The 115,343-nt window shown below is 35.9% G+C and carries 99 protein-coding genes (2 of these 99 cut by a window edge); 35 read left to right on the top strand and 64 right to left on the bottom strand.

What is annotated here, in order from left to right; genetic code table 11:
• The 12 genes from LKL37_RS02275 to gyrB all read right to left on the bottom strand — a co-directional run.
• Window positions 1-8 carry the 5' end (the start) of a diacylglycerol/lipid kinase family protein gene (locus tag LKL37_RS02275; RefSeq protein WP_431608969.1) on the bottom strand. It extends 883 nt beyond the left edge of the window, so 8 of the gene's 891 nt are visible here — the first part of the coding sequence; the start codon lies at window positions 6-8; its stop codon lies beyond the left edge, outside the window.
• A 4-nt stretch (window positions 9-12) separates the two neighbouring features.
• Window positions 13-474 (bottom strand): hypothetical protein, encoded by a 462-nt coding sequence (locus LKL37_RS02270; RefSeq protein ID WP_431608968.1) that lies wholly within the window; start codon window positions 472-474, stop codon window positions 13-15.
• A 249-nt stretch (window positions 475-723) separates the two neighbouring features.
• Window positions 724-1,551, bottom strand: coding sequence for an RsiV family protein (locus LKL37_RS02265; protein ID WP_431608967.1), 828 nt, complete (start codon window positions 1,549-1,551; stop codon window positions 724-726).
• Between the two features lie 295 nt (window positions 1,552-1,846).
• A complete protein-coding gene (locus LKL37_RS02260) occupies window positions 1,847-2,641 on the bottom strand; it encodes a hypothetical protein (protein WP_431608965.1) in 795 nt (264 codons plus the stop codon).
• 336 nt (window positions 2,642-2,977) lie between these two features.
• Window positions 2,978-3,667: a hypothetical protein gene (locus tag LKL37_RS02255; RefSeq protein ID WP_431608964.1), complete on the bottom strand. Its 690-nt coding sequence runs from the start codon at window positions 3,665-3,667 to the stop codon at window positions 2,978-2,980.
• A gap of 621 nt (window positions 3,668-4,288) precedes the next feature.
• Window positions 4,289-5,650: a transcriptional regulator gene (locus LKL37_RS02250; protein ID WP_431608963.1), complete on the bottom strand. Its 1,362-nt coding sequence runs from the start codon at window positions 5,648-5,650 to the stop codon at window positions 4,289-4,291.
• 606 nt (window positions 5,651-6,256) lie between these two features.
• Complete coding sequence (locus tag LKL37_RS02245) at window positions 6,257-8,191, bottom strand: transglutaminase domain-containing protein (protein WP_431608962.1); 1,935 nt, start codon at window positions 8,189-8,191, stop codon at window positions 6,257-6,259.
• Between the two features lie 2 nt (window positions 8,192-8,193).
• Entirely contained in the window at window positions 8,194-10,086 is a 1,893-nt protein-coding gene (locus LKL37_RS02240) for a DUF3857 domain-containing protein (RefSeq protein ID WP_431608961.1), read from the bottom strand.
• Window positions 10,087-10,491: 405 nt separating this feature from the next.
• On the bottom strand, window positions 10,492-10,815 hold the full coding sequence (locus LKL37_RS02235) for a helix-turn-helix domain-containing protein (RefSeq protein ID WP_105703161.1): 324 nt from the start codon (window positions 10,813-10,815) through the stop codon (window positions 10,492-10,494).
• A 17-nt stretch (window positions 10,816-10,832) separates the two neighbouring features.
• Complete coding sequence (locus LKL37_RS02230; RefSeq protein WP_431608960.1) at window positions 10,833-11,258, bottom strand: transposase; 426 nt, start codon at window positions 11,256-11,258, stop codon at window positions 10,833-10,835.
• Between the two features lie 961 nt (window positions 11,259-12,219).
• On the bottom strand, window positions 12,220-12,642 hold the full coding sequence (locus tag LKL37_RS02225) for a DUF5684 domain-containing protein (RefSeq protein ID WP_431608959.1): 423 nt from the start codon (window positions 12,640-12,642) through the stop codon (window positions 12,220-12,222).
• 81 nt (window positions 12,643-12,723) lie between these two features.
• Window positions 12,724-14,658 carry a DNA topoisomerase (ATP-hydrolyzing) subunit B gene (gyrB, locus tag LKL37_RS02220; protein ID WP_431608958.1) on the bottom strand — a complete coding sequence of 645 codons (1,935 nt, stop codon included), beginning with the start codon at window positions 14,656-14,658 and terminating at the stop codon, window positions 12,724-12,726.
• Between the two features lie 234 nt (window positions 14,659-14,892).
• Between gyrB and LKL37_RS02215 the strand changes: the two genes are divergently transcribed.
• From LKL37_RS02215 to LKL37_RS02205, 3 genes are read left to right on the top strand one after another with little or no spacing between them, the layout of a single operon-like run.
• Window positions 14,893-16,236, top strand: a complete 1,344-nt coding sequence (locus LKL37_RS02215) for a cytochrome ubiquinol oxidase subunit I (protein ID WP_431608957.1) — start codon at window positions 14,893-14,895, stop codon at window positions 16,234-16,236.
• Window positions 16,233-17,237, top strand: coding sequence for a cytochrome d ubiquinol oxidase subunit II (locus tag LKL37_RS02210; protein WP_431608956.1), 1,005 nt, complete (start codon window positions 16,233-16,235; stop codon window positions 17,235-17,237). The genes LKL37_RS02215 and LKL37_RS02210 overlap by 4 nt, the downstream gene beginning before the upstream one ends.
• Window positions 17,238-17,244: 7 nt before the next feature.
• A complete protein-coding gene (locus LKL37_RS02205) occupies window positions 17,245-17,760 on the top strand; it encodes a ClbS/DfsB family four-helix bundle protein (protein ID WP_431608955.1) in 516 nt (171 codons plus the stop codon).
• A gap of 36 nt (window positions 17,761-17,796) precedes the next feature.
• Here the strand turns inward: LKL37_RS02205 and lysS are convergent, their stop codons facing one another.
• The 4 genes from lysS to LKL37_RS02185 all read right to left on the bottom strand — a co-directional run bounded on the left by lysS (window position 17,797) and on the right by LKL37_RS02185 (window position 21,214).
• Window positions 17,797-19,491 (bottom strand): lysine--tRNA ligase, encoded by a 1,695-nt coding sequence (gene lysS / locus LKL37_RS02200; protein WP_431608954.1) that lies wholly within the window; start codon window positions 19,489-19,491, stop codon window positions 17,797-17,799.
• 197 nt (window positions 19,492-19,688) lie between these two features.
• Window positions 19,689-20,618, bottom strand: a complete 930-nt coding sequence (rlmF, locus tag LKL37_RS02195) for a 23S rRNA (adenine(1618)-N(6))-methyltransferase RlmF (protein WP_431608953.1) — start codon at window positions 20,616-20,618, stop codon at window positions 19,689-19,691.
• Window positions 20,619-20,621: 3 nt separating this feature from the next.
• Window positions 20,622-20,996 carry a c-type cytochrome gene (locus LKL37_RS02190; protein WP_431608952.1) on the bottom strand — a complete coding sequence of 125 codons (375 nt, stop codon included), beginning with the start codon at window positions 20,994-20,996 and terminating at the stop codon, window positions 20,622-20,624.
• Window positions 20,996-21,214, bottom strand: a complete 219-nt coding sequence (locus LKL37_RS02185) for a hypothetical protein (RefSeq protein ID WP_431608951.1) — start codon at window positions 21,212-21,214, stop codon at window positions 20,996-20,998. The genes LKL37_RS02190 and LKL37_RS02185 overlap by 1 nt, the downstream gene beginning before the upstream one ends.
• Window positions 21,215-21,416: 202 nt before the next feature.
• Between LKL37_RS02185 and LKL37_RS02180 the strand changes: the two genes are divergently transcribed.
• The 14 genes from LKL37_RS02180 (at window position 21,417) to LKL37_RS02115 (ending at window position 33,200) form a co-directional block, all read left to right on the top strand.
• Entirely contained in the window at window positions 21,417-21,869 is a 453-nt protein-coding gene (locus tag LKL37_RS02180) for a cupin domain-containing protein (protein ID WP_431608950.1), read from the top strand.
• Window positions 21,870-21,929: 60 nt separating this feature from the next.
• Window positions 21,930-22,571, top strand: coding sequence for a hypothetical protein (locus LKL37_RS02175; protein WP_431608949.1), 642 nt, complete (start codon window positions 21,930-21,932; stop codon window positions 22,569-22,571).
• Between the two features lie 246 nt (window positions 22,572-22,817).
• Window positions 22,818-24,242, top strand: a complete 1,425-nt coding sequence (locus tag LKL37_RS02170) for an anthranilate synthase component I family protein (RefSeq protein ID WP_431608948.1) — start codon at window positions 22,818-22,820, stop codon at window positions 24,240-24,242.
• Window positions 24,243-24,305: 63 nt separating this feature from the next.
• The gene (locus LKL37_RS02165; RefSeq protein ID WP_431608947.1) at window positions 24,306-24,908 is read left to right on the top strand and encodes an anthranilate synthase component II; all 603 of its coding nucleotides are present in this window, start codon (window positions 24,306-24,308) and stop codon (window positions 24,906-24,908) included.
• A 41-nt stretch (window positions 24,909-24,949) separates the two neighbouring features.
• Window positions 24,950-25,936, top strand: coding sequence for an anthranilate phosphoribosyltransferase (trpD, locus tag LKL37_RS02160; protein WP_431610427.1), 987 nt, complete (start codon window positions 24,950-24,952; stop codon window positions 25,934-25,936).
• 185 nt (window positions 25,937-26,121) lie between these two features.
• Entirely contained in the window at window positions 26,122-26,895 is a 774-nt protein-coding gene (gene trpC, locus LKL37_RS02155) for an indole-3-glycerol phosphate synthase TrpC (protein WP_431608946.1), read from the top strand.
• An 11-nt stretch (window positions 26,896-26,906) separates the two neighbouring features.
• Complete coding sequence (locus tag LKL37_RS02150; RefSeq protein ID WP_431608945.1) at window positions 26,907-27,590, top strand: phosphoribosylanthranilate isomerase; 684 nt, start codon at window positions 26,907-26,909, stop codon at window positions 27,588-27,590.
• Between the two features lie 17 nt (window positions 27,591-27,607).
• Complete coding sequence (locus LKL37_RS02145) at window positions 27,608-28,120, top strand: hypothetical protein (RefSeq protein ID WP_431608944.1); 513 nt, start codon at window positions 27,608-27,610, stop codon at window positions 28,118-28,120.
• Window positions 28,117-28,662, top strand: a complete 546-nt coding sequence (locus LKL37_RS02140) for a GNAT family N-acetyltransferase (protein WP_431608943.1) — start codon at window positions 28,117-28,119, stop codon at window positions 28,660-28,662. The genes LKL37_RS02145 and LKL37_RS02140 overlap by 4 nt, the downstream gene beginning before the upstream one ends.
• Before the next feature lie 4 nt (window positions 28,663-28,666).
• Window positions 28,667-29,851, top strand: a complete 1,185-nt coding sequence (gene trpB, locus LKL37_RS02135; protein WP_431608942.1) for a tryptophan synthase subunit beta — start codon at window positions 28,667-28,669, stop codon at window positions 29,849-29,851.
• 86 nt (window positions 29,852-29,937) lie between these two features.
• On the top strand, window positions 29,938-30,672 hold the full coding sequence (gene trpA, locus LKL37_RS02130) for a tryptophan synthase subunit alpha (RefSeq protein WP_431608941.1): 735 nt from the start codon (window positions 29,938-29,940) through the stop codon (window positions 30,670-30,672).
• Between the two features lie 31 nt (window positions 30,673-30,703).
• Window positions 30,704-31,432, top strand: coding sequence for a lipoyl(octanoyl) transferase LipB (gene lipB / locus LKL37_RS02125; protein ID WP_431608940.1), 729 nt, complete (start codon window positions 30,704-30,706; stop codon window positions 31,430-31,432).
• A gap of 427 nt (window positions 31,433-31,859) precedes the next feature.
• Window positions 31,860-32,819, top strand: coding sequence for a protein-glutamine glutaminase (locus tag LKL37_RS02120; RefSeq protein ID WP_431608939.1), 960 nt, complete (start codon window positions 31,860-31,862; stop codon window positions 32,817-32,819).
• A 69-nt stretch (window positions 32,820-32,888) separates the two neighbouring features.
• Window positions 32,889-33,200, top strand: a complete 312-nt coding sequence (locus tag LKL37_RS02115) for a hypothetical protein (protein WP_431608938.1) — start codon at window positions 32,889-32,891, stop codon at window positions 33,198-33,200.
• A 6-nt stretch (window positions 33,201-33,206) separates the two neighbouring features.
• Here LKL37_RS02115 and LKL37_RS02110 read toward each other — a convergent pair whose 3' ends face one another.
• Window positions 33,207-33,959, bottom strand: a complete 753-nt coding sequence (locus LKL37_RS02110; RefSeq protein ID WP_431608937.1) for an SDR family oxidoreductase — start codon at window positions 33,957-33,959, stop codon at window positions 33,207-33,209.
• 277 nt (window positions 33,960-34,236) lie between these two features.
• Between LKL37_RS02110 and LKL37_RS02105 the strand changes: the two genes are divergently transcribed.
• From LKL37_RS02105 to LKL37_RS02095, 3 genes are read left to right on the top strand one after another with little or no spacing between them, the layout of a single operon-like run.
• Window positions 34,237-34,869, top strand: a complete 633-nt coding sequence (locus LKL37_RS02105; RefSeq protein WP_431608936.1) for an NAD(P)H-dependent oxidoreductase — start codon at window positions 34,237-34,239, stop codon at window positions 34,867-34,869.
• A gap of 32 nt (window positions 34,870-34,901) precedes the next feature.
• Window positions 34,902-35,336, top strand: coding sequence for a MarR family winged helix-turn-helix transcriptional regulator (locus LKL37_RS02100; protein WP_431608935.1), 435 nt, complete (start codon window positions 34,902-34,904; stop codon window positions 35,334-35,336).
• A complete protein-coding gene (locus tag LKL37_RS02095) occupies window positions 35,337-35,762 on the top strand; it encodes an organic hydroperoxide resistance protein (RefSeq protein ID WP_431608933.1) in 426 nt (141 codons plus the stop codon).
• 207 nt (window positions 35,763-35,969) lie between these two features.
• On the opposite strand, the gene LKL37_RS02090 is transcribed toward LKL37_RS02095, so the two are convergent.
• The 9 genes from LKL37_RS02090 to LKL37_RS02050 all read right to left on the bottom strand — a co-directional run bounded on the left by LKL37_RS02090 (window position 35,970) and on the right by LKL37_RS02050 (window position 45,462).
• On the bottom strand, window positions 35,970-36,605 hold the full coding sequence (locus LKL37_RS02090) for a peptide deformylase (protein WP_431608932.1): 636 nt from the start codon (window positions 36,603-36,605) through the stop codon (window positions 35,970-35,972).
• Window positions 36,606-36,850: 245 nt separating this feature from the next.
• On the bottom strand, window positions 36,851-37,723 hold the full coding sequence (locus LKL37_RS02085) for a ChaN family lipoprotein (protein ID WP_431608931.1): 873 nt from the start codon (window positions 37,721-37,723) through the stop codon (window positions 36,851-36,853).
• Between the two features lie 118 nt (window positions 37,724-37,841).
• Window positions 37,842-38,870 (bottom strand): hemin-degrading factor, encoded by a 1,029-nt coding sequence (locus LKL37_RS02080; protein WP_431608929.1) that lies wholly within the window; start codon window positions 38,868-38,870, stop codon window positions 37,842-37,844.
• Between the two features lie 4 nt (window positions 38,871-38,874).
• Window positions 38,875-39,525 carry a class I SAM-dependent methyltransferase gene (locus tag LKL37_RS02075; protein ID WP_431608928.1) on the bottom strand — a complete coding sequence of 217 codons (651 nt, stop codon included), beginning with the start codon at window positions 39,523-39,525 and terminating at the stop codon, window positions 38,875-38,877.
• Between the two features lie 2 nt (window positions 39,526-39,527).
• Window positions 39,528-40,301, bottom strand: a complete 774-nt coding sequence (locus LKL37_RS02070; RefSeq protein ID WP_431608927.1) for a heme ABC transporter ATP-binding protein — start codon at window positions 40,299-40,301, stop codon at window positions 39,528-39,530.
• Window positions 40,301-41,341 (bottom strand): FecCD family ABC transporter permease, encoded by a 1,041-nt coding sequence (locus tag LKL37_RS02065; protein WP_431608926.1) that lies wholly within the window; start codon window positions 41,339-41,341, stop codon window positions 40,301-40,303. Before LKL37_RS02065 ends, LKL37_RS02070 begins: the two co-directional genes overlap by 1 nt.
• Window positions 41,325-42,203 (bottom strand): heme/hemin ABC transporter substrate-binding protein, encoded by an 879-nt coding sequence (locus LKL37_RS02060; protein ID WP_431608925.1) that lies wholly within the window; start codon window positions 42,201-42,203, stop codon window positions 41,325-41,327. The genes LKL37_RS02065 and LKL37_RS02060 overlap by 17 nt, the downstream gene beginning before the upstream one ends.
• A 21-nt stretch (window positions 42,204-42,224) precedes the next feature.
• The gene (locus LKL37_RS02055; protein WP_431608923.1) at window positions 42,225-43,340 is read right to left on the bottom strand and encodes an HmuY family protein; all 1,116 of its coding nucleotides are present in this window, start codon (window positions 43,338-43,340) and stop codon (window positions 42,225-42,227) included.
• A 16-nt stretch (window positions 43,341-43,356) separates the two neighbouring features.
• Window positions 43,357-45,462, bottom strand: coding sequence for a TonB-dependent receptor plug domain-containing protein (locus LKL37_RS02050; RefSeq protein ID WP_431608922.1), 2,106 nt, complete (start codon window positions 45,460-45,462; stop codon window positions 43,357-43,359).
• Window positions 45,463-45,557: 95 nt separating this feature from the next.
• Here LKL37_RS02050 and LKL37_RS02045 point away from each other — a divergent pair, with 95 nt between their 5' ends.
• Together LKL37_RS02045 and LKL37_RS02040 are read left to right on the top strand one after the other, a co-directional pair.
• Window positions 45,558-46,364, top strand: a complete 807-nt coding sequence (locus LKL37_RS02045) for a choice-of-anchor J domain-containing protein (RefSeq protein WP_431608921.1) — start codon at window positions 45,558-45,560, stop codon at window positions 46,362-46,364.
• A 195-nt stretch (window positions 46,365-46,559) separates the two neighbouring features.
• A complete protein-coding gene (locus LKL37_RS02040) occupies window positions 46,560-47,852 on the top strand; it encodes a T9SS type A sorting domain-containing protein (RefSeq protein ID WP_431608920.1) in 1,293 nt (430 codons plus the stop codon).
• A 134-nt stretch (window positions 47,853-47,986) separates the two neighbouring features.
• Here LKL37_RS02040 and LKL37_RS02035 read toward each other — a convergent pair whose 3' ends face one another.
• From LKL37_RS02035 to LKL37_RS02020, 4 genes are all read right to left on the bottom strand, one after another.
• Window positions 47,987-48,277 (bottom strand): putative quinol monooxygenase, encoded by a 291-nt coding sequence (locus LKL37_RS02035; RefSeq protein WP_047376912.1) that lies wholly within the window; start codon window positions 48,275-48,277, stop codon window positions 47,987-47,989.
• 88 nt (window positions 48,278-48,365) lie between these two features.
• Window positions 48,366-49,253, bottom strand: coding sequence for a sulfite exporter TauE/SafE family protein (locus LKL37_RS02030; protein WP_431608919.1), 888 nt, complete (start codon window positions 49,251-49,253; stop codon window positions 48,366-48,368).
• Window position 49,254: 1 nt separating this feature from the next.
• The gene (locus tag LKL37_RS02025) at window positions 49,255-49,380 is read right to left on the bottom strand and encodes a hypothetical protein (protein ID WP_431608918.1); all 126 of its coding nucleotides are present in this window, start codon (window positions 49,378-49,380) and stop codon (window positions 49,255-49,257) included.
• A gap of 140 nt (window positions 49,381-49,520) precedes the next feature.
• Window positions 49,521-49,928 carry an RrF2 family transcriptional regulator gene (locus LKL37_RS02020; protein WP_431610426.1) on the bottom strand — a complete coding sequence of 136 codons (408 nt, stop codon included), beginning with the start codon at window positions 49,926-49,928 and terminating at the stop codon, window positions 49,521-49,523.
• Between the two features lie 160 nt (window positions 49,929-50,088).
• Here LKL37_RS02020 and LKL37_RS02015 point away from each other — a divergent pair, with 160 nt between their 5' ends.
• From LKL37_RS02015 to LKL37_RS02005, 3 genes are all read left to right on the top strand, one after another.
• Entirely contained in the window at window positions 50,089-50,517 is a 429-nt protein-coding gene (locus LKL37_RS02015) for a DUF4268 domain-containing protein (RefSeq protein WP_431608917.1), read from the top strand.
• Window positions 50,518-50,629: 112 nt separating this feature from the next.
• Window positions 50,630-51,268 carry a hypothetical protein gene (locus LKL37_RS02010; protein WP_431608916.1) on the top strand — a complete coding sequence of 213 codons (639 nt, stop codon included), beginning with the start codon at window positions 50,630-50,632 and terminating at the stop codon, window positions 51,266-51,268.
• Window positions 51,269-51,563: 295 nt separating this feature from the next.
• Complete coding sequence (locus LKL37_RS02005; RefSeq protein WP_431608915.1) at window positions 51,564-51,932, top strand: helix-turn-helix domain-containing protein; 369 nt, start codon at window positions 51,564-51,566, stop codon at window positions 51,930-51,932.
• Between the two features lie 63 nt (window positions 51,933-51,995).
• On the opposite strand, the gene gldG is transcribed toward LKL37_RS02005, so the two are convergent.
• The 4 genes from gldG to kbl all read right to left on the bottom strand — a co-directional run bounded on the left by gldG (window position 51,996) and on the right by kbl (window position 56,379).
• Entirely contained in the window at window positions 51,996-53,666 is a 1,671-nt protein-coding gene (gldG, locus tag LKL37_RS02000; RefSeq protein ID WP_431608913.1) for a gliding motility-associated ABC transporter substrate-binding protein GldG, read from the bottom strand.
• 4 nt (window positions 53,667-53,670) lie between these two features.
• Window positions 53,671-54,399, bottom strand: a complete 729-nt coding sequence (locus LKL37_RS01995; protein ID WP_431608912.1) for an ABC transporter permease — start codon at window positions 54,397-54,399, stop codon at window positions 53,671-53,673.
• Between the two features lie 59 nt (window positions 54,400-54,458).
• Window positions 54,459-55,010 (bottom strand): CopD family protein, encoded by a 552-nt coding sequence (locus LKL37_RS01990; RefSeq protein ID WP_431608911.1) that lies wholly within the window; start codon window positions 55,008-55,010, stop codon window positions 54,459-54,461.
• Between the two features lie 172 nt (window positions 55,011-55,182).
• Window positions 55,183-56,379 (bottom strand): glycine C-acetyltransferase, encoded by a 1,197-nt coding sequence (gene kbl, locus LKL37_RS01985; RefSeq protein WP_431608910.1) that lies wholly within the window; start codon window positions 56,377-56,379, stop codon window positions 55,183-55,185.
• A 158-nt stretch (window positions 56,380-56,537) separates the two neighbouring features.
• Here kbl and LKL37_RS01980 point away from each other — a divergent pair, with 158 nt between their 5' ends.
• Window positions 56,538-57,416 (top strand): cupin-like domain-containing protein, encoded by an 879-nt coding sequence (locus LKL37_RS01980; RefSeq protein ID WP_431608909.1) that lies wholly within the window; start codon window positions 56,538-56,540, stop codon window positions 57,414-57,416.
• A gap of 59 nt (window positions 57,417-57,475) precedes the next feature.
• Here the strand turns inward: LKL37_RS01980 and LKL37_RS01975 are convergent, their stop codons facing one another.
• From LKL37_RS01975 to LKL37_RS01905, 15 genes are all read right to left on the bottom strand, one after another.
• Window positions 57,476-58,423: a T9SS type A sorting domain-containing protein gene (locus LKL37_RS01975; RefSeq protein ID WP_431608908.1), complete on the bottom strand. Its 948-nt coding sequence runs from the start codon at window positions 58,421-58,423 to the stop codon at window positions 57,476-57,478.
• A 30-nt stretch (window positions 58,424-58,453) separates the two neighbouring features.
• Entirely contained in the window at window positions 58,454-60,385 is a 1,932-nt protein-coding gene (locus LKL37_RS01970) for a M1 family aminopeptidase (RefSeq protein ID WP_431608907.1), read from the bottom strand.
• A gap of 83 nt (window positions 60,386-60,468) precedes the next feature.
• Window positions 60,469-61,938 (bottom strand): D-alanyl-D-alanine carboxypeptidase/D-alanyl-D-alanine endopeptidase, encoded by a 1,470-nt coding sequence (dacB, locus tag LKL37_RS01965; RefSeq protein ID WP_431608906.1) that lies wholly within the window; start codon window positions 61,936-61,938, stop codon window positions 60,469-60,471.
• A gap of 161 nt (window positions 61,939-62,099) precedes the next feature.
• The gene (gene priA / locus LKL37_RS01960) at window positions 62,100-64,547 is read right to left on the bottom strand and encodes a replication restart helicase PriA (protein WP_431608905.1); all 2,448 of its coding nucleotides are present in this window, start codon (window positions 64,545-64,547) and stop codon (window positions 62,100-62,102) included.
• A gap of 244 nt (window positions 64,548-64,791) precedes the next feature.
• Complete coding sequence (locus LKL37_RS01955; protein WP_431608904.1) at window positions 64,792-65,700, bottom strand: AEC family transporter; 909 nt, start codon at window positions 65,698-65,700, stop codon at window positions 64,792-64,794.
• 166 nt (window positions 65,701-65,866) lie between these two features.
• Complete coding sequence (locus LKL37_RS01950; RefSeq protein WP_431608903.1) at window positions 65,867-68,335, bottom strand: beta-mannosidase; 2,469 nt, start codon at window positions 68,333-68,335, stop codon at window positions 65,867-65,869.
• A gap of 127 nt (window positions 68,336-68,462) precedes the next feature.
• Window positions 68,463-69,125: a copper homeostasis protein CutC gene (locus LKL37_RS01945; protein ID WP_431608902.1), complete on the bottom strand. Its 663-nt coding sequence runs from the start codon at window positions 69,123-69,125 to the stop codon at window positions 68,463-68,465.
• An 18-nt stretch (window positions 69,126-69,143) separates the two neighbouring features.
• On the bottom strand, window positions 69,144-69,686 hold the full coding sequence (locus LKL37_RS01940; protein WP_431608901.1) for a hypothetical protein: 543 nt from the start codon (window positions 69,684-69,686) through the stop codon (window positions 69,144-69,146).
• A 202-nt stretch (window positions 69,687-69,888) separates the two neighbouring features.
• Window positions 69,889-70,881, bottom strand: coding sequence for an isoaspartyl peptidase/L-asparaginase family protein (locus LKL37_RS01935; RefSeq protein WP_431608900.1), 993 nt, complete (start codon window positions 70,879-70,881; stop codon window positions 69,889-69,891).
• Window positions 70,882-71,074: 193 nt separating this feature from the next.
• Complete coding sequence (locus tag LKL37_RS01930; protein ID WP_431608899.1) at window positions 71,075-71,563, bottom strand: DUF6691 family protein; 489 nt, start codon at window positions 71,561-71,563, stop codon at window positions 71,075-71,077.
• Between the two features lie 27 nt (window positions 71,564-71,590).
• Entirely contained in the window at window positions 71,591-72,154 is a 564-nt protein-coding gene (locus LKL37_RS01925; protein WP_431608898.1) for a YeeE/YedE family protein, read from the bottom strand.
• Window positions 72,155-72,157: 3 nt separating this feature from the next.
• The gene (locus LKL37_RS01920; RefSeq protein ID WP_431608897.1) at window positions 72,158-73,585 is read right to left on the bottom strand and encodes an MBL fold metallo-hydrolase; all 1,428 of its coding nucleotides are present in this window, start codon (window positions 73,583-73,585) and stop codon (window positions 72,158-72,160) included.
• 84 nt (window positions 73,586-73,669) lie between these two features.
• Window positions 73,670-74,464 (bottom strand): sulfite exporter TauE/SafE family protein, encoded by a 795-nt coding sequence (locus LKL37_RS01915; RefSeq protein WP_431608896.1) that lies wholly within the window; start codon window positions 74,462-74,464, stop codon window positions 73,670-73,672.
• 244 nt (window positions 74,465-74,708) lie between these two features.
• On the bottom strand, window positions 74,709-75,359 hold the full coding sequence (locus LKL37_RS01910) for a Crp/Fnr family transcriptional regulator (protein ID WP_431608895.1): 651 nt from the start codon (window positions 75,357-75,359) through the stop codon (window positions 74,709-74,711).
• A gap of 18 nt (window positions 75,360-75,377) precedes the next feature.
• The gene (locus tag LKL37_RS01905; protein WP_431608894.1) at window positions 75,378-77,642 is read right to left on the bottom strand and encodes a glycoside hydrolase family 20 protein; all 2,265 of its coding nucleotides are present in this window, start codon (window positions 77,640-77,642) and stop codon (window positions 75,378-75,380) included.
• A gap of 274 nt (window positions 77,643-77,916) precedes the next feature.
• On the opposite strand from LKL37_RS01905, the gene LKL37_RS01900 reads away from it, so the two are divergent.
• Entirely contained in the window at window positions 77,917-78,738 is an 822-nt protein-coding gene (locus LKL37_RS01900) for a DUF4197 domain-containing protein (protein WP_431608893.1), read from the top strand.
• Between the two features lie 344 nt (window positions 78,739-79,082).
• Here the strand turns inward: LKL37_RS01900 and LKL37_RS01895 are convergent, their stop codons facing one another.
• Window positions 79,083-79,736, bottom strand: a complete 654-nt coding sequence (locus LKL37_RS01895; RefSeq protein ID WP_431608891.1) for a CoA transferase subunit B — start codon at window positions 79,734-79,736, stop codon at window positions 79,083-79,085.
• Window positions 79,737-79,858: 122 nt separating this feature from the next.
• On the opposite strand from LKL37_RS01895, the gene LKL37_RS01890 reads away from it, so the two are divergent.
• Window positions 79,859-81,661, top strand: a complete 1,803-nt coding sequence (locus tag LKL37_RS01890; protein ID WP_431608890.1) for an ABC transporter ATP-binding protein — start codon at window positions 79,859-79,861, stop codon at window positions 81,659-81,661.
• Between the two features lie 48 nt (window positions 81,662-81,709).
• Here the strand turns inward: LKL37_RS01890 and LKL37_RS01885 are convergent, their stop codons facing one another.
• Window positions 81,710-82,411 carry a CoA transferase subunit A gene (locus LKL37_RS01885; protein ID WP_431608889.1) on the bottom strand — a complete coding sequence of 234 codons (702 nt, stop codon included), beginning with the start codon at window positions 82,409-82,411 and terminating at the stop codon, window positions 81,710-81,712.
• 373 nt (window positions 82,412-82,784) lie between these two features.
• Between LKL37_RS01885 and LKL37_RS01880 the strand changes: the two genes are divergently transcribed.
• Entirely contained in the window at window positions 82,785-84,314 is a 1,530-nt protein-coding gene (locus LKL37_RS01880) for a hypothetical protein (protein WP_431608888.1), read from the top strand.
• A gap of 294 nt (window positions 84,315-84,608) precedes the next feature.
• On the opposite strand, the gene LKL37_RS01875 is transcribed toward LKL37_RS01880, so the two are convergent.
• On the bottom strand, window positions 84,609-87,347 hold the full coding sequence (locus LKL37_RS01875; protein WP_431608887.1) for a fibronectin type III domain-containing protein: 2,739 nt from the start codon (window positions 87,345-87,347) through the stop codon (window positions 84,609-84,611).
• A gap of 296 nt (window positions 87,348-87,643) precedes the next feature.
• On the opposite strand from LKL37_RS01875, the gene rplS reads away from it, so the two are divergent.
• A complete protein-coding gene (rplS, locus tag LKL37_RS01870) occupies window positions 87,644-88,000 on the top strand; it encodes a 50S ribosomal protein L19 (protein WP_068942389.1) in 357 nt (118 codons plus the stop codon).
• 76 nt (window positions 88,001-88,076) lie between these two features.
• Here the strand turns inward: rplS and LKL37_RS01865 are convergent, their stop codons facing one another.
• Both LKL37_RS01865 and LKL37_RS01860 read right to left on the bottom strand, forming a co-directional pair.
• Window positions 88,077-88,520 (bottom strand): SRPBCC family protein, encoded by a 444-nt coding sequence (locus LKL37_RS01865; RefSeq protein ID WP_431608886.1) that lies wholly within the window; start codon window positions 88,518-88,520, stop codon window positions 88,077-88,079.
• Window positions 88,521-88,640: 120 nt separating this feature from the next.
• Entirely contained in the window at window positions 88,641-89,423 is a 783-nt protein-coding gene (locus LKL37_RS01860) for an AraC family transcriptional regulator (protein WP_431608885.1), read from the bottom strand.
• A gap of 74 nt (window positions 89,424-89,497) precedes the next feature.
• Here LKL37_RS01860 and LKL37_RS01855 point away from each other — a divergent pair, with 74 nt between their 5' ends.
• On the top strand, window positions 89,498-90,640 hold the full coding sequence (locus tag LKL37_RS01855) for an MFS transporter (protein ID WP_431608884.1): 1,143 nt from the start codon (window positions 89,498-89,500) through the stop codon (window positions 90,638-90,640).
• Window positions 90,641-90,698: 58 nt separating this feature from the next.
• Here LKL37_RS01855 and LKL37_RS01850 read toward each other — a convergent pair whose 3' ends face one another.
• From LKL37_RS01850 to rpsA, 5 genes are all read right to left on the bottom strand, one after another.
• Entirely contained in the window at window positions 90,699-91,691 is a 993-nt protein-coding gene (locus LKL37_RS01850; protein WP_431608883.1) for an alpha/beta fold hydrolase, read from the bottom strand.
• A gap of 81 nt (window positions 91,692-91,772) precedes the next feature.
• Window positions 91,773-92,759: an EamA family transporter gene (locus tag LKL37_RS01845; protein WP_431608882.1), complete on the bottom strand. Its 987-nt coding sequence runs from the start codon at window positions 92,757-92,759 to the stop codon at window positions 91,773-91,775.
• A 124-nt stretch (window positions 92,760-92,883) separates the two neighbouring features.
• Entirely contained in the window at window positions 92,884-95,448 is a 2,565-nt protein-coding gene (locus LKL37_RS01840; RefSeq protein WP_431608881.1) for a M36 family metallopeptidase, read from the bottom strand.
• Window positions 95,449-95,597: 149 nt separating this feature from the next.
• Entirely contained in the window at window positions 95,598-98,228 is a 2,631-nt protein-coding gene (locus tag LKL37_RS01835) for a T9SS-dependent M36 family metallopeptidase (protein ID WP_431608880.1), read from the bottom strand.
• 405 nt (window positions 98,229-98,633) lie between these two features.
• The gene (rpsA, locus tag LKL37_RS01830; RefSeq protein WP_431608878.1) at window positions 98,634-100,424 is read right to left on the bottom strand and encodes a 30S ribosomal protein S1; all 1,791 of its coding nucleotides are present in this window, start codon (window positions 100,422-100,424) and stop codon (window positions 98,634-98,636) included.
• Window positions 100,425-100,931: 507 nt separating this feature from the next.
• Between rpsA and LKL37_RS01825 the strand changes: the two genes are divergently transcribed.
• On the top strand, window positions 100,932-102,239 hold the full coding sequence (locus tag LKL37_RS01825) for a DEAD/DEAH box helicase (protein ID WP_431608877.1): 1,308 nt from the start codon (window positions 100,932-100,934) through the stop codon (window positions 102,237-102,239).
• 105 nt (window positions 102,240-102,344) lie between these two features.
• On the opposite strand, the gene LKL37_RS01820 is transcribed toward LKL37_RS01825, so the two are convergent.
• A complete protein-coding gene (locus tag LKL37_RS01820; protein ID WP_431608876.1) occupies window positions 102,345-103,238 on the bottom strand; it encodes an SMP-30/gluconolactonase/LRE family protein in 894 nt (297 codons plus the stop codon).
• Window positions 103,239-103,492: 254 nt separating this feature from the next.
• On the opposite strand from LKL37_RS01820, the gene ccoG reads away from it, so the two are divergent.
• Window positions 103,493-104,935 carry a cytochrome c oxidase accessory protein CcoG gene (ccoG, locus tag LKL37_RS01815; RefSeq protein WP_431608875.1) on the top strand — a complete coding sequence of 481 codons (1,443 nt, stop codon included), beginning with the start codon at window positions 103,493-103,495 and terminating at the stop codon, window positions 104,933-104,935.
• Between the two features lie 159 nt (window positions 104,936-105,094).
• Here ccoG and LKL37_RS01810 read toward each other — a convergent pair whose 3' ends face one another.
• Together LKL37_RS01810 and LKL37_RS01805 are read right to left on the bottom strand one after the other, a co-directional pair.
• Complete coding sequence (locus tag LKL37_RS01810) at window positions 105,095-105,976, bottom strand: AraC family transcriptional regulator (RefSeq protein ID WP_431608874.1); 882 nt, start codon at window positions 105,974-105,976, stop codon at window positions 105,095-105,097.
• Window positions 105,977-106,073: 97 nt separating this feature from the next.
• Complete coding sequence (locus LKL37_RS01805) at window positions 106,074-108,755, bottom strand: reprolysin-like metallopeptidase (RefSeq protein WP_431608872.1); 2,682 nt, start codon at window positions 108,753-108,755, stop codon at window positions 106,074-106,076.
• Window positions 108,756-108,940: 185 nt separating this feature from the next.
• On the opposite strand from LKL37_RS01805, the gene LKL37_RS01800 reads away from it, so the two are divergent.
• Window positions 108,941-109,285 (top strand): MerR family transcriptional regulator, encoded by a 345-nt coding sequence (locus tag LKL37_RS01800; protein ID WP_105683719.1) that lies wholly within the window; start codon window positions 108,941-108,943, stop codon window positions 109,283-109,285.
• Between the two features lie 489 nt (window positions 109,286-109,774).
• Entirely contained in the window at window positions 109,775-110,107 is a 333-nt protein-coding gene (locus LKL37_RS01795) for an XRE family transcriptional regulator (protein WP_431608871.1), read from the top strand.
• A 418-nt stretch (window positions 110,108-110,525) separates the two neighbouring features.
• Here the strand turns inward: LKL37_RS01795 and LKL37_RS01790 are convergent, their stop codons facing one another.
• Window positions 110,526-113,924 (bottom strand): DUF6443 domain-containing protein, encoded by a 3,399-nt coding sequence (locus LKL37_RS01790; RefSeq protein WP_431608870.1) that lies wholly within the window; start codon window positions 113,922-113,924, stop codon window positions 110,526-110,528.
• A 5-nt stretch (window positions 113,925-113,929) separates the two neighbouring features.
• Window positions 113,930-115,343, bottom strand: partial view of a hypothetical protein gene (locus tag LKL37_RS01785; RefSeq protein ID WP_431608868.1) — the 3' portion only. The gene runs 2,054 nt beyond the window's last position; 1,414 of the gene's 3,468 nt are visible here — the last part of the coding sequence; its start codon lies beyond the right edge, outside the window; the stop codon is at window positions 113,930-113,932.

Here is a 115,343-nt window from a genome sequence, read left to right as displayed (position 1 = left end):
GGAAGCATTAATTTACTTAATTTTCATTCTTTCTTTAAATTCTGAAGTTAATTGTCCTTTCACATCATCAAAAGAAACCGCAATGATAACATCTCCAAGCTCACAATCTTTTGCAATGTCTTTCGTATCATAGTGAAAATAGAGATTTTTATTATCAAAATAAAAATTTTCCGCTTTGGAAATTTGAAACTTAGACAATGTTTTATAGCATTTTTGATCATATTTTTTCATCTGCTTCATCATAGTTGTTTTTTCCAACCTTATTTTCAAAAGTTGTGACAAGTCATGATCTGAAATAACCAAAATATTAGAAAGCGGTATTTTCTCATGATTCTTTTTATCGGAAACTTTTAATGAGTCTATAAATTCGAGAGAATTTGCCACAAGTTTTTCAGAAGATTTATTTTCAGTTTTTTTGCAAGCAGTTACTGTCAGCAAAGAGGATAATGTTAAAATAGCAATGGTGTTTTTCATAAATTCTGATTCTAATTTTCAATATCGCGATAAAGAAACTGCCTCAAAAGGTAAAATAATACTCTGAGAATCTCTAAATGACAAAGTTGTCAGACAAGAAGTCCGAAAGAGGAGGGACATTTGATACAGCCTCTTTTCAACCTTATATTTAAACTCATTTAAACTACTGATAATTTTGGGGCCAAATGTGAATTGACCATAAATGTTGTTTTTTCATCAACGTAAAAATACAAAATACTTCCTGAACATTTACTTAATTTTCATTCTTTCTTTAAATTCTGTAGTTAAAGTTCCTTTTAGATCCTCCCATGAAACAGGAATTGTAATATCTCCGGCAGCAAAAGCTGCAATTTCGTACGGACTGTAATGAAAATACAGGTTTTTATCATCAAAATAAAAGTTATCTGATGCAGGAATCTTATCCACCAATAACATTTCTGAGTTTTTCACTTCACCATCACCGTCCATCGTTCCGCTGTTAATTTTATCAATATTTTTCATCAGAATGGCTTCAATCTTATTTTTAGGCATTGAAGTAATATCTTTTAATTCTAATTTTTTGCTGTTTTTAAGATCAAAAACTCTTTCCGAGAAACCATAATTATCATGTGCTCCTCCTTGATATCCGCTTCCCAGATATTGTATGTGCAGATATCCGTTTGTATTAGAAATCAGGTTCATATGTGAGTTTGAATACCAGCTTTGGGCATAAGTAACATCTGACACCCAATCTTTATTATCGTTTTTCACAGAATTGAAGTAATTGTTCTTTTCGTTATTCAGATAAGCCTGAAGTCCGGCTTTAGAGAAGTCTGTAATTTTCTCATTCTGGAAATAGATACTGTCTAATAACTTTTTATCTTTTAAGGTAGGGAAAACCAATAGCTTGGAAGTAAAAGAAAGCTGTAATGAATCTGTTACCTTTACGGAATCATTTACTTTTACGGAGTCTACTATAAACCTTTCAAAAGCTTGGTTTTCTGTCTTTTCAGAGGTTGATTCTGTTGTTTTGCCCTTTTTACAGGTGGTAACCGCTAAGAAAGAAGATAATGCTATAACAGCAATGGTATTTTTCATAATTCTAATTTTAAAATATGATATACAAAAACCATTCAAAAATTGAATGGTTTAGACAAATACACTACATTTAATAATGAAATTTAACATTATTAAAATTCAAGAATGAAAACTAATGGTCTCTCAGACCATTATTCTTTTTGCTGATTTTGTACATAAATTCAATTATTTCTTTGTACTTTCAAGAAAAATGGAAATGAATATTTATGAAATAAATTCAGATTTCACACTATCTGTCAGTTCTTTTTTTCATTATTATTGAATATAATCTATACCTAATTTTAAAGAATATTGTTTACTTTAAACGTTTAACAGAGAAAAAAGTAGATGGAGTATTATTTAGTTGTCCTCTCATTAAAGCCGGATTACTGGCCTGGTTGATATAAAACGAATATGTTTTACCAGTCTGAAGTTCCATAGCGACAGAAAATGCAAAATTTTTCACTGCTCCAATACTGATAACATTGGTCTCAAGATTTTTTGCCACCCAGGTATTGTCGGTAATGCTCCATACTCCATAATAGCAATTTCCATCTACAGCACTAGTAGAACCTGCCTGTAAAGAAAAGTTCATCAAGACCAAATAAGTTCCGTCAGCATTCACTGTAAAGCTATTTCCTGTAGCACTTCCTGTAAAAGTAGAATAATTGTCAATGATTTCAGTATTTATATTTCCAATACTTTTATCTGTACTAGCAGGAACATTCCAGTCTGCATCCATTCTTGCTGAAATTTCCTGAGCTATTTGCTGTTGCCCATTCACATAAATAACAGATCCTGTAGCAACAGGAGCGCTGGCTGCAGGTGGAGTAACCACGTTCCATACAGTTCCGTTAAAAGAATACAGTCCTGCCGCTGTTACATTTACAGTTTGTCCTGCTGGCGCTGTATCAGCTGCTGTGACATATACTAAAGTCCCTGTTTGAGCTGCAGTATAATTTTTGGCTCTTAATTGATTTCCTATAATCCTTGGAGGGATGATACCGTCTAACGCTGAGGTAACCGTAGGTTTTCCTACCACGTCTAATGTTGCTGCGGGACTTGAAGTATTCAAGCCCACCTGAGCGTTAGCCGAAATAGCAGTTGCCATTAAAGCAAGGGTAATAATTTTTTTTTCATTTCTTAGTGTTGTTAAATTTTTTTCTGCAAAGAGAAAGAAAACCTCTTTATCTTCAAAAAAAAGAGCTACAACAAATTTACAACTCGAATACAACACATTGATAATCAGTTATATAATTATAAAATAAGAAATTTTATAGATTTAAATGAATTGTATCTAATAAATCATTTATCATTCAAAGATTAATTCCTTTTCTTCAGTTAGGATTTTTTGATATGTTTTTATAAAATGTCTTAATAAAAAAAACCGGAACACTTTTCCTCCCGGTTTCTTTAATTAAAAATAATTGCTTAATCAGGGACTAAATTAATTCCAACATAGATAAGAGTAAGTTATTTTATCATTATTATCTATTTTGGAAGTAGTACCGGCCTGCACTCTTATAGTATGATTTCCGGCAGATAGATTACTGGGGGTTACATAACTGTAAGGCACCACTATGTGCAGGTTATCAGGAGAAGTTGTTGCAGTAACCACTGTAGCTACTGGTGTACTGCTGGCACTTACATAATCTATATACAACCTTGTTCCCACACCAGTGTTTGTACTAGCCCAGGTAGTGGGATATAAGTCAATTTTACATTTTGCGGATGCAGGTAAATTAAATGAAAACTGAAAATAACCTTGTCCATCAACCGTACTACCGGGTATTGTTGCGGCACCAATTTTTTGGGGTGCTTCTGCATCTACAGAACCTCCTGCCAGTACAATGTTTGAAGACGCGCTAGCAGCAGTAACAGGCGATTTCCAGGTTGGAGAAGCGGGGGTACCATAATTAAATTCCAAACCAGCGGTCGTAGTGTTATAAATAACAGCTCCTGTAGGGGGTGCTACAAGAAGGTTTCTTTGTGCTGTAGTCATTCTGGGAGGGATAAATGTACCAGTAGTACTTACGACATCCAGAACTCCCTGAGGGCTTGTTGTATTGATTCCCACTTGTGAATAAGCCAATGATGAAACAAGCAGAAAACATCCAAAAATTAGATTTTTTTTCATTCTAATAAGTATTTTAAAGTTAATTGTTGTCGGAGATTTTGCAATCTAGATCTGATTATATAATAGTAACATCTGGGAAGGATTATTTAATGTCTGTTTTGAAAATTCATTTGGAAACTGTAATGTTGAGAATACAGCCTGAAAAAATCATATTCCAGAAATTCGCATTAACGTACCAGCATATCTGCGTCTAAAGATTTATACTCATACACTGTCAAAACTTCTACTTTAATGTACTTAAAAAAATCACAGATACAATGCATTTTTATTTCCCTTTTTATCAGCAGTATCTTTGATAGCTGATCCGATATTCAGCTTTTTGAGATTCATAACTTTATGATCATTCTGTAATTATGTTGTAAAGTGACAAAAAAAAAATCTTATTCTCAAAAAAACAACTACAACAAATTCACAACACTAACGCAAACAATTGACAATCAGATAAAATTATCAAATCTACAAATTCATCAAGCTTAACAACATTATTAATTGTATTTAATTAAAAACCTCCCACCAACTCAATATTGCAGTCAGCAGGAGGAATTTTTATTATTTATTATAAAAGTTTTAATCCTTATCAGAAAGAGAGATTTAGATTACAAATACTTGAAGAATTGCAACTTAAAGATTCATCATCCATTTATTAAGATCTTCAGAAGATGAAATATTCAATTGCTTACGAAGGCGTCCTTTTTTTATTTCTACACTTCTTATCCCTATATTATTATAATATGCAATTTCTTTAGTAGAAAAGTTAAGCCTTAATAATGCACAGAATTTTAGCTGTCCGGGGGTAAGATCCGGGTATGCAAGATTTAGTTTGCGAATAAAGTCAGGATATACTTCACTAAATCTGGCGAGGAAAGAAGAATCATCTTTTTTAGCCAGCTCCACTACTTCTTCAAAAGCATTATTTACCTTTTGTTTAAGCTCTGTAAGCTGAGATTCTTTTTCCTCAATGATGTTTTCTTTATGTTCTATTTTTTTTCTTTCCCGTCTATAATTGACAAATGTCTTATAACCGAAATAACCGACAAGAGCTGACAATAAACAAACTCCTATAATGAGAAAATAAAGCTTTTCTTTTTCATCAATGAATGTTTTTTCCCTTTCCAATGCTATTTTTTGGATAGAAGTCTCTCTCAGTGATTTATCTTTCCTTGACAAACTATCAGTAAGTACATCATATTTATTGATATATTCCAGTTCTTTTTCTTTATTCCCCAGCTCCTTGTATGATCTTTGCATATTCTTATAGGAAAGCTGCAGTATATTAACTTCATTCGCTTTTTGGGAAAGAGGAATAAGTTTTTCTATGTAAATTATAGCTTCCTCATATTTTTCCTGCTTTCTTAATGCATATGATAGATTATGAAGTGCAATACATTCATTATGAAGATTTCCATCAATTCTCGCCATTTCTAAAGCTTTATTCAAATAATGATATGAGGAATCATACATTTTTTTATCTGCATAAAACTGACCTAAGGTTGAATATGCAGCGCTTAAATAATTATTTCTGATTTTGATATTTTTAATTTTTGCAAAGGCATTTGCTGTTTTTTTAGCATAGTCAAGATATTCAGAAAGAGCCATAGGATTTGTTGTACTATAAAATGACATCTCTATTCTGGTATTATACAAGTTTCCTCTGGTTTCATAAAAATCATCAGAATCAGTTATTTTATCTGAGACAGAAAAGGCTTTCGCGAAGTTTTCCTTTGCATCTGAATGTAATCCCAGAAAAGAATATATCAATGCTGATAATCGCAATCCATTAGAAATATTCTTGTAATCATCTATTTCTGAAGCTTGTTTCTCGGTCTGCTGAGCATAGGAAAGACCTGTCTGATAATGTCCCACACTTAAATGTGATATAGAAAGCATGTTCAGGCTTTCTATCATGCCTTTAGAATAACCGGCTATTTGAAATATTTTATAATTTTTTTCATTCAGCGGAACAGCATTATTAGGAGTTTTCATAAAAAAATCCTGAGCTTGAGTAAGTATGCTATCCAATTGTACTTTACTGTATTTCTGCGATTTATAAAAGGATAGGTTTATTACAAAAAAGACAATAAAAAGGAATTTTTTTTTCATAATCAATTCAATATTGAATAATTATTATTAAAGCATAAACCCATCATCCATTAATCAAATAAACAACAATAATAAAATTAATCAATTTAATTAACAATAAATAAGTTTTATCGTAAAATAATTATTAATGTTTAACAAAAAAAGCAAGCAGGAAGGTTTATCTGCTTATAAGTACCGAAGGATTAGAAATATGAGCCTGTCTGAAAAACTCGAAAAATAGCAGAATGCTAAGAGTAAAATAGTTATTTCCGTTCATAAATGTGTTTTTTAAATTTTGCCATGCAAAATGACAACAAAAAATTAACTTTAAAACAAAAAATCATTACAACAAATATACAACATTAAATTATCAACTGAAAAACAGATAGTTAATGTTATTTTTTATTCAAGAGCTTAAACAACAGAATAGTAAAATTTAATACAAAAAAAGACTTCATTTCTGAAGTCTTTTAAGATTATTTTTTAGATATTACTTACATCATCTAAATATTACTTTTTAACGAGGCTGATCACCTGATTCTCAAATTTTGATGCTACTCCCCAGATTTGCTTAAATGCCGGATAGTATTCTTTCGGATAATCTGAACTTCCAATTTTTGTTGTGGTAGTAACTTCCAGTTTATTTCCTTTTTGCTCTACAGAATAGGTATATGAGATTTCTTTATCTTCTGTAACAATCTTTTTTTCTTTAGGCATTTCCTCAATTACATAGCCTTCAGGAATTTCAAGAGTAACTTTTTTAACTTTGGTGGTTGGTGATCCAAAGTCGATAGGATATTTTCTGACTTCAGTCTGATCAAACTCATTGGAACTCTTACTTAAAAACAACATCGGATTGATAATCATTTTCTTCCCTACTCTATCAATAAGATTTGAGGAAGAGAATTTCATACTGCTTTCAAAATCTCCATTTTCCAGCACTTTTGAATTGATATCCGTAAAGTCCATTGAGAAGTTTTCTTTGTACTGTTTTTTATATTTTTCTGCGTTATTATCGTAACTATCTTTCACATACATTGCATAAGCACCAGTATCTCTGTCCGAATAAGTACCTGAAATACTTCCGTCATCATTAATTTTAGCATTGGCTGTAAGGAAGGTATTGCTTGATTTTAAATTAGACATTTGAATCTGCAGGGTCTTTTCTTTAGTCACCAGAATTCCAAATTGATTCCAGTTTTTAAGAGGAATTTCATCCAGTGAAGACTGTTTCGAGGTTGCATCATAAATATGCAGCTGATTATCAAGGTTAACAGCAGCTAGTACAAAATTCATGTTGGAAATATTGGGCGACACCAGATTAATTATCCCGTTTTCTACTGTAGAAATCACCAAAGGATCAGCTTTAAGCCCGGCTTCACGAAGCATCATTACCAAGAAAAGATTGATTTCTGCCGCATTTCCGATTTTCGTTTCCACTAATTTTTTAATTCCATCCTCAGTGTAGACTCCTCTGTCTTTATTCCATGTAAAAGTTTTCTGAACATATGAAAAAATAGCATTTGCTTTTTCAAGATCGGTTTTCATCCCTGAAACGGCTGCCGACATATTTTCTTTTGCCAGTTTTGTTCTTTTCAGTTCTCCACCAAAATCATCACTTTCATAAAGCCTTTTCCCGATCTGATCCCACGAAGATGAGTAGAGCTTAAGCTCACCAAAATTGGTAGAGTTCAGTTCCGCCCCTATCTTCGTTCTGAAATTCCTGTCATTTCTTACAAACTTTTCAGTTTTAAAACCCTTTATATTTTCATAGGCAAATCTATAGGTTCTGTACTGAGCTCCATATAGATTTCTTTCTTCCATTTCTCTATATTTAGGAGTCATTTCTCCGGTATAATTTACATTATACGACATATTGATTGGAGCATCCAACACATATTCTGTATTCAGTGAAGGGGTATCAGATTCAATTAATACTTCCGGAATAATGAATCGGAATGGAGATATAATTTCATATTGATACTCTAAGATGGATCCATTTTTCACACTTGGAAAAGCAAATTTGGTCAGGGTAACATATTTATTCTCTTTACTTTTGTATTGAGAACTCTTCTCTACTTTTACGGGAACTACATTTCCATTTTCAAGATTATAGGTAAAAGCCTTGAATTTACCGAGTGACTCTCTATTGGTTCCCACATTGTAAATAGGAATTTCAAGATTCAACCAGTCTTCAGCTTTATCTTTATCGTAAATTTTAACTCTGTAATAATATCTTTTGTGAAGGTTTCCTGTATTGGCATCCACCATAAAGTAAGCTGATTTATACAAAATCTCGGCAGGAGCATTTTCATCTAATAATGATTTCACTTTAGACAGATCCGCATCATTGAATTTAGGAGGATTCAGAAATTCATACTTTTTCTGAGCATTAAACATGATTGCATTGGCAGAGCAAAGCACCAATACTATTATTTTTTTCATGGTTATATTTTAGTTATTAAGATTTTTGAATTATCCATGTTCAGAATTTTTTTTCTGAAACTTATGTAATCGTTGTATTTTTCTTTTGGGTATAGTCCTTTATTAATCTGCATTTTTCTGATTACTTTTATCTCGTCGTTACTTTTAACGAAGCTTAGCTTATAAGATCCAAATTCTGAGGTAATATTTGAGTTATCAGGGGTTTCATCAATTTTGTAGCCCTGAGGAAGAACAAAAACAATTTCATATTCATCTTCGTAAGACATATTGACCTCAAAAGGAAGTTCTCTACTGTCATCAGTCTTAAATACAGTATCGGTAAAAATAGGTACAGATCTAAACAGAAGGCTGTTTCCTGCTTTTTTAGAAAAGTTATTGGTTTTAAAATCCAGATCATAGGTAATAATGGCATTGTCTCTGTCATTATTAAAGTTTTTCATTTCAACCTTTTCAAAGTTTAAAATATCAAATATCCCTTTCACTGCATCATTTTTTTCTTTAGGATTAAGATTAGCCAATCTTAAATTATAATCATACTGATTTCCCGTATAGAAAAAATTACCTGTTCCTATGATACTGTTATCTTCATGAAGATTGATTTTCAAGGTCTGCTTTTCTTTATTCTGTTCAGCTTTATAAGCAGGTGTATTGATCAGTTCTATTCCTTTTTGAGTCACAGCAAGAACATTTCTATCCGTAGTACTGTAGCTTAAATGATTAAAAGCTATTTGCTGAGATGTATTTTCAAGCCAGATATTTCCTTTTTCAGTAGGAACCATCAGGATAACATGGTTTCCACCCATAGATGGGAATTCAGGATCAAAGGAAACCTGTGAACGACCAGAATTGATAATACAATAAGTGGATGGAATTCCTGCCTCGTTCAAAAGAATTCTCATATAATTGGTAAGTCCCTTACAGTCTCCATACCCTTTTTTCTGTACTTCATCCGGCATCATTGGCTGCCAGCCGCCTATCCCTAATGATACGGCAATATAACGGCTTTTGTTCTGCATGTACTGGTAAATTTTCTTCACTTTATCTTCCACCGATCCCTTCAGTTGTAAAGATGCAACTTCAGCCTTGATCGCAGGAGTAGATGTTGAAACGGGTATCAAAAGGTCATTATAAATCCATGTTCCGAAATCTGTCCAGTTATTCAAAGTTCCCTGTTTACCGGCCAGACTGAATCTTGCCAGAGCAAAGTCGACTGCAGGTAAAATCTTAACAGGCTGCGGGATCATAAAAGCATCATCAATAGCAGGCACATTTTTGTATGTGTAAGTTTTATCATTCCCACTACCACTTTCTATTACGGATGCATAGTTATATTTTGAAGGATAAATTTTGGTTCTCAATTCAATTCCTGAATTATTAACAATTTTGAACTGTGCTTCTTCCAATGAAGTTTTCACAGAGGTAAAAGGCACAAAATCAGGAATAAAAACTGTATTCTCGTCATTAGTTTCGTAAGAGAAATCAACAGTATAAGGATACTGAGCCGGTGTATATGAATATACTAGGATTCTGTTATCAGAATAAAAAACTCCCTGAGAGTTGTTTGCAGCATCCTGAAAATCAGACTTCGAAACACTTTTAATTTTTTTCCCGGCTTCATCATAAATAGTCACTTTTATGTTTGAAATACGCCTTGCTTTATCGTAAGGAATATAAGCTACCGCCTGCTCGTTACCATCTTTATTTAAAACTGTAGTAACGGTATTATATTGGTATCTTATTTCATCGACTTTGTTTATTTGAGCAGTCGTAAAATCTTTTCGTATAACAACGTTAGCATTTTTCTTTAAATTCTCAGGAATTGCAGAAGCAGGATAGCTTTGTGCGAAATATAATGAGGCGACAGAGAAAGCCCCTAAAACTAGTATTTTCATCATAGTTATTAAAATTACGCAAAAATAAGAAAATCTTAATAACTGTTAAAAAAAATATAAAAGGCTTCAACATGTGAAGCCTTTACCTAATACTTAAAAAAGTACTGTCCTAAATGTACTTATAAGGCTATGAACACATTATCAACTTTTCATCATCAATTTCTGAAAAGTTAATAACAGAATATTTATACTCATTCTATATTGGGAGAAGGAAATATTTATTCTGTGGCATGAAGGGATAAACTTCATATTGTCTGCATTTCAAATTTAGAATAAATTGTAATTCATATAATTCAAATGCTGTAGAATTAATAACAAACAGAAGTACAATTAATTCTACAATAAAAATCATTCATAAAAAAGACCTCATTTATGAAGTATTTGGATTTAATATCATTGTCTATTCATTTAAACAAATCTCTTTTTCCAGCTCGCAACTGTATTTCTGCTTATTTTAAAATGTCGGGCAAGTTCAGTATTGTTACACTTATGTCTTTTTTGGTAATCCAGTATTTTCAGGATAGATTCCTGATCAAAGGAGTGAAGTTTCTGATTAAATATAAAAGTATCTTCATCTTCTTTTCCCAAAAGCATCTTGCTACAGGTCATCACATCGAGTAATGAAAAGTCTTTTTTAGAAAATATAATTTTAAATGCCTCTTTTTTCTCTGGGTATTTTTCATTAATAAGATCTGTATAGATCTTTTTATAATCCGGGATACATTTTGTCATATCATTTGTTGTTTTCCTTATTCATTATATTTTACTAACCAATTATACAATGTGTTCCTAGGTATCTTATATTTTGTTATTACTTCTGATTTGGTCATTTCTCCCTTCTTGATTTTTTCCAATACAAATTCTACAATTTCTTTAGTATAAAGATTTTTCCGAAAAGCAGGAAGTGAACTATCTACTTTTTTCTTCTGTACATATTCCATAGAAGATTGTGGAGCATATAAGATCAAATGTTGGGAATAAAGTCTAAAGAAGTCATATTCAAGAAGTTTAGACCAGCGCAGTAATAGTTCCGTATCTAAAGACGGTGAAGAATACATTTCGTGTACCTCTTTTTCTGTACAATTTAAAAAATTACATATACGGTTTATATCTATCTCATTTTCGATAACACTCTCTTTAATAAGTGATCCAATATTTAGATTTTTCAGATTCATAGATTTTGATTATGCGTATTTATATTAAAAAGATAATTATTACAAGATATTCACTCTTTAATTCTGAGAGAATAAAGCAATAGGCTAAAATTTCCAGCTGAGAGGATAAAAAAATTCTAACAATTCTATAGTTTTTCATCATTATGTTAATAGAATTTTATAATCTGATTCAATGCATAATTCAACGAGCTATATGTAAGATTCTGAACTTATAATTAAGAATTATAAAATGTATAGTGAAGCATATATTTAAAATCCAAGAAAAGTCTATAATGTAAATCATTTCCTACCCATTTTTGCAGCATTGCTAATTGGGAAAAGAAACACGTTTTTGTATAAGTTTGCCATACATTTTCATCAAAAAGTACATTCCCTATATAAACATTTACCAGAATTGCTACTATTAATATTTTTTTATCCTAAGTGAATTTTAGTGTCACAAAGCAAAAAAAATAATATTTTATTTCCAAAAAAAGACCTGCAACAAATTTACAACACAACAATTAAACAACTGAAATACAATAAATTAAATTTAAATTACTGAAAATTTTTCATATATTCATTAGGATCTTCAGAAGAGAAAATATTTATTAGCTTACGAAAACAATCTTTATTTATCTATACATTTCTCACAGAAATATTATTATGTAAGCCATTTCTTTTAATCGAAAATTAAGTTTCAGTAGTGTTGAGAATTTTAATTGCAAGAGACGTTACATGGATAAAGTAAGTAAAAGAAAAGCTCATTAATTTTTTTACAAATTGATATGGCTTTTTCAAGATATGTATTTATTGTTTTTTTATGATAAGAAATAGAAGCTAAATCATCAAGCATAAAGACTCATTACCTATTATTTTATTTAAATATATAGAATCTTAATAATAATTCACTGAATTAAGCTTTTTCTTATCATAAAAAAAGACCTCATTTCTGAAGTCTTTAATTTTTTTAATTTTGTTTTTAATCATTTGGAACCAGCTTACTATCATACTGATCACTTCCAAGTCCCAGAACAGGAATAAAAATAAATCCGAAGAAGAAGATCAGAATAGTGTAAAGGGGTGTTTCTTTGGAGAATCCTTTGGCAAGCCTATCGTATACTACCCAATATGCGTAGAGATTTACCAACGGAATAAAGAAAAGGATGATCCACCATATTGGCTTCTTCACGATTTCCAGCAATACAATCACATTATAAATTGGAATAAAGGCTGCCCAGGCATCCTGTCTCCCTGCTTTCTGGAAAATTTTATACATGCAGTATCCATAAAAGATATAGCATAGTAAGCCGAAGAACATAGTCCCGATCCCTAATCCGGCAGCAGCTGCACCAGATACCGCATCTGCCCCATTATAAGGGTCTGTTTGTAAAAGAGTTAACATATTATTTGTTTTTTGGTTTATCCAAATATAAAAAAAGCTTCTAAATAATTAGAAGCTTTTTTATTATATTTTCAAAAACGTTTATGCATCAATTTTTGCATATTTCGCATTTTTCTCGATAAACTCTCTTCTCGGTGGAACTTCATCACCCATTAACATTGAGAAAACACTATCAGCCTCTACAGCATTATCGATAGTTACCTGCTTCAGAATTCTGTGTTCAGGATTAAGTGTTGTTTCCCAAAGCTGTTCAGGATTCATTTCCCCAAGACCTTTGTAACGTTGTACTTCTACACCTTTTCCATCCGGAGACATTTCTAATGTAAATTCTTCACGTTCTTTTTCGTTATAAGCATACACTTTTTTATTTCCTCTCTTTAATAGATATAAAGGCGGTTGAGCGATATAGATATATCCGTTCTCAATAAGTTCCTTCATATATCTGAAGAAGAACGTAAGGATAAGAGTAGAAATGTGAGATCCGTCAATATCGGCATCGGTCATGATAACGATCTTGTGGTATCTTAGCTTAGCCATATTCAATGCTTTGCTATCTTCCTCTGTACCTACAGAAACTCCAAGAGCAGTGTAGATATTTCTGATTTCTTCATTGTCATACACTTTATGAAGCATAGATTTCTCTACATTCAAAATCTTACCTCTTAAAGGAAGGATAGCCTGGAAGTGTCTGTCTCTTCCCTGTTTAGCTGTTCCACCTGCGGAATCTCCCTCTACAAGGAAAAGTTCAGATTCAGCCGGATCTTTAGATGAACAATCAGAAAGTTTTCCGGGAAGTCCAGAACCTCCCATCGGAGATTTTCTCTGAACCATCTCACGCGCTTTTTTTGCGGCTTGTCTTGCTTTTGCAGCGAGAACAACTTTTTGAACAATTATCTTAGCTTCATTAGGATTTTCTTCCAGGAAGTTTGTAAGCATTTCCCCTACAATCTTATCAACAGCACCAGAAACTTCAGAGTTTCCTAATTTTGTTTTGGTCTGTCCTTCAAACTGAGGCTCCATTACTTTTACAGAAATTACAGCTGTTAGCCCTTCACGGAAGTCATCTCCGGTAATTTCTACTTTTTCTTTTGCAGGAAGTCCCAATTCGTCTGCATATTTCTTTAAAGTTCTTGTTAAAGCTCTTCTGAAACCTGCAAGGTGAGTACCTCCTTCGTGGGTATTAATATTATTAACGTAAGAGTGAAGATTTTCGTTGAATGACGTGTTATAACGCATTGCCACCTCAACAGGAATATCATCTCTTTCACCTTCCATGAAAATTACGTGTTCCATAATAGATTCACGGTTTCCATCGATATAAGCAACAAACTCTTTTAATCCTCCTTCAGAATGGAAAACTTCTGTTCTGAAAGAACCATCTTCCAATGTCTCTCTTTCATCAGTCAGAGTAATGGTAATTCCTCTGTTAAGATAAGAAAGCTCTCTTAAACGGGTTGCTAATGTATCGTAGTTGTAAACTAATTCTGTAAATATGCTATCATCAGGTTGGAAAAACTGTTTAGTTCCTCTCTTTTCACTATTCCCGATCTCTTCAACACCTGTTTGTGCTTTTCCTCGTGAATAAATCTGCTGATAAACGTTTCCATCTCTGTAAACGGTAGTAATCATTTCATTGGAAAGTGCATTCACACAAGAAACCCCTACTCCGTGAAGACCTCCTGAAACCTTATAAGAATCTTTATCAAACTTACCTCCGGCTCCAATTTTTGTCATTACAACTTCAAGGGCAGATTTCTGTTCTTTTTCGTGGAAATCAACCGGGATACCTCTACCATTATCACTTACTTCAATTCCGTTTCCTTCCTTGATGCTCACGAAGATTGTGTCGCAGTATCCTGCCAATGCCTCGTCAATAGAGTTATCTACTACTTCATAAACCAAGTGGTGAAGTCCTCTCGTTCCTACATCACCAATGTACATTGAAGGACGCATACGAACGTGCTCCATTCCTTCCAATGCCTGAATACTACTAGCTGTATATTGTTTTTGACTCATATTAAATATTAAAAATCCTGCTATATGCAAAGACTTACAAATATCGTGATTTTTTTCGAGGTATGAAAGTTAAAAAGTGTCAAAAAAATGTAGAGTTTTCTTAGTGAAAACATAAGGAATAGGAAGTCAATAAAAGAGTCAAAATTAAAATGTATTGGTGAAATATCAACTGTTGTAAATCATATTCAACATCAATAATTTATACGTAAATTTATTTACTGAAAAGTTGATATTATGGATGATTTTATAGCAGCACGCGCTCAGATGGCACTTTCTCTGGGCTTTCATATCATATTCTCCTGTGTGGGTATGGTGATGCCTTTTCTGATGGCTTTTGCCCATTGGAAATACCTAAAGACCAATAATGAAGTATATAAAGGATTAACAAAAGCTTGGAGCAAAGGGGTAGCGATCCTTTTTGCTACAGGAGCCGTTTCCGGAACAATGCTTTCCTTTGAGCTGGGTCTTCTATGGCCTGGTTTTATGAAACATGCCGGTCCTATTTTCGGGATGCCGTTTTCTTTGGAAGGAACAGCCTTTTTCATCGAAGCCATTGCGATCGGGTTCTTTTTATATGGTTGGGAAAGATTCAACAAATGGTTTCACTGGTTCTGTGGATTTCTTGTAGGACTAAGCGGACTGGCTTCCGGGATTCTGGTGGTAGCCGCCAACTCATGGATGAACTCCCCCACTGGTTTTGATTATATTAACCGACAGTATCTTAATATAGATCCTATTAAAGCAATGTTCAATGATGCATGGTTTCCACAGGCTCTTCACATGACGGTTGCTGCATTTTGTGCTACGGGATTTGCTGTAGCCGGGGTACATGCTTTTATGATCATGCGAAAAAGGAATATTGAATTTCACACCAAAGCTTTTAGAATTGCTGTAGGTTTTGCATTGATCGGAGCATTTGGTGCTCCTTTAAGCGGTGATGTTGCTGCAAAATCGGTAGCAGAAAGACAGCCCATTAAACTGGCAGCCATGGAAGCTCATTTTGAAACTGAAAAAGGCGCTTCATTTGTAATAGGAGGAATCCCTGATGAAGAAAAAGAAGAAGTAAAATATGCCGTGAAAATCCCAAAAGTTTTAAGTTTTCTGGTGAGTAACGACTTCAATTCTGAAGTAAAGGGTCTTAAGGATTTCCCGCGAGATGAATGGCCTCCGATTGCAGTTGTTCATTATGCTTTTCAGATCATGATTTTCTTTGGAGTGGTGATGATAGGTATAGGAGCTATTTATTTATATGCTTTCTTTTTCAAAAAAGAATGGCTGAGTAAAAACTGGCTGTTAAAAACCTTCTTAATAGCAACACCTTTCGGATATATTGCTCTGGAAGCCGGATGGACGGTGACAGAAGTCGGAAGACAGCCATGGATCATTTATGGCGTTATGAGAACAATAGATGCCGTGACTCCTATGCCGGGAATACAGTATTCGTTCTACTTTTTTACGGCTATTTTCATCTCATTATCATTGATCCTTGTCTTCCTTTTAAAGAGACAGATCCAAATGGTACCAAAACTTTATGACCCTACCAATTCTCAGTTTAACGATAAAAACAAAAAATCATGATCTACGTTGTAATAGGTTTTCTCTGGCTATCCATATGCCTTTATATTATTCTGGGAGGTGCTGATTTCGGAGCTGGAATTGTAGAGCTTTTCACTCATAAAAAAGCCAGAAACAAGACCCAGGAAATCATGTATGAGTCCATAGCTCCCGTATGGGAAGCCAATCATATGTGGTTGATCATTGCGATTGTAATTCTCTTTGTAGGTTTTCCTGAAATTTATACTACCATGTCTACTTATCTTCATATTCCTTTGGTTTTGATGCTTTTGGGAATTATCGCGAGGGGAACAGCATTTACGTTCAGACATTATGATGCTGTAAAAGATAACTGGCAGGTTTTATATACCCAAATCTTCTACTATGCGAGTCTTTTAACCCCTTTCTTTTTAGGATTAATAGCTGCTGCAACCGTTTCACATTCTATCAATCCTGATGCTGTTGGTTTTCTGGATTTGTATGTATTCAGCTGGCTGAACTGGTTTGGAGTTTCCGTAGGTTTATTTACAGTAGCGCTTTGTGCTTATCTTGCTTCTATCTTTTCATTGAGAGAAACCCGTGATAAAGCTGATCTTTTGTTAATGATCAGAAAATCCAAGCAGACAATGATCTTTGTAGTAATTACGGGAATTTTGGTATTTGCGACCGCTTATATTTCAGATATTCCTCTTTTGAGGTGGGTATTTTCCAAGCCTCTGGGTATTATGGCGATTGCATTTGCTACAGTTGCTCTATTGCTCATTTTAAGAGCTTTGAATCGTCAAAAATTACTCCCGGTACGTGCTTTGGCAGGATTTCAGATGGTGATGATTCTGGTAGCCGCAACGTATCAGCATAATCCGGATATTATTTTATTAGGAAACGGACAGCATCTTTCATTACTGGAACATATGGCTCCTGAAAAGACTATTGCCGCATTGGGATGGGCTTTAATGCTGGGGTCATTATTTATTCTTCCATTCTTATTTTACCTGATGGCTTCTTTCAGTAAATTGAGAAAATAGATAAAATATGCAGAAATATAAGGATAAAACAGAGCTCATTGAAGAAATCAAAAAGAGATATCTGATTTATGATCAAGAGTTTAATGATATAAAAGAAGAGGAAAAGAATCTTCTGAAGCCAGGAGTTGACAAAACTCCATCACAAAATATTTCCTATCAATTAGGCTGGACACATCTGCTTTTACAATGGGAATCTGATGAAAGCAAAGAAATTGAAGTTAAAACACCTACATCTGAATACAAATGGAATAATTTAAAAGGGTTATATCAATCTTTTTATGATCAATATGGCTCTCATACCTTACAACAGCAAAGAGAACTTCTGCGAAATCAGGTTAATGAAATTATTGACTGGATAGAAAGTCTTGATGATGACACATTATTCATTCCCGGACAAAGAAAATGGGCAACAACACCCGCCCAGTGGCCGGTCTGGAAGTGGATTCACATTAATACCGTAGCTCCATTTAAAAATTTCAGAGCACAGCTTCGGAAATGGAAAAAAGAAAAAGGTACAGAATAGCTCTGTACCTTTTTTATTTATATTACTTGAGAAACCTTAAGCCAATTTCATCAAAAGATTTTCGTCAATTTTCTCTACTTTCACAATATTATTTTTTGTCAAAGTTTTAGAAGCTTTATCCCATTTTTTTCCGGAAAGTTTAGACTTTTCTTTCACTTCACTTAGAGGAAACTGTTCACCTGATTTCAAAATATCAAGAATAATATGTTCATCCTCTCCTAGTTCAATTTGTGGAACCGCTTTCTCTGGTCTCATCTGAGGGAAGAATAATACCTCCTGAATCGATGCATTATTCGTTAAGAACATAATTAATCTGTCCATACCGATTCCTAATCCTGAAGTTGGCGGCATACCATATTCAAGAGCTCTTAAGAAGTCCTGATCGATGAACATTGCTTCATCATCTCCTCTTTCAGATAAAGCCATCTGTGCTTCAAAACGTTCTCTCTGATCAATAGGATCATTAAGCTCAGAATAAGCGTTTGCGATTTCTTTACCACATACCATTAATTCAAAACGCTCTGTTAAGCCTTCTTTGCTTCTGTGTTTCTTTGTCAGTGGAGACATTTCGATAGGATAATCTGTAATGAAAGTCGGCTGGATGAAGTTTCCTTCACATTTTTCACCGAAGATCTCATCAATCAGTTTTCCTTTCCCCATCGTCTCGTTCACTTCAATACCGATAGACTTGGCAAAATCATATAATTCCTTCTCTGTTTTTCCTGTGATATCGAATCCTGTAAATTTCAGGATCGCTTCTGTCATGGAAACTCTTGGATAAGGAGCTTTGAAGTCTACATTATGTTCTCCGAAGGTTGCTGTTGTAGTACCGTTTACCTGGATAGCACAGAATTCCAGTAATTTCTCAGTGAAATCCATCATCCAGTTATAATCTTTGTAAGCTACATAGATTTCCATCGCGGTAAATTCTGGGTTGTGCGTTCTGTCCATTCCTTCATTTCTGAAGTTTTTAGAGAACTCATACACTCCGTCAAAACCACCTACGATCAGTCTTTTCAGATATAATTCGTTGGCAATTCTTAAATATAATGGAATATCCAATGCATTGTGGTGCGTGATAAACGGTTTTGCAGCAGCTCCACCAGGAATAGACTGTAGAATTGGTGTTTCCACTTCAAAATATCCTGCATCATTAAAGAATGTTCTCATGGCATTGAACAGTTTTGTTCTTTTCACGAAAATTTCTTTTACCTGTGGATTTACCGTTAAATCTACATAACGCTGTCTGTATCTTAATTCTGGATCGGTGAACCCGTCGTGTACAACACCGTTTTCATCAGTTTTTGCCTGAGGTAGCGGACGTAAAGCCTTCGTAAGAAGGATAAAGTTTTTTACTAAAACTGTCTTCTCTCCTACCTGAGTCGTAAACAATTCTCCCTCAATACCGATAATATCACCAATATCTAAAAGGTGCTTGTATACTTCATTATATAGTTCTTTATCTTCACCCGGACAGATCTCGTCTCTGTTGAAGTAAACCTGGATTTTTCCTTTAGAATCCTGCAATTCTGCAAAAGAAGCCTTTCCTTGAATTCTGCGGGACATCAATCTACCAGCGATCTTCACCTGTTTATTTTCAGAAAAGTCCTGTTTTATAGATTCTGTAGTATCTGTGATTGTATACTCATCCGCAGGGAACGCATTAATCCCCATTTCAGTAAGCCTATTCAGCTTTTCTCTTCTAATGATTTCTTGTTCTGATAATTGCATTTCTTATTTTTCTAAAAGCGTACAAATTTAGGCATTTTTGACCTGATCATCAATGGCTTTTTTCAGAAATTTTAAAAAGTGGTTGAGATGCGGGGTATTAAGGTTGCGGAGTATGTGTTGCGGGATTCCGGATTCGAGATCTGAATTATTGTATTATTGGCTTTACACCTTAAACATTGAACTTTAAACTTTAAATTTTAAATCAACCAGGTTTTTCTGTCCTTCTGAGTAATAAATGTCCAGGCCAGCATTCTGCTTACCTTTTGCCCCTGAGCCATATCAATAGTTTTTACCTCTACAGCTTTTACCTTCTTTAAAAGATGAGCCAGTTTATTAAGGTTTTCTTTTTTGGAAACCAGACATGTGAACCAAAGTACCTGGGTTGAAAATAATGCACTTTCATTAATCATCTTTGTGATAAAAGCTATTTCACCTCCTTCACACCACAATTCGGATTGCTGTCCGCTAAAGTTAAGAAGAGGCTTGATTTTCTTTGATTTACTAAGATTTTTTGTTTTCCTGATATTTCCTTTCATCGCAGATTCTTCAGAATCATGAAAAGGAGGATTACACATCGTAAAGGTAAACCTGTCTTCAGTATTAATGATATTTTTAAAAATATGATCAGTTTCCGGCTGATTTTTTAACTGAATAACAGAAGTCAGATCTTCATTTTGGTCCAGAATATTTTGAGCATTTCGCAAAGAATCCTGGTTGATATCTGTTCCCAGCATCGTCCAGCCATATGACCTGTGACTGATTAAAGGATATACAAGATTGGCTCCTGTTCCTATATCTAGCCCTTTTACAGAACTTCCCGTAGGAATTTTATCCAATTGTTCTGCTAAAAGATCGGCAATATAATGTACATAATCTGCTCTTCCGGGAATGGGTGGACAAAGGTTGGTATCAGGAATATCCCAGCCTTTAACAGTATAGAAATGTAAGAGTAAGGCTTTATTGAGCAGCTTAACTGCTTGTGGAATACTGAAATTAATGGTTACCGTCTGATAAGCATTTACGAAAACATAGTGTTTCAGTTCCGGCACACAAGAAATAAGCTGATCAAAATCATAGGGATTACGATGCAGATTTCTTGTGTGCAGACTGTATTTTTCAGCGGACATATTTTATTTCTTCTGACTTAAAATATATTCCACCATTTTTTTTGCATCTTCTTTAGACACCTGTGGATGGGCAGCCATAGGCACACTTCCCCATACTCCACTTCCGCCTTCTATAATTTTGGAAGCCAGCAATTCTGTATCTTTTTCAGAATACTTTCCTGCAATTTCCTTATAAGAAGGTCCTATCATTCTCTCATTAACAGAATGGCACCCTGAGCAATCCAATGTTTCCATGATCTGATCACCCGAAAGACTAGATTTAGCAGGCTCTGAAACAGCGGTAGTTTCAGAAGAAGGCGCTACTTCTGCTGTATTTTCTTTTTTAGAACAGGAAATGATCATAAGACCAAGAGTTCCTGCTAAAAGTATTTTTTTCATTATTTCTTCGCTGTAGAATCTGTTTTAGCAGCTTCAGGTGCAGGAGCAGCCGGAGTTGCAGCAGCTGGAGCAGCAGTTTTAGCAGTAGAATCCACAACAGTAGTTGCTGCTGGCTCTTCAAGCATAGTATTGCTGTCCTGTAAAGAGTGATCTACTTTTTTTGAACAGCTTGCTAATAATAAACCTCCGATAAATGCGATTGCTAATACTTTTTTCATTTTTTTCTAATTTGGAAGCAAAAATATAAAAAATAAAGTTTTAAACTTATGACAAATGTTTTCTTTGAGAAATATTTTTTACTGACTGAGTTTTAATCCAATCAATAAAAAAATAATTCAAACATTGGAGAAATTAAATAAGCTTAGTTATTTTTGTATAACAGATTACCCAAATCAAAATCAATCTATTCATATGAAATTTATGACTAAAAAAAGCTTATTAAGTACTGCTTTAGTTGCAGTATCCTTTTCTATTGCCTTGTCTTGCAACAGCTCATCAGACGATCCTCATTCAGAATATTCTGATAAAATAGAATCGGTGACCTTATTAAAAACCACCAAATCATGGGACGGAACTTTATATCCGGCCTATCCTGCTACGCAACCGGAAATTTCAGTTCTAAAAATTGCCGTACCTCCGAATAAAGCCTTAGACTGGCATAAACATCCTGTTATTAATGCTGCTTATGTAGAAAAAGGAGAAATTCAGGTGGAAAGAAAAGAAGACGGCAAAACACAGTGGATTCGTAAAGGTCAGGTGCTGCCCGAGATGGTGAATGTAGGGCACAGAGGTAAAACAGGAGATAAAGGAGTAACTCTGATTGTTTTCTACAGCGGAACTCCTGATATTCCTTTGTCTGAACCTGTACAATAAGTTGTTGCAATTTATTATTTAATTCACTGTATTTTAAAAAGATAATAGTAATTTTAAAACATGGTTTTAATTTCAAAAATTCTGTTTTTCACCAGTCATCATGGTTTTTATACTGTGATTCTGTTGTTCGTGTTCTTTGGGCTTCTCTCCTATCTGACCAAAAAAGCCTTGTTTTTGATTCCCATCATTCCTCTGGCTATACTCAATGGATTTGGAGGACAGTTTTTAAACGCATGGTTTTTAAACAAATACGGAGTGGAAAGCACAGCCATTATCACCTCTGATGTAGAAACCAATTCCACTCTGAATGAAATGTATATTCACGATTATGAAGCTATTGTGAAAAAACAGGACGGAAAATACACTACTACTTTTTTCTCCACTACCAGTGCAACGATCTATCCTATCAGTAATTCAATCAGAATACCCGATGACAAGGATATTCCCGTAAAATACATCCCAGGATATGAAAAGAATATAGTGATCCTTTATGATCAATCCAGAGAAGGAAAAATTTTATTACAATATGAAAAGTTAGCCCCCATCAATTCTGCAAAAACCAAGTATGAAGCAGACAAAACAAATAAGGAATTCATTGAGGAATACATTTCTGCATTGGAAAATTATTTAGAACATGATAATGATGAGGCTTATAAAGAAAAAATCAAGGAATTAAAACAAGAGCTCAAGCAGCTTAAATAGAGGATTTTTATATTAAGTTTATTATTTTTTTGATATTTTTTAGTCTTGGTATTAAAAAAATTTCTACATTTGTCCCATGTTAAAAATGAACAACAATATTTGGTGGTGGCTTTCAAACTCTTCGTCGGGTCTGGAGGTATTGTCATGTTGTTAATCACAGCAGAAATAATCAAAAAACAATATATAGGCTTTGACGGATACCGTTAAAGCCTTTTTTTATTCCTTAATCTTACAAAAAACAACACGATGTTTACAAACACAATTAAAATAAAAACTGTTTCGAAAAAAACACTGGGAGACCTTCATACTCCTATGAATATTTACCTTAAGATCAGGGATAAATTCCGGGATACCATTCTTCTGGAAAGCTCGGATTCAAAAAGTATTGATAATAATTTTTCCTTTATCGCGGTAAATGCCATTGCGGGAATTGAAGTGAAAAACCTCGATGAATATGAAATCAAACTTCCCGCTTCTGCTCCTGTAAAACAATTGATTAATGATCAAAAGACTACAGATATATTTGAAAACTTCAGAAACATTTTTAAATGTGAAGATACGAATGATCCCATAGAGCAAACGGCTCAGAGCCTTTTTGGCTATACAAGCTTCGAAGCGGTACAGTTTTTTGAAAACATCAATCTTAAAGCACAAAGCAAGGAAGTTGAAATTCCTGTTATGCGATACAGACTATACCAATATGTGATCGCTATCAATCATTTCAATGATGAAATGCATATTATTGAAAACTTTATTGATGGGGTGAAATCTGAACTTCATCTTTTAGAGAATCTTATTAAAAACCAGAATACTCCGGTTTATCCTTTTGAAAAAACAAGCGAGGAAACATCTAATATTACCAATGAAGAGTATCTGGAACTGGTCAAAACAGCTCAGAAACACTGTATGCGTGGAGACGTTTTCCAGCTGGTTCTAAGCAGAAGATTTGAACAGAAATTCAAAGGGGATGAATTCAATGTATACCGTGCTTTGAGAAATATCAATCCTTCTCCCTACCTATTCTATTTTGATTATGGAAATTACAAATTATTTGGGTCAAGTCCTGAAAGTCAGCTAATCATTAAAAATAATAAAGCAATCATTCACCCGATCGCCGGAACTTCCAAAAGAACAGGAAATTTTGAGGCCGATCTTGAAGCAATTGAAGTTTTAAAGGCTGATCCTAAAGAAAATGCAGAACATACCATGCTGGTGGATCTGGCAAGAAATGATCTTGGAAAACTTGGGAAAAATGTAACCGTTACTAAACTTAAAGAAATCCAACTGTTTTCTCACGTTATTCATATGGTAAGTGAAGTGACAGCAGATGTTGAAGATAATATCAATCCTCTTGAAATGGTTTCTGCCACTTTCCCTCAGGGAACACTGAGCGGGGCACCAAAGCATAAAGCGCTTCAGCTGATCAATCAATATGAAAAAGATTCCCGTGGATATTATGGCGGCTGTATAGGAATTATCGGATTAAATGGGACCTGCAACCAAGCCATTATGATCAGAACTTTCTTAAGCAAAAATAATACACTCTTTTATCAGGCTGGTGCCGGACTTGTAGCGAAATCCGTCCCGGAAAGCGAATTGCAGGAAGTCAATAATAAACTGAATGCATTGAAAAAAGCAGTTGAAAAAGCAGAAAAAATAGTTGAAAAATAAAATAATCCTTCCAACTATCAGCCAGCAACAAAAAACAACCAGCAACTATCTAACAAAAAAGCAATGAACAACAATATAAACACTCAACAGCCACAGCTTAAAGTTCTCGTTTTTGATAACTATGACAGCTTCACGTATAACCTTGTCCAGATTATCGAAAGAATTCTGGATCAGAGAGTAGATGTGGTAAGAAATGATGAAATTACCCTGGAAGAGATTGGAAAATATGATAAAATCATTCTTTCTCCCGGTCCCGGAATTCCTGAAGAAGCAGGTATCTTATTAGACCTTATTAAAGAATATGCTCCTACAAAAAGTATTCTTGGGGTATGTCTTGGCCAGCAGGCTATCGCTGAAGCTTTTGGAGGAAATCTGATCAACCTGACTGAGATCTTCCACGGAGTAGCAACCACTACAGAACTGGTAAAAGAAAACACCAAATTGTTCAAAGATTTAAGTTCAGGATTGGAAGTGGGAAGATACCACAGCTGGGCGGTAAACCCAGAAGGTTTCCCGGAAGAACTGGAAATTACAGCTGTAGATAAAGATGGAATGATCATGGCTTTACAGCACAAAACCTATGATGTACACGGCGTACAGTTTCACCCTGAAAGCATTTTAACACCGGAAGGAGAAGTAATCATCAAAAACTTTCTGTTGTCATGAAAACCTTAGAAATCCCTTCAACAACAATAAAAACACCACAAATGAAAGAAATACTGCAATACCTGTTCAACCATAATACACTGTCTAAATCTGAAGCTAAGGCAATGATGATTGAAATTGCACAGAATAAATTCAATGCTGCGGAAGTGACTGCTTTCATCAGTGTTTTTCTAATGCGAAGCATCACATTGAAAGAACTGGAAGGCTTCAGAGAAGCTTTATTACAGATGGCCGTTCCTGTAGATATAGATGCCAGTAATGCCATCGACATTGTAGGAACCGGAGGTGACGGAAAAGATACCATCAATATCTCAACGCTGGCCAGTTTTGTAGTAGCCGGAGCAGGACAGAAGGTAACCAAACATGGAAATTACGGAGCTTCCACTACTACAGGTTCATCCAATGTGCTTGAAGAGCTGGGATATCAGTTTAAAAACAATTCAGAACAATTGAATGAAGATCTTGAAAGAGCCAATATCTGCTTTTTGCATGCTCCTCATTTTCACCCCGCACTTCAATCGGTTGGATTATTGAGAAAGTCTCTGGGATTAAGAACATTCTTTAATCTTTTGGGTCCTTTAGTAAATCCGGCAAAACCTAAATATTCAATGATTGGAGTTTACAATCTGGAAATTGCAAGAATTTATCAGTACCTCCTTCAAAAAGAGGAACGCGAGTTTATGCTTGTACATGGTCTTGACGGGTATGATGAAATAAGCCTTACTGACGACAGCAAAATCATCACAAAAAACGGGGAAGAAATCTATTCTGCAGAAGATTTAGGCTTCAATTCGGTAATGCTGGAAGATATTAAAGCCGGAAGTTCTATTCAGGAAACAGCAAAAATATTTATGAATATTCTGGAAGGAAAAGGTACGGAACAACAGAACTCTGTCATTCTTGCCAATGCTTCAGTAGCGCTGCATAACACCAACAAATTCGGGACGTATGAAGATTGTCTTCTGCTGGCTAAAGAAAGTCTGCAAAGCGGAAAAGCATTGAATAGTTTTAATCTTTTAATTCATTAGTCTTATTATTTTTTTAACCGTTAAGAAATTTTAAGTAATGAAAAATCGTTAAGATTAATGATTCTGATTGTAACTTAAAGTGAAGCTTATCTTAACATCTTACTACAATCTTAATGTTTCAAAAAGAAAAAAGTTTAAACAGGTTCAAATAAAATAATCATTGATTAAATTTTAAACACAAAAAAATGACCATACTGGATAAAATTATTGAACGAAAAAAAGAGGAAGTTGCTGGAGCAAAATCACGCATTTCTCTTGACCGATTAAAAAACACGGCTTTTTTTGGAAGACCAACCTATTCTCTGAAAGAATCCATCAAAAATAAAAGCGGAATTATCGCTGAGTTTAAAAGACAATCCCCGTCAAAAGGGATCATTAACAATAGTGTAGAGCCCTTAGATGTTGTTTCAGCATATGAAAATTTTGGAGCCAGCGGAATTTCTATCCTGACAGATCATGATTTCTTCGGAGGAAATTTAAATGATGTTCTAAGTGTAAGAAATGAGATTACCATTCCGATTCTGCGAAAAGATTTCATGATTGATGAATATCAGTTCTATGAAGCCAAAAGTATAGGTGCGGATGTTGTTTTACTGATTGCTTCATGTCTTTCACCTGCACAGGTAGAGGAATTCACAGCACTTGCTCACGAACTGAAAATGGAAGTTTTGCTGGAAATTCACACGGAAGATGAACTAAAGCATTTTAATTCAAAAATTGATCTTGTAGGAATTAATAACAGGAACCTTAAAGATTTTAAAGTAGATCTGCAGCATTCCGTTCAGTTGAAAAACCAGGTTCCGAAAGGAGTTTTGTCCGTTGCAGAAAGCGGTATTTACAGTCTTGAAGACTTCAAATTTTTAAAGGAAAAAGGATTTGACGGTTTCCTGATGGGAGAATACTTCATGAAAAATACAGATCCAGCCAAAGCTTTTGAAGAATTTGCCTCTCAAATTTAAACTCAATAATAATGAACCTGCAACCTACGACCTACAAACTGCCACCTCAAATCAAAGTCTGCGGTCTTACAAAACCGGACCAGATTCAGGAATTGATTTCTATGAATGTAGATTTTCTCGGCTTTATCTTCTATGAAAAATCACCGAGATATGTTTTGAATCATTTGAGTCTGGAAGAAATCTATGCCATCAATCATCAGGGAAAAGTAGGCGTTTTTGTTAATGAAGAAACTGACTTTATTTTAAAGATCGTGCAGCAGGCAAAATTGAATCTTGTGCAGCTTCACGGTGACGAAAGTGATGATTTCATTATTGAATTAAGACAAAAACTAAATCCGGAAGTTGGGATTATTAAAGCAATAAGAGTCGGAAACAATGATTATGATAATAAAGAGAAGATAGCACAAACTCTTTCCTCCAACCTGCAACCTGTCAACTACTATCTATTTGATACGGACAGCAAAGCCTTCGGCGGAACGGGAAAACAATTCGACTGGAATATTCTGAATGAAATTGAGATTCCTCTCCCCTACTTTTTAAGCGGCGGGATTTCTGAAGAAAACATCGGGAATATGGAAGCATTGAAACAACGGCCTTTTGCGTTAGACATCAATTCAAAGTTTGAAAAAGAACCCGGCAATAAAAATATAAACAAAATAAAAGAGTTTAAAATCTTATACCAGCAAAATAGATAACTGATAAAAGACACACAATGATGAATATACATTTGCTAAAGAAGACATTTTATAAAACATTATTTCCGCCTAAATTCGGAAATGAAAAAATCCAGAACCTGTATCACTTTGTTTCTCAAAATGACAGCAACATAGAACATTGGGAAGTGGGTGGATTATTGTCTAAATTCATTAGCACTATTAAAGATTTTGAAGAAAGTGACATCCAGTATTTTTTTGAGAGAATCAGCCTATGGAACAGTTATTATCTGGTCATTATTTCTGATAAATTTTTAGACAATCATGTAAGATCAGTGGTAAAATATGATTTAGGAAAAATTTATGCTAAAATATTTCTGCTGTATGAAGACTCAGACCCTTATTTTCTGATCGACAACCTGGAAATTGCCATTACCATGTACCAGTCAAAAATAGATAAAGCAACCTTAATTGATTTAATGCATAAAATAGAATTGTTATATTATAAAAAACTGATTACCAAGCAGCAGTACGATTATAATCTCACATTTATTAATAGTTTGAACCCATGAAATATCAGATAAAAGAAACGAAAGATCTAACGGAAACCGAGATAGAGCATATCCTGAAACTTTGGGACATCTCTGCCTGGAACACCATGAAGTCGGTCTATTTCCGTTCTTTTTTCAAAGATTCAGAATTTCATTTCCTGATGAATGCAGAGGAAAATATACTGGCCATTATGAGGGTTAATTTTGATTTTACCTTAAAAATAGCAGATACAGACTATACTTTTGCAGAAGCCGTAGGACTCGTGGCAGCTCACAAAAATAAAGGCTATGGTTCAGTTTTGGTCAGCCGCTTCAAAGAAAATGTTATTAAGAAAAATATAGAAACCATAGGTTTTTGTCATTCGGATCTTCGTCCCTTTTATGAAAAATGTGATGTAGAAATTCTCCATGACAAAGCCAAAATGATCAAAGAAAGCATCGGCTCCGAGTGGGTAAATTGTGAAGATGATGATATTTTGATTTTTCATACAACGCAGGAAAGAAAAGAACTGCTCAATCAGCTTAGCCCACAAAACAACGCTTATTTAATTACTAAAGAATAAAAAAATGAATTATAAAAACCCCGATGAAAACGGATATTATGGAGAATTTGGAGGAGCTTTTATCCCCGAAATGCTTTATCCTAATGTAGAAGAGCTGCAAAGAAACTATCTTGAAATTATAGAATCTGAAGATTTTCAGACCGAATATCAGGATTTGCTTAAAAACTATGTTGGGCGGGCTACACCACTATATTTTGCTAAAAATCTTAGTGATAAATATAAGACTCAGATATACTTAAAACGGGAAGACCTCAACCATACCGGAGCTCATAAAATCAATAATGCACTGGGACAGGTTTTATTGGCAAAACGTCTCGGAAAAACAAGAATTATTGCAGAAACCGGGGCAGGACAGCATGGTGTTGCTACCGCTACAGCGTGTGCTTTGCTTGGTTTGGAATGTATCGTCTATATGGGAGAAATTGATATCCAGAGGCAAGCCCCGAATGTGGCAAGAATGAAAATGCTGGGTGCAGAAGTTATAGCAGCTATGTCTGGTTCAAAAACGCTGAAAGACGCGGTAAATGAAGCGTTAAGAGACTGGATCAACAATCCTGTGACCACTCATTATGTCATCGGAAGCGTAGTTGGACCTCATCCTTTTCCGGATTTGGTAGCCAGATTTCAAAGCATTATTTCAAAAGAAATCAAAGAACAGCTTAAAGAGAAAATCGGAAGAGAAAATCCTGATTATGTGATTGCCTGTGTGGGCGGAGGAAGTAATGCTGCAGGAACTTTCTATCATTTTGTAGAAGAGAAAGAGGTGAAAATCATTGCTGCTGAAGCCGGAGGATTAGGAGTAGATTCGGGAAAATCTGCAGCGACTACATTTCTAGGAACACTTGGAGTGCTTCATGGAAGCAAAAGCCTTGTGATGCAGACGGAAGACGGACAGGTCATTGAGCCACATTCTATTTCTGCAGGACTGGATTATCCGGGAATAGGGCCTTTCCATGCCCATTTATTTAAAGAAAAAAGAGCTGAATTCTTTAGCATTAATGATGATGAAGCTTTAAAATGTGCTTTTGAGCTCACCAGACTTGAAGGAATTATTCCTGCATTGGAAAGCTCTCACGCGCTGGCTGTACTGGACAAGAAAAAATTCAATGAAAATGATGTTGTTGTCATCTGTCTGAGCGGTCGTGGAGATAAGGATATGGAAACGTATCTGAAAGAAATTAGAAGTTAGATGCTGGAAATTAGTATAGCATTACCCAAGAAATAAGACTCTCTTCTAACTTCTAATCACTAATTTCTAACTTCTATAATAAAAAAATGAAAAAACTAAATATATACTTCACAGCAGGAATTCCGCAATTGGAAGATACAGCTGATATTATAAAACTGATTCAGGACTCCGGAGCAGATATGATCGAAATCGGGATGCCCTATTCTGATCCTGTGGCAGATGGACCTGTGATTCAGAAAGCTCACGAACTGGCTTTACAAAACGGAATGACCATTGAAAAACTATTGTCTCAGCTGAAAGCTATCAAAGATGAAATCAGAATTCCGATTATCCTGATGGGGTACATCAATCCTGTTTTAAGTTTCGGGTTTGAGAAATTTTGTGCTGCGTGTTCGGAAAGTGGTGTTTCAGGATTAATTCTTCCTGACCTTCCTCCTATTGAATTTGAAAAAAATTACCAGCAGATTTTAAAGCAATATAATCTAAATTTCACCTTTCTGGTAACCCCGGAAACGTCCGATGAAAGGATGATCTATCTGGATTCTTTAAGTTCAGGTTTTCTGTACGCAGTAAGCTCCTCTTCTACCACCGGAAATGAAAACGCTGTTTTGAAAAATGAATCCTATCTTTCCAGAATAGCATCTCTTCCACTTAAAAATCCGGTGATGATTGGATTTGGAATCAAGTCGAAAGATGATTTTGAAAATGTAACGGAAAAAGCAGATGGCGGTATCATCGGGACAGCTTTTGTGAATATTTTGCTTCAGGATAGAGACTGGAAGAAAAGCGCCATAGATTTTATCCATTCCATAAAAGCGTAAAATTCACTAAATTTGTATATCAAAAATTGAAATGAATACAAATCAAAATAAAGCAGTAGAATTTGAAGATTTAGGGATCAAAGAATATCAGCCAGCCTGGGATTATCAGGAACAACTGATGAAAAACATCATTGATACCAAAATAAAAAACAGGGATCTTCCTGCAGAACAGCATATTACTACTCCCAACCACCTTCTTTTTGTAGAGCATCCTCATGTTTACACGTTGGGGAAGAGCGGACATGAAGAAAACATGCTTGCAGGTATTGATAAGCTGAAGGAAATTGATGCGACTTTCGTAAAAGTAAACCGAGGCGGAGATATTACCTATCATGGTTACGGGCAGGTTGTAGGTTACCCTATTCTGGATCTTGAAAACTTTTTCACGGATATTCATTTATATATGAGGAATCTGGAAGAGGTGATCATCAGAACGATTGCCGAATATGGTATTAAAGGAGAACGTTCTCCAGGAGAAACAGGTGTCTGGCTGGATGTAGGAAAACCTTACGCCAGAAAAATGTGTGCTATGGGAGTGAAAGCTTCCCGTTGGGTAACTCTTCACGGCTTTGCATTGAATGTAAATACAGATATGCGTTATTTTGAATACATTATTCCGTGTGGCATCAAAGACAAACAGGTTACTTCTTTGAAAAGAGAACTTGAAAGAGAGCTGACGCCTGTAGAAATGGAAGAGCTTAAGGCAAAAATCAGAAAACATTTTGCAGAAGTTTTTCAGGCAGAATTGCTTTACAAATAGTCAAATTTACTTACAATATAATAAACCCGGTTTCAATAATTGAAACTGGGTTTTTAGTTTAACTGTTCTTGCATTGCCCAGATCCTATGAAATGGACAAAAACATGGATAGATCATATCTACAATAGAAACGTTTGTCAACTAGGGTGAATATCCATTCACCTTGTCCATTTCGTAGGAATCCAAATCGCAAAAAAACAACAGATTTAACAATTTTAAAATTTTCCTGTTTTTTCTTAATTCACCATCTAAATCACTAGGATTTATACCTTTTTTAATATCATAAAATCAAAAATATAACACAATCATGTATTTTTTTTGAAAAAATGCTTGCAAGTATTTTAATTTTTACTACTTTTAATATCACAAAATAGTGAACTATCACCACTAAAAAGTTCACTAAAAATTAACCACAAAATATAAAAACTATGAAAAAATTTCTGTTATCCATGATGGTATTCGTGACAATGCTGTCATTTAATGCCTGTTCAGATTCAAACGCCAATCAGGATCCTAATCTCGTTGCCAAGGAGTCTAACGAAGTTGCTATGAAAGATTTCGGTAAGACTGTTCCGGTAGGGATAGAAAAAGAGGATGGAAAATTTAAAGTTTCCTTTATGGTTTCAGCACAGCCGTATCATATTAAAGATACTAAGGAAAATGCGGGATTCATTTCTATGATCAAAGAAGCTGTAGAAAATGAAACTCCAGTTCAGGTTTTCCTGAAAGCCAATTCTAACGAAATCGCAAAGGTAGACAAAGCAACTGCTGATGATATCCGTTATTTCAAATCTGTTTTCAACAAAGAAGAAAGAGGCGACAGCAAAAAAGCAGTAAGTGTTATTCCAAATCTTGCAACTTTGAACAGCTTATTTACTCAGATTAAAAACCAGTCTTGCGGAACTTCTACGGCATCTTCACCATGTATCACGTTCAGATATCCAGTAGATGGATGCTATGCAAGAGCTCACAAAATGAGACAAATCCTTTTGAATGCAGGTTACGATTGTGAAAAACAATTCGTTTATGGTAACCTTAGAGCTTCTACAGGAACATGTTGTGTATCATGGGTATATCACGTAGCAATTTTGGTAAGCTTCAAAAATGCTTCCGGAATTGTTGAAAAAAGAATCATAGATCCGTCATTATTCTCAAGCGGTCCGGTAACGGATGCTGCATGGAGAGCTGCATGTACCAATACAAGCTGTGGATCTGCTTCTGTATCATCTTTTGCCAATACAGCAGGAAATGTATACTACAGAAGCCCATCAGGATCTTTACTATATGACAACAACTATGTAAATACCAATTGTGTATTGAACATATTCTCATCCCTTTCAGGATGTTCTCCTTCTCCTGCTCCTAGCGTAGGAAGCTGTGGATTTTAACTAATTTATATAGAGCTCCTGCCTGTATTTTGGTACATTGCAGGAGCTTTTTAATTAATACTTTTTACTATGAAAGCCTGGTCCTATTTACTATTACTTTTTATTATGATTACATCCTGTTCCGGTAATTCCAGTTCACAGAATTTAACCTGGTATAATAATGCCACTATTTCAAATATCACAGAAGATCCGGACAAACCGAACGAGGTTGTACGCGTTTCCATTGGAATAAGTGCTCAGGTTTTTTATCTTTCAAAAAAATCAGCGGATTATAAAAGTCTTCTGGAAAAGGCTACTCAGAGCTTAAAAAAAAGTAAGACCTATAATATTGGCATTGAAAATAAAACCAATATCATCAAAGAAATTAAAGAGGTCAAATAATCTGTATTATCTGATTACAGAAATTCCGGCATCTACTTTGAGCTCGGCTCCATGAATATATGAAGCTTCTTCTGAAGCGAGAAACAGAACTACATTGGCTATTTCTGACGGTTCTCCCTGTCTTTTAAAAGGGATTGTAGGGATGATATTTTCAATGGCACTTTCTATCTGCTGTCCGGTTAAGCCTGTATTATTAAAAATATTGGTTTTAATATGTCCGGGACTTACTCCATTGACACGAATTCCACGTTCTGTAAGTTCTACTGCAAAAGTTTTGATGAATGACTGTACTGCAGATTTGGCAGCAGAATACACTGAAAAATTGTGCATTGCAATTTCCGTTGCCACTGAAGTATTGAAAATAATAGAACTTCCTCTTTTCATCAATGGTAATAACTGCTGTACTGTAAAAAATGGCCCTTTTACCAGCATATTAAAAAGCTCGTCAAACTGGTTTTCATCAATGTATTCAATAGGTGCAAATCTTCCGTACCCTGCATTGGCAAAGACCAGATCAATATGTTCTGTATATTTCCTGACTTCCTGCTGAAGGTTCATCAGATCTTTTATATCTCCGGCATTGGATACGATTCCGAAAGCCATTTTTCCAAGCTTTTCCAAAGCACTATTTACCGTTTCTTCGCTTCTCCCTGTGATAATGACCTTCCCTCCTTCTTCAATGAATTTCTGAGCGGCTGCGAAACCCATTCCATTGGTTCCTCCGGTTATTAAAGCGGTTTTGTTGTTAAATCTCTGCATTGTTTTTAGTTTAAATTTCTACTGCAAAGATTGGAATACAAGGGCTCTTAAAAAATCCGAATCATGCTGAAATAACAAAAACTGAAACTATACATTTCTCTTTTTACATCTTTACTATTTTACCTTTTAAAAGTTCATCAATAATTGCCATCAATAAAATCTTTCAAAATTAAATTGCACACAATTAAATTGGTCTTATATTTGTACTGTTAATTGAGTTCAGCATAAAAACTGAAGTTTAATAATCACCAAGTAGTTTAATTTAAAACAATAAAAAATGTCATTAATAGAAAATCTAAACTGGAGACATGCAGTAAAAGCTTATGATCCAACCAAAAAAATTTCACAGGAAGACCTAAATACTATTTTAGAATCAGCAAGACTGGCTCCAACTTCATCCGGACTACAACCGTTCAGAATTATTGTAGTGGAAAATCAGGAACTGAAAGAAAAAATGGTGGCAGGCGCTTTAAACCCTGAAGTAATGAGAGATTCTTCTCACGTTTTGGTATTTGCAGCATGGGACAGCTATTCTAATGAAAAAATTGACAAAGTTTACGATTATCATACGGATGTAAGAGATCTTCCAAGAGGCCGCTTTGGAAGCTATACCGACACCATCAAAAAAATGTATGGAGCACAGACTCCTGAAGAACATTTTGCACATACTGCCCGTCAGACTTATATTGCCTTAGGAATTGCTCTTGCACAGGCGGCAGAACTTAAAATTGACAGTACTCCGGCAGAAGGATTCAACAACGCTGTAGTGGATGAAGTACTGGGATTAAAGGAACTGGGATTAAAAAGTGTAACGCTTTTATATCTTGGATACCGTGACGAAGCTAATGACTGGCTTTCTTCTATGAAAAAAGTCAGAATTCCAATGGATGAATTTATCATAAAAAAGTAATACCTTCATCGAATCTTTCGTACTCAAACATTATGGAAAATCCGAAAACACCCAAACTAGAAAACCAGATTTGCTTCCCGCTGTATGTCATTGCCAAAGAGATTACTGGGCTTTACCGCCCTTTTCTTGATGAACTGGGCATTACGTATCCGCAGTATCTCGTGATGATGATATTATGGGACGGTGACGGGCTTACGGTGACTCACATCGGAGAAAAACTTTTTCTGGACAGTGGTACTTTGACCCCTCTTCTTAAAAGATTGGAGTCTAAAGGATTCATCATCAGAAAAAGAAAAAAAGAGGACGAAAGAGTGGTTGAGGTATTTTTAGACGAAGCTGGAAAAAAGCTTCAGCAGAAAGCTTGTGAAATTCCGGGAAAAATCCAGGAAAAACTGGGAATACAACCGGAAGAGCTGCTGCACCTTAAAGACACAGTACTAAAAATATTAAACAAAATAGAAAAATAAATGAAAACGTTATATACCACTAAAGTCACTGCTCAAGGAGGCAGAAACGGACATGTAAAAAGTGAAAACGGAGTGTTGGAACTTGATGTAAGAATGCCGAAAGGTTTAGGAGGAGCTAATGACGATTTTGCCAACCCTGAAATGCTTTTTGCAGCCGGATATTCTGCGTGTTTCGACAGCGCTCTGAACAGAGTAATCAGTCTTTCTAAAGTGAAAACCGGAGAAACAACGGTAACGGCTCAGGTAAGCATAGGTCAGCTTGAGAATGGCGGTTTCGGACTGGCAGCAGAACTGGATGTGAACATCCCTGGAGTTTCTATTGAAGAAGCACAAGCATTGACAGAAAAAGCACATCAGATCTGCCCTTATTCTAATGCTACCAGAAATAATATGGAGGTGAAACTTGCAGTAACCAACAACGATTAATCCAATTTTTTTAAGCATAGTTATAACGAAAGGAGCTGTTTCAGTAGAAACAGCTCCTTTTAATTTTTTTATTATATGGTTTAACCACAGATTTCGCATATGAGCACAGATGATTGAGGATATTTTTTTTATATAATGCTTAAGAATTTCATTCATCATTCATCGTTCATCATTTATAATTCATAACTCATAATTTATAATTCATCATTACCTCCTCTCTTTATTTACGTCACTTTTCTGATAAGCGTCTACTTTTTTATAAGAATCATTTTTCTCTTTTTCTTTTTTGTCGGAAATCAGAATTCCGAAAAGATGGTCAATCTCATGCTGAAAAATAACCGCGGTGAAACCTTCTACAATTTCAGAATATTTCTGTCCTTTCAGATCAACATATTCCAATTGAATGACTTTGCTTCTGTAGAACTGATCTCTGAACTCGGGAATAGATAAATCGCCTTCAGGACCAAGATTCTGCAAATCGGAACGCCAAACAATTACCGGGTTGATGAAGTATTCCAACGGCGTTCCTTCTTTATCAAAACGCTGTACCCAGATGATCTTTCTGTTGATTCCCACCTGAGGAGCTGCAATGCCTACTCCACCATCTGTTGAAAGAAGAGATTCTTTCATTCTTTTTACCAGAACAGCTGTATTCGGATCAAGAGGATCCGCTTCTGAAGAAATGCTCAGCAATGTTTTATGCTGATTATCGTCCGTTGTCTGATAGATGGGTAACGCTGTTTTTACATCTCCCTGATTAATGATTGAAAGCTCATTGGAAGTAAGCTTCTGTGCATTGAACAATCCGATAAAAAAAATCAGCAGTATGGGTAATTTCTTCATGTTTTTTGAATGTTGTACAAAGGTAAATATTGTGGAGTAAAAATGATTATTTATCCATGAATTTTAAGTTTTGGCTAAAGCCGTTGAATTTTTTAATTAAAAATGGCCGGGCTAAAGCCCGACCCTATTGAATTCAATGTAAGTTTGATTTTTTGTCATTCTGAAAGGAATGCAAATGGAGTGAAGAATCTCATAATAAATTAACAGCGAGATTCTTCCTTCGTCAGAATGATATTTTTGTAAGATTAAAAAGTCTTCGTTATATCTCCCGGAATAATCAGATTGAAATCTGTAGGGATATAATCTTTGGCTGGTACTTTCAGTTCGGGATCTTCTGATTCAAAAACAGAGATAACCGCCATTTTCAGATTAGGATTTTTCTGTTTGATATACCAATAAATTCCACCAAATTCTTTGCTGTGATAGTTTCCGTTGTAATGGATGAAAGTTTTTCCGGCCTGGTAATTTTTCAGGATAGATTCAGCCATTGTGGCGTCTTTTGTTGCCTGAGCTGAAATGAAATTCATCACTTTGGTTCCTTCTGCATGATCTCCCATCATCTTTTTCATTTCCGGATATCCCGGAGTATCTAAAGTAACTTTGATAGGCAGCTGTGCAATGTATGTCTTCTCTTTTTCGCTTAATTTATTTAAAGATTCAAGACCTTCTTTTGCCGTCTGAGAGGCATATCTTCTTGGAATATTGGTTGCAATGAAATTCAGTTTTTTATCTTTGGCAAAATCTACCAAAGGTTTGTAATCTGTTGCATAATTGTTCCATAGGCGGGCTGAGTCTTTCAATGTTTTAGCATCAAACTTTCCGTTTAAATACTGATCCAGCTGAGCCTGATTGTCCCTTTCAAACATTTCTGCTCCTAAAATAAGCTGACCGTTCTTTTTTGCAAACAGCACTTCTGTAATTTTAAGCTGAAGCCAGTGATTGATGGAGCTGTTATGATTTTCACCAAAAAAGACCACATCATAATCTGCCAGTTCTTTTACCAGCTTTTCTGTCTTTACTTCTTTTCCTTTTTTATCATAAAATTGATACGCCTTAAAATCCTGTGCCTTTAATGAACAGAAACCGACAAGCAGTATCGCTATGAAAATATTTTTCATTTTTATTTTATATTTAATCACAAATTACACAAATATTTCGGCACACGCAGATCGATGCAATAAAAAAGACCGCTTTGAATTTTATAAACAAAACGGTCTCATTCAAATCATCTAATTATTATTTCTCTAATTCTGCTACAAGATCCTTCCACTCCTTAAGTTCAGGAATTCCCGGTTTTCTTTTTCCAAAGAACTGAACAATAAAGTCTCCTTCACTGTTGAATACTTCGATAGCGGTTACTTCTCCATCTTCAGTTGGTTTTTTAACGATCCATGCTTCTGCAATTTTCGTTACATCAAGGTGTAAGTTGAAGTCAGGATCCATTACGTTGAACCATTGCTGGTGCCAAAGTGTTTTTTTCACATTTCCTGTGTGGATCTGGATAATTCCTCTGTTTCCAACGAAAACCATGATCGGTGTATTTTTTTCAGAAGCATCTTCAAGGATGTTGACTACTTTAGCATTATCAATTTTCTTAGCAAATCCTTCCGGTGCTAATCTTAATGCCTGAGTTCTGCTTACTCCGTATTTTCTGGTCATCATGAAGAAATCGTGAGTATCTTTCAGTTCTGTCCAGGCTTTTTTGAAACCTTCCACATCAATGTCTGAATCTGCTTTTTCAGCCTGTTTTGGAGCTACTGCTTCAAAAACCAATGCCTGATTCTGATCTTCTGCTTTGAATTTTTCTACGATTGCACCGAAAGCAGCTTCATTACTGTCTTTCGTTAAATAAATTTTGTGAAGTGCCAAACCATCTTTTCCGAAAAACTGAAGACTTTTCTTGTCTCCTTCCAGTACTGCAAAAGCAAATTTCCAGTGGTTAAGAAAAATTCTAAGGTCAATATCTTCACCCACAAAAAGCTGTGCATGCGGACTGCTGAAATCTCCGTTCAGATATGTTCCTTTTCTTTCATGAACACACTCATCATTACGCGTAAGAGCCATTACTTTTCCTAATTGTTCAGCTTCTGTAAGGATTCCCTGGAAATCCGGGTTCAGGACAGTTACACCTTCTCCGATGCTTGTTGCCAATAATTCTGCCTCACTTACTTCTAACTGTGCTGCTGCATTTCTTATTCTGATATGTGGATTTTCTGCTTTCAGAGCTTCCCATTTTTCCTTTAAATCATTAACTAATGTGCTCATTACTTTACTTTTTTATGGTTAAAATTGTATAAATTCTTTGTATAGTTTCTTTTCCTGTTTTACTTTTTATTTCTTCTTCTTTTTCAGAAGTTTTCATTCTTTTAAAGCGGCTTTTGGAGATGAGTTCTTCCATTTCACTGTTGCTGTATAAGGTGAAATCATATTCTGTAAACGGCAATTTTTCCATGAATTCTCTCTGTCCGAATGTAAGAACGAATGTTCCGTCATCTTTTAGAACCCTGTGAATCTCGTTCAGAAATTCTATCGGATTTTCCCAGAAGTAGACTGTGTTTACGGTGAATATTTTATCAAAAGATCTATCCCGAAAAGGGAGCTTTTTACCTTCATACAGAACAAAATCTGCTTCGCTTTCAAATTCTTTATTGAGCCTTTTGGCTTCATTGTGCATGGTCTCAGAAATATCAATTCCTGTATATCTGAGGTTTTTGGCAAGACTCATTATACTTTTCAGATGAGCGGCGTTACCGTGTCCTATTTCAAGGATCTGCTGCTCGTCATCAATCACCAATGTTTTGATGCTTTCCAACGTCATGCTGATGTTAGTAGCATTCATCATTTCACCAATCTCGAGGCCTTTTTCACCCTGAGGATTGGCAAGATTCTGTGCGAGGATTTTGAGTTCTTCTTTTTCCATGGTTATCCAAAAATGATCATTGGGTTATTGGTAATAGGGTGTTCGCAGATGGTACAGGGAAAACTATAAGCATTGCTGATATTTTCTGCAGTAAAAACTTCCTGTGGCGTTCCATAAGCAGAAACCTGTCCTGATTTCATTAATAAAATCTTATCTGCAAACTGTGCAGCAAGGTTCAGATCATGCAAAACAACAATGGCACTGTTAGCTTTTTTTGTAAATTTTTTGATAATTTCCAATGCCTTATACTGATGTTTTATATCTAAATTATTCAAAGGTTCGTCCAAAAAAACCAGTTTGTGCGCAATTTCATTCTCAAGCTGAGCCATTACTCTTGATAGATGTACACGTTGTTTTTCTCCTCCCGAAAGGGTGTTGTATTCTCTTTCTTTCAGATGAAAAATATCGGTTTCGTACATCATATTGTTCATGGCTTCCAGATCTTCTTTTCCGGGCTGGGCATCGAAATAAGGATACCTTCCCATCATAATCACATCCTTTACTTCAAGTGGGATATCGTTGCTGTTATGCTGTGAGAACTTTGCTTTGTGCTTTGAAAGTTCTTTGATATTCCATTCTTTAATAGGTTTATTTTTAAACAAAACCTTGTTATTGCCGGATTTCACTTCATCTGCCAATACGCTCAAAAGACTTGACTTCCCTGCTCCGTTGGGTCCTACAATGGCCAGAAATTCACCGTATTCCAGAGAGACATCTATCCCGTCTAGAATTCTGAATTCTTTATGTTTATAATTGATCTGGTGTGCCTTGATCATTACAGTGATTTTTTAAATTTAACCAAAATAGCGATAAAAATAGGTCCTCCCATTAAGGCTGTTAAAATTCCGATGGGCAGTTCTGACGGTGCTACAATACTTCTGCTGAAGGTATCTGCCGTTAGTAACAAAATGCTTCCGCACAGCGCTGATAAGGGCAGAATAAAAGCATAATTGGATTTGAATAAAAGTCTTAAAATATAAGGTACAATAAGACCTACAAAACCAATAGTTCCTGAAAATGCCACACAGCTTCCTACCATCAAAGCTACGATGATGATGATCTGCTTTTTCAGTCTTTCCACATTGATTCCCAGATGCTGCGCATCTTTCTCTCCCAGCATCATTGCATTCAGTGCTTTTCCCTTTGGGAGTAAAATAATGTAAGCAATGATCATTACAATAGCCAGAATGATATTCTTCGTCCAGGTTGCCGCTGCCAGACTTCCTAAATTCCAGAAAGTAAGATCTCTGAGCTGCTCATCTTTTGAAATATAGATCAAAAATCCGGTGATTGAAAAACCAATAGCGGTTATGGCAACTCCGGTAAGCAGCATCATGACTACATTTGTTTTTCCTCCGCTTGTTGAAATTCTGTAAACCAGCATCATTGATAAAAAAGAACCGATAAAGGCTGCTATTCCTACCAGTGAAAATTGTACAGCTTCAGGAAGATACTCTTTGAAATGTCCTCCTAAAACAATCGCAATTGCTGCCAGCAGAGTTGCTCCCGATGTAAGTCCTATTAAATCTCCCGTTGCCAGCGGATTCTTGAAAAGTCCCTGAAGACTCGTTCCTGAAACCGACAGCATACTTCCTACTAAAATGGCCATGATAATTCTGGCTGCTCTTACGTCCCAAATCACATATTTATCACTGAGTGATAAACTGGAATCTCCTTTTATAAATTGCCACAGTGCCATGAACGGAGACTTTTCTCCAAAATCATAAACACCTGTATTAAGTGACAGTACTGCTATAATGGCAAGCAGTACCGCACTTATAATAAGATAAAAGTATAGTTTACTTTGTGCTTTCAATTAAAAGTTTGTTTAATCCTACTGCTGCTTCTCCTACTCTTGGTCCAAAACCTGATACTAAACCTCCGTCCATTGCGATAATTTTCTTATTCTTACCAGCATTGGTTTGAGATACTCCCGGCATCTTAAGCGCTCCTTCATTTCCTCCTGCTCCTTGTAAACCAGTTTCAAAGAAGAATAGTACGTCAGGATTAGCTTTTACAACCGCTTCCGGTGTCAATGGTTTGAAATCTTCAAAATCTGTTACTGCATTTTCTCCGCCTGCAAGGGTAATCAATGAAGCCATTGGTGTATTTTTACCGCTAACCATCAGCATATTTCCTCTTGCGTAGATGAACAATACTTTTGGTTTTTTAGCAATAGGCTGTACCTGTTTCAGATCAGCGTCAATTTTATCGTTTAATTTCTGATAATCTGTATTTCCGATAGCTTTTGCAACCTGCTCGATCAGTTTTTTGGTTCCGTCAACCGTGTATTCTTGTTTGAAAACTTCAGTTTTAATCCCTGAAGATTTGATTTTTCCCATTAATTCCGGGTTGATATCTTTATCAGAAGCCAGAATCAAAGTAGGGTTTACAGCCATGATTGGTTCAATCGTCATTGATCTCATGTGTCCTAAATCTTTAGCAGTAGCTTTTAAAGAGACAGGATAAGTACTTGTAACATCTGTTGCAACGATTTCTTTCTCGTGGCCCAGAGCTGCTACAATTTCAGTAATTCCTCCGTTTAATGTTACTATTTTATTGTTGGTTTTTGGTGCTTCAGAAGTAGCTTCTGTAGTATTTTCTTTTGCTCCTGCTTCTGCTTTTTTGCAAGAATATACTGCTACAAGAACAGAAGCTGCAAGGATGAATTTTTTCATGATATACTATTATTTGATTATTTATAAAGGTTCAAATTCAAAATTGGTGTACCCGCGGTCTCCTTTTGTGTTTTTCATTGTATTGAATCTCAATTTAAAATAGAAACCTTCGGCATCTTTTAATACAAAGAAACGGTCTGCATACACAAAAGGAACAGGGTTGGCTGCTGTACCGGTAGTGGTTCTCCATTTATCTCCGATTGCTCTCTGGTCATTGAAAACAAATTTTGCAGGCTCTACATCTTTCAGCTTAAATGCATTGTATGCGGCGTCTAAACTTCCTGTAACACTTACCTGATAAGCACCTACACCATTAAGGGTATTTGTCGTCACAAAATCAGCATAAAAATAACTTCCTGCGCTGGTTGTAGGCCCCATGAATACTTCATTGGTAAATGTTGTGAATGCTAAATCCCAGTTCTTTTTCTTAGGCTGAATCTTTACCGGAGTTCCTGTTTTCAGGTTGAAGAATGTAAAATTGTACTCTGTATCTTTGGTGATGATATATTCTTTGATATCTGTTCCTGTTGCATTCAAGTCTGCATAACGGATTTTGTATCCATTCTGAGCTCTAAGAATCTGAATTTTTTTCCATCCTCTCGCATCACCGGACAATGAAACAGAACCTGCTCCAATATTGGATGAAGAAGGTATTTCTCTTCCAAGATTGATCAGATAAACGGGATTATCAGCATCATTTTCTTTTATGGCATCAATCCCTGTAGTCTGAGTTAAGAAATTTCCGTTCGGATTGTCAACATATTTCATGTTTGCGGCATCAAATGTTCCCACCTGAGCGGTTTCTTTCAAACCTGCCACATCTGATTCTTTTACTTTACTGATATCTGTAGCATTGGGTATTTTAATGACGGTCATGGCAATAGATCCATTCATAGTAACCCTATATGCATCACCGCTATAAAAGCCAAGATCCCAAGCTGTTCTGCTGTTGGAAGCAGGATTGGTATAGTCGCTTAAGTCGATCCAAACCTGATTAGGCTCAGTAGGACCTCCAATTTGGACATTTACTTCAGACCCTGTCATGGGTGGAACCGGAACCGGATCTTCATCTGCAGAAAGACAAGACTGTGTGGCCACCATGATAGAAAGAATAGAAAATATTTTTAAATATTTCATAATAGTAACTTATTATTTAAAATTGAAACATTAATCTGGCAAAATAGCTTCTGCCATAGTATAAATTAACAAAACCATTCGCTGCTGTATGGGCTGTCCCGGCAGTTGCAGTAGAGTTGAGTCGTGTTACATCAAATATATTTTTCACTCCGGCAGAAATTTCAAAATGCTTGTTCCAGAAAGGCTGGCTCACAATGAAATCCATCATATGAAAACTGTCTATCTTTCCAAGGCGGAAATCATTGGCTCCGTCTGATACATACAGCCTGTCCGGACCTGTGAATTTATAATAAAGAGAAAAATTGGTATCGGTATTTTTCATTTTGTAAGTTGCTGACGCACCTGCCTGTACCAAATACTGGAAGTCTGTAGGAGAAGAAGATTTCAAATCATTCATCGATACAGAAGTACCGCTTACAGACCCTCTTAAGGATAAAGCAAACTGATCCTTTCTGAAATCTACATTCGCAGAAACCAATAGGTTTTTATAATTATTAATATTCATGTATTTGTAGGTGGATGGCTCTTTTACCATCACCATTTCAATCCTGTCACGCACATCAAGATATAATGCATCTACTCCGTAAGCGATTCTCCAGTTATTTTCAGTGGCAAAATTCTGATCCCAGAAAAGTCCGGCCGAGAATCCTTTTTCAGGATTTAGGTCAGGATTTCCCTGCACATCATGATTGATATTTACAAAATACGTATACAGCTCTTCATATTTAGGGAAACGGTTTGCCGATCCTGCGACTGCTCTAAGGTTTGAATTCTCAGAAGTTTTATACCTGGCAGATAAAGAGTAGTTGTATTGATTATTAAAGTTTTCGCTCAAAGAAAGTCTTACTCCTGGTCTTAAAGAGAATTTATCTGAAACATTCCATTCTGCAGAAAGGAAATTGGAATATGTAAATATCTTTCTTTTTACTGCTTCACCAAAGAAGTCTCCTGCAATAAGTGCAGCATATCCGTTCGTATAGTCTAATTCATATCCTAACTGGAAGTCAAAAACTTTACTATCCAGGAAATTACTGAACATCCCTCTTGAATAGATAACATCTGTTTTATAATAAGATCTTTCTTCCTGTCTGCTTTTCACAGTTCTGTTCGGAATATCATAATTATAATCGGAAAATTTTCTATCCTGATTCTGATAGGAGAAGTCTCCCATATAGCGGATGTGCCCCAGATTGGTCTGAATATTAAATTGGTGAACCCAACGGTCTGTATTGTACTCTCTGTCCCGGCTCTCGTAGGCTACTCCACCCAGCCCGTCATTAAGAGGATTTCTGTTGACTTCCGGATTATAGAAGTTGAATTTTTCATTCAGATAAGACAGTTTATAAAAGAATGTCGTCTTATTTTTAGTATATCTCAGTAATGCAGAAGCATCATACTGATCTTTCGGGTTCCATTCATATCCTCTTTGGTTATCCTGCCCGAAGTATTTGTACCCCTTACTCTCTCCTTCGTATCCCATAAACTGGTTATGGTTGAAATTAATGCTTGCAAACCATTCATTATTGATATTGTAATCTACATTCAAATTCTGAATATGTCTACCGTTTCCTCTTTTCTTAAGATCATACTGGTCTCTTACCGTTTCCTCCTGCAATGAGCCTCTTACACTGATCTTTTTTGTACTGCTTTTCTTTGTAATAATATTGATTACCCCTGCTACTGCGCCATTTCCATACTCCACCCCCATACTTCCTTTTACAATCTCAATCCTCTCTATATTGCTTAAAGCAATTTTGGTAAGGTCAATATTACTTCCTAATCCTGTGTCTCCTACTACCGGAATATTGTCTATAAGGATTTTTACATAGTCACCATTAAGTCCCATTATTTTGGCGGTAGAATTTCCTGAGCGTGAATCTGGAGTAATCTGTATATTAAGACTTTGATTTAAAACCTCGGCAACATTGGTTGCTGCCATATTTTTAATCTGCTCGGCATCAATAACGTCAACCTTATAGATAGATTTATTGATGGACTGCTGCATATACTGTCCTGTGATAACAACTTCTTCAATTTTCTTTTGATTAAGAGAATCCTTTTCTTGTGCATTCATCCAGAAAGCCACGGATAATGATAGAACGGAAAGCACTTTCTTCTTCATAAGGATACAAATTTTCGACAAATATAAAACTTTATTTAGACTCATTAAAAATAAATGTATATTTTTGTGGAATAATTCTAAATAAAAATAATCTCATGAAATTAAAATTACTTTTAGGAACTCTGATGCTTACAGCCGCTACTGCCAACGCTCAGCTGTCTAACATCAATGAAAATTTTAATAATTTTACCATTGGGAACACTACTTTTCCACAGTCTGGATGGTCTGCCATCGTTGCCCCTATAACAGGTGAATTTCCTCCTGTACCTCCAAGAATGATTGTAGCCGGAGATACTAACAGAGCTGTTCAGTCATATGCAGGAAATAACGCTACGGGAACATCTTATCTGATTACTCCACAAATTGAAACACCTACAGGAAATAAAACATTAACTTTTGATACAACATTAGTTGTTCAGTCTCCAGGTACGGGAACAATCCAGATAGGTGTGGCATCCAACCCTGCAGACATGGCAACATTTGTAGCTGTAGGAAGTCCAATCAGCGTGACTACGATTGGAACGATTCAAAATGTAAGTGTGAATATTCCTGCTTCTACAGGATCATATATTGTATTTAAATTTACCCCGACAGCTTCACACACTGCGATCCAGGTTGATAATGTTGTTTATAACACAACTGCTTCATTAGGGGTATCAGATAACAATAAATCAACGGAAAACTTCAGATTTGCATTGAGTTCTGATCAGTCTGCATTAGAATTTATTGCAAGAAAAGATCCTAAAAATATCCAGATATACTCTGCTTCAGGACAAAAAGCAGCAGAGGGAAAACTGAACGGACAAAGATTTGATATCAGTACACTTCAGACAGGAGTATATTTCATGAATGTTGAAACTGCAGAAGGAAAACTGATCCAATCAAAATTCATTAAAAAATAAGGTTTATTAGACTGTTATTGACCTTTACAAAGCCGGCAGGATTACTCCTGCCGGCTTTTTCTTACCCTCATTCTATCCTTCCAACGCTATCATTAAAATAAAAACACGATAAAAATCATGTTTTTATTTAGACTGATTAAAAATAATTATATACTTTTGTGGAATCATTCTAAATAAGGATTTAAAAAATAAGTTATGAAAACAAAACTATTATTGGCTTCAGTATTGGCAATGTCTGTTCAGCAGACTGTTTTGGCACAAACTGACGCATTGGGATACTCACAGGTAAATATGACAATGGGGAGCGGATACCAAAACAGAGTGTTCGTAAACCTTGCAGATGGTAATATGATTTCTCAACCTGCCAATAGCTGGGATATTGCTTTCTATAGAAACTCAAATTATGCATTTGGATCAAGAATAAATGATGCAAAAGATATTGAAGTATACACTGCTTCTACAAATTTAGCAGACTGGGATAATATCAACATCAACAATCTGCCTTCATGGGGAGCACCTCTTTATAATCCGGATCAGACGACCGACTGGAGCCAGGGAGCTTTTGAACAAGGTCCTGTAACATCTACAAACCCTAATCTTCCTTCAACAGGATGGGGAGTTTATAACCCTTTGAATCACCACATTGAGGGAAAAGCTATTTTTGTTTTAAAATATGCATCAGGAGCGTATGTTAAACTTGCCATCGAAGATGCTTTTGCAGGATATACATTCAGATATTCAAAATGGAATGGTACATCATGGGGAGCCACAGAAACAAGAACAATCGCTAACGGAACGGATGATTCTTACTTCAATTATTTCTCATTTGATACAGGAGCAAAAGTTCCGAGCCTGGAACCATCCAGAACAGCATGGGATTTTGTATTTACCAAATACTACACTTTCTACATGGGTGTACAGATGTATCCCCTTTCCGGGGCAATCCAAAGCCCGAACGTAAAAGTGGCAATGGTGCAGCCTGAGGCTCAGGAAACAGCAGCTTATACCATCCCTGCCACAGCGAGTCTTTCGTCTGCTATTACTACTGTAGGACACTCATGGAAAGGAATCGGAACTGTAAAAAATGATGTTGTATACTACGTTAAAAAAGGAAATGATTACTACAGAATGTACTTCACTACAAACGGTGGGGCAAGTACAGGAAATATGTATTTCAAATACAAAAAAATCACAGAAACACTGGGAATTACTGAAGTAGGCAAGAAAGCTTCTTTCGGTATTTATCCAAACCCGGCAACAGCAGATAAAAAAGTAACAGTTCTTTTTGATGTTAAAGAAAAGACAGGGAATAAAGGAAGCGTAGAAGTTTATGATCTTACCGGGAAAAAGGTATATTCTGAAGAACTTACCAACCAGGCAGGATTCTACAAACAGGATCTGAACCTTTCTACCCTTACTTCAGGGAATTACCTTGTAAAAATCACTTACGGAGGCTATTCGGAGACGAAAAAGCTTATCGTGAAATAAATATTTTTATTTTAATACTTTCTATTTTTTCTAATAAAAAGGCGGTTTCAGATTATTGAAACCGCCTTTTATTCTTCAAAGGCAAACAACTTTAAAAGCAGTTTTCTGATTCTAAATCCTTGTTTACAATCTATTTAGTATATTTTAAATCCTTTGTAAACCTCTGCTGAGCTTTCCATTATTTTGGAAGCATCTTTACGGAAATCCAAAAGGTGATCCTGACCGTTATGCCTGTTGTGATGCTCTACGCTTTCCCAAAGCTCGATCAGGAAGAAAGTTCCTTTATTGTCTTTATCTTCGATAAGATCATACTGCAGACAGCCTTCTTCTTTTCTTGTTTCTTTCACCAAATTCTGAAACAGCTCTACGGCATCCATCAGATAATTTTCATTAAACTTAAAAAGTGCAATGATATGTAAATTCATGTTCTATTATTTAATGGTGTAAAAGTAAAATATTTTCAAAACCGAATATCTTTTTATTCCTTTTATTTTTCCACACCAGGCAATATTTTTAATTAAAAACTGATTTATAAATAGTTATAGAACTCATCACAATCACCAATGTTCCGATAATCACAAACATTTTCTTTACAGGAAGCCTGGCAGTAAGCATCGCAGAAAAAGGTGCAGTAATAATTCCACCAATTAAAAGTCCGAGAATGATATTCCAGTGCTGGATTCCAAGGGTAAAGAAAAAAGTAACAGCAGCAGTGATGGTAAGAATAAATTTTGCCACTGTAGAACTTCCTACAGCAAATCTTGGAGTAAAAGCATTTTTAATCAATGTTCCGGTAACCAGCGGCCCCCATCCTCCACCGGCAAAAGAGTCTATAAAACCGCCGATTACTCCCAGTCTCGTCAGATTCGTTTTTCTTTTCAGGGCTTTGCTTTGTTTTTCTTTAAAAGCATTGGACAGAATCTGGATTCCGAGGTATAAGGTATAAAAAGCAATTAATGTTTTGGTGATCTTTGCATAATATTCTCCAAGATAAGTCAGACTTACAGCGCCGATTACAGCACCAATTACCGCCGGAACTGCCAGCTTTTTTACCAGACTTTTGCTTACGTTTTTCAGTTTGATGTGGCTGAGACTTCCTGCAGCTGTTGTAAAGCTTTCTGCGGAATGAATACTGGCACTTACAATATGCGGTGGAATATTCAGAAGCAGAAGTGTTGTGGTGCAGATCACACCATACCCCATTCCCATTGATCCTGCTACAATTTCAGCAAAAACACCTACCAGAAGCATCCAATAAAAAATGTAATTATCTTTTGCTAAAATAGAAAGGAGCTCATCCAGATATCCCAACTCGTACATTGAAAAAACAGCAATGGATAAAATAGCAGCTGTCACAAAAAGGACATTAAGCCTTACCTGAATTTTTCTTGAAATCACCATATCACAAACTCGTTTTAGTCCATATTACTTCATTAGCAGCATCTTCAATATCAAAAATAGATGCCGGCTGCCTGTACATGTTTTTTTCTTCGGGTAAAATAGAAACAACAGCCGAATGCACTGTCATGATCGAGGGTGTAAGCTTTTGTAATTGGTTTGCCTCTTCTTTTGAAATCATAATTTATTCATTTGAAGTATTGCAAATATCTGATAAAAATATTTATTCTACAAAATAAGTAGACTAATAATTCAAAAAAAAGGATCAGGTCAGTCGACCAGATCCATTAAAGTTTTACTTTCCAGAATATTCAGCGAAGCATCCCGAACTTCAATCAGTACATCATGAAGTCCGCAGTGATCTTCATTGCAGTCATCACATTTTTCATAGAAATTCAGGCTTACACATGGAAGCATGGCAATAGGACCATTCACAAGGCGGATGATCTTGGCCAGTTTCACATTCTCAGGATTTTCTTTGAGGAAATATCCCCCACCTTTTCCTTTCTTACTGTCAAGAATGTCTGCTTTTTTCAATTCAAGCAGGATATTTTCTAAAAACTTTAAGGGAATCTTTTTGTGTTCCGCAATTTCGGAAATAAGAATTGGGCCATCATTTCTTTTTTCTACAAGATATGAAAGCGCCTTAAAAGCATATTGAGATTTTTTTGAAAGCATTACAGCAAAAATAAGAAAATAGTTTAACATTTGAAAAAGCACACATTTATAAATTGATTTGCCTTTTTTTACGCTTTTTCTCATATCTGTATTATCCGTAATTTTACGGTTTTCAATGCCCGTTTTTGCCTTTCTGCTATTAAATCGTTATGTTTGCGATATGTTCAGCAAACAAGAAGCACAGCAATTAAAAAAAGAATTTTGGACTGCTTTTGGAAGATCCTTTCCCAGAAAATGGATTCTTTATGACACCAAAATCAAGGACATGGCATTTAAATTTTCTGCCGACAACAAAAAAGCGGAAGTTTCTCTGGATATCGAAATGAAAGACGAAATTTTCCGAAATGCCTACTACGAAAAGATCTGGTCTCTGGAAGATATCTTAAAAGATTTTATTGGAGATTTTCAAAAAGAAGAATACTTTACCATGGAAAACGGCAAGATTATCAGCAGAATATGGATCGAAAAACATGGAGTTTCCATTTTTAATAAAAATACCTGGCAAGAAATTTTTGAATTTTTTGTGGACAAAATGGACGGTTTCGAAAGGTTTTATTACGAATATGAGGATTTTATAAAGGATATTTAATATACTTACGAAATAAATACTATTTAACACGTCGTGTTAAGATAAAAAAGAAAACTTATCTTTGCTACACCCACTTAAACTAATAGATGAAACTAAACTAACATGATTAAAAATGAGAAAAGTGTACAAAAACATTTTTGGAGAAATTATCTCCAAAAGTAAAGCTGTGAAGCTAAACGAATATCATCTGTATTATTATGAGGAAGGTTCCGATTTCTTAAAAGAAATTGAATTCATCAACGAAGACAGTGTTTACAACATCAATTATTTTCTAAGTGACGGAGAAGATGAGGCACGGGTAGTAGATTACCTCAAGGAAAAATCTGACTTTTTTGATATTGAAAAAAAGGAATCCACCGACGGTTTTATTATTTCTACTAATAAATTATATTCCTTATCAGTAGATGATCTGCCTTTAATTTCTAAAACTGTTTTCAAAACAGACGATCCTGAAAACTTTATCTGTTCACAGGTTATAGACAATGAAACTCATGAACCACAGCTTGAAAGAACGATAAAATGCTGGTATACCAATGATGAAGCTGGTGAAAAATATGCAGCAATAGAATGCAGCTATCAGGAAGACGGAAATCTGGAATTGGCTATAGACAAAACCTCCGATCCTGATCATGAAGAAAACTGGTCTCATTATGATTATGATACTTTCCAGGACCTGCAGGCAAAGATACCAAGTGATATAAGTTACTACAGAACCGCCGCCTTACTTCCAAAAGAAGCTTATCAGCAATAATCTCTACATTTAAAAAAGCACTCATCTCAAAAAATTATTAATCGAAGTGAACTCTATTTTTTTATCAGGCGGGAAATGATAGAGTTACTAACTAAGTGATCATCTAAGCGGATTTATCTGTTTCATCAGATTAGATCTTAAAAAAATAATAATGACTGTTTCCAGATTGGGAGCAGTCATTCTTTTTATGGGATCTGGAATCTGATGGAAAAGTATCAGATTCATTTGAAAATAGGCTTAAAATTTTGTTCCATTTTATTTATATTTGTACAAAGGCACAAATATAAAAGTCGTTATGGAAAAGCTAAAAAATCTAAGAAAACAAAGAGGCTATACTCAAGAATATATGTCGAAAATCATATCAACGGATGTGTCCAATTATTCCCGAAAAGAGAATGATGAAGTAAGAATATATGATGATGAATGGGAAAAACTGGCAAAAGCGCTTGATGTTACTGTAGAAGATATCAAAGAGGAAAGAAAGACAGCTATTGTCCATAATAATCATGACAATACTACTTTTAACGATAATGCAGGCAGCTATTTTAATCATTTCCATAGTATTCCGGATTCTATTGTAGAAAATTTGCAGAGCTATATTAAAGTTTTGGAAGAGCAGGTGGAAGCTTTGAAGGAAGAGAATAAAAAATTGAAGTCTAGATAGATTTTTTATTACCTCAATATAAACAAAGCTCCCGGAAGGTTTTCTTCCGGGAGCTTTTATTTTTTATCCAAATTTCTTTTTCCTTAACCAGAAGAACAATCCTCCGATAAGACCAATAATTACCAGCGGAAGCAGTAAATTCAGCCACTGCCATGTCGATTTCTCTTCGGTAATTCTTTGTCTGTCAAGAAGTCTTTCTTCAATGTTTCTGTTTCTCAACTCCATCAAGTTGCTGTCATCCAGCAAATAATCCAGAGCGTTTCTAAGGAACTGTTCGTTTCCAAACTGCTCATTGGTCAAAAGGTCTACTCCTAATGGAAGCGGTTTACCTTTGATTACTTTATTTCTTCCCACATCTCCATCTGCAATAATGATCATTTTATTTTCCAGACTTGCTGTTTTAAATCCAGGATAAGATTTTCTTTCAATTCTTGATGCATATGCAGAATTAAATTTTCCTTCCAGTGCTACAGCGAAGATCTTGGGAGTACTTGGCTTTTCCATTTGTCCAAGGCTGTCTACGCTTGCAATTTCTTTCAGATCAACATAGTTCGGAACCTGTTTCAATAATGTTCTTTCGCTGGACTCGAAAAGAACTTTTGTTTTGATATTCTTTCTTCCCCCTAATGTATCAATGGAAGTTGGGAATTCAAATTTTACAGGATTGATATTTTTTGTGATCGGATTATTATTTTCGGCAATTCCAAGCGGATAATAAGGCCAAGGTAAGCTTGTATACTGAGGATTTCCGCTCACTTCACCTGTAACCAGCCTTAAAAGGGCAAACTTTTTAACGTCTTTTACCAAAGCAGGATTGATTCTCACTCCATAATTGAAAAAGAAGTCCGTCATATTAATATCTACCGGGAAAGGCATTACTTTTTTGGATCTCGTTAAAGTATCCATTTCGGCATTTACCGCATCAATCATCCAAAGGGTTTTCCCTCCGTTCATGATATACTGGTCAAGAATTACTTTTTCATTATCTGTAAAGGCTTTTCTTGGTTTTGCAATCACCAGAGCGCTCATCTGCTTCAACAATGGAATATCTTCCAATGAAAGCTCAGTTTTATTTTTAGGAATTATAGGTCCTGCATCATAGTTTTCCATGGCCAGCTGTACAAATCCCTGAAATTCGTCCGGATTCAATTCATCATGATTGACAAGAATTCCGATTTTCTTTCTTTTTGCTGCTGCAATATTCTTGATATTGGAAACAAGGTTGTATTCCAGTCCTTCAATGGATCTTGTCAACTGCTGATCAGCATCAATTCCTGCCTGCTGAACCACCAACGGTATAGAAACTCCGTCATTTCCATGCTTGATTACAGCGTACGGGAAAAGAGTAATCTGTGAGATCTTTCCGTCTTTCACATCCGGAAGAATAGACGGCTGCATGCCCATTGCCATCAGGGTATCCTGAGACATTTTTGTTTTAATCGGGTCTATGAATTTAAAATCAATCTTTGGATTAATTTTTCTGAACTCTTCCAGCATAAATTTCGTTTCACTTTGCAGCTGTTTGAAACTTGCCGGAAAATCTCCTTCCAGATACACTTCAACAGTCAGAGGCTTTTTAACGGACTCTAAAACTTTGATGGTGTTATCGGAAAGTGTATATCTTTTTTCTTTTGTTAAGTCTAATCTGATTCCAGAATAGGTCAGGATAATAACCAAAGGAACAATTACAATTAAGAAAATTCCCAGTGGAGATTTAGCATTGAACTTCTTCATAATTCTACTTCTTTTTGTTAATAAAATGATTAGACAATACTAATGAAGCACCGATGACAAGAACGAAATACGCTACATCTTTAAAATCAATAAGCCCTCTTGTAAAGCCTAAGAAATGTTGATAGAAACCGATATTCTGAAGAATAAAATCTGCTCCCCCCAATAGTTTATAGCTTGCCAATTGCTCGATTCCAAAATACATAATAAAACACATGAAAACGCCTAACAGATAAGCCATAATCTGGTTCTGTGATAATGAAGAGGCTAAAATTCCCACTGCGGAAAACGCAGCGATTAAAATAATCAGTCCAAAATAACTCCCAAAAGTCATTCCAAGGTCAATATTTCCTGCAGGAACTCCTAATACATAAACCGTATAAAGATAAATTAGTGACGGAATAAGGCATAAAATTCCTACAATCCACACGGAAAGGAATTTTCCAGCTACCAGCTCTGAAACTTTTAACGGCTGTGAAAAAAGCCAGTTTAAAGTTCCGGTTTGCTGTTCTTCTGCAAAAGTTTTCATAGAAAGTGCCGGAATAATAAACATCAACAGCCATGGAACCAATACGAAATAGCTCTGAAGTGAGGCCATTCCGATCTCAAAAATATTAGAATCGTTGTCGAAAAAGAACAGGAAAAGGGTTGCTATCAGACTGAAAGCGGCAATGATCACCCATGCACTCCAGTTTCCAAAGTAACTCCACAGTTCTTTCTTTAAAATTGCAATCATAGTTTTTTTGTAAGATGTAAAAAGGATGAATGTATCAAGACATACGCCCTACTCCACAATTATTTGTTTTTTTTATTTTTATTAACCAGTTTCACTGTCATCATGATCAGAAATACAAGAACGAAAAATCCTGCAATTAATTGCCACCAGTATTCGATCACCATTGATTTTAAAATAACCGTAAATACAACCAGAAACAGAATGAAAGTTGCAATTTCATTAGCCTGTCTCAGTTTGATATTGGCAATTGGCAGTGTATTTCCACTCAATACTTTTAAGTGAAGAACTTTTTTCCAGCACCAGTAATGGTAAATGGCAAGCCCAATAAGGAAGGTAAGTTTCAGATGAAACCATCCCATTTTCATCAGCCCCGGATTTAAAAAGATCATGACCAATCCGCATACCGTCATAATTACCCCCGCCGGAACGGTGATAATATTCCACAGTCTTCTGGCCATAAAGGTATACTGCTCTCTCAGAATTTTCTTTTTTTCCTCCGGAAATTCATCGGTATCCTTATAGTAAACGAAAATCCTTACGAGATAAAAAATTCCCGCAAAGTAGCTTACCATAAAAATAATGTGCAGCGCTTTGATTATTGTATAAAGCATTCAGAAAAAATTAACAGCAAAGATAAGCTTATTATGTAATTGTTAAAAATAAATTTCTTTTGATTAGGAAAATCCAATCAAAAAAGGATTTCTATAAAAAATAGTTCGGCTCGGGGCAGCAAAGCTGCCCGAGCCGAACATTATATTTTCATTGTTGTAACCAATTCAACGATTAAGAGATCACTCCTAATTCTTTACCTACTTTTTCAAAAGCAGCAATGGCTTTATCTAAATGTTCTCTTGTGTGAGCTGCAGACAACTGCACTCTGATTCTCGCTTTTCCTTTTGGTACCACAGGATAGAAGAACCCGATTACGTAAATACCTTCATCCATAAGCTTTTCAGCCATTTTTTGAGAAAGCGGTGCATCATAAAGCATTACCGGAACTATAGCTGCATCTCCTTCAGGAATATCAAAACCTTTGGTTTTCATTTCCGTTCTGAAATACTCTGCATTTTCCATTACTTTATCACGAAGTGAAGTATCATCAGAAATCATATCCAATACTTTCAAAGCAGCTCCTACAATTCCAGGTGCCAGAGAGTTCGAGAACAAATAAGGTCTTGAACGTTGTCTCAACATGTCAATAATCTCTTTCTTACCGGAAGTAAATCCTCCTAAAGCACCTCCCAAAGCTTTTCCTAAGGTAGAAGTGATGATATCTACTCTACCCATTACTTCATTAGCCTCGTGAGTTCCGCGACCTGTTTTCCCGATGAAACCTGTTGCATGAGAATCGTCTACCATTACCAAAGCATCATATTTATCAGCAAGGTCACAAACTCCTTTTAAGTCTGCCACGATACCGTCCATTGAGAATACTCCGTCTGTAACAATGATTTTGAAACGGTGATTCTTTTCAGAAGCTGCTATCAACTGAGCTTCCAGGTCCGCCATATTATTATTTTTATATCTGTATCTCGCTGCTTTGCAAAGACGAACACCATCAATGATTGATGCATGGTTCAATTCATCTGAAATAATAGCATCTTCTTCTGTAAACAAAGGTTCGAACACCCCACCATTAGCATCAAATGCCGCAGCATAAAGGATAGTATCTTCAAGACCTAAGAAATCAGCGATTTTTTTCTCCAATTCTTTGTGAATATCCTGTGTTCCGCAAATGAAACGAACAGAAGACATTCCATAACCATGAGACTGAATCATTTCCTGAGAAGCTTTCATTACTTCCGGATTGTTTGATAATCCCAGATAATTGTTTGCACAGAAGTTCAAAAGCTTTTTTCCGTTCGCTTCTATTTCTGCACTTTGTTGAGAAGTGATGATTCTTTCTCTTTTGTAAAGTCCGTCATTCTCAATATTCTGAAGCTCGTTCTGTAAATGTTGAAGGTATTTTTCAGAGATCATTTTTGGTAATTTTTTAGATGTGCTAATTTACTAAAAAGGCAGTAAAATAAAACCTTTTATCAGTTTAATTCTAAAAAATCAGTGCAGATATCAGTTTTAACATCATTAGTCTACAAATTTAGTAGGATAATATTTATATTTGTTCTAAATTTTAATGCATGAGACTAAAGCCGGTACAAAAAATAAAGACAATCAGTTCAGAAACCTTTATTAACACTCATATGAAGCCGAGAATTCCGATTATTCTTGAAGACTTTGTGCATCCGGAAAGTCCTGCTTTCAAAAAGTGGAATTATGGGTATTTCAACGAAATTGCAGGCGGCCATGTGGTGAATATATACGGAAGTGAACTTGATTCCCTAGACAGAGTGGCAAGTGATCCTATTGCACAATCCACGTTTTCAGAATATCTAGATCTGATCCAGTCTGCCCCTACTGAACACAGACTTTTCTTATTCAATTTATTAAAAATAAAACCTGAACTCAAGAATGATATCATCTACAATGATGTTACGAATGGTAAAATATTAAAATGGTTACCTTTTATGTTTTTCGGAGGTGAAGGTTCTGTAACCAGAAATCATATTGATATTGACATGTCACATGTCTTTATCACCCAATTTCAGGGAATTAAAAGAGTATGGCTCTTTCCCTGGGAGCAGTCTGATTTCATGTACAAACTGCCTTATAACTTTCATAGTCTGGCCCACATAAAAAATCCGGATTACAGAAAATATCCGGCGCTACTTTATTTAAATGGTTACGAAGCAATTATCTATCCCGGTGAAACGCTTTATATCCCGTCCGGATGGTGGCATTATATCCAATATGACACGGAAGGTTACTCAATATCTGTGAGAGCGCTACCATCGAGTGCTCTTGAAAAATGGCGTGGCTTTAAAAACCTTGTGATTACAAGACATTTTGATAATCTAATGCGCAAAATATTCAGAGAAAAGTGGTTCAATTACAAAGTGAAAATTGCCAAGGCAAGAGGAGCTAGGGCTGCCAGAAAACAAAGAAGCTTTCAAATATAAAACAAAATAAAACGGACTAGATGTCCGTTTTATTCGATCATTTTAATAATTATCAAAATTTACTTCTTAATAATTTTTTGTGTGTATTCAGACTTATCTGTTTTTATTCTGATAATATAATTCCCTGAATTCAGGTCAGAAATATTTAAATTTTTCCCTGGTTCAGCAATGTTTCTTACAAGGCTTCCCTTGGCATCAAAAATTGAAATCAAATTGATCTTTTCATCACTTTTAATATTCAGTTGATCAACAGCAGGGTTTGGTGATATTTTAAAAGTTTGTGCTTTAGGTGTTTCATTTACAGCTAAAGCACCTCCTAACTTTGTAATTTTCATATTATCAATGTAAAAACCTCTGGGAAAAGGAGAGTAATAAAAATTAATTTTATGAACATTACCAATAATTGCATTGGTATTACTTGTTAAAACAAAAGTTGTTGAATATTTAAGTTCACCATCAACATAACAAGTTAATAAATTTTCAGAATTTTTTAGAACAAATCTAATATTGTGCCACATATTAGGCTGAAGAACAGATCCTACTAAAGTTCCGCCATTATAAGGTTTTATCCAGTTCATATTTTTGGTACTACTCGTTAATACGAAACCGCCGAGCCCAAAAGCACCCGGTGTATTGGTAGAAATAGTAAATCTGAAATCATCTGTGGGATAAGAAACAAAATCAAATACATAATAAAAATCAAATGAGATTTCACTATCACTGCTTCCAATCATTGCAGAAATATCTTTTGCAATTGCCACAGTAGACCCACTTCCTCCTTCTAACGCTAATGAACTAACGCCATCAGTAGCTTTATCATTACTTATTTTCAGAGAATTTAAATCTAAGGTTGGATTATTCGGATTCCATAATTCCCACCCATTCTGTCCTACAATTGTTCCCTGATTATACCCTTCAGAAGCTTCAAATGAGATTGTCTGAGTTTGAGCATTTAGAATTAATCCAATAGGAAATAAAGCTAATAAATAAAAAAGTCTCTTTTTCATGGTTTAGTTTATAATATTATAATTTGTAATTTAATATTTTACAAATTTAATATTCTTTTCTTGAATAGTAATAATATAAGTTCCCGGAACCAATTCTGAAATTCCGATTGCTTTACCTGGCTGATAAGTTCCTTTTCCTACCAATTTTCCATCTATCGCATGAATCGTGAAATCTTCGGCTCTATTAATTCCTTTAAGATTAATTTCATTTTTTGCAGGGTTTGGGTATAAGCCAAAGTTATCTTTTTCAACAGAAGAAACACTTAAGGTATTATCCTGAGTAACCGTAGAATTTTTCTCAAGAATCTGGTACTCATAATTAAACTGAACACTTGCAATCGGGAATGTTACAGACTGCAAAAAGCTTTGATTATTGGATGTATTATTAAGAACCAAATAAGCTGTCTGTCCGGAAGTTCCGGTTACTTTAATCGGTAAAGGCATTTCAAAAAAGCTTACTGTAGAGCTGCTCTGAGTCTGAGAAACTTTAAATAAAGCCTGATTTCCGTTTTGCATCCATTTTATATTGTAAGTAGGGTATCCTTCTCCGTACACCCAGTCATTAAAAAATTCTGTAAAATCTGTTCCGGTAGACTGAAGCAAAGATGCATTGAAATCTGCTGTACGCACATAGCTGTAGGCCAAATTCGGTCTTGCATGGTAATCTTTAAGTGCCTGATAAAAAACAGCATCTCCTAAAGCCCATTTCAGCATTCTCAGTATATACCCTCCTTTAGCATACGTAAGCCTGCTATCGAAGATTCTGTTGATGCTGGAAAGTCCGCTATCAGGTACATACACACTTCCTCCTACACTTCCTGTAATATAGCTGGACTGGCCTTGCAAATAATTCAGAAATTCTGTATTGGTCATCAGTAGTTTTTCATTGGCAACATGCTCTCCGAAGGTAGCAAAACCTTCATTCAGCCAGATATCATTCCAGGCACCACAAGTCACTTTATCACCAAACCATTGGTGGGTAAGCTCATGGGCAATAAGCTGTTTGCTCCAGCCACCCATAGAAGACATGGTCTGATGCTCCATCCCTCCTCCATACATAAATTCCATATGACCGTATTTTTCATTACGGAAAGGATAAGAACCAAAATAGGTCTCAAAAGTATCCATCACCTGCTTCGTCCAGTTAATATTAGTGATGCTGGTGGCATTTGAATTCGTAGACGGATAAATATAATTCACAAAAGGAAACGGAGGATTTCCCATTGTATCAGTAAGCTTCACAAAGTTAGTGATAGACAAAGCAATCAGATATGCTGCTGTAGGATACATGGTTCTCCAAAAGGTAAGCTTTGTGGATCCTGTAGGAAAAGTTTCGGACATCAATTTTCCATTGGCTGCAACGCTGTAATTGGACGGCGTTGTAATTTTAAAATCAAATCTTTCAATTTTATCATTTAAACTCTGTTTTGTTGGAAACCAGTCCTGCGCTCCATAAGGCTCATTTAAAGTAGAAAGAACCGGAGTTCCGCTCTGAAGGGATGTTTTGAAAGCATCATTACTTGTAGATGGAGCTCCTGCATAATAAATGGTAAGAGAATCTAACGTATTGGCAGGAATAGAAGCAGGAAAATCAATTTTCAGTTCTTTTGAAGGAAGCTGCTGAAAACTTGTGATATTAGTCCCATGATACTTCACCTGAGAAACCGTTAAAGAATTGGAAAGATCAAAATAAATACTTCCCATACTTTGGTTAGGTTTAAAGTGAGAAGTTACAGATCCCGAAATATTATACACCGCAGGATCCAGACTGACATCCATTCTCTGGTACTGTAAGTCATAGTTCAGAGTATTGGGGTTCGTGTTCCCAATATTCATTTTCTGAGTAAAGGATTGTTTCTCTTTTTCGATCAACCCTTTCATATCGGTATTTTGCTCATGCTTCTGGCCATAAAATTGTTGAGATAATAAAAATCCCAACACCAAAAGGTACAATTTTGTCATGTTTTGAAAAATTTAATCAAATATAAAAAAAACCTTTTAATCAATGATTAAAAGGCTGTTATAATATATAAAATAAAACATTTTTAAAGATCCAATGCAGGTTCAAGAATTTTTTCCATTCTCTTTTTCACCATATCTACAGATCCGGAATAGTTGTTCACCATTAAAGAGAACACTAATGTTTTCCCGGAATTTGTTTTCAGATAGCCTGCTAAAGTCTTTACTTTATTTAAAGTTCCAGTTTTTGCAAAAACCTGTCCGTTACCTCCTCCGATGAACATTCTTTTTAAAGTTCCGGATTGGCCTCCGATCGGTAGAGAAGTAAGATAAGATCTGTAATATTTCTGATCCATCAGAGAAGTAAGAAACTTCACCTGAGAAATAGGGGTTACATTATTACTTCTTGAAAGACCGCTTCCATCTATATAATTAAGACCCATCATATCAAAACCGGCATCTTTAAGGTGATCAGTCACCACAATTCTTCCTGATTCTGAAGTCTGGTCACCCATTTTCTGATAACCCGCAGTTTTTAATAAAGCTTCTGCTAATGAGTTATCACTGTGCTGATTGGTATAATAAATAATATCACCTAAAGTTGGAGATTTATATGCTGAAAGCATTTTTCGGCCTTCCGGAGCTGAATCTGTCATTTTCGGAGTTACTTTTCCGGTAACAGGAATTCCGCTTTTCACCAATGTGGTTCTGAATGAGTTGGCAAGAAATGCCGGAGCATCAGGAATTTTGGTTGTTAAAGTTCCGCTTCCTTCATATTTATCAGCATATACCATCTGATGATTATAAGGAGAAACGTAGAAAAATTTCTTATCTGTAGAGAAACTTCCTTTTTTAACAATCAGTTTTTCGTTGGCTGGGTTAATATCTCGGGTACTTCCTGCAGGTAAGTAATAATTATTGTTTTCCAACCATACAACATTTTCCGGAAGCATTGAAATATTGCCTTTGAAAAGCGCTGTCTGAATGATAATATCACCATTTACTTTTTTGATTCCCTCTCTTGAAACTCCGCCTATGAAATCTGAAATGATATCTCTATAAGATGAAGCTCCTGCTTTGTTGGTTCCCAAAGAAGGGTCACCGCTTCCTATCACATAAAGATTTCCATTTAAAACTCCGTTTTCATCTATAGTCCCTGAATACTCAAGCTGAGTCATCCAACGGTAGTTTTCACCAAGTAGGTTTAATGCTGTTTCCGTTGTCAGGAGCTTTGTAGTAGAAGCAGGTACTAAAGGAGTATTTTCATTATACGAAGAGATTACCTTCTTCGTTTTCGGATCGTACACTACGAATCCCCAGTTTGCATTTTTCAGCACAGGATCCGCCATCATTGTGTTTACGTTAATATCTACCAGTTCTTTTGCTGACAAAACAGTTTTCTCCACCATCGTACTAACGGGTGAAGGCAGGTTTAGACTGCTTTTCTGACTGTCATAATTCTGAGAATAAAGAACGGTAGAAACGGTAGATTGAGCCAGGAAAAGACCAGAAGCCAACACCGCCGCACTTGAAATATATTTTCTGAAATTTACCATCTATCTTCTTTTAATTCTATAGTTTTGACTCTATAAAAAATGACAGGTTAAATCATTCAATTAAAAAGCCAAACACTTAATCAACGTCCAAAAGTAGAAATTATTGTTATACAACGAGCTACGAGTGTCTTATAAAAGAGTGTAAAGTTTGTTAAAAATTGTTAAAAATCTACAAAAACATCTTTTTTAATGCTTTGATATGCAGTAATTTCATCAAATTCTTTCAAACTTATCAAAACCAGGTTTTTGAATTTCTCATAGTTTTTACCACGGGGAAGCTTAAGCATAATCTGGAATTGGTACAGATTATTCAGTTTTGCAATCTGAGCTCTTTCAGGACCTAAAACACAATCTTCCGGAAGATATTTTCTAAGGATAGAACCCAAAAACTGAGAAGCACGGTCTACTTTATCTTCTCTTCTGTGCTTCATTTCAATCATAATCAGCTTGGTAAAAGGCGGATAATGGAATTTCTGACGTTCAGTAAGAATGTATTTATAGATCTTCGCAGGATTATTCATCTTGATCAGCTGGAATACAGAATGCTCAGGATTATAAGTCTGAATCAGGATTCTTCCTTTTCCGGAAACTCTTCCTGCTCTTCCTGAAACCTGTGTAATCAGTTGATAAGCTCTTTCTTCTGCCCGAAAATCCTGTACATATAATAAGGAGTCTGCTTTGGGAATCGTAACCAGCTCGATATGGTCAAAATCCAATCCCTTAGAAATCATTTGTGTTCCCACAATGATATCTGTTTCTCCGTCCTCAATCTTTTCATACAGCTTTTCGTAGGCAAATTTCTTACGCATAGAATCCACATCCATTCTGTCCACTTCATTTTCAGGAAACAGTTTGGAAACCTCCTCATGAATCTGCTCTACCCCAACTCCTCTTTCGTTCAGCTTTTCAGAATTACATTTCGGGCAGGTTCTTGGTTTTGAAGCTCTTTGTCCGCAGTAATGGCACTTCATTTCATTGGCTGCCTTGTGATAGGTCATTACCACATCACAATTGGAACAATAATTGACATAACCACAACTCTCACATTCTATAACATTCGAATAGCCACGGCGATTGTGCAGGACGATCGCCTGATTTTTTTCATCTACCGTTTTCTTGATCTCTTCAACAAGCTTCAAAGAGAAATTTCCTGAAACCTTTTTAGATTCCTGAGCTTCTTTGAAATTGATCAGCTCATATTCCGGCAGATTGACATTCCCAAATCTTTCATTCAGGAAAACATATCTCATTTTATCTTTTCGGGCTCTGTAATAGCTTTCCACGGATGGAGTCGCAGATCCTAAGATCACACCCGCGTTATAAAATCCACCTAAAACCAATGATGCATCTTTAGCATTAAAATAAGGAGAAACTTCTCTTGGCCTGTACGCTGAATCATGCTCCTCATCTACCACAATAAGTCCCAGATTCTGATAAGGTAAAAACAAAGCGTTACGTGTTCCGATCAGGATACGGATATCATTCTGTTTAATTCTTCTCCATACTTCTACCCTTTCAAAATCTGTCAGTTTCTGATGATAAAAACCGAGCTGCCTGCCGTATTTTTTTTCTAATCTTTGGGTGATCTGTTTCGTCAGAGAAATTTCAGGGAGCAAAAAGAGAACATTTTTCCCTTCTCTGATACATTCTTCAATTTTCTCTAAATAAATATGCGTTTTCCCTGATGAAGTAACCCCGTGAAGCAGGACATTCTTACCTTCTTCAAAAGCTGCATCAATCTCAGATTTTGCTATTTTCTGCTGTTCGGAAAGTTCTTCAAGCTCTTCAATTTCTCCTTCATAGCTTTCAATTCTGTCTTTCTGCATGTAGTATTCCTCTACAAGACCTTTGTCTGCCAAAGGTTTTAAGTGCGAACTTCCGAAATAACCATCTTCAAACAGTTCAGATTTTTTAATAGGAATATCAGGGTTTTCTGTCTGTTTTTCTAAAATAAGAAGGAACAGATCTTTCTGTTTTTGAGCTCTGTTCAGTTTTAAAAGCACATCTGTAAGATTCTGATTGGCCAAAACCTCATCATTAATTCTTACGTAAGCCACTTCTTTGGCTCTGTATTTCTCAGCAATTTTTTCATCAATTTCAATATACTGAAGATCAATCAGTGAATTGATGGTTTTAATAATATCCTTTTTAGGAATAAATGCTTCAATATCTGTCAGATTGATCAGCTGACGTACTTCCAGTGCCTGAATCAGGTACATTTCGTTGACATCCAGATTTTCAAAATCAACAACTACACCCGGTTTTAATTTTAAATAGGTTTCACTCTCCAGTTTTAACGAAGAAGGAAACGAAAACCTGTAAATTTCCCCAAGACTGCACATGTAATACTCCGACAGCCAGTTCCAGAAATCAATTTGTTCCTGAGGCATAATCGGTTGATCATCCAGCATACTGATCACTTCCTTGGCGGCAAAGTTTTCCGGTGCATTATCGTGAAGCTCAAATACAATTCCTGTGTAAATTTTCTTTCCGCCAAACGGTACAAGGACACGCATTCCGGGCTGGATTTCAGATATCATTTCTTCAGGAACTTTATAGGTAAAAGATCCTTTGAGGTTCAGGGGTAAAACAATTTGAGCGTATTGCAAGGGAAATATTTAAAGTGTAAAATTAGATTTTTCCTGAGAGAACTGCAACTTTGTGGAGATTCTTCCGTAACATTTAAAACTTTGGTTTAAAAGCCAATTCTACCACAAAAGTCACAAAAGCCCTAACTCTTTAAGTGCTCAGCTTTATGTATAAAAGTACATATAAGTTCAAAAATCTGAAGATTTTCATTTTGTAAACTTTACACAATCAGTATTTAATGTTAAGGTTTTGTGACTTTTGCGGTTAAAAAAAGTATTCGGTCATTTCATACCAGAATGCAGAGGTAAAAAATCCGACAATAATACTGACTCCGATGATCAGGTTGGTCAGTTTTGTATTCAATCTGAACTGTTCTGCGATAATACTTGAGGTAACGAGTGTAGGCATAGCTGCTTCAAAAACCGTAATTTTTGCCACATCTCCTTTTATTCCAAATAACAGAGCCATTCCCAGAACAATTGCGGGTGCCAGAATCAATTTATAAAGCATAGACATGGACATCTGAGGAATCAACTTTTTCCATCCATTGAATTTCAGCTGTAATCCTACAGAAAACAAAGCTAACGGACTTACTGTTGCTGCTAATTTATCAAAGAACGGCTCTGCTACAGTAAAATCAATGAACTGCGACAATACCAAAGCAGAAATACATCCTATTAACGGAGGAAACGTAACAAGTCTTTTTAAAATAAATAGTGCACTTACCTTTCCTGATCTGCTTCCTCCTTTCACTGCCGCAATAATTCCGAGCGTGGAAAGAGAAAAAAACATAGTCTGGTCACAGATAATAGCAATACTCAGAAGTCCTTCACCATAAAAGGCACTGATTAAAGGAAATCCTATAAACGAAGTATTGCTATAACCGCTTGCCAGTTCTAAAGTACTTCTGGATCGCCTTGAATACCCTTTGCTCTTACTGTACACCATCATAAAGAAAAAGCAGAACACAGAAATTAAAAATGTGGCTGCAATCGGAAACAGCATTTCCGTTGTCCATTTTACTTTAGGCAGATATTTAAACGAAACTGCCGGAAGAGCAAGATAAAGAATCCAGGTGTTGATACCTTTGTGGGCATCGGGGTGGATAGATTTTGTTGCTTTGAATATCATTCCTGCAATGATACACACTGCAATCAGAACAAAATTTACCATAACTATAAAGAAATATAGTGCAAATTTACGGCTGATTTTTGAGTTGGAAGGGTAAAATTTATATTTTTTTAGCAGAATTTTTAATGTGAGATAAGACTTATTACCATGTTGAGTTTTAAAACCTTGATATGGTTAGACTACCTGAGAAAGTATTTCAAAATAGTTTTTAATCCTTCATTACTTCCCAAAGACTCATGACTTCAATTTTTTCCAAAGGTTTTGAAAGGATAACCCTTTTTGAAGTTCCCGGTAACAGATCAAAGAAATTATCACTGAAATGGGTGTCTCCTATCAGATAAATATCTTTCGCTAAAACATCTGTTGATATTTCAATTTCTGTAGGTGAAATTTTTCTGATGGTAATCTCCGGTTTTGAAAGTTTTAAATCTTTAGGTTTATTAAAAAAGAACAGCTTTTCAAATGTTGTATCTTTTTCAGCACTGATTTTTAAAACAGCTCCGGACAAATCAAACTGAGCCAGTTCTGACTTACTTATACTTCGTATTTTCTTACTAACATCAGCTCTAATATCATCTGATTGATTAGCTTTCCAAAGTATTTTCCCTTTAAAATCAATGAGTTCAAACTTTATATCTGTTTTCAATTCTTTCAATAGATCACTTATCAGATAAACGTCATAGTTTTTTTCTGTTTCCGCTACTGATACCAACATTGGTTCGAAGCTTCTTTTTGCCTGATAATGGAAGGCTTTCCAGTTTCCGAGATAGTCGATGGACGACCAGGAAACTACCGGCCAGCAATCGTTCAGCTGCCAGTACAAAGTTCCCATATTATACGGTTTTGCGCGGCGGTGAGCTTCAATGGCAATCTGCATTCCTCTTGCCTGTAACAACTGTGAAACGTAATTGTATTGTACAAAATCGGTCGGAATTTTGTAATCCCGTTTCAGGTATTCATTAATAATATCCCAGCCACGGGCATGTTTTTCATGGGCTTTAATGGTCGGATTTTGTAGACTTAAATCCGGAGTTCCGGAAAACATTGATTTTGTGGTTTCAAGAGTGGGTGTTCCCTGAAAGCCATATTCAGACATAAAACGTCCTACTTTTTCGTTGTAAATTTCAAAGGGCTGCTCACCCCACCACACCCCCCAATAATGGGAATCTCCTTCTGTAAGGCTTTCTTTATGTCCCCAACCGATGGATGGAGAGCTTGGCCAGTATATATTTTTATCAGACTTCAGGTTCTCTTTTAATGCATTTGGAATTACCTCATGGAAGAGCTTTTTATAATCTTTCCAAACCCGTAATGAGTCGTTTTTTGAATAGTTGAACTGCTTCTGATATCCCCAGTTGACAATCGCTTCATCAATTTCATTATTTCCGCACCATAAAGCAATTGACGGGTGATTCTGAAGCCTGTTGACCTGATCTTTTACTTCTTCTTTTACATTCTTTAAAAAAGCTTCATCTGCCGGATAAAAGCTTCCTGCAAACATAAAATCCTGCCATACCAGAATTCCGTTTTCGTCACAGGCTTTGTAAAATTCATCATTTTCATAAATACCTCCGCCCCAGATACGGATCATATTCATATTGGCGTCTTTGGTATCTTTGATGAGTTTATGATATTTTTCTTTGGTCATTCTGGGCGAAAAGCTATCTCCCGGAATCCAGTTGGTTCCTTTGATATACAATGGCTGTCCATTCACTTTAAAATAGAATGATTTTCCTTTTTCGTCTTTTTCCTGAACCAATTCTACCGTTCTTATTCCTATTCTGATATTTTTAGCATCAATCTTTTTCTGTTCTTTTGAAAGTTTCACTTCAAAATCATAAAGATTGGCTTCACCGCGGCCGTTAGGCTGCCAAAGCTTCATCTCATTTGTTTCGTAAGGAACCGATATTGTATTATTTCCTTTTTTTAAAGATATTTTTTGATGGGTTTTATTAAGATCCAAAGTATAATTTCCGGCATTTTGCGCATCAATTTCTACGTCAAAATGCAAATCATTAGAACCATCAGCAGCTTTTTTCTGAATATCTTTAACGGTAATAATTTTGGCATTATTCCAGAATTCTAACTGAACGTCTTTCCATATTCCTGCCGTAACCAATCTTGGACCCCAATCCCATCCAAACTGGTATTGTGCTTTTCTCACAAAACTTCTTGGTGATTCCGGCATGGTGAACGGAACTTTTTTCGCTAATTCTTTTCCGGTATTTACAGCAGATGTAAACTTAATCTGAACTGTATTCTTTCCTGCTTTCAGATATTGTTTCACCGGAATTTCCCATTTCCGGAACATATTGTCTGTTTTCTTTAACAGCTTGCCATTAAGGTAGACTTCTGAAAATGTATCCAGCCCGTTAAAAACAAGATCAATATTGTCATTTTTTAATTCCTGAGAGGAAACCATAAACACAGTCTGATAATCCCAGTCTTCATTCTCAATCCACTGTACCTTTTTTTCATTTTCATCTTTGTAAGGATCCTGAATAATTTTGTTGTTCATTAAATCCAAATGAACCGTTCCCGGAACTTTCGCAGGAAGCCAGTTTTGATCTTTTGAATTTCTGAACTGCCAGTTTTCGGAAGACAGATTTCTTTGTGAAAACTGCGCGGAAAGGATATTCTGTGTGAAAAGGAAAGCAAAAAGGATCGTTCTATTCATCAATAAATTTGTTTTGTATCGTATAATACCAGTGATTTTGTCATTCCGAGGAACGAAGGAATCTCCACTTTGAAAATTTAGATTCCACGCTGCGCTCGGAATGACAAACCGGATGCATATTATTGTATTATTTACTCTTCAACGCAACCACTTCATCAGGGTTGGCAAAAGCCCCACCATCAGTAATCGCTGAAGAATGGAAGTAATTAGCATTGGTAACAGCTCTTATTCCTTCAATATTGGATGAACGAAGTCCGCCTCCAACAAGGATTTCGATTCTTCCATCAGAGAGCTCAACCAGTTTCTTAAGATTTTCTTTTCCTTCAGATACATTAGGTTTCTGGCCAGAAGTAAGGATGGTTGTAAAACCACACTCGATTACTTTTTCTAAAGAATCTTCCAGATTTGCAGCACGGTCAAAAGCGCGATGAAAAGTACAAGGAAGTGGTTTTGCCAGTTCCACTAAAGTTTTATTCTGTTCTATATTGACCTCATCATTTTCATCCAGAATACCAAATACAAAACCATCTGCATGTAAAGATTTTAAATGAACCAAATCACTTTTCATCTGTTCAAATTCTGAATCTGAATAAGTGAAATCTCCACCTCTGGGACGGATCATCACAAAAATTGGGATGGTAATTTTCTCACGAAGTTTTTTCATGGTTTCAAAGTCCGGAGTGGTACCGCCTTCACTAAGCCCATCACATAATTCTATTCTGTCTGCTCCGTTTTCAAAAGCAACTATCGCTGATTCAGGGTTAAAACAAGCTATTTCTATTTTTGACATTCTATGATTTATTTAATTTTACTTTGGCTCATCCTGCAATACATCTGCAATCAAAAAGAAACCGTTTTCTTTTACTACTTTTACAACAGAGGGATAGTAAGCTTTAAAACCATCATCTCTCAGCACGACATTGAAGATATATGCATCTTTTGAAGAGGATTTTAAATCACAGCTATCAACTTCAATATTAATCCAATCCTGCGAAGGAATGAGAAATCCTATACCCATACCTGCTTTACGGGTATCGAACTTCGACTTCCATTTCTCCTTAAATTCTTTTTCTGTAAGGCTTCCGTCTACATCAAGATCAACATTCATGGCATCCGTTTTATAATCAAAATAGTCTTTTGTGGTGATCTTCTGTAAATTCTTTTCTCCATTTCCGATATCAGCTTTGAAGTACTCTACAATGCTTTTTTCCAACCACTTTTTTGCAGCTTCTGCTTCATTGGACTCATTATTCAAAACTGCTTTTTCTTTTATCTGCTGTGTTTTAATCTCCTTCTTTTCTTCCTTACATGCGATAATCATAAATAAGGAAGCAATGATTGCTCTTTTCATATTTTATGTTTTGGCTAAAGCCAATAGGTGTCATTGATTTGTTTAAATGGGCTAAAGCCCATTTATATTGAATTTTTAATTTTTGTTGGAATAACGCAAAGGCACAAAGATTTTTCTTATAGCACATTCTTTTAAGGCGTAAGGATTTTATCTCCGATAAAATATATTTATAATTCGTTGCAAAGTTCTTTCTATCAAACAATTATTTTAAAGCAAATTCCGGTTTTTCAAGGCGGTTTCCTTTCTGATCATAAACGGCAAAGTTGAAGCCGTCCTGAATACAATAAGATCCATATTCTCCCTGTTTATTGATCGCAATAAAGCCTACCTGAATATCTTTTAGATTTTTGTTTCTTCGCTGAGTGATTTTAACAATTCTTTCCACGGCTTCTTTACAGGCTTCCTGTGGATTTCTGCCTTGTCTCATCAGTTCAACTACAAGATGAGTTCCAACCGTTCTTATGACTTCTTCGCCATGGCCCGTTGCTGTAGCAGCTCCTACTTCATTATCTACAAACAGACCTGCTCCGATAATCGGGGAATCTCCTACTCTGCCGTGCATTTTGAAAGCCATTCCGCTCGTTGTACAGGCACCGGAAAGATTTCCTTGTGCATCCAAAGCGATCATTCCTATGGTATCATGATTTTCAATATTCGCGATAGGTTTATACTGACTCGTTTTTAACCATTCTTTCCATTCTTTTTCTGATTCCGGAGTGAGAAGATTTTCTTTTTTAAAACCTTGTGAAAGGGCAAACTGTAATGCTCCGTCTCCTACAAGCATAACGTGAGGGGTTTTTTCCATTACCGCCCTGGCAACGGAAATTGGATTTTTAACATGTTCAAGACATGCAACGGAACCGATATTATAATTTTCATCCATGATGCAGGCATCCAGCGTTACTCTTCCATCTCTATCCGGACGGCCTCCATACCCAACACTTCTTTCTTTTGGATCTAATTCTACGAGACGAACTCCTTTTTCAACTGCATCCAAAGCTTTTCCTCCTTTTCCAAGGATTGTCCAGGCTTCTTCATTGGCCTTTAATCCGAAATTCCAGGTAGAAAGGACAATCGGTTTGTTGACAGTTTTGGTGTTTCCGGGTAAGTCTTTAGCGATTAATTCTAAAGGGTTTACGGCAAGTGCGAGAGAAGCTGCGGCGGTTTTTTTTATAAAGTTTCGTCTACTTTGCATATCAGGTTTATTAGGCTTACAAATTAACAATTTTCCAGCTGTTAGAAAAGTAAAAAGACCGCAGAAAAGTATTCTGTAGTCTTTTAATTTATAGTAAGATTGTTTTGAAGCTTTACAAACGAATCATAAAATGGTTGTAAATGAAAATATTTTACATGTAATTCTTTCAAAAACTTTGATTTACACGAACTTATTAATGAGGCAATTTATCTTTGAAATATCCATATACCCATGTTCCGGCAATAGCACTCAAAAGGGTAACGGATACTGCTAAAGCTCCTGTTCCGATCTGCGCAAAAAGAGGTCCGGGACAGGCTCCAGTGATTGCCCAGCCGAAACCAAATATCAATCCACCGTAGATCTGGCCTTTATTAAATTTTTTGGGTGTCAGTGTAATGGGTTCGCCATAGATTGTTTTTATATTGAATTTTTTGATCAGCCATATCGAAATCATTCCTACCAATACAGCACTTCCGATAATTCCGTACATATGAAAAGACTGCAGACGGAACATTTCCTGTATTCTGAACCAACTGATGACTTCTGCTTTCACAAAAATAATCCCGAATATAACTCCTGCAGCAAGATACTTCAGGTTGTAATACCATGGATGAGTAGGGACACTTTCGTTCACACAAACAGCATTCTGACGACTGATATCCTGTTCTTTTTCTTTTATCATGATAAAATTTCTCTTTTTAAATTATAATTACAGGGAAAGGATGGCAGGTAAAATGACATTAGCCATTAAGAAACCGCCGATCATAAAACAGATTGTTGCCACCAGAGAAGGCCATTGCAGGTTGGAAAGTCCCATGATAGCATGTCCGCTGGTACACCCTCCTGCATATCTGGTCCCGAAACCTACTAAAAACCCACCCACTACCATCATGATAAATCCTCTCAGCGTCAACAGGCTTTCGAAATTCATCAGTTGTACCGGAACCAGATTACTATACTCTGTAATTCCATAGCCAGCCAGTTCTGTTTTCAGATTGGGATTCACCGTTATTTCATTGGGATTCACCAAAAAATTTGCAGCAATCATTCCTCCAAAGAATATTCCCAACACAAAAAACAGATTCCAGGCTTCTTTTTTCCAGTCGTATTTGAAGAAATTCACATTTGCGGGTATACAGGCTGCACAGATATGCCTCAGCGAGGAACTGATTCCAAAGGATTTATTCCCAATAATCAATAAAGCGGGAACGGTAAGGCCAATCAACGGACCGGCAATATACCATGGCCATGGTTCTTTTATCATCTCCAACATTTTTTATTTTTTATCTAATTTATTTAAAATTTTACTTTGACACACAAAATTACTTTTGGAAATTCCTGTGGATGCAATGGCATTGAAGCCTCCTTCTATTTCTGAGAAATTCCGGTATCCTCTTGCCTGAAGGATACTTGCCGCCATTGTGCTTCTGTATCCACTTCCACAATGCATATAAAAATGTTCTTCCGGCTGTAAGGTATGAATCCATCCGTTGATATAGGCTAATGGTCTATTGTAGGCTTCCTGGATATGTTCCGAATTATATTCACTTTCTTTTCTTATATCTATAATTTTTGTCTCTTTTCCTTTTATCTCATTTTCAAACTGCTCTGCAGAAATACGGTTGACCAGGTCTGTTTCCTTTCCGCTTTTCATCCAGGTTTCAAAACCTCCATCCAAAAATCCTAAAATATTGTCGAATCCTACTCTGCTTAATCGGGTTACTGCTTCTTCTTCAGCTCCATTTTTCGTTACCAGCAGAATAGGTTGGTTGACATCTGCAATTAAAGCACCTACCCAAGGGGCAAAATCACCATCCAGTCCTATATTTATAGATTGTGGTATAAAACCTCTTGCAAACTCACGGTTGTTTCTTACATCTAAAATCAAAGCTCCTGAAGCTTCAGCAATTTCTTCAAACTGATCCGGAACAAGAGCATGCAATCCCTTTGCAAGAACTTCATCAAAACTGCCATATCCTTTTTTATTCATCATCACATTCATCCCGAAATAAGCAGGCGGCGGCAAAAGTCCATCAGTAACTTCTTTTATAAAACTCTCTTTGTCATTCTGGTTTAAAGCATAATTGGTTCTCTTCTGATTTCCCAATGTATCTACAGTTTCTTTCTGCATATTTTTACCGCAGGCGGAACCGGCTCCGTGAGCTGGATAAACAGTAATATCATCATCTAAAGGCAAGATCTTACTGTACAAACTATCATATAAAAGTCCTGCCAGTTCTTCCTGCGTCATATCAGCTCCTTTCTGGGCCAGATCCGGACGGCCTACATCTCCAAGGAATAAAGTATCGCCGCTGAAAAGTGCTTTTTCAACGCCATTTTCATCGATCAACAGGTAACATGAACTTTCAAGTGTATGTCCCGGTGTATGAAGAACTTTGATTGTACTATTTCCTATTTTAAATATCTGTTCATCTTCTGCGATGGTTGCTTCAAATTCAGGATTAGCTGTAGGTCCGTAAACAATCGGAGCTCCTGTTTTATGGCTTAAATCCAGATGTCCACTGACGAAATCAGCGTGAAAATGGGTTTCAAAAATATATTTCAACTGTACCCCGTCTTCTTTCAATCTGTTGATATAAGGCTGTGTTTCTCTTAACGGATCAATAATTGCAGCTTCTCCGCCTGAAGTAATATAGTAAGCGCCCTGTGCAAGGCATCCTGTATAAATCTGTTCTATTTTCATTGTATTTATTTTTTGATCATGTTATCTGATACAAATCTCCTGCTTTCCTTTTTCCTCTACAGCTACTTTTGTTACATAAGAAAATTAAAGGAAAATTTCTTTGATAATAATGTAGATCCCCATGATCAGGATAAACCATCCGAAAGCAGGTTTCAGTTTTTTACCTTCTATTTTCTTTGATAACTGTGAACCTATTATAATTCCGACAATAGCAATGCCTGTAATAGAAACCAACAGTTTCCATTCTATTGCCACATGATTCAAAGAAGAAAAGAATCCGATTAAAGAATTGAGGGAGATAATGACTAAAGATGTTCCTATCGCAATCTTCATCGGAATTTTTAAAAGATTGACCAATGCAGGAATGATCATAAAACCACCTCCAGCGCCTACCAATCCTGTTAAAAATCCGACTATTGAGCCCTGTCCAGCTATCAGCAAAGTATTATTTTTATCCTCTGTACTTTCCAAAGGCTTTTCTGAAGTATTTTGGCTTATCATTTTATAAGAAGCCAGAATCATTAAACCTGCAAAAATCAGTAGTAAAAAAATGTTTCTGGTAATGGTAAAGTTCTCTATTCTGAGGATCTCATCCGGAATGTAAGGCAGAAGATATATCCTGGTCAGAATGATGGAAATTACAGAAGGAATTCCGAATATCAATGCCATTTTGAAATTAACCAAACCTTTTTTAAAATATGACACTGAGCCCACCAAACTGCTTACTCCCACTACAAAAAGAGAATATTCCGTTGCCATAAAGGCATCAATCCCGAAGAGATAAACCAAAACAGGAACGGTGAGAATACTTCCCCCACCTCCAATCAGACCAAGAGAAATTCCAATTAAAACTGCTGCTACATACCCTATAATTTCCATTTCGCTATTCAACTAATTATGATGCAAAAATGGGAATGTAAGAAGGAAGCTACAGCTACTTTTGTTACATAAGGAGATTTTTTAATATGAATGAACACGGATAGGTTCACAAAGGGTACAAATAAGCTATTGTGAGAAATATAGAGATTGCTTCACCTACGTTTGCAATGACTTTTACCACCCCGTCAAAAATTCCTTGAATTTTTGCCACCCCTCCGGAGGAGGGGAATGTGAGTACCTTTGATTAAATTGAAGTTGAGTTCAGGGGTTTCAGTAGGACGATTTTATTTCTTCCCAGCTTCAGTTTTCCGTCTTCTTCCAACTGTTTCAGAAGTCTGGATACCACTACTCTTGCAGTTCCAAGCTCATTAGCCAGTTGTTCGTGGGTTGTATGGATGGTTTCTGAGTGAGTCAGTTCAGATTTTTTCTGCAGAAGACTTAAAAGCCTTTCATCTACTTTTTTGAAAGCAATAGCATTAATGATATCTAACAGTTCTTCAAATCTTTTGTGGTACAATCTGAAAATATAGTCTAACCATTCCGGATATTCTTTGATGAATAAAGAGACCTTGTCTACGGGTAGAAAAAGGATCTCTGCATCTTCTTCAATTTCGGCTTTTACAATACTTTTTTCATTGTGCATTCCACCAAGGAAAGACATGATACAGCTTTCTCCGGCTTTGATATAGTATAACAGAATTTCACGTCCGTCCTCTTCTGTTCTGATGACTTTCAGCATTCCTTTCATCACAATAGGAATGGAGCGGATGGAGGCATTTTCATCTAAAATAATATCTCCTTCATGGTAGTTTTTGGTTGTACCATAATGATACAGTTTTTCCACCAGATCTGGTGATGATAAAAATTCCGAGGAAAGTATGGTATTGTCCTGCATTTTTTAATTCTAATACAACTAATTTACGCCAATTTCATCAACAAATAACCATGCTTTTGAATCTGCCCCTGGATTTCCAGCCGGAATAATACCTGCATTTTCAATACTTACTTTCAGGTATTTTGCATTCTGCGTTTCTACATTTACTTTGATTTTTCCATTGGCATTTTGAATTTCTGTGATTCCGATTTCTTTAATCAGTTTAAAATTCCTGTTATCATCAGAAACAAAAATTTTTGCCGATTTAGCCAGATGAATCCAGCTTCCTTTATTTTCAAGAGTATTGAAATAAACTTCAGAGAAGGTTGTTTTCTGCCCAAAATCTATTGTTGCTACCACATCTTTTCCCTGAAAGCCAAGCCATGTTTTGCCAAGCTGTTTTACATTTCCGATTATTCCGTCTACCAATGTGAAAGCACCTCCAAAAGAGTAATTTTCATTGGGCTGCTGCTCCAGTGTTATACTTTTCCCTGTGGTTTTTGAAATGGTAAACTGCTGTGTAGATACTGCACTTTTCAACTGTCCTTCTTCAAAATAAGCTGATTTGATCGTTAAAGAACTAGGAATCTGAACTGCATTCTGATACGTTTTGGAATTAATTGTAGGATTGGTTCCGTCCAGTGTATATCTGATCCCATTTGAGTTCTGTGAAGTTGACAATTCGTAAGCAATTCCGTTATTGGAAGGAACTACTTTTCCAATAATGTTATAAATGCTTTTTGCATAGCTCACATTCATTTTATCCAGAACTTTGAACTGGCTGATCACTCTGTTTTCAAATTCTTTATATTTTTTAGGATCTGATGTCCCCCATCCTACTTCAGAAAGTGCCATTAATCTTGGAAAAATCATGTACTGTACCTGCTTAAAATCCAAAATATATTCTGTCCACAGGTTGGCCTGAACTCCCATGATATATTTAGCCTGCTCTGCATTCAGTTCGGAAGGAATAGGATTATAGGAATAAACTTTCTCTAAAGGAGTAAAACCACCAAAAGCATTAGGTTCAGACTGTGGATCGCCCTGATAATGGTCGAAATAACAATATGCACCCGGTGTCATTACGGCAAAGTGCTTTGATTTTGCAGCTTCAATACCTCCGTTCACGCCCGTCCAGCTCATTACAGCTGCATTAGGAGCTAAACCGCCTTCTAAAATTTCGTCCCAGCCAATAATTTTTCGACCTTTGCTGTTGACATATTTTTCAATTCTATGAATAAAATAGCTTTGTAAGCCATGTTCGTCTTTTAAATTATTTTTCTTAATCAATTCCTGGCAGTGTGCACATTCTTTCCATCTTGTTTTCGGGCACTCATCTCCCCCGATATGAATGTATTTGGATGGAAATAATTTGATCACCTCATCAAGAACGTTTTCCAGAAAGGTAAATGTTTCATCTTTCGGACAGAAAACATCATCAAAAACGCCCCATTTTGTAGCAGCTTCAAAAGGACCTTTTGTACATGCCAGTTCAGGATATGCAGATAATGCAGCCAAAGCATGACCCGGCATTTCTATTTCCGGAACCACGGTGATGTGTCTCTCCTGAGCATATTTTACCACCTCTTTTATTTGTTCCTGAGTATAAAAATAAGGACCATACGGTTTTCCGTCAAATGTATTGTCAACATAAGCCCCAATCATGGATTCTTTACGTTTTGAACCAATCTGAGTAAGCTTAGGATACTTTTTTATTTCAATTCTCCATCCCTGATCATCCGTTAAATGCCAATGAAACGTATTCAGTTTATACATCGCCAGATAATCGATATACTGCTTCACCTCATCTACAGTAAAAAAATGACGGCATACATCCAGATGCATTCCTCTCCATGCAAACTTCGGCTGATCTTCAATCTTAAGAGCTGGAATTTTCTTTGCCTCTTTATACTGTTCAATAATCTGAATTAAAGTTTGAATTGCCAGAAAATATCCTTGTTTCGTATAAGATTTAATATGAATTTGTTTTGGAGAAACTTCAATTGAATAATATTCTTTTTTCTGTTCAGCATCTGCTCCCGAAGCCGATGGGATTATAGAATTTGACAAATGAATGCCTCCACCCTTCTGAGCATATTGAAATTTTAAGAGAGACCCTATTCTTTTTTTGAAATATTCTGTCTCCTCTTTCGGCAGATCACCACTCAATACTAAAGTATCAGGGATTACAAATTCTCCTTGTAAAAGCTCAACTTTTTGAGGATAAGGAATTATATTCAATTTATTTTGGGCAAAAATCAAGTTTGAAATCAATACAAAAAATGCTAAAAAAGTCCGTATCATTGGATGTGGTTAAGGTTTGAGCTAAGATAATTATTTTTCAAAACTTATGACTCATTTTCACCAAACTGATTGATATATATTTAATAAGAGTTTAATAATATTAAAATAATCCTTGTCGAAAAAAATCTATGATCTTCTCTTAACGGGTTTTATTCCTTACAACTTGTTAACGGTTTAATTGAATCGGCAACAAGCTATTAATTTATGGTTTGTTTTTTGATAAGTTTAGACGACTTTAAAAAATTAAAAGGTTTAAATTTGTAAAAAAAATACGATGAAAAAAAGCATTTTTCTGGCAGCAGGATTATTATTCTCAATGTCAGCTCAGGCACAACTTTTAGATATCATAAAATCTACTGTTAAAAATAAAACAGGTGTAGACCTTAATGTTCCCGTAAAAAATAACGGTACTGCAACAACACCTACTACCACTACGACAACAACTTCTGGCAAACCTAATAATTCACCTGTCAACCTTGGAAGTCTTACTTCTACTCAGATTTCCTCAGGATTAAAGGAGGCTTTAAGTATGGGAGTAACTGATGGGGTAAAAAAGCTGGCTATTACTGATGGTTTCTTCAAAAATGAAGCGGTAAAAATTTTAATGCCTGAAAAGTTAAGAAAGATCGACACAACTTTACGTTCCATCGGAATGGGAAGTCTTGCTGATGAAGGAGTGAAATTGCTGAACAGAGCTGCTGAAGACGCCGTAACAGAAGCTGCGCCTATTTTCACAAATGCTATTACATCAATGACGATTACAGATGCCAAGAATATTTTATTAGGAAGTAATAATGCTGCAACAAGCTATCTGCAGGGAAAAACACAGACCCAGCTGTTCAATGCTTTTCAGCCTAAGGTAAAGGCTTCTTTAGGAAAAGTAGGTGCTGATACTCTTTGGAAAAACCTTATTTCAAAATATAATACGTTTACAGGGCAAGCTGTCACTACAGATCTTAATGAATATGTTACTACAGAAACCATTAATGGGGTATTCAAAATGGTAGCTGATAAAGAAAGTGGCATCAGAAATACGCCTGCCATGAGAACGACAAGTATTTTGCAGAAGGTATTTGGAGCTCAGGATGGGAAATAAAATAAGAGGTTAGATTGACTTTCTAACTGTTTAGATATAAAAGCTGTTTCATGATGAGACAGCTTTTTTTTGGTTTTAATTTCTTTTGTCTTGAAATTATATTTTAACCATAAAAGGCACAAAAGCTTTTTAATAATTGTGTCTTTTAAGTCATCAACTTTATACATTAGAAGTGCACATAAGCATTTGAAAATCTTCGATTTTCTTCTTCTGTGAACTTACATGCGGTATTATTTTAAACTAACTACAGTAGAATTAAGTAATTAAAAACTTTTGTGACTTTTATGGTAAGCGATTTATCGCATAAAAAAACCTTGTCAGTGACAAGGTTTTTTATATTAAAATTAGAACTGCATTTCAGGAATTTCTCCTTCAATAATCAGATCTGCTTCTGTAGCTTTGATAATATCTTCTACTGAAACGCCCGGCGCTCTTTCCACCAGTTTGAATCCTGCCGGAGTAACGTCCAGAACAGCTAGTTCAGTAACCACTTTTTTTACACAGTTTACCCCCGTTAAAGGAAGTGTACATTTTTTAAGGATTTTGCTTTCCCCTGCTTTGTTCACGTGCATCATTGCAACAATAATGTTTTCAGCAGAAGCTACCAAATCCATGGCACCACCCATTCCTTTCACCATTTTTCCGGGAATTTTCCAGTTGGCAATATCTCCATTTTCTGAAACTTCCATGGCTCCAAGGATGGTAAGATCTACTTTCTGACCACGAATCATCCCGAAACTAAAGGCAGAATCAAAGAATGAACCTCCTTCCAGAATAGTAATAGTCTGCTTTCCGGCATTGATGATATCAGCATCTTCTTCTCCTTTGAAAGGGAAAGGCCCCATCCCCAAAACTCCATTCTCACTCTGGAATTCTACGGAAATACCTTCCGGAACATAGTTGGCAACCAAAGTAGGAATCCCAATTCCCAGGTTTACATAATAACGATCTTTCAGTTCTTTTGAAATTCTTTTGGCAATTTGTTCTTTTGTAAGCATAATAAAAACTTAGACTGCAATTTAATTATTTTCACTTGAATACAAAAGGGCTTTGTTGTATTCAACAATTAACACTGTTAGTTAAAATAATATCTGTAATTTTGCTCCATTATTTTAACAGAATGAAAATACTTTTTAAATATCTTAAACCTTATCAGTGGCTGATTCTCATTTCTTTATTTTTGGCTACTATCAACCAGGTTTTTTCTTTATTTGCTCCTGCTATCACAGGAAATATTCTGGATCAGCTGGTTACTCACCCTAACTTTTTTGATAAAGAAAAGTTATTGCCCAGAAACCTGAATGAATATTTATACGGAAGCTCTGTATATCACGGTGCTTTTTACTTTTTAGGGCTGCTTATCGGAACAGCTATGGTAAGTAGAATTGCCAAAGCTTTTCAGGATTATGTGGTAAGTGTGATTACCCAAAAGTTTGGGGCAAAAATATTTACAGATGGGTTAAAGCACTCTATGGCGCTTCCTTATCAGGAATTTGAAGATCAGAGAAGTGGTGAAACCCTCTCGATTTTAACGAAAGTAAGAGAAGATACAGTAAAATTTATCACTAATTTCATCAATATTTTCTTCGGAATTCTGGTGAGTATTATTTTCGTTTCGGTATATGCAATCCGCTTGCACTGGTCTATCATGCCGGTTTATATCTGTGGGATTTTTCTGATTGCTATTGTTACCAATTTATTGAGTAAGAGAATAAAAGTGATACAGAAAAATATTGTGACTGAAACAACTGCTTTAGCCGGAAGTACTACTGAAAGCTTAAGAAATATAGAGATTGTTAAAAGTTTAGGGTTAACCAATCAGGAAGTGATCCGTCTAAATAATAATACCTATAAGATTCTTGGTCTTGAATTGAGAAAGGTAAAAAGCATCCGTTCTTTGAGTTTTATTCAGGGAACTATGGTTAATTTTCTTCAGCAGCTAATTACACTGACTTTGCTGTACCTGATTTTTAAAAATATTGTTACTCCGGGTCAGTACTTATCTTTGATGTTTTATGGTTTCTTTATTTTCGGGCCTATGCAGGAAATAGGGAATATTATTATTTCATATCGTGAAGCTGAGGCATCTCTTCAGAATTTTGATCGTTTGATGAAAAAAGATGTGGAAGAAAAACCTCTTCATCCGAAACAAATTGGTGCGATTGAAGAACTGGAATTCAAACATGTTTCTTTCAAACATCAGTCTGCCCAATATAAAGCTTTAAATAATATCTCTTTTGATCTCAAAAACGGTGAAACCATTGCTTTTGTAGGACCGAGTGGCTCCGGAAAAAGTACATTGGTGAAATTGTTGGTTGGTTTGTACAGACCTCAGGAAGGGAATATTTTTTACAATAGCATCAACGGGAAAGAATTTGATTTTGACGAACTGAGAAATCAGATTGGCTTTGTTACTCAGGATACTCAGTTATTTGCAGGAACCATTAAAGAAAACCTTCTTTTCGTTAATCCTTCAGCTACTGAAGAGGAACTTGCTGTTGCTTTACAGAAATCGAGCTGTACTGCATTGCTGGAAAGAGCAGAAAAAGGAATTGAGACAGTTATCGGTGAAGGTGGTCTGAAGCTGAGCGGCGGCGAAAAACAAAGAATTGCCATTGCAAGAGCACTTCTGAGAAAACCTCATTTGCTGATTTTTGACGAAGCAACTTCTGCACTGGACAGTATTACCGAAGAGGAAATTACCACTACCATCAAAGACATTTCAAAAGAAAGAGAACAGATCACTGTACTCATTGCACACCGTTTAAGTACGATTATGCATGCGGATAAAATCTATGTTCTTGAGCGCGGACAGGTTGTAGAAACAGGTTCCCACGCCAATCTTATTGACGAAAAAGGCCTTTACTACGCCATGTGGAGACAACAGATCGGAGAAAGAAAAACACTTACTCCCCAACCATAAAAAAAGCGCTGAATGTATGTTCAGCGCTTTTTATTTTATCGTTTGAGCTTATTCTTTAGTTCTCACTGTTCTCTGCTCAATTCTTTTTTCAAATTTTTCTCCCTGGAAAATTCTCTGAATCATGATTCCCGGAATATGAATTTCATTTGGATCCAATTGTCCCGGTTCTACCAATTCTTCTACTTCAGCAATGGTAATCTTCGCAGCACCCGCCATCGGATGATTGAAATTTCTTGCAGATCCTTTGAAGATAAGGTTTCCGGCATGATCTCCTTTCCATGCTTTTACAATAGAATAGTCTGCATCATAAGCATGTTCCAGAATATGAGGTTTCCCTTTGAATTCTTTCACTTCCTTCCCTTCTGCTACTTCAGTTCCGTAACCTGCAGGAGTATAAAAAGCAGGAATTCCTGCCTGAGCTGCCCTGCATTTTTCCGCTAAAGTTCCTTGTGGAGTAAGTTCTACATCCAGTTCACCTGAAAGCATCTGTCTTTCAAATTCAGCATTTTCTCCTACATAAGAAGAGATCATTTTCTTGATCTGTCTTTTGTGAAGCAATAATCCTAATCCGAAATCGTCTACTCCTGCATTGTTTGAAATACAAGTAAGATCTTTCACATCACTTTCTACCAAAGCATTGATTGAGTTTTCAGGGATACCGCAAAGTCCGAATCCGCCAAGCATCAGTGTCATTCCATCCTGAATTCCTTCGATGGCTTCCTTTGCATTTTTTACTCTTTTATCTATCATGAAATATTAGATTTTTCTGTTGGCTAAATTTAATAAATTTTATTGTATATCCGATGACCGGAAACAATATGGAATTTCGTGCTTTTTTTAATATTATTTTTCCACATATTTAAAATCATTATAATCAAACCATTACATTTAAAACCAGGCAAACCTGCTTATTCTTTATCTTATTTCTCACTAAATTGATTTATATTTGAAATCTCAAAGCCGAAAACAAAGTATATTATACTGTTTTTAGGCATAATTTAAACACAATTTCAATGTAAAAATTATTCTATAGTAAATCGTTACTACTTCTTTCGCGCTATTTAAGCTTCTACAGATATACCATCACATTAACCATAAACAAAATCAAAACCTAAATAAAAACATGAAAAAATTATTTACCTCAGCATTATTTGCCTTGGTACTCAGCATCAATGTGTATGCACAGGAAAAAACTTATTTTGATGAAAACTGGGAAAAAACTACTCAGGATAAAATGGAATATTACCGTGAAACTACTCCTAAAGGAAAACTTACCCTTATTAAAGATTTCTACAAAGACGGAAAACTTCAAATGGAAGGACTGGCTTCTGACATTACTCCCAACAGTGAAGTTTTTGATGGAAAAGTAACCTGGTACACTCCTGAAGGAAAAGTAATGACTATTACTATATTTTCTAATGGTAAACAACTTGGAGCTTCTCAGTCATATGACGAAACCGGAAGACTTACAGAAGATGTTTCTTATAAAGCTGATGGTACTTTCACCGGAAAAATGTTTGTTTACAAAGATCCTGAAAATGAATATTTTTACAACAGTGTGACCACCTATGAGAATTCTCTCCCTGTAAAAACGATCGTTTATGATGAAGACATAAAAGGAATCCGGTATGAAACGATTACCAGCAAAGACGGTAATTACGAGACTAAATATTACGGTGAGAAAGGAAAACTTATTGGCACTGCTGTTTCAGGAGCAGATGAAAGTCTGCTCGTAGATTATTATCCAAACCCAATGAGGATTTCCAAGATAGAAAAATATAAAAGCGATGGCAGTGTAAAGGAAGGGGTTATCTATGCTAAAAACGGAAAACTGCTGCAGGAACAGAAAAACAGCAGAAAAGACGGTTATAAAACTACTTATAATGAATCCGGGAAGAAAATAGGACATCTTGTTTATCAGTACAATAAAGAAAATGACACCTTCAAGCCGATGGATGGTGAAGATTATCAGCTGAATTATGATTATACCCAGATTTCAGCTATTGATATTTATAAAAATGCAAGTATTATAACAAGTAAATCTTTTGACGAAGCAGGAAAATTAGTTTCAGAAAAAACATTGAAAGATGATGTGACACAGGAAATCAAATATTACAGCCCGGAAGGCAGCCTGAAATCCACACTGACTTATAAGGATGAAATGCCTTATAATGGAACATCTTACGAAGGACTTACCGAAACACAATATAAGGAAGGCGTTGTAGTGAATATCAAAATGTATAATGAAGAGAAAAAGCTGAAATCTGAGAAAAAATTAAATTCTAAACAAACGGCTTACGACGCTACCATCTATGATAGTAAAGGTGCTCTTTTATACACTTACAACCAGCCTTTGAATGAAGATGAAGGTAATTATTTCTTTACAGCACAAATTGTACAATATGTGAAAGGTAAGCCTACCAACAAATCTTCTGTGAAATCAGGTATTCTTCAAACCGGAAAAATAAAATTAGCCACATTAAACGGGTCTAAAGAACTTGAACGCAATGGAAAATGGGTACTTTTAAAACTTTATAGTACAGACGGAAAGCTTATTCAGGAAACCAAAACGTTGGCCGATATACCTGAAGAGTATTCTTCTACTGAAAATCCAGCAATGTTAAGTGAGGATGACCTATACTATTTTGACTAATCATTACCTATCATATTAAAAGCGGATTCAATTTTTTGGAACTGCTTTTTATTTGCCCACAGATGACACAGATTTTCACAAATGATTATGCTTATTTTTGACTCTGGTAGAATTCCTTATATAATGCAGATTTTGCTGACTCAACTGATATTTGTGTGAATTTCATATTATGATATTGCCCACAGATTGCGCAGATCTTTACGGATGATTATGGGTATACTTTGTGAAAAATTAAATAAAAAAGAGGCTGCCATTGCTGGCAGCCTCTAAAATTATAATTGTATTTAGCTTGTCTTACTGAATAATCAGTTTTAAAGTAAATAGTTTTCTTCCGTGTACTTTTACAAAATAAACACCTGCCGGAAGATTTTCGTTCACCAGAGAGAAACGCTGGTTATTGATATTTTTCGAGACATAAAGTAGTTCTCCTGAAGCTGAAACTAATTCAATTTTTTCAATTGGATAATCGCTCTTAATAAAAGTAGGCTGCCCCGGTTTGGTTGGGTTTGGATACAACACCACATTTTTCTCTGTGCTTCTTGTTTCTTCAGTTCCTAAAGTAGGTGAAGCCACCTGAAACTGTACTCTGTTGGAAACTTCTGTATAGGAGTCATTGGTAAACATGACCATATAATAATTTCCTGGAGTGGCAGGTACCGCTGTTCCCTGAATTGTTTTTGTTCCCTGAGTTACACCGTCAAAATAGGTATAAGAAACAAAGTTGTCATCCGGCGTCTGAACACTTTGAGGATAAATTCCCAGCCAGTCTTTGATGATTCCGGGAGAATCCGTCCATGAAGCAGTAATATTTTCACCTAAAGTATAGACTGGTTTGTTGATCCAAAGATCAGTAACTATATCTCCTACTTTAAAGAATACTTTCTCCCCGATTCCGTTGTATCCGTCTTCCAATAAGTACTGAGCGTAATAATATCCTTTTGGAAGTCCTGTGAAATTAAGGGTTCCAGAAGCAGTTGTCACATAGCTCCATCTGATAGAAGCAGTAGTTCCCGGAGTCTGTCCCATTTTATAAATTCCGATCCAGTCTTTCTGCAGGCTTGGTCCGTCTGTAAAATTGATGACAACTGTTCCTCCCACCGGATAAGTATCAGCAGTAGCCTGAAGCTGTACTTTCGGTCCTACATAGAAATTTTTTCTTGCCGTAATTTCCGTATAACCGCCATTCGCAAAAAATCCTGCAAAATACTGACCTTTAGCAGCCAAACCATTCGGGAAAGCAGCTGTTCCGGCAGTCTGCCCGTTCGTATAAACAAACCCTTGTGAAGTGGTTGAAGCCGGAGTTTGTCCTTTTTTATAGATCCCTACCCAATCCTGCTGATTTCCTGGACCTCCGGTATAAGTAGCTGTGATCGCTTCATTCTGAGCATATTCTGCTTTGTTTAAAGTAAATGTAGGGTTTGAAACTACACTTCCTGTAATTTCGAACTGCTTTACATCACTCCAGTCGCTCCACTCAAGGTTTCTGTCTCTGTAACGTGTTTTCACATAATAGATACCATTGGGAATAGAGTTCGCAGCCAAAGTTACTTTTGTAATATCTAATCCATCATTCAGATTTTTGGTTTTATCCGGGGTTCCGTTTCCGTCTTTTCCGAACCAGTTTTCAAAATCGCGGTAGAATTCTTTTTCAATGACAGAAAAATTCGAAGTTTTACTCAACAAGAATTGTGTTGTATTTAAAAGTTCTCCGTTTGAAGAGGAAAATGCACTTCCGTTCAATGTCAAAGGTAAAGCAGTAGTACCCGTGAAATTGTTTGTGATGGATGGTTTTGCCGGTTTTGGCTGGTTTTTATATCTGTGGAAAGAATCTACCAGCACATTGTTTTTCTTGTTATACACCCCACCAATCGAATAACATTCGATATCTACTTTTCCTGTCGGAATATCTACTTCCACAATCTGGTATGTCCAGTCTGTCAATGTCTTCTGAACATCATCAAAATCCTGTTCGTTAGACATTCCCCAGTACTGATCCCAAGCTGTTCCACCTGAAATAATCTGATAGTTCGGTGTATTTTTAAGCTGGCCTCTGTGGTACAAATGGTGGTGTGCTCCTACGTGCATTAAATATTTGTCTGAAGTTACCAGAAGCGGTACTGCATTTTCTCTTACCCATGTAGAAATATCTCCTACATACTGCTCTGCCTGATAAGGTCTGTGGCTTAAAGAAATAATCCAGTCTACAGTAGTATCATTGTTAGCCGCTGTTAAGACCTGCTGAAGCCATGTCTGCTGTGCAGATCCCGTATGTTCTGAACTTAAACTTACGAATAATACATTACCTGCCTGCTGAGCATAATAATTTTCATTTCCTGAGCTTATTCCTTTATAACTAATTTCATCAATATAAAAGTGAGCATAGTAAGAATTCATTCCCATCGTTCCATAGGTTTCATGATTTCCTACTGTGGTCTGGATAGGCAGATAAGGTGATAATTTGATGTTCTTTTTGAAGTGAACATTCTCATAATGATCCAATGTTCCAACGTCTACCTGATCACCCACCATAAAAGTAAGCGCAATATTATCAGAAGGATCGGAAGTCGCTCCAAACTTTTCTTTTAATTTTTTATAGGCATTCAAAGTAAGCGTATCATATCTTGGCTCTGCTTTGATCTGATTGTCACCCATGATAAGGAAACGGATTTTTCCATTAGCCGTTACAGCCTGTCCCGGCAAAGGCAGCGTTCTGAAATTATAAACAGCAGACTCGCTTGTGCCTGTTTTTATCTTATAATAGTATTTAGTATTTGGCTGCAGGTTGTTAACCTTTGCCGTATGATAATAATAGTTGTTGTTGTATCCGGTATCCGAGAAGATATTGGTGGTTCCCGTTACCGTTACATTCAGGTTGGTCGGAGAATCTCCATAGATCACCGTTGTTTCATTATTGGAAGCTGTTTTCCAATTGACGATCATAGAATTCGGAGTCGGGTTTTGTAAATAAGGATACAAAGCCTGCCCGAAAGCCATCTGGACCGCGAAACAAAAAAAGAAGAAATAATGTTTCATAATCGTTTTCGTTTTAAAATAACATATAGAATTTCGAATTGTAAATCAATCAATTAAAAAATCATTGTCCGGATTTTTTACTTCGGGCAAAAGTAGAATTCCCATGTAAACTCAGCCTGATGGTATTTTGAAGAAACCGTTAATTTTTTGGCTAAACCAGAGTGAAAAAATTATAGTTTTTAGTACATTAATTATTTGGCATATTCAAAAACTATTTTGTACATTTGCAACCTGTTATTCAACCTCTGACGAAGAACGTGTAAGTTGCTTAGCTTTAACATTTTATTTTATTAATAATGGATTTATTAAAGTACGTACAAGACAAGTACATTGCGAAAAAAGAATTCCCTGAATTCAAAGCAGGTGATACAATTACTGTGTATTACGAAATTAAAGAAGGACAAAAGACAAGAACTCAGTTCTTCAAAGGAACAGTTATCCAATTAAGAGGTACTGGATCTACAAAAACTTTCACAATCAGAAAAATGAGTGGTGATGTAGGTGTAGAAAGAGTATTCCCTATTAACTTACCTGCACTTCAGAAGATCGAGGTTGACAGAAGAGGTAGAGTTAGAAGAGCTAGAATTTACTACTTCAGAGACCTTAGAGGTAAAAAAGCAAGAATCAAAGACGCTGCTTACAAGAAGAAATAATTCAGACAACAATAAATACAAAAAGAGGCTGTTTACATGTAAACAGTCTCTTTTTTTTTTTAAAACATTTTTTATCTTATTTCTTATACGGAGTTCCGTTACCGGTTTCCAGAAAGAGCTTCAAACTTCCGATAAACTGATTCCAGCCACCAGAACAAATAGTATAGCATTCCACAGCCGGATTTAAACCTACGTGAGTAAGCTGCAGCAAACTGCTGTTTTCCTTTTGTTCCATTTCCCAGACGATACTTGTCCCAATCCATTCTGTCTGATTTTTTAATTCAGGAATGGCAATCAGTGAATCTTCAACAAACCAGATCATTCTCGAATTGGGTATTGCTTCTTTTATACGTATTGTCTTGTGAATATTGTCTCCAAATCTTACTGTAAAAACATCACCTTCCTGTGCTGACGCTCCGGTAAACCACTTGGACCACCAAAGAGGAATCTGATGAGCAAGTGCTTCATAGGTCTTCTCTGCTGCTGCCTTAAGTTCAATTGTAGTATTATAATTGTTCATATCTTTATTTTTTATAAAACTATTCTATTGGATGATACAATTTATGGAAATAATTAGTCAATAGACTTTGCATAGGACAAGAAATAGTAAGAGCTTATTATCTTATCATATACCCGACAGTTACTCATTTTTCATAAGGTATTGCAAAGGCGTGGAACCTGTATGTTTTTTGAAAAATTCAATAAAAGCACTGTCTGAAGAGAAGTCCAGGATATGTGATACCTCTCCTATTGAATTGCCTTCCACCAACAATTCAATTGAGCGTTGCAACCTCCATTGCTGCCGCCAGTCCTGATAAGACAATCCTGTTTCTTTCTTAAAAATACGGCTGATGGTTTTCTCCACTGCTCCCGTTTTTTCTGCAAGATCTTTCAGCATAGGAGGCATACTGTTACGCTGAGTCCAGTCTTCGGCTATTTTCTTAAAACGCCAGTCTTGTGGCATTTTAAGTTCCAGTTTTTCCTCAGGGGCCTTTTGCATTTCATCCCAAAATACTTTTAAAAGATTAGTCTGATCACTTTTTAAAGCTGACCATTCCCAAAAACAGATTCTCTCAATAATCTCTTTCAATAAGGGGTTTACATGCAAAACTTTAAGACCGGAATCTATATATTTTCCTGCATAGCTTTCATCAAAATAGATAGATCTGTAAGCTACAATATTACGGAAATTCACCCGGTGAACTTCATTCGCAGGAATCCAAAGCATCCTGAAGGGAGGCAGAACCAATTGCCTGTCGGAAGTAGTGACTGTCATACAGCCTGATGGTGCATACAACAACTGAGATTTCGTTTTATGAAAATGAAAACCGGAATCATGCAGTACCATATCAGAAGCTATTCCGATTACTTTTTCCTGAATAGAATCTGCATCAAATTCTTCATTCTGTTTCAGTACAGCCATGTCCTATTTTCGATATTTTTTGTTTTTATATCATTATAAATATACATTGATTTTTTGGAAACTTTGCAGAAAAAATGAAAAAGACAAATCCTATATGGCTGTTGACGCTGCTTGTAATGCTTCCACAGTTTATAGAAACCATTTACAGTCCTGTTTTACCAATGGTACGGGAAGAGTTTGGAGTGAAGGAAGAATCCGTTACTTTGACGATCAGTTTATATTTTATAGCATTTGCTCTGGGAGTTGCATTTTGGGGAATACAATGTGACAGAATCGGAAGGAAAAAATCATTGGAATATGGTCTCATTACCTACGGAATCGGAGCTTTGACAGCTATTTTTGCTCCTAATTTCATCGTTTTTCTATCAGCCAGAATTATTTCTGCGTTTGGAATTTCTGTAGGTTCTATTGTAACACAAACCATTTTAAGGGACAGCTATGACAAAGATAATCTCAGCAAAGTGTTTTCCTGGATCGGAATTGGCTTATCTATAAGTCCTGTAGTGGGAATGATTACCGGTTCAGTATTGGCTTCTTCCGTTGGACATCAGGGAATATTTGTCACATTGTGTTTGCTGGCTGTATTATTCTTCATCCTGTCCAGACAAAAAATTTCTGAAACGCATCATTCGGTAAAAGAAATCAACATGAATACTTTAATCAACTTATTCAAACGGATGATTCTGGATCCGGCGATCATAAAGTGTTGTTTATTAATCATGAGCTTTAATGTCTTATTGTTTTCATACTATTCACTGGCTCCGTTTATCTTTAAAGAACATCATTATTCTTCATATGCATTTGGGTACAGCAGTATTATACTGGCAGGAGGAACATTTACCGGAGCAAAACTTAACAGATTTCTGTTATTGAGGAATGTAGAACCTAAACATTTAGTTAAAGCAAGTACATTTACAGCATTTGCAGCCTCCATCTTCGTATGGATTCTGGCAAGTAAAGGAATTTATTTTCTGATTCCCTATTTTTTCATTGTGATGGCGTTCAGTACTGCGATTCCCAATATTCTAAGTACTGCACTTATCAATTATAAAAATGAAACAGGAAGTGCCGGGGCTTTACTGGGACTGATTTATTATGTATTGATAGGTTCAGGACTGATAAGTATTGGTTTTATACAGCATCTGGGAATTTCGTGCGTGTTATTTTCCGGTATTGGTGTTTGCACAATATTTTTCTTGAGAAATAAAAAGAAGTAATTTCGAAACATTAAGTATAACGGAAATAAGACTCGTTAAGCTTAATGTTTCAAATATTTTATTGTATAAAATTATACACTGCTTCAATGAATTTGTGGTAGACTTCTATATGCGGAAGATGTCCTACATTTTCAATCTCTACAAGCTTTGAACCAGCAATTTCATGTTGGGTTTTCTTTCCCAATTCCTGATACTGTCCCATTTTCGGCTGAAGTTCTTTTGGTGCTCTATCCTTTCCTATTGCGGTTCTGTCTCTTGTGCCAATGATAAGCAATGTAGGAACTTTGATATTTTTAAATTCATAACAAACGGGTTGGTTGTATATCATATCTGAAGTAAGTGCTGCATCCCAGGCTACCTGAGGATAATCTTTATGAAGCGTCCATCCTGCAATTAAATCAAGCCAGGGCTGATATTCTTCTTTCCATTTGTTGTCATAGTAAAATTTCAGCTGATAATTTTTATATGTTTCAGCTGTATTTTTCAGTTCGGACTGATAAGCCTGATCAATGGTCTGATAGGCTGCAAAAGTCTTATAATCTTCCAGACCGATTGGATTCTCAAGTATCAGTTTCTGTACTTTCTCAGGATATAATAATGTAAATCGGGTTGCTACCATTCCTCCCATCGAATGTCCAAGAATTATAGCTTTATCAATCTTTAGCTCATCCAGAACTGCTTTTGTATTTTCTGCCAGCTGAGAAAAAGAAAACTGGTAAGCATGAGGTTTTGAAGACTTGCCAAATCCTATCTGATCCGGAATCACTACTCTGAATCCTTTAGCAGAAAGATCTTTAGCCGTTCTCTCCCAATAAGCACCATTAAAGTTTTTCCCGTGGAGAAGCATAATTGTTTTTCCATTGGGCTTTTGTGGCTGCACATCCATATAGCCCATTTTCAAATCTTCACCCTGAGACTTTAAATTAAGAAAATGAACCTCATAAGGATATTGATAATCAGACAGCATTGCATCCAGAGGCTTTACCTGTGAAAACATAAAACCGGAGAACGTGATTGTAAAAGCAGCCAATATATTTCTGAAATGTTTCATGAAACTTTTATTTTAAAGATTAAAATTAAAAAAACCGCTCCAAAAGGAACGGTTTCAAATGTTATTTTTAATTAAATATTTTTAAGATAATTCTGCCATCGCAACTTCTTTTTCTTTCTTTGAAGGTAAATTCATCAGAACGATCGCAAAAAGAATAAGCGCAATTCCTACCCATTGAATCAAAAAGACTTTCTCTCCCAGTAAAACAAATGCCATTGTCACAGAAACCGGAAGTTCCAGTGAAGAAACGATACTCCCAAGTCCCAATCCTGCATTTGGAAATCCAACATTGAATAAAATCGGAGGGATAATAGTTCCAAAAAGAGCTAATACAAACCCGTATGTCAAGAATATTGAATAATTAAATGAGTGAATATGTTCTGTATTTTCTGTGAAATTTAAGTATAATGATTTCAATCCATCAAAATACATTGGTCCTATCTGAGCAAAGAATAAAAACGCAAAGACTACAACAGAACCTCCTGCGAGCATAATAATACTCTTCCTGAAAACCGGAAGATGGGTAGCCAGCGTATTAGATGTAAACATTGTCAAAGTATATGAAGCCGCTGCCATCAGTCCCCAGAAGACTCCATGCCAGTCCAGCTCTATTTCCATATTAATAAGATTCGTTGCCAGAACTGTTCCCAGCAATACGATCACTACAGAAACTACTTTTCTTGCATTGGGCAGCTTCTTAGTAATAATACTTTCCACTACTACACTGAACCAAACGGACTGCATCAGCAAAACAATAGCAATAGAAACATTGATGTACTGTACTGCAATATAATAGAATAAACTTGTTCCCCCCAGGGAGGTTCCTGCAAGCAGCAGCATTCTGACTTCTTTAGAGCTTGGCCGCGATAATTTTTGTTTTGAGGTTAAAGTCTGAATAAGATTAAGGATCAAAAGTCCCGTCAGACCTAAAACGAATTGAGAGGTAGTTACTTCCGAAGTTGTAAAACCATCATGATAAGCCATTTTCACAAAAGTGGCCAACATACCGTATATACTAGCTCCAATCCCTACAAATAAAACACCTTTTAGTATATTTTTCTTCTTCATAATTTTTTTAACAGCCTGCAAAGGTACGATATATAAATTAAACCTATCCGGAGTGTTAGGTTAATAGATAAATAAAATCGCCACAAGCAAGCTTGTGGCGATTTTATAATTGATGATAAGTAAATTATTTCTTAACCATTACTTTTGAAGAAGCTTCAAAACCAAGTCCTTTAATTTTAACCATATAAGTTCCGTTTACCAAATTGCTTGTAGAAATTGCTTTCTTAGCATCCGGTGAAACTTTATCTTCAGAAGAAACCAGTTTACCAGACATATCATAAAGTTCTACACTTACTTTTCCAAGGGTATTGCTTGGGAATTTGATATAGAACTCATCTTTAGCCGGGTTTGGATAAATAGAGACATTTTTGTTTTTATCTGTGCTTACTTCATTGGTAGCCAATAAACATTCTTCTGGTACATTGAAGTCCTGAATCTGATCGTTAATGTTATTTTTAACTCCAGCCGATGCGTTCACTCCTAATCCTCTTCTTGCAAAAACACCCCAAATCATACATTTATTCTGCCCCTGAGTAGTTGCTAACTCTGCAGCCAATATTGCATTTCTTCCATCAATAAAAGTAGGGTTACAAACTTGAAGCTTTAGTGCATCAGTCACTAACTGCAAAACCCTTGAGCTTCCGTTAGTTGTATTTGCTAAAACATTTGATGAATAGCCGTATTTCTGTGCATATTTCCAATGGAGATCCCACAACATTGTTCCCCAAATAAATCCAATACTATGCTCATTAGGTGAAAGATCCTGTCTTTGCATACCATTTGTTCTTCCATAGGTATAATCATTTACAGAAAAATCAGTTGAATATTTTGCAGGTCTGATACCAAAACCATTTATGGATTCATCTGTTCCATAAGTTCCTACACCTCTTGAAGTAGCTTCTGTATATTCAGGTCTGTTTGTAAACATCATGGCATAGAAATCTGACCAGCCTTCACCCATCTGTTCTGCCGAAACATTCTTATCCAAACAACTATATCCGGTACCTGTCAGCCTATTTGATAAGCCATGGACATACTCATGCATTACAACAACATTATCAAATCCTAAATTTTTATGTCTTTCCAAAGCCGGATCATTTTTTAAGGTAATGTTAACTGTACCGGTGTTGCTCAGTAAATTTTTTATATATTCACCTTCGGAGTTAAGAACCTTCACCGAAGGTATTGTTATACTGGAATCCGTTCCACTCATTTTTGTCAAATTTTTATTAGCGGATTCTTCATATATTACTGCTGCAACTGCACCTGCATTTTGTGCGTTTTTTACTTTTACCGCATCATCACAATTCCCTGCTTTTATCAATCCGATTACATTATTTAAAGATCCCGTTGACAAAAATGTACAGCCATCCTCTACATTCATGATTACCACATTTCCGCTAACTCCAACTGGATTCAATTGAGTTCCAAAAGTAGCTTTTTCGGTTCGAACACGTCTGTTTATTACACTATTAGGCAATTGATAATAAAGGTAATTAGGCTCATTCCACAGATTTACACTAAGCTCTCCAGGTGTTCCATCAGGTTTATTCACAAATGCAGAATTATTGACTGGTAATGGGAAAATGATACTCTGTACAGGATCACCCTGTACACCTCCATTTCCAAAATTATTACTTTGAAAATTCTTAGCAGTTTCTGTGAAACCGAATTTATAGAGAATATCATGTGCCATATTTGAGGCGTAAAATAAGTTGACAGCAGCTGCATTGATATTAATATCAGTAGAGCCATTATCATCAAAAGGAAAGTTAAAATTCCTTGTACTTCCGCCTTCAACAAATGAAGTACTCATATCATTTTCATTGAGAATAAGCGCTACTACATTATTTCCTGTAGTATTCGTATAATGATTAATCCCATCAGAATGCCAGCCTTCCGGTGAAGAGGATAATATCCACGGATTATTAATTAAACTTCTACTACCAAATGTAGGTGCTTCTACTGGTAAAGCGAAAACATTATATGATGCATCAGCAGGAGACAGGTTGCTAAAATTACTATTATGAGTTGTGTAGAATTCTTTATTTTGCGGATAGAAAACACTAACATTTTCTGCGTGATACGGATTATCTGAGAAACTGCAATAATTTGTCAGGCTCGTCTTATGGATTATTTCACCTGTTTTTGCACTGAGCAATATATCCCAGTAATTTTTGTTTTCCGGCAAGATAAATTCATAGCATAATATGAGGTTACTTTTGTCTTCTACATATACTAATCTTTGTTTTGCCGCAATAACATCTTTGGGAGTTTTCTCATTAAAACCAAGTATTGAGTATTCTGATTTTCCTTCTAGATCTAATAGCTTCGCTATTCTATCAAAAGCTTCTCTACTATTAATGACAGGAGAATTTCTATCTGCTTCATTGTAGTTTTTTTTAAAAGCATCAGTGTAGTATGTTACCCTATTATCTTTTACAAGCGCTGTTGAAACAGCATTAAAAATGGGTAAACCATTATAAGTCTGCTGAATTTTTAATACATCTCCTTTTAAAGAAGCTGAATAATCATGATTATCTACAATAAAATCACTGAGGTCAGATTTCCTGAATTGAGAGTTATTTCTAACGTGCTGTTTTAAAATACCTTCAAAATTTTGAGCAAAGCTCATACAAGGATATAAGCTTATTACAGTAATAATTGCCGAAAGAGCTTTTGTTTTCATTATTTGTGATTTAAATTTGTGATTTTTATAGATCAACATTTATACCACCAATTAGTGATATGATAATTGTCACATCTAATTGATTGAACATAAAAAAGTACCCCTATAAACCTAGAGATACTTTTGAAATTTGATTATAATAAGTTTTTTTATTTTTTAACCATTACTTTTGAAGAAGCTTCAAAACCAAGTCCTTTGATTTTAACCATATAAGTTCCGTTTACCAAACTGCTTGTAGAAATTGCTTTCTTAGCATCCGGTGAAACTTTATCTTCAGAAGAAACCAGTTTACCAGACATATCATAAAGTTCTACACTTACTTTTCCAAGGGTATTGCTTGGGAATTTGATATAGAACTCATCTTTAGCCGGGTTTGGATAAATAGAGACATTTTTGTTTTTATCTGTGCTTACTTCATTGGTAGCCAATAAACATTCTTCTGGTACATTGAAGTCCTGAATCTGATCGTTAATGTTATTTTTAACTCCAGCCGATGCGTTCACTCCTAATCCTCTTCTTGCAAAAACACCCCAAATCATACATTTATTCTGCCCCTGAGTAGTTGCTAACTCTGCAGCCAATATTGCATTTCTTCCATCAATAAAGCTAGGGTTACATCCCTGTAGTTTCAGAGCATCTGTTACCAGTTGTAATACTTTTGTACTTCCGTTAGGTGTTGCAGATAATACATCTGAAGAATATCCATATTTCTCAACATATTTCCAGTGAAGATCCCATAACATGGTAGCCCATACAAAACCAATAGAGTGTACATCCGGAACTACTGCAGTTCCGTTGTTATATTCCATTCCGTTAGTGCTTCCATAGGTATATCCGTTAACAGCAAGATTGGTTGAATATTTGGCAGGTCTGATACCTGCTCCTGTAATCGCCTGACCTAATGCATAAGTACCTGTACCTCTTGCTACAGTAGCATTATCTCCGGCTTTATTCGTAAGCATTAAGGCAAAGAAATCTGACCATCCTTCTCCCATTTGCTCTTTACTTACATTAGCATTAAGACATGAACCAGACCCTGAACCTGTCATTCTGTTTGATATTCCGTGGCCATATTCGTGGATCACAATTCCATTATCAAAACTTCCGTCCGGCGTCATATTTCCTTTCAGGGTAACATTTACGTTGGTACTTGCTGCAAGCTGAGTTTTTATATATTCTCCTTCAGAATTAATAATAAGTACTGAAGGAATAGTAATTGTAGAATCTGTTCCCGCCATATTACCTAAAGTAGATCCATTAGCCGCATTGTTATAAACAATAGCTGCTTTAGCTCCGGCGTCCTGAAGATTTTTCACTTTAACAGTAAAGGCACATGTTCCTCTTTCAACCAAACCAATTTTATCTGTCAGTGAACCTGCCGGTAAAGCAGTACATCCATCTAAAACTGGAGATAATGCAACATCTCCGGTTATCCCATTCATAGGTACAGGGATACCAAACTGAGCTGTTCCTGCTCCTGGAGTACGGGAAACAGCAGTACTTGGTGCATTATAATAAAATATCCTTCCTATAGATGACCAAAGATACATCTGCATTCTAGGGGTATAACCATCTGATGGTGAAGAGAAATTTGCATTATTTAATCCACTTCCATCCTGTGCTTCTGCATATACAGAATCATCATCTCCTCCTACAGGTCCATTTCCAAAATTGTTCTGCTGGAAGTTCTTTGCAGATTCTGTAAATCCGAACTGATAGAAAATATCATGCATTTTGTTGTTAATATAAAACAAATTGGTGATAGCTGCATTTCTATTATTTACCGGAGCTTCGTTGATATTGAAAGGGAAATTAAAATTTCTTGCTGCTCCTCCTTCTGCAGGAGTACCTGTAAGATAATCAGGAGCACTCAAAGCTGTTCCTGCTACATCTTCATAAGCAAAAACGTTATTTCCTCTGGTAACGGTATAATGGTTAACTCCATCGGAATGCCATCCTTCAGGAGAAGCATTCAGCAGCCAAGGATTGGTAAGAACTGATCTTGAACCAAAAGTTGGAGCTTCAATAGGCAACGGAAATACATTATAAGTTGCATTATCTGGCACAAGCAAAGGAATATTATTTTGTACCATACTGTTTTGAGGTCCTACTAATGTATTCTCGAAATGGTCAGCATGGCTATAATCAGCATCTGAACTGTAGGCATCATGATGGAAGTTACATGATAGTGTAAGATTATTTTTTAACAGAATATTTCCATTGTTTGCATCTACTAAAATGTTCCAGTAATTTGGAGATTTTGGCTCCATCAAAGTATATTCATATGCCAAACGCAGGTTTCCGCTCTCATCATTGGTATATACCAGTCTTTGATTGGCTGATGTAGCTTTTTTCTGAGTTTTTTCAAGATATCCAAGAATTGTAAAATTAGCAATATCAGGATTCTTCAGATCTTCAGCAATCTTCTGAAGCGCTGTAGTCTTATTAATAACAGCCGTACCTGATGTAGATGCAGTATAATCTTTTACAAAATTATCTGTATAATAAACAATTTTATTGTCTTTAATCAATGCTGTACCTACAGAGCTGTATATTGGCAAGCCATTATAGGTCTGTAAAAATTTCACAACATTACCGTTCAGTGATTTTGAAGGATCCACGTTATCAACGATGATATTGTTAAGATCAGATTTTTTATATTCCCTGATCTTATTTTGAGAAATATAATCCTTAATGAGTTTTTCATTATCTTGTCCAAACAATACTGTTGGGAATGCAGAAAACACCGCAAATAAAAGAGGTAGAGCTTTATTTTTCATATCCATTATTAAAGTCGCTAATCTACAAATAATTCACAAATCATAATCATTTTTTTTAATTAAAATTTAAAAATAAATCAATAAAAATAAATCTATCAAATCGAAATCAATTTACATATTTCTCAATACAGAGAAGTCTGTCATAGATTTACCCCTGCCATGTTATATTTATCGCACTTTTAGATATTTTTGATGTCATTATTTCATTAAATAAAATCATCAATCAATGAATATTCCTGGCGATTTCCTGCTATTAATTTTTACTATTTTTTTGCAAATCTTTATTTTCTGACAACTAAAAAGTGAGGATATACTCTTTTTTCTTTACCCAATTACATCCTTTTCATATTGGCATAAAAAAAGCCGCTCAAAAGAGCGGCTCCTTATTTATAAATGGTTCAAAGATTATTTACCTTCTTCCATTTTTCTTTTCAACTCTGCTAATGCATCGATGTCTCCAAGAGTAGATCTTTCTTCATTGTTTGAAGAAGAAGTTACGTTTCTAGAAGAAGATTCTTTTACGTTTTTCTTCTCTTCATCTCTGAAGATACCTGTGTGAGATACCACTACTCTCTTGAATTCTTTGTTGAATTCGATTACTTTGAATTGAGCATCTTCACCTTTTTTGATTTTAGATCCATCTTCTTTCTCTAATAATCTTGAAGGGCAGAAAGCTTCAACCTCAGCATCTTCGAATTGAACAGAAGCTCCTTTATCGTGAACTTCTACAGCTTTACCAGCGTGGATAGTTCCTTCAGCATATTTAGTTTCGAATTTATCCCATGGGTTTTCAGTCAATTGCTTGTGACCTAGAGATAATCTTCTAGCTTGGATATCTAATTCAAGAACTACAACGTTTAGCTTATCACCTACTGCGCAGAACTCAGATGGGTGCTTGATTTTCTTAGTCCAAGAAAGATCAGAGATGTAGATTAATCCGTCGATACCTTCTTCTAACTCTACGAATACACCAAAGTTAGTGAAGTTTCTTACAGTTCCTACATGCTGAGATCCTACCGGATACTTAGCTTCGATGTTTTCCCATGGATCTTTAGACAATTGCTTGATACCAAGAGAAATTTTTCTTTCTTCTCTATCTAAAGTTAATACTTCAGCTTCTACTTCATCACCTACTTTTACGAAATCTCCAGCAGATCTTAAGTGAGTAGACCAAGACATTTCAGAAACGTGGATTAATCCTTCTACACCTGGAGCGATTTCTACGAATGCACCATAGTCAGCAAGAACTACTACTTTTCCTTTTACTTTGTCACCTACTTTCATGTCAGCAGAAAGAGCATCCCAAGGATGAGCTTCTAATTGCTTCATACCTAATTGGATTCTTGTTTTCTCATCATCGAAATCAAGGATTACAACTTTTACAGTCTGTCCGTCCTCTAGGATTTCAGATGGGTGGTTCACTCTAGACCAAGAAAGGTCTGTAATGTGGATCAATCCATCAACACCTCCTAAGTCAATGAATACACCGTAAGAAGTAATATTCTTAACAGTACCTTCAAGAACCTGACCTTTTTCAAGCTGAGCGATGATTTCTTTTTTCTGACCTTCGATATCTGCTTCGATCAATGCTTTGTGAGATACAACTACGTTTTTGAACTCAGGGTTGATTTTCACAACTTTGAACTCCATAGTTTTTCCTACGAACTGATCGTAATCTTTAATTGGCTTAACGTCAATTTGAGAACCAGGTAAGAATGCTTCGATTCCGTGAACGTCAACGATCATACCACCTTTAGTTCTAGATTTAACAAAACCGTTAACGATTTCTCCAGTTTCGTGAAGTTCGTTTACTTTATCCCAAGCTTTAAGCGTTCTAGCTTTTCTGTGAGATAACTGTAATTGTCCAGTTTTGTCTTCTCTCTTGTCAACCATTACTTCTACCTCATCACCTACTTTTAGGCCTTGGTTGTAACGGAATTCGTTTAGAGAGATAACACCTTCAGATTTGAAGTTGATGTCTACGATAGCTTCTTTATCAGTTAATCTTACAACTCTACCAACTAAAACGTCATTATCGTTTAGGCTGTTAAGAGATCCGTTATAGATTTCTTCTAAATCGCTTTTTTCTTTTCTCGCATCTGCATCAAGACCTGATTCGAATGAATCCCAATCAAATTGTTCTGGTGCTACGTTTTGGTTTAAAATAACCTCTGCTGAATTTGTCTCTTTTGACATTTTCTAATAAAATTTGTATTCCTTCTTTTTTAACGGTTTGAATAAATGCGGATTAAAAAATACGGAAGTAATTAATTGTAAGTAATTTACTTGTCAAACCTTTTCGCCACAAAAGTGGGTGCAAAGATAAGAATTTTATTTAAAACAAGCAATACATTCAAACATGTTATTTTTTGGCTTATATAGTTAAAAATCAATACCTTGATTAAAAGAATGCTTCGACTGCGCTCAGCATGACATCCTAATACTAACTGTTTTAAATTTAGAATAAATTAATATCCAGTATCATGCTGAGCATTACCCAAACGCTTACGAACGCAGTTCACGAAGCATCGATAATAAGTAGAAAACAAAATGAGATTCTTCATTTCGCTACGCTTCATTCAGAATGACAGCAACACAGAATTAAAGAAGGGCAACATTTTCTTATTCTAAAACGCTACCACCTCAAACCTCAAACTCACCGCCCTCCCACTCAACAAGACCTAAATTCATTACCTTTGCACCATGGAATTAGAATCAATTTATCAAAAACTGCAGATTCAGGATATGAATCAGATGCAGAAATCTGCTTATAAAGCTTCTGAAAACAATACAGACATTGTTTTGCTCTCTCCTACAGGATCCGGCAAGACTCTTGCTTTTTTATTTCCTGTCCTTCGGAATCTGAAAAAAAATGTTCAGGGAGTTCAGGCATTAATATTAGTTCCTGCCAGAGAACTGGCTTTACAGATTGAGCAGGTTTTTAAAGCAATGGGATCAGATTTCAAAGTATCTGTATGCTATGGCGGACATGATAAAAAAATAGAGGTTAATAATTTAATTGAAGCTCCTGCTGTATTGATTGGAACTCCGGGAAGGGTTGTTTATCATTTACGAAATAACAATTTTGATCCGAAAACAATTAAAACCTTAGTTCTTGATGAATTCGATAAAGCTCTGGAATTAGGTTTCCAGGATGATATGGAATTTATTTCTAATTCTTTAAAAGGACTTTCTCAAAGAATTTTAACGTCTGCAACAGCAATGGATGAAATTCCGGCTTTTACAGGCTTAAAAGATGAAAAAGTGATCAGTTTCCTTAAAGAAAATGACATAAAGCCAGATATCCAACTAAGAAAAGTAATGACTATTCCTGAGGAAAAACTGGATACTCTCTTCAATCTGGTTTGTAAAATCGGAAATAAAAGAACCTTAATTTTCTGTAACCACCGTGAGGCTGTAGACCGTATCTCTGAGCTTCTTCACCAGATGGGAATCGACAGAGAAACCTTTCATGGCGGTATGGAACAGGATGAAAGAGAACGTGCCCTGTTAAAATTCAGAAACGATTCTGCAAGAATTCTTATTACAACCGATCTGGCTGCCCGCGGACTTGATATTCCTGAAGTAGAATCTATTGTTCATTATCAGCTTCCTCCCAAAGAAGATGCCTTCATCCACAGAAACGGACGTACGGCAAGAATGAATGCCAAAGGTTTTGTATACCTGATCATGACTGAAGAAGAAAACTTCCCGTTCATTAAAAATAATACTCCGGAAGAAAGCGTTACCGGATTCACTAAAGTTCCGCAGAAAACACCTTTTCAAACAGTTTACATCAGTGCAGGAAAAAAGGATAAAGTGAATAAAGTGGATATTGTAGGTTATTTATTAAAGAAGGGAGAACTGCAAAAAGAAGACGTAGGAATAATTGAAGTAAAAGACACTACCTCTTATGTTGCCGTTTCCAGAAATAAAGTAAATACTCTTTTAAAAAAGCTTCAAAACGAAAAACTGAAAGGAAAGAAAGTGAAAATGGAGGTTGCTTATTAAAGCCTTCTACTCAATACTCTATTGTCATTGCGAACGAAGTGAAGCAATCTCATATGTAATGAAAAGAGATTGCTTCGTCGCTGTGCTTCTCGCAATGACACAAAATTATTTAATTCCTCTTACTCTGGTAGGAAAAGTATAGACAGATTTTGAAGCCGTAATGAAAAGTACATTATTATTTTTCCCACCGAAAGCGACATTGGATGTCCATTTTTCGGGGATAGAAATATGATAGATCTTTTTTCCAAGACGGTTAAAAACATGTACTCCGTCTCCTGTCAGGTAAAGATTTCCATGTTTATCCAGCTCCATTCCGTCTGAACCCATTTCGCAAAACAGTTTTTTCTCAGACAGCTTTCCATCGCCCAGTATATCATACACATAGGTTTTTCCGGCATCAATATCAGAAATATATAATTTCTTTAATTTTTCACTTCCTACAATTCCGTTAGGTTGCGTGAAAGTATCAAGCTTGGTAACTTTGCCTGTTTTATCTCTGTAATAAAGGCTTTTATGCTGAATTTCCTGTTTAAATCCAATCCAGTAATCTCTTTCATACAAGGGATCTGTAAAGTACATACCTCCTGTTTCATCGTTCCAGACATCATTTGGACCATTCAGTCTTTTTCCTTCAAAACTTTTAAGTAAAACTTCAATTTTTTTATCCTTTGAAATTTTCCATATTTCTCCCTGATCATCAGAACAGGTTATCAGATATCCGTCTTTGTCGAAGTGTGTTCCGTTTGCTCTTCCCGTTTTATCTAAAAACTCTATCACCTGATTACTTTTCCAGTCCCAGTAATAGATCTTATCGTTCGGCTGATCTGTAAAGTAAACATTCCCTTCTTGATCTGCAGATGGCCCTTCTGTGAAACTGAACTTGTCCGAAACCATTTCCGGCTTTACTCCTTCATAAAACATTTTACTATAATTTACTGATTGACAGTTTACCAATGCGAAAACCAAACCAATCATGCTTATTTTAAATATATTCTTCATGCTTCATTTTTAAAGCTGCAATTTACAATATGGCTCACAGGTTTCAAAATATTTTCTCATTTTGATACAATAAAAATCACAAATACAAAATGTCCCAATTGTCCTATTTTGTAAGTAGATCATATTAGTAGTAAAAGGATATATTCCGGAGCTTTGCAGTAACAGGATCAACTCCTTTTTTTGAAGGAAAATATTATTTAAAAAGGAGAAATCCGGATGAAAATTGTACCAAAATACTTTTATAGCATACAACAATGAGCGCAGAGTCCAACAATATCAAGTCTTTGGAAATTGAAAATGAAGATTTCAGAAATTCAGTGGGAACAATGGATGAAACCGGAAAAAGGAAATGGATTTTCCCCAGAAAGCCCAAAGGAAAGTATACCAACTACAGAAATTACACAAGTTATCTTCTTCTTGCTTTATTTTTCGGATTACCATTTATAAAAATCAATAATAATCCTTTTCTGCTCATTAATGTCATCGATGGGAAATTCTTTATCGCCGGGCAGCCATTTTATCTGCAGGACTTTTTCATCCTTGCTTTGGGAGCAGTAACGTCGGTAATCTTTGTCATGCTGTTCACTGTAGTTTTCGGAAGGATATTCTGTGGCTGGCTGTGCCCTCAGACTCTTTTTATGGAAATGGTTTTCCGAAAAATTGAATACTGGATCGAAGGCGACCGAAATAAACAAATGAAACTCGACAGACAGGAATGGGATGCAGAGAAAATCAGAAAAAGAGTAACGAAATGGTCTGCTTTTCTTTTAATTTCCCTTATTATCTCTCACTTCATGTTCATGTATATTGTGGGATATGAGGAGGTTTTCCGAATTATGAGTGAAGGGCCGGAAGGAAACTCACTGAAGTTTACCGCCATGATATTTTTCACCATGACTTTCTATTTTGTTTTTGCATGGCTTCGTGAGCAGGTTTGTACACTGGTCTGCCCATATGGAAGGCTTCAGGGAGTATTGATTGACAAACAGACGATCAATGTATATTATGATTTTAAAAGAGGTGAAGGCCGTGCAAAATGGAGAAACAATGAAGAAAGAAAAGCAGCAGGAAAAGGAGATTGTATCGACTGTAACCAGTGTGTGGTAGTATGTCCTACAGGAATTGATATCAGAAACGGACAGCAGCTGGAATGTGTGAACTGTACAGCATGCATCGATGCATGTGACGAAGTGATGGAAAAAGTAGGTTTACCTAAAGGGCTCGTACGTTATGCCACGGAAGCCGAAATTGAAAATCAGGATAAATTCCGGTTTACTCCGAGAATGAAAGCTACAACCGTCATTCTGGCATTACTTATCGGATTCCTTGGATTCTTAATGTACGACCGAGGCTCTATGGAAGCGAAATTCATCAAACCGGCAGGGTCTACATTTTTCGTTAAAGACGGTAAAATCACCAATACTTTTATTTATACCCTTCTGAATAAATCGAATGAAAAGAAAACCCTTACTATCAGAGTAATCTCTCCTACCAATGCTGAAATTACTTATTTCGGTTCTGAAAAAATCATATTAAAAGGAGACCAGATCCTGAAAGGAAACATCAACATTTCCTTCCCCGAAGACGAAATTAAATTCTCAAAACAAAATATGGTGATTGGAGTTTTTGATGAAAAAGGAAAACTGGTAGATTCGTTTGATACGACTTTTGAAGGACCGTTTAAGCTAGCGCTTTAGGTAGCAGATGATAGGTAATAGGTTTCAGGGATTAGGAAAAGTAGTTGAGATTTCATTAATTCCCATCCTATGGAGGGGTGGCAAAAATTCTAAGAATTTTTGACGGGGTGGTTTACAACACACTCTCTCCCAAACTTTAAACCTTGAACTTTAAACTCATTAAGCCTTATATTTCCTCATAAACTGAGTAGGAGTCATTCCGGAGCTTTTCCGGAATACTCTTACAAAGTAAGAATACTCTTCATATCCTAAACGGAAAGCAATTTCGACAAGGCTTTCATCCAGATACATCAACATTCTTTTGGCTTCCAGTACTACTCTTTCTGTAATAACGTCGGTAGCCGTTTTCTGAACAACCGTCTGCACGATTCTGTTTAAATGTTTGGATGAAATTCCCATCAAAGAGGAATAGTAAGTAATTGATTTATGTTCTGCAAAGTGTTGTTCAATCAAATTTTCGAAATCCTGATAATGTTTAAAATAAGAAAGTCCGGCAGTGGAATCCATAGCATCAAAGTCTCTTGAAAATAATCGGGCAGCATTGATGAAAATCTGAGACATTAATGATAAAATCAGTCCTTCTTTCATGATATTTTTAGCCTGATGCTCTTCCCCCAATTCCTGAAATAAAATGATATTTTTCTTCAGTTCCAAATCATCCAGTTGAAGCTTTCGTGGAAATGATACGGATCCGAAAAAGGGAAAATTTCTCAGTTTCTGATTCACATAATGCATTTCATAAAATTCCTGGGAGCAAAAGAAAATATACCCTTCTATGTCTGCTGAAAGTTCCCAGCTGTGAATCTGGCCCGGTGACAAAAAGAAAAAGCTTCCTTCAGAAACATCATATTTCTGAAAATCAATCTCGTGTACTCCCGTTCCTCTGGTAAACAGAACAGCTGCATAGAAATCGTGTCTGTGAGGTTTTTCAATATGACGATGTCCCACCACCAGATGATTTTTCATCGTATTAAAATAAAAATCTGAAGTATTTTTACCTGCCTGGAAAAGATCAATATGAAGAACTGAGATCGGATTCATCATCTATAATTTATATACACCTTAAGGATTCACAAATTTATACAAAAAAAGGACCGGTATATACCGATCCTCTTTATCTCTTACAACGAATTGTCTGTTATTTGATGACAAGCTTGCTGTTATAAACTCCTTTTGAAGAATTGATGCTGATCACATATACTCCTTTAGGAACATTTACATTAAATTCTTTGGTATTGTTTCCTTCACTCTTATACGCTGAAGTATAAATTAATCTTCCACTGGAATCAAACATATTTACTTTCACATCTCCTTTTATATTTCGGGATTTGATAAAGAAATTACCGTCACTTGGATTAGGGTAAATCTTAATATCATCTGCCAATGGAGAATTTGATTCTTTGATTCCTAATGACTGTGTCTGGCGGGTACAAACCTGAAGTGTCCATCCATTGATGGTTCCTGTATCTCCTGTATAGTTATCTGAAGCAAACAATTTCCATTGTCCCTGTGCAGGATGTCCTACGAAAATGCCCAATGATTCATTAGATTTAGCTTCCCCCTGAATAGGAGTAGCACAAACAACAGCACTTCCGGTATCACTGAACGTAGCGGTTATATTATCCTGAGAACCACACTGTCTGTGCCAGATAAGAGCAGATGTTCCCAAAGGACCTTCTATTCCTAATGAAACATCACTTACATAAGTATGGGTAACAGAAGGTGTTACTTTAATTTTTGTGATAATTCCGGTATTATTAACGGTCATAGGAGCTGAAACCATAGGCGATGCTATAGCAGCATTTCCTCCAGGGCCATCCGTAATAGGAACAGCAGTACCTCCGTAAGTATAGGTAGTACAGTTTTCCCCTTCTACTGTATAATCAATAACAAAGCTTGGGCTTACCGCATAATAGATATTTCCTACCGCTTCCACCATAATATAGGCATTAGTAGCAGTAGATCCTGCCGGAATTGCAACCTGTTCGCTTCCATCGTTAGGAGTATTGGTTGCAATAGTAGTAAATGTCTGCCCACCATCTGTAGATAATTTAATATTCACATTCGCTGTACTTACAGGCGCTTGTGTGGTATTGGCTACATCCCAGGTAACGTTGACTGTTGATCCAGAGCTTGCAGACTGACCAAATGCAGGAGCAGTCACTTTAAATGGGCCCGAAGCATTATTCACAGTGATCATCATGGCATCCTTATTGGTTTGAGGAGCAGCAACGCTGTTATTTCTTACAGTCAGTGCGAAATTAAGGTTTCTTCCTACTCCTGAAACCGTTTCCCACTTGGTAGTAAGAACTCCGGCTAATACTTTATTGAAGTCCGGGAAGTATCGTACCGGAGTGGTTACCGGACTTATAGATCTGAATGTAGGACCAGTTGGTTTATTCAGATAAGGAATGGAATTATTTCCTGTTTGAGCCGAACCTGAATCCATTTGTTCCCATGTATAGGTGTAAGAAGCTGTATTGGCATCTGTGGAAGTTCCTTTAAGGACAAATGCGGTAGACTTTGGAATAACATAATCTGCGCCGGCATTGATAGACGGAGCCGGATCTGCAAAAGGAGTATTGGCACCACAGGCTACACTGTTTATATTAGTTTTAATTTCCTGAACACTGAATCCATGAAAATAATCATTGGAATTAAACTGTACATCATAATTACTTGTAATTCCGGTGTAAGCCATAATGGTAGAACCACTGCCCGGCTCCACCAGCGATGCCAGATTTCCCGATGCCGTACTGTAACTGAATGTATGGTTAGCTCCTAACTGATGCCCCATTTCGTGAGCCACATAATCGATGTCAAAATTATCTCCTTCAGGATAATTACTAGCTGTCCACCCCATTGCTTTTGTAGCATCATCGCAGATATCTCCAGGAGCATATCCGTTTCCGTCTTCACGGTCAAAAATATGTCCCATATCATAGTTGGCAGCACCAATAAGGTTAGTAATTGTTGTCTGCCCTGCCTGATTTTGCTCACCTGATGCTGTATAAGGGTAACCAGGTGAAGTTGTGCTGACAAAAATAACAGCATCATTATTGGCTACCAGATTAAAATGAAGGGAAAGATCTTTTTCAAAAACACCGTTCAGACGGGTCAGGGTTGTATTCATTGCTGCTAAAACAACAGCTTTCTTTTGTGCGTCTGTAGCTCCAGAAGGAGTTCCGGCTGCTGTAAGGTGATATTGTGCATATTCAGCCGTACAGGTTAGGGCCAATCTGAAAACATTAAATCCTGCTGTTTTTTTATTGACAGCATTGTTTTTTTTTTCAGAATTTTTGTTTTCCGGTTTATTGGGAGTAAGACATTCAAAAGGTTCTTTATCCTGTCCTCTTCTCGCATTGGAATCAAATACAGCATATACTGATCTGTCCTCGGTGTATGGTTCTATAAATTCGGAGATTCCGGATCTTGTTGTCATGGATGAAAAACCAACAGGTGAAAGACTAAATCTTACATATACGGAGGGATCTTCCAGTCCTGTTCCAACATACGATCTGATGTCCGGGAATTTCGCCTGTAATTCAGGAGCCATATTGGAATACTCCCACACCTGAAATTTTTCAAGCTTTCCATTGGCGGAAGGAAGGGAAATAACCACTCCTTTTTCATTTGTAAAACGCACCGGAGCATTTTTCAATGTTTGTTTAAGCTGATCTGTATTTAATGTGTACAGCCCGGAAAATTCTAATTTTTCCTGTGATTTTTTAACTTTCTGAGACCTCACCTCAGTTCTTGTCCACTGTGAAAACCCTAAAAATGGGATCATCAGTAAGAAAATAAAGAAATAATGTTTCATATCATAATGTTTTGGGTTGATTTTGTCTAAGATATTAAAAAATCAGACTTATTTTTATTTTTTTTCTCACTTATTCATGAATAAAATAGTTTTGTCTTTTGTAATGAAAGTCATACAGTACTTTTTACAATATATTTGGCTACAACTTTAAAAAATTTTTATCTTTGAGGTTTAGGAGTTGTAAAATGAAAATAAATTTACCTGATAAACTGTATTATTCTATAGGAGAAGTAGCCAAAGCATTCGATGTAAACACTTCATTAATACGCTATTGGGAACAGGAATTCCCTATTATCAAGCCTAAAAAAAACAGAAAAGGTAACCGATATTTCACTCCTGAAGATATCAAAAACCTTCAGATGATCTACCATCTGGTAAAGGAAAAGGGATATACCCTTGACGGAGCCCGTATCGCTTTGACCACCAACAGTAAAATTTCCGAAACAATTACCCTCATCGACCGCCTGGAGTTTGTAAAAGCTGAACTCATCAAGCTAAAAGAATCTTTAGGAGAAAGAGATGGCGAATAATTTATTTGAAAATATAAGAACCTCCGCTGCAATTCATTGCAGCGGAGGTTTTATTTAAGGTCTATCAGAAAAGCGACTATCAGACACCTTCACAACATACTATACCCCCTTCACCAACCCCCTCTATCCCCTTGAGTAAGGGGGTATATCTGGTTATATAAGGGGCTAAGGGTAGTTTCATAACGGTCTTTAATCACTTTGATTAAGGCTAAAGGTATTTATACAACTAGCTAGAGGCTGTTAGCTAAGTGTCTGGAGGCATTTCTGAACCTCCTCCAGACACTTGATGAAGTATATGGAGAGGCTTGTCATAGTGTCTGGAGGGACTTTTTAAATGACTGGAGACAGTTTACGAAATGGTTACAGCAAATTAATGAGCGGTTGCAGAGACTTACAGAAGTGACCGAAAGCACTTCCGAACCTGTTGAAGACAGTTTATAAAGTAGTTCCCGATACTTTAAAAATTAGCTGGGAATAAAGCAGGAAGCATTGGCTCTTGATTTAGGCAAGGACTGGAACCAAAAGAAGATTTCTTTACTTGAACAAAAAGAAACCATTGAAAACCAACTACTCGAAAAAATATCCGAAGTACTGAAAATTCCCGTAGAAGCTTTTCAAAATTTTGATGAAGAACAAGCTGTGAATATTATAGCGAATACTTTTCAAGATGACGCTGTTGCTTATGCTGAACAATACAAATGTAACATCAACCCAATAGATAAAATTATCCAACTTCACGAAGAAAAAATTGCGTTGTATGAACGCATGCTAAAGGAAAAGGATGAAATGATGAGCAGACTGGAAAAGTTGCTTGAAAAGTAAGAGATAAAACATAAAACCACTGCTGGAGCAGTGGTTTTGTTTTGTTTGTGGACACGAGCGAAAGGCTCACGCCAGCAGGGGGTATCGCTTTTTATTTTCTTAAATCTGTCATTCTGATGACAAATTCTATCAGATAGTTAACATTAAAACAATGAAAGATAGTAGGAATATCAAAGACAGTCCTGCTACTATAAAATCTTGGATTTTCATTTTCTTATAATTAACTGTTATTGAAATTATTAATACAACTTGAACTATAAGCCCTAAGTAAAAACCCAAATTAAACAGCCCTTCCAATTGTCTGGGATTAACCACTTCATAAACTGAACTTGGAATTAATTTACTATATAAATTATATCTAACAAACAAACAGAGTATTAAAACCAATAATAAAAAAAAACTTCTCTTTCTCATATTATCATTTTTTGTAAGTTCCTTTATAAAAATATTTATGCCCTCTCCAAATAGCATTTTGGTCTCTGGGACTATCACTTCCAAATTCATTTAATCTTGCACCCCACAATGCACTCTCAGAAGAAAGACCTGTGTACTTTGTCCATGCTCCCCACATAAAATTACCAGCATCAAAAGTATTGTAAACCATATTTACACTATCAAATCTAAAAAAAGCATTGGGTATAAACTTATCTTGCATATTTTCATTTGTAACTCCAACATTATTGCTTTGTAAAAGAGGAACTAAAAAATTATATGTAAAATCAGAACCCTTTCCTGCTCCAAAGTTGTATGAGTTCAAAAACATATCAACATACGAATTAAATTTACTACCTATACCGCCCAGGCTATTCATAAGTATTAACTGATTATTATGGAAAACTCCTGTTACTTGGGAATTTAAATCAGAAAATGAAATTGGGAAATATAGTCTATCTCCTACATTAAAATTTTGAGAAAGCATATACTTATCATCATGTTGTGAGTCATTAAAATACAATTGTTTTCCACTTTCATCAAAAAATCTATTAGACTGGCCATTTCTCAAAATATTACTAATAAGACCTTTGCCATTAACAGTTATATCATCAGTTGGTTTAGATGCTGACATTGAATTTTTTAATTGTAAAAATGCTGACTTTGCATCATCTTCTGTATAAGTAATGTTATCTCCACTACCAATAACTGCTCTACCATCTGGGTCTATATAAAGAACAGGATTATTTGCTGTATAGTTATAAGGAGATATATTGAGATATTTTTCCGCCAGTGGATCAACAACACCCCACCTTCCTAAGTCCGGCATATACATCCTTGCTCCAAAGTCATACATCCCTGTCTCTTGCAATTCTTTCCCGTTGTACTTGTATTTATATGCTGGATTTCCCGATAAAACATTATACCCCTCGTGCTTCAATCCAAAAGGATAATAATTACTTTCTTCAATGATCTCTGTTCCTGCCCCATTCTTAGCATAGCTCAGTCTTGTATTCCCTAGGTGGTCCGTATAATTGTACACATATTTTCCGGTCTCAACATTAAAATATCCTTCTGCTGTTGGGAAGAACTTTAATACTGAATCTGTATACTGAAAGCCATCCAGATAATCAGTTGCTTCTGTACCGAAAACCTTTTTCACCTTCACTCCGTCTGCTCTGTAAATATAATCCGTTACTTTGGAATTTTGGGTAATTTTTTCTGGTAAATTTAGATAATTATATTGGATGGAGGAAATACCTTTATCCATATGGCTGGTCATATTTCCATTATCATCGTAGCCAATCGTATTAGGGTTTGACACATACGGATATCCCGAAGAGTTTTGGGTGGTATCTTCAACTTTGCTTAGTCTGTTCCCGGAATAGGTGTAGTATAATCTGTCGATCTGTATAGGGCCGTTGCCATCAGAATCTCCAAACCTGTCCAAACGGGTGATATTTCCGTTGAGATCATAATCAACCCATTCATTATAGGCGCTGGTTTGTACTACGGAAGCATCGGGCTTCAGATAGATGGCATGTACTAATCTGTTGAGACGGTCGTATGCATAATTATATCTTCTCAGCTGGCCGTCTGTGGCGGCTTTCCAATCTACTTCAGCAATATTTCCGTTGAATCTGCCAGGATAGTTTCCTATGACAGGATCGGTATATTTTATTGTATATCCAAACAAATCATTTCCCAGGTTGGCAGGATCATTAATCTGGGTCATCCAGCCCCGGATATTATATTTGTAATCTATGGTCTGTAATGGATTGGCTGTATCAGTTCCTCCTACTTTTTTACCAGAAATCTGAGAAATCTCATTGTACATATTCTGTGTTAAAATTTCTGTCGGGTTACCATCTACCTGATGCTTGTGAGCCAGCAATCTGTTCTGATGATCAGATTCAAAAGTTTCAGTTACAACTCTTTCCGCATCTGTATTTAACCGCTTATGTTTGGTAATAGTCTGTTGCGGTAATCCTGCAAAATCCAGTTTGGATTCTGTATGGGTATATCCTCCCAAATGATTGATAGAATGGGTTCCAATCACTCTTCCTTTCCTGTCGTAATAGGTATAGGTTTTTGTCCAGCCATCATCCTCAATGTTTTTTACAAGACTTAAAACAGGAAGCCCTTTGGTACTTCTTCCATCAGAAGTAGGAGCTTCTGTCAATACAGGTTCTCCTAAAATAGTTGAAGGAACAGGTGGATTAAAGCCATACTGCTGAGGATAAGAATCGTAATACGTCACTGAAAGAAGGCTATCTAATCCCCAATGCATATTGGTGTAATAATAAGGCATTCCATTTGCTGTCAGAGGAGTATTATCTCTACCTTCAAGAACAGCCCCACCACTAATCTGGTTCTGCATCCCGATTCTGGTGTTATTAGCTTTTTTTATTCCTGTATAAATCAGTCTTCCAAAGATATCATATTTATAGATAATCCAGCTGAATGAAGCTCTCTGATTGGCATCCTGGGATAGGATCATCCTGTCTGCTTTATCATACACCATAAATTCCCACTCTTTGCCAGGAAGCTTTTTTTCTACTAATCTTCCCTTTCCATCATAACGGTACTGATAAGCTAATGCATCATGCTCAGGCATTCCCCAGCTGTCCAACTTTGACAAAAGTGGAGGAAGAACAAATACTAATTGATCATAATCATTATAAACATAGTAAGTATCTGCATTTTCTGCAGCACTTATCACTTTTCTGACCAACAAAACCTGTCCTCTTCCATTTTTAAACTCTATGGTTGTATTGCCGTCTTCATCAGTTACAGTATTTTTATACAGCTGCCCTTCTGCGTAGATTCCAGCATTAGCGATTCCTGATTGGGTAGCACTATTGGACCAGCTGGTAGGAGCTGCAAACTTTCTTACTTTATCTTCAGCGGTATTGGTATCATACTTAAATTTTACAGATTTCCCATTCCATTCGTTACCTACTTGTTTTTGTTCCAAAATCCTGTCTAAAGGTGAGTTTTCCAAAACTTTTTCAGAGTAAATCTTTTCAGAGCCATAGGGTGTACTGCTTAGATTGCTCAAAGGATCTGGGATAATGGCTCCATTCAGCGTTCCTCCCTGAGGAATAGGAAGGTAATCCTGTACCTGTCTTCCGAATTGGTCATATTTAATAGGCGTAACCACATCTTTTCCCAGTGGAGATGCTTTTACGTTGACAATTTGTTTTGGTCTACCCAAGCCATCAAAATACTGAACGGTCTCTGAAGATTTTGTTGCTGAAGTTCCGTTATAATCCAGATAGGTTTTGGTCTGAACATAGTTTTCCGTATTAGGAAGCGGGGAAAGCTGGGCATATATTAAATTGGATAAGAGCAAGGCTCCTATCGGTAGTATTAATTTTTTCATCGGTGTTAGTTTTTATAGTTGTATTTCATCTCCTTTACAATCTGACCATTGACATCTACTATCTTCTGAAGCCTTCCTGCAGAATCATAGAGATAATTTTCTCTGATTCCTGAAGGCGGAGTAATGCTTCTGACTCCAATTAACGGATCGTAGCTGTAGGTGGTAATCTGATAACCAGGCAGCGTGTTTTTAAAATTGTTAAATGCGGTAAGCAAATTTGTCTCATCATTATTACTTCCTGCTGCTGCATCTGTATTGGAAGCATTAACAAGAGTATCGATTATCGACTGCGGGATGGCTGCTATTTTCACATTTTCTATTTTAGCAATAGGCTGGGTTTGGTTATAGCCCCAGATGATAACCGTTGAGATACCATCTTTTGTAGTGTACTGCTGAAGATTTCCTTTGGAGTCGTATTGATCATACGTTACTTCTGTAGTTTGGGTATTTTGCAAATCGGTAGACACGATAGATGTTGGGAGTGGAAGCCCAACTGTCTTTGAGTCTGCATCAGCTTGAGATAATGGGTACTTTTTCTCAATTTTAGAAATAGTCTTACCGTTATTTTTTAGTTCAGTCTCCAATGGGACACCAGTAATTCCTTTATCAAATAAATAAGAATTGTTACCCTCTTCTGAATATTTATAATTTGTGATAATAGTCTCGTCAGGGTTTATTAATTCATGTTTCTGAACTAAACCATTATTATAAGAAAAGTGTTCTTTGGTTTCGATAATTTTATTACCAAAATATAGTTTAGAAATTGTAGAATCAATTTTATGAAATTCAGCCATCATAGGAGTTGTATAAAAATGATATTTTGCAATACCATCATATTCTCCTGTTGAAGCGATTAAGGGATCTTTTCCACTCAATAAAAATTTCTTTTCTGCCCTAACACTATAAAATTGATTAAATGGTAATAAATTCTTATATTTATAGGTAACAGATTCAATAAAATTGTTGCCTGCATCTTTTAGGACTTTTTGCTCCAAAAGGCCATTAAGCTGATTTTTAATTACGGGAAAATAGTCTGCTACAGTGTTTTCTAAATTGTTATAATTATATTCTGTTTTTCCTTTTATTTGTGATGGATTATTAACATCAACTATACTCTCCATAACTTTACTATACCCTACAGCATCATATTCACCAGAAGAAATCTGGTCTGTAATAAACCAAAAACTATTATAAGAATAAGAATCAGAACAGTTTGTTGCCTGCCCACAATTAAAGCAATAATAATCCTTTTGCTTTAATGGACTTATTCTATTATGAAGAACGCCCTTTCCATATTCATATTCTTTCCATTCAGATAATGTTCCTTGACTTGAATAATTTTTTAACGACTTAATTCTAGGCCCATGACCATAGGAAGTAAAATCACTACCTATATTAGGCTTCTTAACCATAGTAAAA

Origin of the sequence: Chryseobacterium sp. 'Rf worker isolate 10', assembly GCF_050753305.1 — a bacterium.
Lineage (GTDB): Bacteria > Bacteroidota > Bacteroidia > Flavobacteriales > Weeksellaceae > Chryseobacterium.
This window is presented reverse-complemented; position numbering and strand designations above follow the sequence as displayed.

What these genes read in the sequence shown, in the direction of transcription:
- LKL37_RS02215 (WP_431608957.1), top strand. Translation starts at nt 14,893, where the DNA reads ATGGATGATTTTATAGCAGCACGCGCTCAGATGGCACTTTCTCTGGGC.
- LKL37_RS01900 (WP_431608893.1), top strand. Translation starts at nt 77,917, where the DNA reads ATGAAAAAAAGCATTTTTCTGGCAGCAGGATTATTATTCTCAATGTCA.
- LKL37_RS02120 (WP_431608939.1), top strand. Translation starts at nt 31,860, where the DNA reads ATGAAAAAATTTCTGTTATCCATGATGGTATTCGTGACAATGCTGTCA.
- LKL37_RS02225 (WP_431608959.1), bottom strand. Translation starts at nt 12,642, where the DNA reads ATGTTAACTCTTTTACAAACAGACCCTTATAATGGGGCAGATGCGGTA.
- lipB (WP_431608940.1), top strand. Translation starts at nt 30,704, where the DNA reads ATGAATACAAATCAAAATAAAGCAGTAGAATTTGAAGATTTAGGGATC.
- LKL37_RS02090 (WP_431608932.1), bottom strand. Translation starts at nt 36,605, where the DNA reads ATGAAGAAATTACCCATACTGCTGATTTTTTTTATCGGATTGTTCAAT.
- LKL37_RS02265 (WP_431608967.1), bottom strand. Translation starts at nt 1,551, where the DNA reads ATGAAAAATACCATTGCTGTTATAGCATTATCTTCTTTCTTAGCGGTT.
- LKL37_RS02140 (WP_431608943.1), top strand. Translation starts at nt 28,117, where the DNA reads ATGAAATATCAGATAAAAGAAACGAAAGATCTAACGGAAACCGAGATA.
- LKL37_RS02270 (WP_431608968.1), bottom strand. Translation starts at nt 474, where the DNA reads ATGAAAAACACCATTGCTATTTTAACATTATCCTCTTTGCTGACAGTA.
- LKL37_RS02040 (WP_431608920.1), top strand. Translation starts at nt 46,560, where the DNA reads ATGAAAACAAAACTATTATTGGCTTCAGTATTGGCAATGTCTGTTCAG.
- LKL37_RS02150 (WP_431608945.1), top strand. Translation starts at nt 26,907, where the DNA reads ATGAACCTGCAACCTACGACCTACAAACTGCCACCTCAAATCAAAGTC.
- LKL37_RS01845 (WP_431608882.1), bottom strand. Translation starts at nt 92,759, where the DNA reads ATGAAGAAGAAAAATATACTAAAAGGTGTTTTATTTGTAGGGATTGGA.
- LKL37_RS02080 (WP_431608929.1), bottom strand. Translation starts at nt 38,870, where the DNA reads ATGAGCACATTAGTTAATGATTTAAAGGAAAAATGGGAAGCTCTGAAA.
- LKL37_RS02230 (WP_431608960.1), bottom strand. Translation starts at nt 11,258, where the DNA reads ATGAATCTGAAAAATCTAAATATTGGATCACTTATTAAAGAGAGTGTT.
- LKL37_RS01910 (WP_431608895.1), bottom strand. Translation starts at nt 75,359, where the DNA reads ATGCAGGACAATACCATACTTTCCTCGGAATTTTTATCATCACCAGAT.
- LKL37_RS01850 (WP_431608883.1), bottom strand. Translation starts at nt 91,691, where the DNA reads ATGAAACATTTCAGAAATATATTGGCTGCTTTTACAATCACGTTCTCC.
- LKL37_RS01790 (WP_431608870.1), bottom strand. Translation starts at nt 113,924, where the DNA reads ATGAAAAAATTAATACTACCGATAGGAGCCTTGCTCTTATCCAATTTA.
- LKL37_RS01970 (WP_431608907.1), bottom strand. Translation starts at nt 60,385, where the DNA reads ATGACAAAATTGTACCTTTTGGTGTTGGGATTTTTATTATCTCAACAA.
- LKL37_RS01950 (WP_431608903.1), bottom strand. Translation starts at nt 68,335, where the DNA reads ATGAATAGAACGATCCTTTTTGCTTTCCTTTTCACACAGAATATCCTT.
- LKL37_RS02100 (WP_431608935.1), top strand. Translation starts at nt 34,902, where the DNA reads ATGGAAAATCCGAAAACACCCAAACTAGAAAACCAGATTTGCTTCCCG.
- LKL37_RS02050 (WP_431608922.1), bottom strand. Translation starts at nt 45,462, where the DNA reads ATGAAGAAGAAAGTGCTTTCCGTTCTATCATTATCCGTGGCTTTCTGG.
- LKL37_RS02240 (WP_431608961.1), bottom strand. Translation starts at nt 10,086, where the DNA reads ATGATGAAAATACTAGTTTTAGGGGCTTTCTCTGTCGCCTCATTATAT.
- dacB (WP_431608906.1), bottom strand. Translation starts at nt 61,938, where the DNA reads ATGGTAAATTTCAGAAAATATATTTCAAGTGCGGCGGTGTTGGCTTCT.
- rpsA (WP_431608878.1), bottom strand. Translation starts at nt 100,424, where the DNA reads ATGTCAAAAGAGACAAATTCAGCAGAGGTTATTTTAAACCAAAACGTA.
- LKL37_RS01940 (WP_431608901.1), bottom strand. Translation starts at nt 69,686, where the DNA reads ATGAAAAGAGCAATCATTGCTTCCTTATTTATGATTATCGCATGTAAG.
- gyrB (WP_431608958.1), bottom strand. Translation starts at nt 14,658, where the DNA reads ATGAGTCAAAAACAATATACAGCTAGTAGTATTCAGGCATTGGAAGGA.
- LKL37_RS02235 (WP_105703161.1), bottom strand. Translation starts at nt 10,815, where the DNA reads ATGACAAAATGTATCCCGGATTATAAAAAGATCTATACAGATCTTATT.
- LKL37_RS02045 (WP_431608921.1), top strand. Translation starts at nt 45,558, where the DNA reads ATGAAATTAAAATTACTTTTAGGAACTCTGATGCTTACAGCCGCTACT.
- LKL37_RS01895 (WP_431608891.1), bottom strand. Translation starts at nt 79,736, where the DNA reads ATGCTTACAAAAGAACAAATTGCCAAAAGAATTTCAAAAGAACTGAAA.
- LKL37_RS01955 (WP_431608904.1), bottom strand. Translation starts at nt 65,700, where the DNA reads ATGGTAAATTTTGTTCTGATTGCAGTGTGTATCATTGCAGGAATGATA.
- LKL37_RS01885 (WP_431608889.1), bottom strand. Translation starts at nt 82,411, where the DNA reads ATGATAGATAAAAGAGTAAAAAATGCAAAGGAAGCCATCGAAGGAATT.
- LKL37_RS02205 (WP_431608955.1), top strand. Translation starts at nt 17,245, where the DNA reads ATGCAGAAATATAAGGATAAAACAGAGCTCATTGAAGAAATCAAAAAG.
- LKL37_RS01945 (WP_431608902.1), bottom strand. Translation starts at nt 69,125, where the DNA reads ATGTCAAAAATAGAAATAGCTTGTTTTAACCCTGAATCAGCGATAGTT.
- LKL37_RS02175 (WP_431608949.1), top strand. Translation starts at nt 21,930, where the DNA reads ATGGTTTTAATTTCAAAAATTCTGTTTTTCACCAGTCATCATGGTTTT.
- ccoG (WP_431608875.1), top strand. Translation starts at nt 103,493, where the DNA reads ATGAGCGCAGAGTCCAACAATATCAAGTCTTTGGAAATTGAAAATGAA.
- trpA (WP_431608941.1), top strand. Translation starts at nt 29,938, where the DNA reads ATGAAAAAACTAAATATATACTTCACAGCAGGAATTCCGCAATTGGAA.
- LKL37_RS02005 (WP_431608915.1), top strand. Translation starts at nt 51,564, where the DNA reads ATGGAAAAGCTAAAAAATCTAAGAAAACAAAGAGGCTATACTCAAGAA.
- LKL37_RS02010 (WP_431608916.1), top strand. Translation starts at nt 50,630, where the DNA reads ATGAGAAAAGTGTACAAAAACATTTTTGGAGAAATTATCTCCAAAAGT.
- LKL37_RS01925 (WP_431608898.1), bottom strand. Translation starts at nt 72,154, where the DNA reads ATGTTGGAGATGATAAAAGAACCATGGCCATGGTATATTGCCGGTCCG.
- LKL37_RS01980 (WP_431608909.1), top strand. Translation starts at nt 56,538, where the DNA reads ATGAGACTAAAGCCGGTACAAAAAATAAAGACAATCAGTTCAGAAACC.
- LKL37_RS01880 (WP_431608888.1), top strand. Translation starts at nt 82,785, where the DNA reads ATGAAAAAATTATTTACCTCAGCATTATTTGCCTTGGTACTCAGCATC.
- LKL37_RS01995 (WP_431608912.1), bottom strand. Translation starts at nt 54,399, where the DNA reads ATGATTGCAATTTTAAAGAAAGAACTGTGGAGTTACTTTGGAAACTGG.
- LKL37_RS02055 (WP_431608923.1), bottom strand. Translation starts at nt 43,340, where the DNA reads ATGAAATATTTAAAAATATTTTCTATTCTTTCTATCATGGTGGCCACA.
- LKL37_RS02105 (WP_431608936.1), top strand. Translation starts at nt 34,237, where the DNA reads ATGTCATTAATAGAAAATCTAAACTGGAGACATGCAGTAAAAGCTTAT.
- LKL37_RS02255 (WP_431608964.1), bottom strand. Translation starts at nt 3,667, where the DNA reads ATGAAAAAAAATCTAATTTTTGGATGTTTTCTGCTTGTTTCATCATTG.
- LKL37_RS02170 (WP_431608948.1), top strand. Translation starts at nt 22,818, where the DNA reads ATGTTTACAAACACAATTAAAATAAAAACTGTTTCGAAAAAAACACTG.
- LKL37_RS02070 (WP_431608927.1), bottom strand. Translation starts at nt 40,301, where the DNA reads ATGATCAAGGCACACCAGATCAATTATAAACATAAAGAATTCAGAATT.
- LKL37_RS01875 (WP_431608887.1), bottom strand. Translation starts at nt 87,347, where the DNA reads ATGAAACATTATTTCTTCTTTTTTTGTTTCGCGGTCCAGATGGCTTTC.
- LKL37_RS02035 (WP_047376912.1), bottom strand. Translation starts at nt 48,277, where the DNA reads ATGAATTTACATATCATTGCACTTTTTAAGTTTAATGAAAATTATCTG.
- LKL37_RS01930 (WP_431608899.1), bottom strand. Translation starts at nt 71,563, where the DNA reads ATGATAAAAGAAAAAGAACAGGATATCAGTCGTCAGAATGCTGTTTGT.
- rplS (WP_068942389.1), top strand. Translation starts at nt 87,644, where the DNA reads ATGGATTTATTAAAGTACGTACAAGACAAGTACATTGCGAAAAAAGAA.
- LKL37_RS02245 (WP_431608962.1), bottom strand. Translation starts at nt 8,191, where the DNA reads ATGAAAAAAATAATAGTATTGGTGCTTTGCTCTGCCAATGCAATCATG.
- LKL37_RS02020 (WP_431610426.1), bottom strand. Translation starts at nt 49,928, where the DNA reads ATGCTTTCAAAAAAATCTCAATATGCTTTTAAGGCGCTTTCATATCTT.
- LKL37_RS02085 (WP_431608931.1), bottom strand. Translation starts at nt 37,723, where the DNA reads ATGAAAAATATTTTCATAGCGATACTGCTTGTCGGTTTCTGTTCATTA.
- LKL37_RS01840 (WP_431608881.1), bottom strand. Translation starts at nt 95,448, where the DNA reads ATGAAAACAAAAGCTCTTTCGGCAATTATTACTGTAATAAGCTTATAT.
- LKL37_RS02250 (WP_431608963.1), bottom strand. Translation starts at nt 5,650, where the DNA reads ATGAAAACTCCTAATAATGCTGTTCCGCTGAATGAAAAAAATTATAAA.
- LKL37_RS02075 (WP_431608928.1), bottom strand. Translation starts at nt 39,525, where the DNA reads ATGGAAAAAGAAGAACTCAAAATCCTCGCACAGAATCTTGCCAATCCT.
- LKL37_RS01915 (WP_431608896.1), bottom strand. Translation starts at nt 74,464, where the DNA reads ATGGAAATTATAGGGTATGTAGCAGCAGTTTTAATTGGAATTTCTCTT.
- LKL37_RS01805 (WP_431608872.1), bottom strand. Translation starts at nt 108,755, where the DNA reads ATGAAACATTATTTCTTTATTTTCTTACTGATGATCCCATTTTTAGGG.
- LKL37_RS02185 (WP_431608951.1), bottom strand. Translation starts at nt 21,214, where the DNA reads ATGAAAAAAGTATTAGCAATCGCATTTATCGGAGGTTTATTATTAGCA.
- LKL37_RS02260 (WP_431608965.1), bottom strand. Translation starts at nt 2,641, where the DNA reads ATGGCAACTGCTATTTCGGCTAACGCTCAGGTGGGCTTGAATACTTCA.
- LKL37_RS02210 (WP_431608956.1), top strand. Translation starts at nt 16,233, where the DNA reads ATGATCTACGTTGTAATAGGTTTTCTCTGGCTATCCATATGCCTTTAT.
- LKL37_RS01990 (WP_431608911.1), bottom strand. Translation starts at nt 55,010, where the DNA reads ATGCTTTATACAATAATCAAAGCGCTGCACATTATTTTTATGGTAAGC.
- LKL37_RS01975 (WP_431608908.1), bottom strand. Translation starts at nt 58,423, where the DNA reads ATGAAAAAGAGACTTTTTTATTTATTAGCTTTATTTCCTATTGGATTA.
- LKL37_RS02095 (WP_431608933.1), top strand. Translation starts at nt 35,337, where the DNA reads ATGAAAACGTTATATACCACTAAAGTCACTGCTCAAGGAGGCAGAAAC.
- LKL37_RS02190 (WP_431608952.1), bottom strand. Translation starts at nt 20,996, where the DNA reads ATGAAAAAAATACTTTTAGCAGGAACTCTTGGTCTTATGATCATTTCC.
- LKL37_RS01935 (WP_431608900.1), bottom strand. Translation starts at nt 70,881, where the DNA reads ATGCAAAGTAGACGAAACTTTATAAAAAAAACCGCCGCAGCTTCTCTC.
- LKL37_RS01890 (WP_431608890.1), top strand. Translation starts at nt 79,859, where the DNA reads ATGAAAATACTTTTTAAATATCTTAAACCTTATCAGTGGCTGATTCTC.
- LKL37_RS01860 (WP_431608885.1), bottom strand. Translation starts at nt 89,423, where the DNA reads ATGGCTGTACTGAAACAGAATGAAGAATTTGATGCAGATTCTATTCAG.
- trpB (WP_431608942.1), top strand. Translation starts at nt 28,667, where the DNA reads ATGAATTATAAAAACCCCGATGAAAACGGATATTATGGAGAATTTGGA.
- LKL37_RS02115 (WP_431608938.1), top strand. Translation starts at nt 32,889, where the DNA reads ATGAAAGCCTGGTCCTATTTACTATTACTTTTTATTATGATTACATCC.
- LKL37_RS01865 (WP_431608886.1), bottom strand. Translation starts at nt 88,520, where the DNA reads ATGAACAATTATAATACTACAATTGAACTTAAGGCAGCAGCAGAGAAG.
- lysS (WP_431608954.1), bottom strand. Translation starts at nt 19,491, where the DNA reads ATGCAATTATCAGAACAAGAAATCATTAGAAGAGAAAAGCTGAATAGG.
- LKL37_RS01825 (WP_431608877.1), top strand. Translation starts at nt 100,932, where the DNA reads ATGGAATTAGAATCAATTTATCAAAAACTGCAGATTCAGGATATGAAT.
- LKL37_RS01835 (WP_431608880.1), bottom strand. Translation starts at nt 98,228, where the DNA reads ATGAAAAATAAAGCTCTACCTCTTTTATTTGCGGTGTTTTCTGCATTC.
- LKL37_RS02180 (WP_431608950.1), top strand. Translation starts at nt 21,417, where the DNA reads ATGACTAAAAAAAGCTTATTAAGTACTGCTTTAGTTGCAGTATCCTTT.
- trpC (WP_431608946.1), top strand. Translation starts at nt 26,122, where the DNA reads ATGACCATACTGGATAAAATTATTGAACGAAAAAAAGAGGAAGTTGCT.
- gldG (WP_431608913.1), bottom strand. Translation starts at nt 53,666, where the DNA reads ATGAAGAAGTTCAATGCTAAATCTCCACTGGGAATTTTCTTAATTGTA.
- LKL37_RS01855 (WP_431608884.1), top strand. Translation starts at nt 89,498, where the DNA reads ATGAAAAAGACAAATCCTATATGGCTGTTGACGCTGCTTGTAATGCTT.
- trpD (WP_431610427.1), top strand. Translation starts at nt 24,950, where the DNA reads ATGAAAGAAATACTGCAATACCTGTTCAACCATAATACACTGTCTAAA.
- LKL37_RS02110 (WP_431608937.1), bottom strand. Translation starts at nt 33,959, where the DNA reads ATGCAGAGATTTAACAACAAAACCGCTTTAATAACCGGAGGAACCAAT.
- kbl (WP_431608910.1), bottom strand. Translation starts at nt 56,379, where the DNA reads ATGATCTCTGAAAAATACCTTCAACATTTACAGAACGAGCTTCAGAAT.
- LKL37_RS01905 (WP_431608894.1), bottom strand. Translation starts at nt 77,642, where the DNA reads ATGATACGGACTTTTTTAGCATTTTTTGTATTGATTTCAAACTTGATT.
- LKL37_RS01800 (WP_105683719.1), top strand. Translation starts at nt 108,941, where the DNA reads ATGAAAATAAATTTACCTGATAAACTGTATTATTCTATAGGAGAAGTA.
- LKL37_RS02030 (WP_431608919.1), bottom strand. Translation starts at nt 49,253, where the DNA reads ATGGTGATTTCAAGAAAAATTCAGGTAAGGCTTAATGTCCTTTTTGTG.
- LKL37_RS02165 (WP_431608947.1), top strand. Translation starts at nt 24,306, where the DNA reads ATGAACAACAATATAAACACTCAACAGCCACAGCTTAAAGTTCTCGTT.
- LKL37_RS01810 (WP_431608874.1), bottom strand. Translation starts at nt 105,976, where the DNA reads ATGAATCCGATCTCAGTTCTTCATATTGATCTTTTCCAGGCAGGTAAA.
- rlmF (WP_431608953.1), bottom strand. Translation starts at nt 20,618, where the DNA reads ATGTCCGCTGAAAAATACAGTCTGCACACAAGAAATCTGCATCGTAAT.
- LKL37_RS02145 (WP_431608944.1), top strand. Translation starts at nt 27,608, where the DNA reads ATGATGAATATACATTTGCTAAAGAAGACATTTTATAAAACATTATTT.
- LKL37_RS02060 (WP_431608925.1), bottom strand. Translation starts at nt 42,203, where the DNA reads ATGAAAAAATTCATCCTTGCAGCTTCTGTTCTTGTAGCAGTATATTCT.
- LKL37_RS01920 (WP_431608897.1), bottom strand. Translation starts at nt 73,585, where the DNA reads ATGAAAATAGAACAGATTTATACAGGATGCCTTGCACAGGGCGCTTAC.
- LKL37_RS01820 (WP_431608876.1), bottom strand. Translation starts at nt 103,238, where the DNA reads ATGAAGAATATATTTAAAATAAGCATGATTGGTTTGGTTTTCGCATTG.
- LKL37_RS02015 (WP_431608917.1), top strand. Translation starts at nt 50,089, where the DNA reads ATGTTCAGCAAACAAGAAGCACAGCAATTAAAAAAAGAATTTTGGACT.
- LKL37_RS02025 (WP_431608918.1), bottom strand. Translation starts at nt 49,380, where the DNA reads ATGACAGTGCATTCGGCTGTTGTTTCTATTTTACCCGAAGAAAAAAAC.